Raw genomic sequence first — 113831 nt, 5'->3', positions numbered from 1 at the left:
GCGATCGGCTTGCCCCGGTGGAGCGCGGCTTCCACTGGGCCCGACAGAGCCGGCGGATCATGATCCAGAACCTGACCCTGTCGGCGTGCTACAACTTTTCAGCCCTCCCGCTGGCGGCTGTCGGCATTCTGACCCCGTGGATGGCCGCCCTCGGCATGGCCGGGAGCTCCATTCTGGTTATCCTTAACGCCAGCCGCCTGAGCCGGGGCCAGCGGAATCTCAGCAGTTGCCCCGTTCCGCTCGACCGTGGGAAGATCTCGTCTCAGCCTGTGCCTGGTGGGTCCGAAGCATGAGTGTGATCTTTTTCTCGATCCCGGTTGGGATCATCTTCATGATCATCGCCATCTGGGCCTTTTTCTGGGCCGTGGATTCCGGCCAGTACGACGACTTGGACAGTCCGGCCTATCAGCCGCTGCTCGATGAGGAGCCCCTGCCTGGTGACAAGCGTGACCAACAGCAGGCCGAGGCGGGAGACGAGCAGCCGGAGAACAAAGGCACACCCAGTGCCGATGATGGCCCGCGGAAGGTGCGCTGAGCGTGCCCCGATCCCATCGTTAAAGTGGGGCGTGCCCGCCGCAGGTGCCGGACCGGTCCACTAGGGGGAGGGTAGTGGATGCTTGACGCACGGCTGGCGAGACGCCTGGAACTCGCGCCCGGCCTGCCCAGTCTGCCGGCCGCAGCAATGCGGGTAGTGGAGTTGGGCCATCAGCCCGAGGTCAGCACCACGGAACTGGCCCAGGCCATCAGCAAAGACCCGGCGCTGAGCGTCCGCTTCCTCAAAGTCGCCAACTCCCCCTTCTATGCCCGCAGGCGCGAGATCACCAACATCCGCCAGGCCCTGGTGACCATGGGCATGAACGCAGCGGTCACCCTGGCACTGAGCTTCACCCTGATCCCCGCCCTGCACCAGAGCTCCGCTGCCGGTGGTTATGGTTACCAGCGGTTCTGGCGGCGTTCTCTGCTGGCCGCGGCCGCGGCCCGCGAGATTGGGCGTCGTCACCGTAGCTTGCTTGACGAGGACCTGATGCTGGCCGGGCTGCTTCAAGACGTCGGCATCCTGGCCCTGGACGTGGCGTTGGGCGACGAGTACCAGACGCTGGCCGGTAAGGCAGAGACCCACGACCACCTCGTTGCGGCGGAAAGGGCGTGGCTGGACGCCGACCACGCTGATGTCGGTGCCTGGTTGATGGCCCGCTGGCGTTTGCCCGAATACCTGGCACAGGCGATACGGGACAGCCATCGCGTGAAGCCTGGCGACCGTGTGGCGCCCGAGGATCCCCAGCAAAGGCTGCAGGCCGCGGTGGCGCTCTCTGGAATCATCGCGGACGTCTGGATGGACGGTGACCCCGCCCGGTCCGCGGCCTACGCTGCGGAACAGGTGGGGGCGGCGTTGGGCTGGTCGCCCGAGCAGGTACAGGAGCTGCTGGATGCGGTTGGCGAGGCCGAGCCGGAGCTGGCCGGGATGTTCGAGATCGCGTTGGACCACCCCGCAGCGACGGCCGGGGTGCTGGATCAGGCCCGGGAAGCACTCATCCTGCATAACCTGCGGATGGTCAGCGAGGTGGCGCAAGCCAACGAGCAGGTCCGCGCCTCGGAGCAGCAGGTCCGCGAGCTGGAGGAGCGCACGCGCCGCGATCCGCTGACCGGTCTGTTCAACCGCGAGCACTTCTTCAACCGACTGGAAGAGGAGTTTCGGGTCGCGGCCGCCGGGCACTGGCCGTTGACCCTCGTCCTGCTCGACCTTGATCATTTCAAGCAGGTCAACGACGACTACGGCCACTTGGCCGGCGACCGGGTCCTGCGCCAGGCCAGCGCGGTGCTGCGCGATGCATTGCGGGGTGAGGACCTGATCGCCCGTTACGGTGGAGAGGAGTTCGTGTTGCTGTTGCCCGGCGTGCATTGGCAGGATGCGCAGGGCGCGGTTCGCCGGGTCCTCGAACAGCTCCGTTGCGCGGACATGGAGGTCAAGGAGGCACCGGCGCTGCGCGTCACCGCCTCGGCCGGATTGGCGGTGCAGGAGGGCACCCAGCCCTTCCGGGACACGGAGGCGTTGGTGGCCGCCGCCGACGAGGCCCTCTATGTTGCCAAGAAACAGGGCCGTAACCGCCTGGTGGTGGATCCGATCACGCTGGAACACGCCTGAACCGCTGTGGGGCAGATACTCATGTGGGAACTGATTCTGGTGCGTCACGCCATCGCCGAGGACCCGCCCGATGACGGCAGCCTGCCTGATGCCCAGCGGGCGCTGACGGCCAAGGGTCGGGAGCGGATGCAAGCGGGCGCACAGGGGCTTCGCCAGTCTATTAACGCGTGCGATCAACTGCTCAGCAGCCCGCTGCTGCGGGCGCGGCAGACCGCGGACATCCTCGCCGAGCATGGCCCCCGGCCGGGGGCCCGGGCGGTGGACGAGGGGCTGTCGCCGGGCGCCGACCCCACCCGGTTTCTGACTGATCTGGCCTCCGGCCCCGCCAGCCGCAGTATCGCCGTCGGCCATGAGCCGGACCTCAGCGGGCTGGTGGCCCTTGCGCTCACCGGGCAACCGCGGGCCTTCATGCACTTCAAGAAGGGCGGGGCGCTGGCACTCGGCTTTGCCGGGCCACCGGCGCCCGGTGGGGCGGTGTTGCAGTGGTACCTGCCGGCCCGAGTGTTGCGCACCCTGGCGCGTTGCGAGCGCTGAGGCATGGGTAAACCGGAGATTCTGGCCGCGGTTGACCTCGGCTCCAACAGCTTTCACATGATTGTGGCCCGCCGTGAGGGCCACCACCTGCGTATCCTCGATCGCTTGCGGGAGCCGGTGCGCCTGGCCGAGGGGCTGGAAGCCAGCCGGAAGCTTTCGGACGCGGCTCGGCAACGGGCACTGGCATGCCTCGACCGGTTTGGCCAGCGGCTCCGGGCGGTGGACGCGGGTGGCGTGCGTGCGGTGGGGACCAATACCCTGCGGCGGGCGCGCCGTACCGAGGCGTTCCTGCGCCAGGCGGAGGCGGCGCTGGGACACGGCATCGAGGTCATCCCGGGGTACGAGGAGGCGCGCCTGGTCTACCTGGGGGTGGCGCGCAGTCTGGATTTCGACGACCGTCCCCGCCTTGTGGTGGATATCGGAGGGGGCAGCACGGAGCTGATCATCGGCACCGGGATGCGCCCGCGGGCCATGGACAGCCTGCACATGGGCTGTGTGAGCTTCACCGAGCGCTATTTCGCCAATGGGGCCATCACCGGAAAGAAGATGGAAAAGGCGCTGGTGGCGGCGGGTGTCGAGCTGGAGCCGGTGGCCGCGCACTACCAGACACCGGTCTGGGCCGAGGCAGTGGGCGCATCCGGCACCGTGCGTTCCATTGCCAGCGTGCTTCAGGCTCAGGGGTGGTGTGATTACGGCATCACCCGGGAAGGGCTGCAGCGGCTCGGAGATGCCCTGTTGGAGGCGGGTCGGGTGGACCGCTTGCAGCTGGCCGGGTTGAGCGAGGATCGCCGTCCCGTCCTCCCCGGTGGGTTCGTGGTGCTCAGTGCGGTATTCGAGTCGCTCGGGGTCAACCGGATGGAAGTGGCCGAGGGCGCCCTGCGTGAAGGGCTGCTGCACGACTTGCTGGGCCGTATGGGCGAGGCGGATGTCAGGAGTGCCACGGTGGACAGCCTGGCCCGTCGCTATCACGTTGATGAACTGCAGGCCGAACGGGTGGCCGCCACTGCCCATTTCTGCCTGGAGCAGGTGGCGGAGGCGTGGTCCCTGCAGTCGCCTCCCTGGGCCCGACAGCTTCGCTGGGCGGCACAGCTGCACGAGGTGGGGCTGGATATCTCCCACAGCCAGTACCACAAGCACGGTGCCTACATCACCCGCCATGCGGACATGGCCGGTTTCTCCAGCCTGGACCAGCAGTTGCTCGCCACCCTGGTCCGCGCGCACCGGCGCAAGTTTCCGATCCGGGAGTTCAACGCCTTGCCAGGTCCCCACCGGATTCCGCTCATGCGCCTGGGCGCATTGCTGCGCCTGGCAGTCCTGCTGCACCGCAGCCGCAGTGACTCGCCGCTCCCGGAGTTCCGCCTCACGGCCGAGGGGCAGCATCTCAAGTTGGCACTGCCCGGGGAGTGGCTGGAGCAGCATCCGCTGGTGCGTGCGGATCTCGAGGCGGAGCAGCACTGGCTCAAACGGGGCGGCGTGCTGCTCCACACGGGTGACTGAAAGCGCTGGCTGGCGTCCCCCGTTCAGCCGCTGTCAGACAGCAACTCCAACAGCGCCCGCTGCGCGGAATAGGGCGCTTCACCGTCACCGGGCTGTAGCCGCACGTAGCGCCCGTCGGGTTGGAGCGCCCAGGCCTGGGTGTTATCCCGCAGGTAGCAGTCAAGGTCCAGCAGCACCCGACGCCTTGCCTCCTCGTCGAGCAGCGGGAAGGCGGTTTCCACCCGGCGGAAGAAGTTGCGCTCCATCCAGTCGGCGCTGCTGGCATAGAGGTCCGACTTGCCATCATTGTGGAAGTAGAACACCCGCGTGTGCTCCAGGAACCGCCCGATGATCGAGCGCACCCGGATGTTCTCCGAGACGCCGTGCACCCCCGGGCGCAGGCAGCACATCCCGCGCACGATCAGGTCAATCTGTACGCCGGCCTGAGAGGCCTGGTAAAGGGCCTGGATCACCCCGGTCTCGGTCAGCGAGTTCACCTTGACGATGATCCGCGCCTCGCGCCCGGCGCGGGCGTGTTCCGCCTCCCGGTGGATCCGCTGGACGATGGTCTCCTGGAGGGTGAAGGGGGACTGCAGCAGCCGTTTGAGTTCCGAGAAGCGCCCGAGGCTGGTCAGCTGCAGGAACAGCCGGTGGACGTCCTCGCCGATCTGCTTGTCGCTGGTGAACAGCCCGTAGTCGCTGTAGAGACGCGCTGTCCGCGAGTGGTAGTTGCCGGTGCCCAGGTGCACGTAATGGCGCAGCTTGCGCCCCTCCCGCCGGACCACCAGCAGCATCTTGGCGTGGGTTTTGTGCCCGACCACCCCGTAGACCACGTGTACGCCGGCCTCCTGCAGCCGGTTGGCCAGTGCGATATTGGCCTCCTCGTCGAAGCGGGCCCGGAGCTCGATGACGACGGTCACCTCCTTGCCTTCGCGGGCGGCGCGGACCAGGTGATCGACAATGGCCGAATCCGGGCCGGTGCGGTACAGGGTCTGCTTGATGGCCAGCACGTCCGGGTCGGTGGAGGCCTGGTTCACCAGCTCGATGACCGGGGCGAAGGACTGGTAGGGGTGGTGGAGGAGCAGCTCACGCTTGCGCAAGTACTTGAAGATATTGCCGCTACGACTGAAATCAGCGGGCAGCCCCGGGGTGAAGGAGGGGAACTTGAGCTCTGGCCGGTCCACCATGTCGTAAACCGCCATCAACCGGTTCAGGTTCACCGGGCCATCCACCTGGTAGAGGTCGTCCGGCCCCAACTCGAACTTGCGCAGCAGGAAGTTCGCCAGCTCCTCGGAGCAGTTGGCAGCCACCTCAAGACGGATCCCCTCACCGTACCGGCGTGAAGGCAGTTCGCCCTCCAGCGCCCGCAGCAGGTCGTCCACCTCCTCCTCGTCCACGAACAGGTCGCTGTTTCGCGTGACCCGGAACTGGAAGCAGCCCTTGATCTTCATGCCTGGGAAGAGCTGGTCCACGAAGGCGTGAATGACCGAGGAGAGAAACACGAAATCCCACGGGCCGTTATCCTCGCCATCACGGGGCAGTTGGATGACCCGGGGCAGGGCGCGGGGGGCCTGGACGATGGCGAAACCGCTGTTTCGGCCGAAGGCGTCTTTGCCCTCAAGGCTGATGATAAAATTCAGGCTCTTGTTGAGCACCTTGGGGAAGGGGTGTGCCGGGTCTAGCCCCAGGGGGCTCAGCACGGGCAGCAACTCGTCTTCGAAGTACTCACGCAACCATTCGGTCTGGGCGTCGGTCCAGTGGGCACGCCGGATGAAGCGGATATCCTGCTCGGCCAGGCTCGGGATCAACTCCTCGTTGAGTACCCGGTACTGCTCGTCCACCAGCTCGTGGCTGGTGGCGCTGATGGCCTTGAGGATCTCTTGCGGACTGCGGTTGTCGGACTCCGCCTGCACGGACCCGGCCTCGGCCTTGTGCTTCACGCCCGAGACCCGCACTTCGAAAAACTCGTCCATGTTGGCCGTGCAGATGCAGAGAAACTTCAGTCGCTCCAGCAGCGGCGTATCGGGGTCCTGCGCCTGGGCCAAGACCCGGCGGTTGAACTCGAGCAGGCTGAGCAGGCGGTTGAAATAGAGGTCGGGTTGCTTGAGGTCGATTTCCTGGTCCATGCAGTTTGTGCGTTCCCCTGCGATTGTCCTTCGGGGCTGCGGCTGAGGCGCGGACTCGGATAGTGGTAGCCTTGGCGGGACAAACAGCGCGCAGCCAACGATTGTATTCTTCTCAACTTAACAGTAAGGGCAAAACCCTGCCATCCCCGGTGTGTTAAGCGGGTGTGACGCCGGGAAAGGACGGAGTGTGGATGTCGGATGAGCTAACCGTGGGGTGGTGGCGCTCGGTGGTGGAGGCCCTGGGCTACCGCGGCGTGGCACTGGTGATGGTGGTGGTCGCCCCCGAGGTGATCATGCCCTTTGCCGGGTTCCTGGCCTTCACCGAGGTCTTCACGCTGAGCGGTGTGGTGCTGGCCGGCAGTATCGGGGCCACCCTTGGGTCGACACTGATCTACCTGGTGGCCCGGCAGGTGGGGGAGGCGCAGACCCGTTGCCTGGTCAGCGGTCCGGGGCGCTACCTGTTGCTGAAGGGACGGGACCTGGACCGGGTGATGGCTGCCTTTCAGCAGTACGGTGACTGGCTGGTCTTTCTGGGGCGTCTGGTGCCGAGCGTTCGCAGCCTGGTCTCCATCCCAGCCGGTTTGCTGCCCATGGGCTTTCTGCGTTTTCTGTTGCTGACCGCGGCCGGTACGGCGCTATGGAATGCCGTGCTTGCCTTGGCGGGCTACTGGCTGGGCAACCAGTGGGCGCGTCTGGCCGAGTGGCTGGGGGTGTACTCCGCTGCCACGGTGATGGTTATAGCAGGTCTGCTACTTTATCTCGCGCAGCACCGTCTTCGTCGACTGCTCCGCGCCGGCCGGGGGCGCCGGCCCGGCTGAGCCGTCGCGCTCAGCCGAGCAACTCCCGCAACATTTGCTCGTAGATGGCGGACAGACGGTCCAGGTCCGCCGCCCGGACGTGCTCGTTGACCTTGTGAATGGTGGCGTTCACCGGCCCGAGTTCCAGCACCTGAGCGCCGGTGGGGGCGATGAACCGTCCATCCGAGGTCCCGCCGGAGGTGGAGAGCACGGGCGGCTCACCGCAAACCCGCTGCACCGCGGCCTGCGTGGCGGCCACCAGGTCGCCCTCCGCCGTCAGGAAGGGCTCACCGGAGAGTGACCAGTCGATGGCCCAGTCCAGGTTGTGGTCGTCCAGTACGGCCGCCACCCGTTGTTGCAGCTGTTCGGCGGTCACCTCGGTGGAGAAGCGGAAGTTGAACAGCACCTCCAGTTCACCGGGGATGACGTTGGTGGCACCGGTGCCGGCGTTGATGTTGGAGATCTGGAAGCTGGTGGGCGGGAAGTGGTCGTTGCCCTCGTCCCAGCGGGTGGCCTGCAGCGTATCCAGTGCCGCCAGGGCCAGGTGTACCGGGTTGCGCGCCAGGTGCGGGTAGGCCACGTGGCCCTGGTCGCCGCGCACGGTCAGCCGGCCGTTGAGCGAACCGCGCCGCCCGACCTTGACCACGTCGCCCACCCGTTCGGTGCTGGAGGGTTCGCCGACCAGACACCAGTCGATTCGTTCATCGCGCTGGCTCAGCGTCTCGATTACCCGCCGGGTCCCGTCCACGGCCGGCCCCTCCTCGTCGCTGGTAATCAGCAGGGCGATATCGCCGCGTGGCTGATGGCCGTCGGCCAGGTAGCGCTCCAGTGCGGTGACGAAGGCCGCCACGCTGCCCTTCATGTCGGCGGCCCCGCGGCCGTACAGCAGTCCGTCCTCGACTACCGGCTGGAAGGGGGGGTGGCGCCATTGCGCCTCGGGTCCGGGGGGGACCACGTCGGTATGGCCGGCGAAGCAGAAGACCGGGCCGGCGCGGCCGCGGCGAGCCCATAGGTTGCTTACGTCGCCATAGTCCAGCCGGTCACAGTCAAAGCCCAGCGGCTGCAGCCGGTCAGCCAGGAGTTGCTGGCAGCCAGCGTCCAACGGCGTGACGGAGCGGCGGGCGATGAGGGCGGAGGCGAGTTCCAGCGTTTCAGACATGAATTGGGCCGAGTCCGGTAAAGAGGGTGGTGGTGTCAGGTAGGCGGTGCCGAGGCCAGTGGCCGGGGGCGGGGCCCCCACAGGGGGACGCTGCAAGTACGTCCCTGTAAGCTCGTCGGCGGCCGTCCTTGGCCGCCGACGCCCCCTGTGGGGGCCCCGCCCCCGGCCACTGGCCGGTCCCGGCGAGCGGGCTATTACGGACGCAGCAACTCGTTGATCCCGACCTTGGAGCGGGTCTGCTCGTCCACCTGCTTGATGATCACCGCGCAGTACAGGCTGTGGCTGCCATCCTTCGCCGGCAGGCTGCCCGGCACCACCACCGCGCCCTTCGGTACCCGACCGTAGGTCACCTCGCCGGTCTCGCGGTTGTAGATCTTCGTGCTCTGGCCGATGTAGACCCCCATGGAGATCACCGCGCCTTCCTCCACGATCACCCCTTCCACGATCTCGGAACGGGCGCCGATGAAGCAGTTGTCCTCGATGATGGTGGGGGCCGCCTGCAGCGGCTCCAGAACGCCACCGATGCCGACACCGCCGGAGAGGTGCACATTCTTGCCGATCTGGGCGCAGGAGCCGACCGTGGCCCAGGTGTCCACCATGGTGCCAGCGTCCACGTAGGCGCCGATGTTCACGTAGGAGGGCATCAGCACCGCGCCCGGGCCGATGTAGGCACCGCGGCGCGCCATCGCCGGCGGCACCACGCGCACACCGCCGGCGCGCATCTGCTCGGTGTTGGTGTCGGCGTACTTCAGCGGCACCTTGTCGAAGAAGTTGGTCGCACCGCCGCGGATAATCTCGTTGTCGTTCAGGCGGAAGGAGAGCAGCACCGCCTTTTTCAGCCACTCGTTGACCACCCAGTCGCCACCCTGCTTCTCGGCGACCCGGGCCTCGCCGCTGTCCAGCATGGCCAGGGCCTGCTCCACCGCGTCACGCACCTCTGCCGGGGCGCTGTCGGGGCTGATCTCGGCGCGGTTCTCGAACGCGGTCTCTATGGTCTGCTTGAGATCCTGCATGGTGTACTGCTCCCGTTGATTCGTTGCGGAAGTGGGCGGCCGAGTCCACACGGGCTCGGCCAAGCCGCACATGATAACCAAAAACCGGTCTAGCCGAGGTACCGGAGGATGCGGTGTGCTGCCTCGATGCACGCCTCCGGCTCGGCCACCAGGGCCATGCGTACCCGTTGCGCCCCGGGGTTACCCTGGCCACCGTCGCGGGCAAGGAAGCTGCCGGGCAGCACCGCCACGTGCTCCTCGCGCCACAGCCCCAGGGTGAAGTCGGTGTCGGACCCGGGTACCTCCGGCCAGAGATAAAAGCCCGCCTGGGGTGGCGCCAGGCCCAGGGGGCCGCCCAGGATGTCCAGCACCGCATCGAACTTCTCCCGGTACAGCGCCCGGTTTTCGCGCACATGGGCCTCGTCCGACCAGGCCACGATGCTGGCAGACTGGGTGGCTGGCGGCATGGCGCAGCCGTGGTAGGTGCGGTAGAGCAGGAAACGGGCGAGCAACGCCGCATCACCAGCCACGAACCCGGAACGCAGCCCCGGCAGGTTGGAGCGCTTGGACAGGCTGTGAAAGACCACGCAGCGCTCAAAGCCGCTCCGCCCCATCTCGGCACAGGCCTGTAGCAGGCCCGGGGGCGGCTGGTCCTCGTCCGGGTAGATCTCCGAGTAACACTCGTCCGCGGCAATAATGAAGTCGTGCCGGTCCGCCAGCCGGATCAACTGCTGGAGTTGGTCAACCGACAGTACGGCCCCGGTCGGGTTGCCCGGGGTGCAGATATAGAGCAGCTGGCAATCGGCCCAGACGGCGTCGGGTACCGCGTCGAAATCGGGCTGCCCGGTGGCGGTGGCGTCCAGGTAGTGGGGCTCGGCACCGGCTAGCAGCGCTGCGCCCTCGTAGATCTGGTAAAAGGGGTTGGGCATCAGGACGCGGGCGTTGGGCCGGGTCCGGTCCACCATGGCCTGGGCGAAGGCGAACAACGCCTCCCGGGTGCCATTGACGGGCAGTGCATGGTGCTCCGCGTCCAGCCAGTCCAGCGGGACCTGGAACCGACGGCTTAGCCATTGGCAGATGGCCTGGCGTAACGCCGGCGCCCCCTTGGTAGCCGGGTAGCTGGACAGCCCGTGGGCGTGTTCGATCAGCGCCTCGGCCACGAAGGCTGGGGCCGGATGGCGCGGCTCGCCCATGGCCAGGCTGATCATCGGCCGGTCCGGCGGCGGCGTCACCGGCTCGCGCAGCGCGGCCAGGCGCTGGAAGGGGTAGGGCTGGAGGCGGTCCAGGTCGGGGTTGCTCATCGGGCCGTACTCTCGTTCTGGTCATCGACGCACTGTGCCAGCGCATCGCGCAGGCAGCGGTACTGCGCCGGATCGCTGAGCGGGGCGTCGTGCTCGTCGGTGATGAAGAAGACGTCCTCGGCCCGCTCGCCGATGGTGGCAATCTTTGCGTTTTTCAGTTTCACCCGGCACTGGCTGAACGCCTGGCCCACCTGCGCCAGCAGGCCCGGTCGGTCCCCGGTGATCAGTTCCAGGACCGTGCGCTGGTTTGGTCCGTCGTTGCTGAAGTTGATCTGTGTCGGTGTGGAAAAGTGCTTGAGCCGGCGCGGCAGCCGGTGCTCGGCCAGGTCCGGCGGCTCGTTGGCCTGGTCGAGGCTCGTTCGCAACCGGTCAACCATCTGCTGGCAGCGGGCCTCGTCGCTGACCGGTTCACCGTCATCCTCCAGCACCAGGTAACTGTCCAGGGTGTAGCCCTGGTCCGTGGTGATGATGCGGGCGTCCTGGATGTTCAGGCCCAGGCGGTCCAGCGCGGATACCGTGCGGGCGAAGACGTAGCGGTGGTCGCGGGCGTAGATGAACAGTTCGGTGCCGCCCCGCGGGCCCCGCGGTTTGACCAGCACCAGTGGAAGGTCGTCCCGGCTGGCCGCCGCGATGGCCTCGGTGTGCCAGGCGATCTCCTCGGCGGAGTGGCGCAGGAAGTAATCGTCGGCCAGCCGGCGCCATATCGCGCGCACCGTCATGTGGTGCAGGCCGCGCTGGCGCAGGCGGCGCCGGGCCTGGGCCTGGGTTTCCTTGATCAGCTCGCTCTTGTCTACCGGGTTGCCAAGCCCGCGGCGCAGGGCGCGCTTGGTCAGGATATAAAGCTCCGCCAGCAGCGCGTCGCGCCAGGAGTTCCACAGCGACGGGTTGGTGGAGCGGATGTCCGCCACCGTCAGCAGGTAGAGGTAGTCCAGGTGGATTTGGTCACCCACCTGGCGGGCGAACTCGGTGATCACGTCCGGGTCGGAGATGTCCTTGCGCTGGGCGGTCATGGACATCAGCAGGTGGGTGCGCACCAGCCAGCTCACCAGGCGGGCGTCGTAGGCGCCCAGCCCGTGCTGGATGCAGAAGTCGTAGGCGTCCCGCGCTCCCAACTCGGAGTGATCGCCGCCCCGGCCCTTGGCGATGTCGTGGAACAGGCCGGCCAGGTACAGCAGTTCCGGTTTCGGCAGCCGCGCCATGATGGTGTTGCACTGCGGAAACTCGTGGGCGTGCTTCGGGATGGCGAAGCGGCGCAGGCTGCGCACCACGAACAGGGTATGGCTGTCCACCGTGTAGACGTGGAACAGGTCGTACTGCATCCGACCGGTGATCTGGCCGAAGGCCGGGATGTACCGGCCCAGCACCCCGTATCGGTGCATGCGGCGCAGCTCGTGGGTCAGGCCCCGCGGCTGGCGCATGATCTCCATGAACAGGCTGCGGGCACGAATGTCCTTGCGGAAGCGCTGATCAATGAGGTTCCGGTACTGGCGGATCAGCCGGATGGTGGACGCCCGCACCCCCTTGAGCTCCGGGTGCTGCTGCATGATCAGAAAGACCTCGAGCAGCGCGAAGGGGTAGCGCCGGAAGACGTTGCGGTGGGTCACCTCCAGGAAGCCGCGCCGGGACTGGAACCGCTTGTTGAGCAGTACCGGGGTCTCGTGCTCCCCGGCATACAGGATGGCCTCCTGGAACAGCTGCAGCAGCATTTCGTTCAGCCGCGAGAGCTCCATCACGGTCCGGAAATAGCGCTGCATGAACTGCTCGACCGCGAGGTTGTGTTCGCGGTCGCGGTAGCCGAACTGCTCGGCCAGCTGGGTCTGGTGGTCGAACAGCAGCCGGTCCTCGCGCCGCCCGGCCAGCAGGTGCAGGGCGTAGCGAATATCCCAGAGGAAGTTCTGGCCGGCGATCAGGGCATCGAACTCCTGCTCAGTGAGGAACTCGTGGTCCACCAGCGCGCGCAGGGTGTTGGCACCGAAATGGCGCTTGGCCACCCAGCCCACCATCTGGATATCGCGCAGCCCACCGGGGCTGCTCTTGATGTTGGGCTCGAGGTTGTAGCCGGTGTCGTGGTACTTCTGGTGGCGGGCCACCTGTTCCGCCCACTTGGCCTCGAAAAAGGCGCGGGAGGGCCAGATCCGGTCCGGGGCGGTCACGTCGCGCATGGCCCGGAACAGCCCGGCCTGTCCGCAGAGCAGGCGGGCCTCCATCAGGTTGGTGGCCACCGTGATGTCCATCTCGGCCTCACGCAGGCAGTCATCCACACTGCGCACGCTGTGGCCCACCTCCAGGCCCAGGTCCCAGAGGGCGGTGATCATGCCTTCCAGCTGATCGCCCAGTTCCTCGCGGCCGTCCGGCTCCACCAGGATCATTACGTCCACATCGGACCCGGGGTGCAGCTCGCCGCGCCCGTAGCCGCCCACCGCCACCAGCGCACAGCGATCTTCGGCGTGCTGCAGGTGCTGGCGCCACAGCCGCTGGATGATGCGGTCCATCAGGTAGGCGCGGCGGGGGACCAGCTCGGCGGCGGGGGTGCCGGCGTGGAACTGGTCGGCGAGCGCCTGGTCACCCTCTTTCAGCGCCTGGCGCAGTGCGGCAATGGGGGGCTGTCCCTGCGCCAGGGCCGTATCCAGGGCGGCGGCGTCGAACAGGTCATTGCCGGCCGCCACGGCGGAGAATGTATTCATGGATCAGCCGGGGTACTGGTCGGTGACCGTCAGGATGTCGTAACCGTCCGCGGTGACCGCCAGGGTGTGCTCCCACTGGGCCGAGAGGCTGCGATCCCGGGTGACGGCGGTCCAGTTGTCACGCAGCAGCTTGGTGCCCGGCTTGCCGGCGTTGACCATCGGCTCGATGGTGAAGGTCATGCCTTCCTCCAGGCGCAGGCCTTCGCCGGGATTGCCGTAGTGCAGCACCTGCGGATCTTCGTGGAAGCTCTGGCCAATGCCGTGGCCGCAGTATTCGCGCACGATGGAAAAGTTGTGTTTCTCGGCCCACTGTTGGATCGCGTGGCCGATGTCGCCCAGCGTGGCGCCGGGGCGCACCGCCTCGATGCCTTCCCAGAGACACTCTTTGGTGATCTCCACCAGCCGCCGGGCCTTGATGCTCGGCTCTCCGACGTAAAACATCCGGCTGGTATCGCCGTGCCAGCCATCCTTGATGACGGTGATGTCGATGTTGAGTATGTCGCCCTTGCGCAGTTTTTTCGGGCCCGGGATGCCGTGGCAGACCACGTGGTTCACGGAGGTGCAGGTGGCCTTGGGGAAGCCGCGGTAATTGAGCGGGGCCGGAATGACACCCAACTCGTTCTCCATGTAATCGTGGCAGAGGGCGTCCAGGTGCTCGGTGGTGACACCGGGCTTGACGTGCTCGCCGATCATGTCCAATACGCTGGCGGCCACGCGGCCGGCCTCGCGCATGCGCTCGATCTCTTCCGGGGTTTTGATGATTACGCTCATGGCAGCGAATGGTATCACGGCGCGGCCTCGTTGGCCGGGGCCGGGCTTCAGGCAAATTGTGGCGGCGGGCCGAGTATGGTATAAAGCGCCGGCCATTCAGGCAAATACCCGCTGCCCATCAGTAAACCGGCAGCAACTACACACATGCACCGGCACTCGCGGCCGGGTGCCCCAGCGGCTCGCCGCCGGGGGTCGTCGCGGGAGGGTGCATGGAGGCGTAACCCGTAAAATCAGGAGTTTATATCATGGCAACTGTCAGCATGCGTGACATGCTGGAGGCCGGCGTTCATTTCGGCCACCAGACCCGTTACTGGGACCCGAAGATGGCCCCCTACATCTTCGGTCAACGCAACAAGATCCACATCGTCAACCTGGAAAAGACCCTGCCCCTGTACCAGGAGGCGATGAACTACATCGGCCGCCTGGCCGCCGAGGGTGGCAAGGTGATGTTCGTGGGCACCAAGCGCTCCGCCCGCAAGGCCGTGCGTGAAGAGGCCAGCCGCTGCGGCATGCCCTACGTCGACCACCGCTGGCTGGGCGGGATGCTCACCAACTTCCGCACCGTGAAGGTCTCCATCCGCCGCCTGAAGGACCTGGAGGCCCAGGCCGAGGACGGCACCTTCGACAAGCTCACCAAGCGCGAGGCCCTGTCCCTGACCCGGGAAAAGGAAAAGCTGAACCGCACCCTGTCCGGCATCAAGGACATGAACGGGCTGCCCGACGCGCTGTTCGTGATCGACGTGGGCTTCGAGCACATCGCCATCCAGGAAGCCCGCAAGCTGGGTATCCCGGTGGTGGCCGTGGTCGACACCAACAACTCCCCGCGTGAGGTGGACTACGTCATTCCCGGTAACGACGATGCCATCCGCGCCATCCAGCTCTACCTGCGCGGTGCGGCCGATGCCGTGCTGGAGGCCAAGACGGCCACCGCCCGTCCCACCGGCGATGACGACTTCGTCGAGGTGGACGAGGCCAGCGAGCAGCAGGGCTGAATCGCCGGGGCACCCGGCATTCAACTGACAGTGCGCGGCGGGGCAGCACCCGCCGCGTCCAAACCAGACATTAAGGGGTAAGGCACCATGGCGATTTCCGCATCTCTGGTTAAGCAGCTCCGCGAGCGCACCGGCTCCGGCATGATGGAGTGCAAGAAGGCGCTGGTGGAGACCGACGGTGACCTCGAGGCCGCCGTTGAGCACATGCGCAAAAAGGGCCTGGCCAAGGCCGACAAGAAGTCCGGCCGCATCGCCGCCGAGGGCATCATTGCCTCCAAGCGCAGCGATGATGGTCACAGCGGCGTGCTGGTCGAGATCAACAGCGAGACCGATTTCGTTGCCAAGGGCGATGACTTCCTGAACTTCGCCAACGGCGTGGCCGCACTGGCGCTGGACGAGAAGCCCGAGGACCTGGACGGCCTGATGGCCTGCACGCTGGACGGTCAGGACCTGGCGATGGCCACCAAGGAGCTGGTCGCCAAGATCGGCGAGAACATCCAGGTGCGCCGGTTCGTGCGGTTCGGCAGCAGTGGCAACACCGTCGCTCAGTACCTGCACGGCAGCCGCATCGGCGTGATGGTGGAGCTGGAGGGTGGCGACGAGCAGCTGGCCCGTGACGTGGCCATGCACATCGCCGCCAGCAAGCCGGCCTGCGTCTCCGAGGACGACATGCCCGCCGACGTGGTCGAGAAAGAGAAGGCCATTCTGGTGGAGCAGGCCCGTGAGTCCGGCAAGCCTGAAGAGATCATCGAAAAGATGGTCCAGGGTCGCCTGAAGAAGTTTATCAACGAGCAGACCCTGGTCGGTCAGCCCTTCGTCAAGGATCCGGACCAGAGCGTTGGCGATCTGCTGAAGGCCGCCGGTGCGAAGGTAGTCCGCTTCGTCCGCTACGAGGTGGGCGAGGGCAAGGAGAAGAAGGAAGAGAACTTCGCCGAAGAGGTGATGGCGCAGGCGCGCGGTTCCTGATTGTCCAGGCCTGAACAGGGGCGCCCCGGGAGTGGGGCGTCCTGTATACTTCAGCCGGACGACAGGGGTACCAGCATGAGCCAGCCCAAGTACAAACGCATTCTTCTCAAGCTCAGCGGCGAGGCCCTGATGGGGGACTCTGCCTACGGTATCAGCCCGGAGGTGATCCGGCGGATCGCCCACGAGGTGGGCGAGATCAGCCGCATGGGCGTGGAAGTCGCCCTGGTTATCGGGGGCGGCAACATCTTCCGCGGTGCAGGCCTGGCCGCCGCCGGGATGGATCGGGTAACCGCCGATCACATGGGCATGCTCGCCACCGTGATGAACGGGCTGGCGCTACAGGATGCCCTGGAGCATGAGGGGATCTACTGCCGGGTGATGTCCGCGGTCAAGATCAACCAGGTCTGCGAGGACTACATCCGCCGGCGCGCCGTCCGGCACCTGGAAAAGGGCCGTGTGGTGGTCTTCGCCGCCGGCACCGGCAATCCATTCTTTACCACCGACTCGGCCGCGAGCCTGCGGGCCATCGAGGTCGGCGCCGACATCATGCTCAAGGGGACCAAGGTCGACGGGGTCTACTCCGCCGATCCCACCGAGGACCCCAATGCCCGCCGTTACGAATTATTGACTTACGATCAGGTTCTGGAAGAGCGTCTGATGGTGATGGACGCCACGGCCGTGGTGCTGTGCCGGGACCAGAATATGCGCATCATGGTGTTTGATATTACCTCTCCGGGCGCCCTGGTGGATGTGGTCACCGGCCAGCGCACCGGCACCATCGTCGAGAGGGGAGACGATCAGTGATTGACGAGATTCGTAAAGACGCCGAGACGCGGATGAAAAAGAGCATCGAGTCCTTCCGGGCCGAGCTTCGCAAGATCCGCACCGGTCGCGCCAATACCAACCTGCTGGACCACGTGACCGTGTCCTACTACGGTACCGAAGTGCCGCTGAACCAGGCGGCATCGGTCAAGGTGGAGGATGCCCGGACGCTGTCGGTGATCCCCTTCGAGAAGAGCATGGTGCCCGTGGTGGAGAAGGCGATCCTCAGCTCCGATCTCGGCCTCACGCCGAATACCGCGGGTACGGTGATCCGCGTGCCCATGCCGCCGCTGACCGAGGACCGCCGCAAGGAACTGGTCAAGGTCGTGCGCAGCGAGGGGGAGCAGGCCAAGGTCGCCATCCGCAATATCCGTCGCGACGCCAACTCCGACCTCAAGGAGCTCCTGAAAGAGAAGGAGATCAGCGAGGACGAGGAGCGCGGGGGTGAGGATGCCATCCAGAAGCTCACCGACAAGTACACCGGTGAGGTGGACAGCATTCTTCAGGAGAAAGAGAAGGAATTGATGGAGATCTGAGCGCGAGTCGAGACTCGCGCATGAGCCGGGCCCGCGGCGCCCGGTCGGATCCGGGCAGGCCCCGCCGGCGTGCACGCCGCCGGGGTCTTGCTGTTTGTCCGGGGTGGTACCCCGCCCCACAATCCGGGATGGCAATGCGCAGAGATACCGCGGCAGGGGTGCAGGGCCAGGCTGCCAGGTCCTTGCCTGAACATGTGGCGATTATCATGGATGGTAACGGGCGCTGGGCCCGCGGCCGCGGGATGGCCCGGCATGCCGGGCACCGGGCGGGTGCCAAGACCGTTCGCAAGATCGTGGAGTATTGTGGCCAGCGCGGTATCCATGCGTTGACCCTGTTCGCGTTCAGCAGCGAGAACTGGCGTCGGCCCCGGACCGAGGTTCGGGTGTTGATGGAGCTGTTTCTCAGCACGCTGGACAGGGAATCCGAGCGTTTGCACCGGAATAACGTGCGGTTGCGCTTCATGGGCGCGCGCGAGGATTTCCCCCGCCGTCTGCAGCAGCGGCTCCTCGAGGCCGAACGGCTGACCCGCGACAATTCCGGTTTGCAATTGAACATCGCTGCCAGCTACGGCGGCCGGTGGGATATCTCCAGTGCGGCGCGGCGGCTCGCCGAGGCGGTTCAGGCGGGTGCACTGCGGCCGGAGGAGATCACCCCCGAGCGCCTCGGGCAGGAGGTCTGCCTGGCAGAGTTGCCGGAGCCGGATCTGTTTATCCGCACGGGCGGCGAGCGCCGGATCAGTAACTTTATGCTCTGGCAACTGGCGTATACCGAACTCTATTTTACCCCTGTGCTTTGGCCTGACTTCACCCCTGCGGACCTGGACGAGGCGTTCTCCGACTTTGCCGGTCGCGAGCGGCGGTTCGGGCAGACTTCCGAACAGGTCGAGGGGAGGGAGTCGGGCCGTGCTTAAACAGCGCCTGTTGACCGCTGCGGTGTTGATCCCGCTGGTGCTCTGGGCCGTCTGGGGCTGGCCCCTGCAGGCCGTTGCGCTGCTCTACGCGGTGGTGACGTTACTGGCAGCCTGGGAGTGGTCCGGTTTTTTCCACAACAACCGGCTGCCCGCCCGCCTGGCCTGGCTGGTCGGGCTGGCGCTGACCCTGCTGGCCGGGTGGGCCTGGTTCCGTTCCGGCGGCGCCATGCTCCCCGTGCTTGTCTTCGGGGCTCTGTGGTGGCTGGTGGCACTGGCTTGGGTGCTGCGCTACAGCAGCCGTTCCGACCCCGCGGGTGAGCTCTCCGATGCGCTGCTGGTCGGCGTGGGCTGGTGCGTGTTCTGGCCGGCCTGGATGGGCCTGCTCTGGCTTCAAGGCGGGACCGCGCACGGTGGGTTCTGGATTACATTCCTCTTCGTACTGGTCTGGGGGGCGGATACCGGTGCCTATTTCGCCGGGCGTGCCCTTGGCCGGCGGAAGCTGGCGCCCCGGGTCAGCCCGGGCAAGAGCTGGGAGGGGGTTGCGGGCGGTCTGATCGCCGCCACGGTATCGGGACTGTTGCTGCTCGCGCTGTTCCGGGTACCGGCGCCCGGGCTGCTTCCCCTGGTGGTCCTCATCCTGTTAACCGTGGCCGTGTCGGTGGTTGGAGACCTTTTCGAGAGCATGTTGAAGCGGCGGCGCGGTATCAAGGACAGCGGTAACATGCTGCCGGGGCATGGCGGCATTCTCGACCGGATTGACAGCCTGACGGCCGCGGCGCCCCTGTTGGCAATGGGACTGGCATGGTGGCACACGACGCTGTAACTGGACTGAGCATCCTTGGAGCCACCGGCTCCATTGGCACCAGCACACTGGATGTGGTGGCGCGGCACCCGGGGCGGTTCCGTGTCCGCGCCCTGGCAGCCCATCGCGATGTGAAGGGCATGGCCCGGCTCTGCCGTCAGTTCCGGCCGGAGTTGGCGGTCATGGCCGATCCGGCAGCCGCGCAGGCGCTCTACCGCGAACTCAACGCCGACTTGCCCGGCACCCGGGTGGAGGGCGGCGAGGCGGGGCTGATGCAGGCCGCGGAAGTGGAGGGCGTCGACTGTGTGGTAGCCGCCATCGTCGGGGCCGCCGGTCTTTTGCCGACCCTGGCGGCAGCGCGGCAAGGGCGCCGGATTCTGCTCGCCAACAAGGAGGTGCTGGTGATGGCCGGCGAGCTGTTCATGGCCGAAGCGCGTGCCCACGGCGCCGTGGTGCTGCCGGTGGACAGCGAGCACAACGCCATCTTCCAGTGCCTGCCCGATGCTTACCCGGCCCGCGATCTGGACAGCCTTGGGGTCCGCCGCCTGATTTTGACCGCCTCCGGCGGGCCGTTTCGTACCCGGGCGCCCGACACCCTGGTTCGGGTCACGCCGGATGAGGCCTGTGCCCACCCTAACTGGTCCATGGGGCGGAAGATTTCCGTCGACTCGGCGACGATGATGAACAAGGGTTTGGAGCTGATCGAGGCCTGTCGGCTATTCAGCGCGGAACCCCGCCGGGTCGATGTGGTCATTCATCCACAGAGCATTGTGCATTCGCTGGTGGAATACCGTGACGGCTCCATGTTGGCGCAGCTGGGGCAGCCGGACATGCGTATTCCCATCGCGCACGCCCTCGGGTGGCCGGAGCGGTTGGAATCCGGCGTGGCCCCGCTGGATCTGACGGCAATGGGACGGCTGGACTTCGAGCAGCCGGATCCGCAACGCTTCCCCTGCCTGCAGCTGGCCTACGATGCCCTCGAAGCGGGCGGCGATGCCTGTGCGGTACTGAATGCCGCCAACGAGATCGCGGTCCAGGCCTTCCTGGACGGCCGGATCGGTTACACGGCCATCACGACCGTGGTGGCTGCCGTTCTGGAGCGGATGAATGCGGGCGGGGCCTCCGCAAACAGTGTCGAGGCCATCCGGGCGGTGGACGCGGAGGCGCGAACAATGGCCGGGCAGGCCCTTCGAGAACAGGTGGTATAACGAACGATGGGCATCCTCTGGAGCATCCTGGCGTTTGTCGTGGCCATCGGCATCCTGGTCACGGTGCACGAGTTCGGGCACTACTGGGTGGCGCGGCGGGCCGGTATCAAGGTGCTGCGTTTCTCGGTGGGCTTCGGCAAGCCCTTGCTGCGCTGGACCCGGGGCGCGGATCGCACCGAGTACGTGATCGCTGCCGTGCCGCTGGGCGGCTACGTCAAGATGCTCGACGAGCGCGAAGGGGATGTCCCGGGCGAGGAGCGCCACCGGGCGTTCAATGCGCAGCCGCTCTACAAGCGGACGGCGGTGGTGCTGGCCGGGCCGCTGTTCAATTTCCTGTTCGCGGTGCTTGCCTACATGGCGATCGGAATGATTGGCACCACCGAGCTGCGTCCGGTGCTCGGGCCGGTGACCGAGAATACGCCGGCAGCGGAAGCCGGGCTTCAGGAAGGCGATGAGCTGCTGGCCATTGACGGCCGGGAGACCCCGAACTGGCAGCGGGCCGCCATGGCTTTGGTGGATGCCGGGTTCAACCGGTCCGATATCCCGGTCGAGGTGCAGGACGAGGCCGGGCAGCGCCGTAGCCTGGTGCTGGACATGACCCTGGCCGGCGAGCTCGGCCGGGCGGACAATTTACTGGCCCAGGCCGGCTTCCAGACCTGGATGCCGCCGCTAGAGCCGGTGCTCGGCCGGGTGGTGGACAGCGGGCCGGCGGCCCGTGCCGGGCTCCAACCCGGCGACCGGATCATCGAGGCCGAGGGCGAGCCGGTGGGCGAGTGGCGTGACCTGGTTCGCCACATCGAGCAAAGCCCGGGGCAGACGCTGACCCTGGTGGTGGAGCGTAACGGGGAGCGCGAGACCCTGCGCCCGGAACTCGACAGTGCCGAGGCCGGGGGGCGCACGATCGGCCAGCTCGGGGTGGCGCCGGAGGTGCCGGAAGGGGCCTATGACCGCCTGTATCGCGAGGTGCAGTACGGGCCGGTCGGTGCCCTGGGCCATGGGCTGAGCGCCACGTGGGACGCGAGCGTGCTGACCGTCAAGATCCTGGGGCGCATGGTGATTGGCCAGGCGTCGCTGCAGAACCTGAGCGGACCGCTGACAATCGGTCAGTTCGCGGGCGATACGGCGGCCTTGGGCGTGGTACCCTTCCTTGGCTTTCTCGCCATCGTCAGTATCAGCCTTGGGATTATCAACCTGTTGCCCATCCCGGTGCTGGATGGGGGACACTTGCTTTATTTCGCTGTCGAGGCCGTGCGGGGCAAGCCGCTATCAGAGCACGCCCAGGCCATTGGTCAGCAGGTGGGTCTGCTACTGATTTTCCTGCTCATGGGCCTGGCCTTCTACAACGACCTGGCGCGCCTGTTCGGCAGCTGAGACGGGTTACCGGTGCAACCGGGCCCGTTACTATCGCCACATTTTCCGCACCGGTGCGGGGCCTTGCCCCGCCGGTTCAGATTGGACGAGAGTCGATGCGACGACCACTGGTACCCGCACTGCTTCTTGCACTGGCCGTTCCGTCGGCCCAGGCCTTTGATCCCTTCGAGGTGGAAGAGATCCGCGTGGATGGCCTCCAGCGCATCGCGGAGGGCACGGTATTCAACTACCTGCCCCTCGAGGTGGGTGAGGTCATGGACCAGGAACGAGCGTCCGAGTCCATCCGCTCGCTTTACGAGACCGGCTTTTTCCGCGACATCGAGCTGCAACAGGAGAACGGCGTGCTCGTGGTCTCGGTCGCGGAGCGCCCGGCGGTGGCCCGTATCGAGATTCGCGGCAACGACGAGATCCGCAGCGATGACATCATCGATGCCCTTGCCAGCGTCGGGCTCGCGGAGGGGCAGGTGTTCGATCGGTTCCGGCTCGCCGACATCGAGCGGGAGCTGCGCGAGCTTTACTTCAGCCGGGGCAAATACGACGTCTCGGTGGAAAGCACCATCTCGCCGTTGGAGCGCAACCGCGTGGCCGTTCGTCTCGATATTGACGAGGGGCCCATTGCCGCGATCCGCGAGATCCACTTCGTCGGCAACGAGGCCTTCAGTGAGCGGCAACTGCGGCGGGAGATGGAGCTGCGGCCGCGGCGCTGGTGGCACTTCTTCTCCGATCGCCACCGCTACTCGCGGGACCGCCTGGGGAATGACCTTGAGAACCTCCGCTCCTACTACATGGACCGGGGCTACATCAATTTCACCGTAACCTCCACCCAGGTCTCGATCACCCCGGATCGTGAGGACGTGCACGTGACGGTGAACCTCTCCGAGGGGCAGCAGTACACCATCGGGCAGCAGCGGATCGCCGGCGACCTTATCGTCGACCGTGAGGAGCTGGAGGGATTGCTCGAGCTGGAGAGCGGGGATACCTACTCGCGGTCTGAGGCTCAGGCAGCCAGCCGGGCGATGCAGGACCGGTTGGGCCAGGAGGGCTACGCCTTCTCCAACGTCACCATACGGCCCGAGGTGGACGAAGATACTGGCGTGGTGGACCTCACCTACATGGTGGACCCCGGCCGGCGCGTCTACGTTCGGCGGATCAACATCTCAGGGAACGAGCGCACACAAGACGAGGTGGTTCGGCGGGAGCTGCGCCAGCTGGAGGGCTCCGCGCTGAACACGGCCGACCTGCGCGAGTCCCAGCGTCAACTCGATCGCACCGGCTTCTTCGACCGGGTCAATATCGAGACCCCGCAGGTCCCGGGCAGTGACGACGAGGTGGACGTGGATGTCACGGTGGATGAGCGCTTGTCCGGGAGCCTGACGGCCGGGATCGGCTACGGCGAGAGCCAGGGGCTGTTGCTGAACCTGGGTGTGGCGCAGGACAACGTGCTGGGCACCGGCGACCGCATGAGCCTGGAGCTGAACAACAGCCGGGTGAACACGGTGTATTCCGCCTCTTACACAGACCGCTACTACACCCTTGACGGTGTCTCCCGTCGGTTCTTCGGCAGCTACCGGGAGACCCGCGCCCGCCGGGCCGATCTCTCCGACTACGATCTGACGGCCATTCGTGGCGGGGCGGGGCTCGGGATCCCGATAACCAACAATGACCGGATCTCCCTCGACCTGGCCTACGAGAATATCGAGATCGACGAGCGGGACAACACCCCGGAGCGGATCACCAGCTTCATTGAAAACGAGGGCAACCGCTTCGACATGTTGAAGCTGGAAGCGGCCTGGACCCGTGATACCCGGGACCGGGCCATCTTCCCCCGCGAGGGGGCGCGGCAACGGCTCAGCGGTGAGGTGAGCGTTCCCGGGATGGATCTCACTTTCTTCAAGACCAGTTACAGCCATCGCCGGTTCTGGCCCCTTAGCGAGAATCTGACATTCTCCGTGGATGGCTCCATCAGCTACGGCGACAGCTACGGCGATACCAGCCGCCTGCCCTTCTTCGAGCACTACTACGCCGGGGGCGTGTCGACGGTTCGCGGGTACCGCTCCAACTTCCTGGGCCCGCGGTCTGAAGAGAACGGCAATGATCGGCCCAGGGGCGGTAACGTGCGGCTGCTCGGCAGTGCCGAAGTGCTCTTCCCGCCGCCCTTCACCGAGGCGGAGTCGGTGCGCATGTCGGTGTTCGTGGACGCCGGGCAGGTCTACCAGACCCGGGGCGATATCTATGGTGGGGAGAGCGACGTTTATCCCGACAACCTGGACAGCGTGAACCTGAATGAACTGCGGGCCGCCGCCGGTGTGGGTCTGACCTGGATGTCGCCGATCGGCGCATTGACATTCAGCATCGCGGAGCCGTTAAATGATACGAATGACGACGACACGGAAACCTTCCAGTTCTCCCTTGGCACCTCCTTCTGACCTAGTGCGGGCTTGGGTGTAATGGCGGTCAAACTCTCTGGTTTATGGCGCCAGGGTCTGCTTGGTCTGATCCTGCTTACCCTGGCCTGGCCGGCGCTGGCGGACTTGCGTATCGGGTTTGTGAACCCGGCCCGGGTCACGGCCGAGGCGCCCCAGGCGGACGCCGCCCGGGCCCTGCTCGAAGATGAGTTCTCCGGCCGGGACCAGGAACTGGCGCAGTTGCAGCAGGAAGTGTCGGAACTGGAGCAGCAGCTCACCCGTGAGACCGCCGCGATGAGCGAGACGGAGTTGCGCCGGACGGAGCGCGAACTGGCCTCGAGGCAGCGGGAGATCCGGCGCAGTCAGGAGGAGTTCAGGGAGGACTTCAACATGCGCCGCAACGAGGAGTTGAGCCGGCTGCAGCGGCACATCCTCGAGACCATCCATGAGGTCGCCCGGGACAATGATTTTGACCTGGTGCTCAGCGAAGGCGTGGTGTTTGCGAGCGACAAGGTGGATATTACCGACAAGGTCATTGAGCGGCTGGAAGAGCAGCACCGTGCCGCCCAATAAGGGCTGCCAGCCGTCAGGCCCCGCATTCTGCCTCTCCGATCGCCCCGGCACCTCGGGCGCATCAGCCGGACAGCCTGCGTAACGGACATGACGAAAGGAAGATTGAGCATTGAACGCACCGACAGAACCCCAGATCGATTTACCTGACATTAACGAGATCATGCGGAACCTCCCGCATCGCTACCCGATGTTGCTCATTGACCGGGTGGTGGAATTCAGCCCGCGGGAGAGCCTGGTCGGCATCAAGAATGTCACCATCAACGAGCCCTACTTTGCCGGGCACTTTCCGCAGAAGCCGGTGATGCCGGGGGTCCTCATCCTCGAGTCCATGGCGCAGGCCTGCGGCATGCTGGCGTTCAAGAGCGAGCAGGCCGAGTTGGGGGGTAACCACATCATCTACCTGGTGGCCATCGACAAGGCGCGCTTCAAGCGCCCGGTGGAGCCCGGCGACCAGATGCGTCTGGAGACCCGGCTCAAACGGGTGATGAGGGGGCTGTGGATGTTCGAGGCCCGGGCGCTGGTGGACGGTGCCCTGGTGGCCGAGGCCGAGATTCGCTGCACGGTGAAAGAGGCGTGACGCAGATAGACCCAAAAGCCGTAGTCGATCCTTCGGCCGACTTGGGCGAGGATGTGACCGTCGGGCCCTTTTCAGTCATTGGCCCGGACGTGCAGGTGGGCGCCGGGACGCACATCGGCGCGCATGTGGTGATTCACGGGCCGACCCGGCTGGGGCGGAACAACCGAATCCACCCCTTCGCCTCGGTCGGAGACGCCCCTCAGGACAAAAAGTACGCCGGGGAGCCCACGCTCCTGGAGGTCGGCGACGACAACGTCATCCGCGAGTACGTGACCCTGAACCGCGGAACGCCGGAGGGCGGGGGTGTCACCCGCCTTGGCGACAGGAACTGGATCATGGCCTACAGCCACGTGGCGCACGACTGTCGGTTGGGCAATGACATTACCTTTGCCAACTCCGCATCGTTGGCCGGCCACGTGGACGTGGAGGATCACGCGATCCTCGGGGGGTTTTCCCTGGTGCACCAGTTCTGCCGAATCGGCGCCTACGCTTTCTGCGGTTTCGGCAGTGTTATCAACCGTGATGTCCTGCCCTACACCACGGTTTCCGGCCACATGGCGGAACCCCACGGGGTCAACGTCGTCGGCCTGCGGCGCCACGGCCTGAGCCCGGAGAGAATCCGCGAGCTGAAGCGGGCATACAAGCTGATCTTCAAGTCCGGCAAGCGACTGGACGAGGCGTTGGTGGAGTTGCGGGAGAAGGCGCGGGAGAACCCCGACCTGGCCCGTTTGGTTGCCTTTATAGAGGCCAGCAACCGCGGCATCTTGCGTTAACCCGGGGGGAAGTGATGCGGGTGGCAATGGTTGCCGGCGAGCACTCCGGTGATCGCCTGGGCGCAGGGCTGATCCGTGCCATCAAGGCACGCCACCCCGATGCCCGTTTCGAGGGGGTGGGCGGCCCGCTGATGCAAGCGGAGGGGTTGCAGAGCCACGCCCCCATGGAGGCCCTCTCGGTGATGGGATTGGTGGAGGTGCTGCGCCACCTGCCGCGGCTGCTCGGTATCCGGCGGGACCTGGTCCGGCGGTTCCGAGATGACCCGCCCGATGTATTCGTCGGGATCGATCTGCCGGATTTCAACCTCAGCGTTGAGCGACGGCTGAAAGCGGCCGGCGTGCCCACCGTGCACTACGTCAGCCCGCAGGTCTGGGCCTGGCGGCAGGGGCGGGTGCGCACCATCGGCCGCTCCGTCGACCGCATCCTGGCACTGTACCCCTTTGAGGCCGAGTTCTACGCCCGGCACGGGGTTCCGGTGGACTTTGTCGGCCACCCGGCCGCCGACCGTTTTCCGCTGCGCCCGGACTGCGCCGCCGCCCGGGAGGCGCTGGGCATGGCGCAGGACGAGGGCGCCGTTATCGCACTGCTGCCCGGCAGCCGCATGGGCGAGGTGCAACGCCACGCCACGCTCTATGCGCAAACGGTCGCACGGTTGCGTGAACGCAGGCCGGATGCCCGGTTCATCACACCGCTGGCCTGGCCGGGGTTGCGGGCCGTTTTTCACGAAGCCCTGGTGCAACAGGGGGTCTCGGATGCGGTGCAACTGTTCGATGGCCGGGCGGACGAGGTCATGGCGGCCGCGGATGTCGTGCTCACCGCCTCCGGCACAGCGACGCTGGAGGCGATGTTGCTGAAGCGCCCCATGGTGGTGGCCTACCGCCTGGCGCCCCTGACGTTCTGGCTCATGAAGCGACTGGTGAAGGTGCCGTGGGTCTCGCAGCCCAACCTGCTGGCCGGTGAGGGGCTGGTGGAGGAATACCTGCAGTCGCAGGCCACGCCGGATAACCTGGCGCTGGCGCTGCACCGCTTGCTGGAAGACCGCCTGCGCACGGAGTATCTACAGCACCGTTTCACCGAGCTGCACCAGACGCTGCGGCGCGGCGCCGATGACCAGGCGGCGGCCTCCGTGGTGGCGGTGGTGGAGGCAGGGCGGTGAGCACCGGCGCCGGGGAATGGCCACAATTGCCACTGGACGGGGACGGGAGTCCGTTACTCGCGGGTGTCGATGAAGTAGGGCGGGGCCCGCTGGCCGGTGCCGTGGTAGCGGCGGCGGTCATACTGGACCCGGCACGCCCGATCGAAGGGCTGCGCGACTCCAAACGGCTCAGCGCCGTACGTCGTGCCGAGCTCGACGGGCTGATCCGGGCGCAGGCGTTGGCCTGGGCCCTGGGCCGCGCCGAGGTGGAGGAGATCGACCGGCTGAACATCCTCCACGCCAGTATGCTGGCCATGCAGCGTGCCGTGGCCGGGCTGGATCCGGCCCCTACCCAGGCGCTGGTGGATGGCAACCGGGCCCCGGCTCTGGCCTGTCCGGCGCAGGCGGTGATCAAGGGCGACGACCGGGTGCCTGCCATCGCCGCGGCATCCATATTGGCCAAGCAGGCCCGTGATGCCGAGATGGGTGATCTGGCAGCCCGCTACCCGGGCTACGGCTTCGAGCGCCACATGGGGTATCCCACCGCCGCGCACCTGGAAGCCCTCCGCACCCTGGGGCCCACCCCCGCGCACCGGCGCAGCTTTGCCCCGGTGCGGCGTTGCCTTGCAGACTGAGTCGCTGTCGGCGGCTTCACCCACTGGACTGGACGGATAGCGATGAGTGCCCAGAGCGGTTTCGTACACCTGAACGTTCACTCGGAGTTCTCCCTCTCCGATGGCATCCTGCGTATTCCCGAGCTGGTGAACACCGTCGGGGAGCAGGGCATGCCGGCGGTGGCCATGACCGACCAGGGCAACCTGTTTGGCATGGTCAAGTTCTACAAGCAGGCGCTGGGGGCCGGGATCAAGCCGATCATCGGGGCCGAGGTGCGCGTTCAGGACGATGGGTGTGATACCGGCCACTCGGCGCTGACCCTGCTGTGCCGCGACCTGGACGGCTACGCCGCGCTCTCCCGGCTGATCTCCCTCAGCTATCAGGAGGGGCGTACCCATGACGATACGCCGGTGGTGCATCGCGACTGGCTGGAGGCGGATCACGAGGGCCTGATCGTCCTCTCCGGGGGCAAGGACGGCGATGTGGGCAAGGCCCTGCTGGCGGGCAATGACCAACGGGCGGAAGCGCTATGCCGCTGGTACGCCGATCTCTTCCCCGATGCCTACTACCTGGAGTTGCAGCGCATCGGCCGACCGGGCGACGAAGACCACCTGCATGCCGCCGTCGCGCTGGCCGGCCGGCTCGCCGTGCCGGTGGTGGCCACCAACGCCGTGCGTTTCCTGGCCGCCGATGATTTCGACGCCCACGAGGTGCGGGTCTGCATCCACGACGGCTACGCGCTGGATGACCCCAAGCGCCCGCGCCGCTACACCGACCAGCAGTACCTGCGCAGCCCGGAGGAGATGGCAGCGCTGTTCTCCGACCTGCCCGAGGCACTGGAGAACACCGTCGAAATCGCCCGGCGCTGCAGCCTGGACCTGACCCTGGGCGAGAACGTGCTGCCCGACTTCCCGATCCCGGAGGGGCTCACCATCGAGGAGTTCCTGCGCGAGGAGTCCCTGCGCGGACTGGACTGGCGCCTGGGGCTGCGCGGGTTGGCCGAGGGGGAGACCGAGGCGTCGGTGCGCGAGACCTACCTGCAGCGGCTGGACTGGGAACTGGGCATCATCAACCAGATGGGCTTCCCCGGCTACTTCCTGATCGTGGCCGACTTCATCCGCTGGGCGAAGGAGCACGACATCCCGGTGGGGCCGGGGCGCGGTTCCGGCGCGGGCTCATTGGTGGCGTATGCACTGGCGATAACCGACCTGGATCCATTGCGTTACGACCTGTTGTTCGAGCGCTTTCTCAACCCGGAGCGGGTCTCCATGCCCGACTTCGACGTCGATTTCTGCATGGAGCAGCGGGACGACGTCATCGAATACGTGGCGGAACGCTACGGCCGGGACAAGGTTTCGCAGATCGCCACCCATGGCACCATGGCCGCCCGCGCCGTTGTCCGTGACGTGGGGCGGGTGCTGGGGCATGGCTACGGCTACGTGGACCGCATTGCCAAGCTGGTGCCCTTCGAGCCGGGCATGCAGCTCACCAAGGCCTTCGAACTGGAGCCGGAACTCAAGGAGCTCTACGAGAAGGACGACGAGGCCGGCCCGCTGTTGGCGATGGCGCTGAAGCTTGAGGGGCTGGCCCGTAACGTGGGCAAGCATGCGGGTGGGGTGGTGATCGCCCCGACGCCGCTCACTGACTTCTCGCCGCTCTACTGCGAGCCCGGGGGGGAGGGGCTCGCCACCCAGTACGACAAGGACGACGTGGAAGAGGTCGGGCTGGTCAAGTTCGACTTCCTGGGCCTGCGCACGCTCACCATCATCGACTGGACGGTGAAGGCGGTGAACGCGCTGCGGGAGCAGCGGGGCGACGACCCGCTGGATATCGCCCAGATCCCGCTGGACGATCGCGACACCTTCACCCTGCTCAAGCGCTGCCAGACCACCGCGGTGTTCCAGCTGGAATCGCGGGGCATGAAGGAGCTGATCAAGCGCCTGCAGCCGGACAGCTTTGAGGATATCGTCGCGCTGGTGGCGCTGTTCCGGCCCGGGCCGCTGCAATCGGGCATGGTGGATGATTTCATCGACCGCAAGCACGGCCGTGCGCAGGTGGCCTACCCGACACCGGAGCTCCACCACGACGATCTGGAGCCGATCCTCAAGCCCACCTACGGCGTCATCCTCTACCAGGAGCAGGTGATGCAGATTGCCCAGGCCCTCGCCGGCTACAGCCTGGGGGCCGCTGACCTGCTGCGCCGGGCGATGGGCAAGAAGAAAGCGGCCGAGATGGCCAAGCAGCGGGAGATCTTCCTCAAGGGCGCGCAGGAGCACGGTCTGACCGAGGAGCATGCCGGGGCCATCTTCGACCTGATGGAGAAGTTTGCCGGCTACGGCTTCAACAAGTCCCACTCCGCCGCCTATGCGCTGCTCTCCTACCAGACCGCCTGGCTGAAGCACCACTACCCGGCCCCCTTCATGGCCTCGGTGCTCTCCTCGGACATGGACAACACCGACAAGGTGGTGATCTTCATCGAGGAGTGCCGGGAGATGGACCTGCGGGTGGAGCCGCCGGACGTGAATCGCAGCGGCTACCGCTTCCGCGCGGCCGACGAGCACACCATCATCTACGGCCTGGGGGCGGTGAAGGGCGTGGGCCAGTCGGCGCTGGATGCCATTATCGAAGAGCGCGATGCCAACGGCCCCTTCCAGGACTTGCAGGACCTGTGCAACCGGGTGGACCTGCGCAAGGTCAACCGACGGGTGCTGGAGGCGCTCTGCCGCTCTGGCAGCCTCGACAGCCTGATTCCGAACCGCGCCACCGGGATGGCCTGGCTGCCCGAAGCCCTGGCGGCTGCGGAACAGAAGACCCGCAACGCCGCCGCCGGTCAGGACGACCTGTTCGGGCTGCCGGGCGACGCCGAGCCGGCCGCGGAGGCGGCCGTGCCCCACTTCTCCACCCCGGAACAGCCGGAATGGGACGAGCACGACCGGCTGGCGGCGGAAAAGGAGACATTGGGGCTCTTTCTCACCGGGCACCCCATCGACCCCTACGAGGCGGAATTGCCCCACCTGGCGGAACGGCGCATCGCGCAGGTGTTGGCTGCGGCCGGCGATCCGGGTGAAAAACCGGAGAACGGCCGGCGCCGGAACGGGCCCACGGTGCGGGTGGTCGGCCTGGTGGTGGCCATGCGGACGCGCAACACCGCCAATGGCGGTCGCATGGCCAGCCTGGCCCTGGATGACCGCACGGCGCGCATGGAGGCCATGCTCTTCCCCGAGGCCTATGAACGGTTACGCAGCCTGATTGCCGTGGACCGGGTGCTGGTGGTGGAGGGCAAGCTGGACTACGACGATTTCGCCGGCGGTTGGCGGATCACCGTCGAGCAGTTGCAGGATATCGCCGACGCCCGGGCCGACCGGTTGCGCCGGTTGGTGGTCGGGGTCACCGCGGGGGGGGCCGGCAACGGCTTCGCCGATGCCCTGGACGAGGCCCTGCGCCCCTATCGACAGGGCCGCTGTGAAGTGCAGCTGGACTACCACGGGGAGGAGGCCAGCGGGCGACTGCGGCTGGGCCCCGACTGGCGTGTCCACCCCAGTGACGAATTACTCCGCCGCCTGGAGCGTCTGGCCGGTCCGGAGCAGGTTCGGCTGGAATACTAGGGCGTGATGCTTGACCTGGAGCAATTTCCGGGCGGGTCAGGAAGATTTCCTGTTGAAAATAGTTCTCATCCGCAATAGTCTGAGCCCCATTCTCGGGCGAATCCGGTAGTCATCACCATGCTAGAAACCGCCAACGGAACCCTCGGTGCGCTGGCCTCCTTTATGGATGCCGGCGGGCCGGTCCTGAAGCTGATCGCCGCGCTCTCGGTCCTGACCCTGGCCATCGTGCTGCTCAAGGTCTGGCAATTCCGCAGCGTCCGCCTCACCCAGATGGGCTTTGTCGAAGAGGCGCTGCACCACTGGGGGCAGGGTCAGACGCAGCAGGCGCTGGACACGGTAGCCGGGAGCCGCAACCCGGCCGGCCGGGTGCTGGAAGTGGCCATGCGCGGCTGCCTGGATCCGCGGGTACCCGCCGACCTGGTCCGGGAGGAGGTTACCCGGGTGGCCAGCAGCACCCTGGAGCGGCTGCGCAGCATGATCCGCGGCCTGGAGGTGATCGGGGCGCTGTCCCCCATGCTCGGGTTGCTGGGGACGGTTATCGGCATGATCCAGGCCTTCCAGCAACTGGAGGGGGGCGGGAGCAATGTCGACCCGGCTCTGCTCTCCGGGGGCATCTGGGTGGCACTGCTGACCACCGCCGCCGGGCTGTCGCTGGCCATACCGGCCATCGCCCTGGCCAGCCTGCTGGAGCGCTACATCGACCAGTTCCGCCACCGGCTCGAAGACGCGGTGACCCGCGTGTTCACGGCGAGGGCCTGGGAGAGCCAGCAGAACGAGACGTCGTCCGAGGCTTCCGAGGCGGGTCGCCCGGCCCGTGCCGTCGCCCATGCAACTTGAGCAACGGCGACGGCGACCACGGCTGGTCAGCCTCACCCCGCTTATCGATGTCGTCTTTATCCTGCTGATTTTCTTTATGCTGGCCACCACCTTCGCGGAGTGGCGGGCAGTGCCGGTCAGCGCGGCGGGTGAAGGCGGCGGGGAGGCGGCCGACCTGACCGCCCTGAGGGTGAGCGTCGATGCGGACGGCGCGTACCGCATGGATGGCCAGTCGGTGGATCTCGACGGACTCATCAGGCGGGTGCGCGACGGACTGGCCGTCGACGAGGACCGCCGAATCGTGCTGGCAACCCACGACGATGCCCCGTTGCGGGCGGTGGTTGCGGCCATGGACGCCATTCGTGATGCCGACGGCCATAACCTCAGCCTGGCCCGGGAGTAGCTCTGATGAAGTTGCCGCAGAAGGAGAGCCGGCTCCCGGAAGAGAACGTGATTCCCCTGATCAACATCGTCTTTCTGTTGCTGATCTTCTTCATGCTCGCCGGCGTGTTCACCCGGCCGGAGCCCTTCGATGTGACGCCACCGATCAGCACCAGCCCGGAGGAGACCGATCCGGATGAGCTGGTGATCCTGCTTGGACCGGATGGTGAGCTTGCACTCAACAGCGATGAGTTGGAACTTGCCGGACTGCCCGCCGCGCTCAGCGCATGGGAGGGCGATCTTTCGGCGTTGACGGTGCAGATCAAGGCGGATGGCGGTGCAGGTGCCGGCGCGCTCATGACGGTGCTTGATGACCTCCGGGAGGCGGGTGCCGACCGGGTGGTGTTGCTGACCCGCAGGGAGGATACGTGAGCAGCGGTCCGGATTGGCGGCACTGGGTTGTGGCCTTGAGCGTGGCGGCTCTGCTTCACGTCGGCCTGGCCTGGATGCTGCCGCGTGAGCGGGATACCGAAGAGGTGGAATACGTCCAGGTGGCGGAGATCCGCCTGGCCGGCGATGGCGCCGAGGTGCCCGCGGTCCCGGAACCCCCGGAACCCGAACCGGAGCCCGAACCGGAGCCCGAACCGGAGCCCGAACCCGAGCCCGAACCCGAGCCGGAGCCGGAGCCCGAACCCGAGCCGGAGCCAGAGCCGGAGCCCGAGCCGGAGCCCGAGCCCGAACCCGAACCGGAACCGGAACCCGAACCGGAACCCGAACCGGAACCGGAACCCACCGAACAGGTCGAGCCGGACGAGGTCGTGGAAGACGAGGATGAGGTCACGCCGGAAGAGGCCGGCACCCCCGGTGATGACGACGAGGAGGTGGTCGAGATCGGCGAGGTGGGCGAGGTCGACGATGCCTTCGCCGCCGAGGTGCGCGCCGAGCTCCAGGCGGTGCAGCAGTACCCCCGCCAGGCCCAGCGCAGACGCCTGGAGGGGACGGTAATGCTGTACTTCCGGATGGATCGCGACGGCCAGGTGGTGGAGTGGCGCATCGTGGACTCATCCGGTCAATCGCTGCTGGACGACGAGGTGGAAGCGATGCGCGACCGGGTACGCCTGCCCGCCATTCCGGATGATGTCCCCCACCGGGAGCTGGAGTGGCGCGTGCCCGTGGAGTTTCAGCTGCGTTGAGGCGCGGCGGCTGGTGCGCCCCTTTAGCCTTGCGAGAAGTGCGTTATTGTTGCAGGGTTAGCGCTGAGGGGGGAGAACAATGAATCGGCCAGAGCAGCGCGGCCAAGAACGCCGCCAGTATTTCCGTATTGAGGACACCTTGGCGATCAGCTGGGTCACCGTGCCCGAAGGGCGCGTCCAGGCGGTCATGGAGCAACTCCGGCGGGAGGAGGATCAGGGCATTGAAGCCGACGAGGCCTTCGCCGCACTGAGCCGTCGTGCCGAGAAATTGCGGCGGGTGCAGGAGCCGGAGCTGCGGGCGTTGTTCGAACTGCTTGAGCAGCGCCTGGAGATGCTGGCCGACCGGGTGCTGCATTGGGACCGTCGCCACTCCCGGGCCGATCTGCAGCAGGTCAATCTGAGCGCCGGCGGCGTGGCCTTCCAAACGGTGCAGCCGGTCCTGGTCGGTGAAAACATCGTGGTAAAACTCGGCCTGCTGGAGATGGGGCGTACCGTGTTTGCCGGTGGCAAGGTGGTGCGTTGTCACGAGGATTCCCCGGGCCAATGGGGCGTCGCGGTGGCTTTTCACCACATCAACGAGGAAGACCAGCAGAAGCTGCTGCAGTACACGCTGCATAAGCAGTCGCAGCAGATCAAGGCAATGCACGACCAAGGGCCCCGGTAGCCGGGGAAACCGCTCGCCTGCGGCCGCTTGCGCCAGGCGTTGCCGGCGGTTACCGTTATGCCCCCACATGCCGGACTGCCTGTTTCCGATGAACCTGAACTTCCTGGACTTTGAACAACCCATCGCCGAGCTTGAGGCGAAAATCGAAGAGCTGCGCCACGTCGGCCACGACGCCGAGGTGAACATCAGCGAGGAGATCCAGCGGCTGCAGGATAAAAGCCACGTCCTCACCGAAAAGATCTTCGCCAACCTCACTGCCTGGCAGATCGCCCAACTGGCCCGCCACCCGAACCGTCCCCACGCGCTGGATTACATCCACGGGCTGTTCGAGGACTTCCAGGAGCTGCACGGCGATCGCGCCTATGCCGATGATCCGGCGATTGTCGGCGGGCCGGCCCGCTTCGAGGGCCGTCCGGTGATGGTTATCGGGCATCAGAAGGGCCGTGACACCAACGAGAAGGTCCGCCGCAACTTCGGCATGCCACGGCCGGAGGGCTACCGCAAGGCCCTGCGCCTGATGCGCATGGCGGAGCGTTTCGAACTGCCCGTGTTCACGTTTATCGACACCCCGGGCGCCTATCCCGGCGTCGGTGCGGAGGAGCGTGGCCAGAGCGAGGCCATTGCCCGTAATCTCGAGGTCATGTCCCGGCTGCGTACCCCCATCATCTGCACGGTGACCGGCGAGGGCGGCTCCGGCGGTGCGCTGGCGATCGGTGTGGGCGACCGGCTGCTGATGCTCGGCTACAGCGTCTACTCGGTGATCTCGCCCGAGGGCTGCGCCTCCATCCTCTGGAAAAGCGCCGAGCGGGCCTCCGACGCGGCCGATGCCATGGGCATTACCGCGCAACGGCTGCACGAGCTCGGCCTGAACGACAAGGTCCTGGAAGAACCCCTGGGCGGTGCGCACCGCAACCCCGACGCCATGATGGAGAGCCTGCGGGCCGAACTGCGAGCGCAGTTGCAGGCACTGGACGGCATGGACCAGGCGCACCTGCTTGAACAGCGCTACCGTCGGCTGATGGCCTTCGGCCAGTTCCGAGACTGATCCGGCGCCCGCCGGGCCACCGCCCATCATGGTCGGCACGCCCCCACTGACCCCCCGGGCCCTGCATCAGCGCCTCCAGAGCGAGGGGGCAGGGGGGCGGTTCTGTATCGCCTACTCCGGGGGGCTGGATTCCACCGTCCTGCTCCACCTGATGAGCACACTCGCCGCGGAGGGGGTGCTTCGCCTGCGTGCTGTGCACGTCCATCATGGGCTGCAGCCGGCCGCCGACGACTGGGCCAGCCACTGTGTGCGGGTGGCCGGTGAGCTGGGCGTGGCCTGCCAGGTCCTACCGGTAGCGGTTGAGCGAACCAGCGGCGAGGGCCTGGAGGCCGCGGCCCGCCGGGCCCGCTACGCAGCGCTGAGCGGTGTCCTGGAGGCCGGGGAAGTGCTGCTCACCGCCCATCACGCCGATGACCAGGCCGAGACAGTGCTGCTCCATTTGCTGCGTGGCAGCGGCCCGCGGGGGCTGGCCGCCATGCGCGGGCGCCGTGCACTGGGCGAGCACCTACTGCTGCGCCCGCTCCTGCCCTGGGGCCGGCAGTCCCTGTGCCGCTACGCCAGTGAACACCGGCTGAGCTGGGTGGACGACCCAACCAATGAACATACCGGGCACGACCGCAACTGGTTGCGGCATACCCTGTGGCCGGTGCTCACGGCCCGCTGGCCCGATGTCAGCGACCGGCTGGCCCGGGCGGCCCATGAGCAGGCGGAAGCCGACGGGTTGCTGCAGGACCTGGCGGCACTCGACCTTGCCCGGCAGCCCGCCGGTACGGGGCTGCATGTGCCTACCCTGGCCGCGTTGAGCGGAGCGCGAGCACGTAACCTGGTCCGCCACTGGCTGCTCCAATCAGGCGTCAGGCCCCCGCCGCGGGCCCGCCTGGAGCAGGGCCTGATGGACTTGCTGCAGGCCGGGCCCGACCGGCAACCGGTGCTCAGCTGGCCGGAGGGCGAACTGCGCCGCTACCGCGATCGGATTTTCCGCCTGCCGCCGGGAGGGCCCGCCCGCTGGCCGGTTCCTGAGCTGCCGTGGGATCTGCGCGAACCCCTGGTGATCCCCGGCATCGGCGAGCTGCGGCTGGTGCCGGCGGAGGCGGGTATCCCCGCCTCGCTGGTGGCAGCGGCGGGGCTGAGCGTCGGGCCACGGCGCCCGGGTGAGCGCGCCTGCCTGGACACCAGCCCGGGGCGCCGACCGCTCTCACGCTACTTCCAGGAAGCGGGCGTGCCCCCCTGGCAACGTGATCGCATCCCCGTGCTGCGGCAAGGCGGGGACATTGTCGCGGTGGCCAATATCGGGACCGAGCGGCGTTACCGCCAGGTGCCCGGCTATCGGCTGGAGTGGCGGGATACCGGCGCGGATTGATCGCGCCCGGCCCGCCGGCTAGCGGTTCACCCGCCGCGGGAGGCCCCCTGCGGCATCCGGCTCCGTTGTGAATTCTCCCCCCTTCTGCTAATGTTTGCGCCCATCCAAGGCCAGCCCCGGCCGCCCACACTCAGACCTCCGCGAAGCCTGTATGACCCGATATATTTTCATCACCGGCGGCGTTGTATCGTCCCTGGGTAAGGGTATTACCGCTGCCTCCCTGGGTACCGTCCTTCAGGCCCGTGGCCTGAGCGTCTCCATGACCAAGCTGGATCCGTATATCAATGTGGATCCGGGCACCATGAGCCCCTTCCAGCACGGCGAGGTCTACGTCACCGACGATGGTGCGGAGACAGACCTGGACCTGGGTCACTACGAGCGCTTCGTGCGCACCACAATGACCCGGAACAACAACTACACCACCGGCCGGATCTACGAGTCCGTGATCCGAAAGGAGCGCCGGGGTGAGTACCTGGGTGGCACGGTGCAGGTCATCCCGCACATCACCGACGAGATCAAGCGCAGCATCCAGCAGGGTGCGGACGAGGCGGACATCGCCCTGATCGAGATCGGTGGCACGGTGGGGGACATCGAATCGCTGCCCTTCCTGGAGGCCATCCGCCAGATGGGCGCCGAGCTCGGTCGCGGCCGTTGCCTGTTCATGCACCTCACCCTGGTGCCCTTCATCGGGACCGCCGGGGAGATGAAGACCAAGCCCACGCAGCACTCGGTCAAGGAGCTGCGCTCCATCGGCATCCAGCCCGATATCCTCGTCTGCCGGGCCAGTCAGCGCATCCCCGAAGAGGAGCGGCGCAAGATCGCGCTGTTCACCAACGTGGAGCCGCGGGCGGTGGTCTCCTGCCTGGACGTGGACAACATCTACAAGATCCCCGAGGTGCTGCACCGCCAGGGGCTGGACAACATCGTGGCGGACAAGCTGGGCCTGGAACTGCCGCCGGCGAACCTGCAGGACTGGCACCGTGTGGTCGAGGCCATGCAGAACCCGGAGGGCGAGGTCACCATTGCCATGGTCGGCAAGTACGTGGACCTCACCGATGCCTACATGTCGCTCAACGAATCGCTGCGCCACGCGGGTATCCGTACCCGGCACAAGGTCAACATCCGGTATATCGACTCCGAGGAGCTGGAGCGCGAAGGGACCCAGGCGCTCAACGGCGTGGATGCCATCCTGGTGCCCGGCGGGTTCGGCGAGCGCGGCGTGGAGGGCAAGATCCTCGCGGCGCGTTATGCCCGCGAGAACAAGGTCCCCTACCTGGGCATCTGCCTGGGGATGCAGGTGGCGGTGATCGAGTACGCCCGTAACGTGGCCGGCCTGGAAGGGGCCCACAGCACCGAGTTCACCCGCCATCCGCACCACCCGGTCATCGGCCTGATCACCGAATGGATGACCGAGGAGGGCACGGTGGAGCAGCGTGACGAGGGCTCGGACCTGGGCGGTACCATGCGCCTGGGGGCGCAGCCCTGCCGGCTGACCGAGGGCTCGCTGGCGGGCGAGGTCTACGGCAAGGACGTGGTAGAGGAGCGCCATCGTCACCGCTACGAGTTCAATAACCACTATCTTGAAGCGCTGGAAACGGCCGGTCTGCGCTTCTCGGGCTGGTCCCACGACCGGCGACTGGTCGAGGTGGTGGAACAGCCGGACCACCCCTGGTTCCTGGCCTGCCAGTTCCACCCGGAGTTCACCTCCACGCCGCGGGACGGCCACCCGCTGTTCGCGGCCTTCGTCCGCGCCGCCATCAACCACAAGGGCTGAGGTGGCGGTCGAGCGGGTCCAGTATCAACACCACGCCACGGGGGCGGATTAACATGGATCTCTGCGGTTATCGCGTCGGTCTGGACAAACCGTTATTCCTTATCGCCGGCCCCTGCGTGGTGGAGTCCGAACAGCTTGCCCTGGATACGGCCGGCCGGCTCGCGGAAATGGCCGGCGAGCTGGGCATTCCGTTTATCTACAAGTCCTCGTTCGACAAGGCCAACCGCAGTTCCCACGAGAGCTACCGCGGGCCGGGCCTGGAGGCTGGCTTGAAGGTGCTGGAGACGGTGCGCCGCCAGATCGGCGTGCCGGTGATCACCGACGTGCACGAGGACACCCCGCTGCAAGAGGTGGCGGCGGTGGTGGACGTGCTGCAGACCCCCGCCTTCCTTTGCCGGCAGACCAACTTCATCCGCAACGTGGCCAAACAGGGCCGACCGGTGAACATCAAGAAGGGGCAGTTCCTCGCGCCCTGGGACATGCGCCACGTGGTGGCGAAAGCGCGGGATACCGGGAACGAGCAGATCATGGTCTGCGAGCGCGGCGTCTCCTTCGGCTATAACAACCTGGTATCCGACATGCGCGCCCTGGCCGTGATGCGTGACACCGGCGCCCCGGTGGTCTTCGACGCCACCCACTCGGTGCAGCTCCCGGGCGGGCAGGGCAGTGCCTCGGGTGGGCAGCGGGAGTTCGTCCCGGTGCTGGCCCGCGCTGCGGTCGCCGCCGGGGTAGCCGGGCTGTTCATGGAGACCCACCCGGACCCGGACAAGGCGCTCTCCGACGGCCCCAACGCCTGGCCGCTCGATCGCATGGCCGAACTGCTGGAGACGCTCATGGAACTGGACCAGGTGGTCAAGGGGCGCGGCTTCACCGAGCAGGGCCTGTAATCCGACACCGAATATCAAACCGTTTCTGATCGTATTTGGAAGAGGAACCGATGGGGACCATCAAGCAGATCAAGGCACGTGAAATCCTGGACTCCCGTGGTAACCCGACCGTGGAGGCCGACGTCATCCTCGATTCCGGCGTGATGGGCCGCGCAGCGGTGCCGTCCGGCGCCTCCACCGGTACCCGCGAGGCCGTGGAACTGCGTGATGGTGAGGCCGGCCGCTACCTGGGCAAGGGGGTTCGCCAGGCGGTGGCAAACGTCAACACCGTCATCGCCGAGGCCCTGCAGGGGATGGACGTCTCCGGTCAGCGCGCCCTGGACGACCGCATGCGCGAGCTGGACGGCAGCGACAACAAGGGCAAGCTGGGCGCCAACGCGCTGCTCTCCGTATCGCTGGCCGCCGCCCGCGCCGCCGCTGCCGAGCGCGGCCAGTCGCTGTTCCGCTACCTCAGCCCCGAGGGGCCCTGGTCCCTGCCGGTACCGATGATGAACATCCTCAACGGCGGCGAGCACGCGGACAACAGCGTCGACATCCAGGAGTTCATGGTCATGCCCACCGGGTTTGACCGCTTCTCCGAGGCCTTGCAGTGTGGCACCGAGATCTTCCACGCCCTCAAGAAGGTGCTCAAGGCCCGCGGGCTTAACACCGCCGTGGGTGACGAGGGCGGGTTCGCCCCCGACCTGCCCTCCAACGAGGCGGCCCTGGAGGTGATTCTGGAGGCCATCGACAAGGCCGGCTACAAGGCGGGCGAGAACGTTTGGCTGGCGCTGGATGCCGCCAGCTCCGAATTCTACCAGGACGGCGTCTACCATCTGGCGTCCGAGGGCCGGGAGTTCTCCGCGGAAGCCTTCGCGGACTACCTGGCCGACCTGTGCGACCGCTATCCGATCATCTCCATCGAAGACGGGATGGACGAGTCGGACTGGGCCGGCTGGAAGGCGCTGACCGACAAGGTCGGTGACCGCGTGCAACTGGTGGGCGATGACCTCTTCGTCACCAACACCCAGATCCTCAAGCGGGGCATCGACGAGGGGGTGGGCAACTCCATCCTGATCAAGTTCAACCAGATCGGCACCCTGTCGGAGACCCTGGATGCCATCGCCATGGCCCACGAGGCAGGCTTCACCGCCGTGGTTTCCCACCGCTCCGGCGAGACCGAGGACACCACCATCTCCGACCTGGCCGTGGCCACCACTGCAACCCAGATCAAGACCGGCTCGCTCTGCCGCTCCGACCGCGTGGCCAAGTACAACCAGCTGCTGCGCATCGAGGAGGAGCTGGGCGAACAGGCCGATTACCCGGGCCTGGCCGCGTTCCCGCAGCTCAAGCAGGGCTGAGGCGCGGGGCGCGCCCCGTGATTCCCCATGCGCTGGGTGCTCGGTCTGCTGGTGGTATTGCTGGTCTATCTCCAGGGCACGCTCTGGTTTGGTGAGGGCGGTTTGACCGAGGTGCGCGGGTTGGAGCGCAGCGTAGAGACCCAGCGCGACGAGGTGGAGCAGCTGCGTCAGCGCAACCAGGCCCTGGAGGCCGAGGTCGAGGACTTGAAGACCGGGCTGGAGGCGCTGGAAGAGCGCGCCCGCAGCGAGCTGGGCATGATCCGTGAGGGCGAGACGTTCTACCAGGTCATCGAGCACGAGGACGAGCAGCGGTGAGCAGGGGGCGAATCTGGGCGGTGCTGCCCGCCGCCGGTGTCGGCCGGCGAATGGGCGGGCCGGTTCCCAAACAGTACCTGTCGCTGGCCGGTCGACCCGTCATCGCGCGCACGCTGGACCGCCTGCTGGCGGTACCCGGCGTGGCGGGCGCCGTGGTGGCCCTCTCACCGGAGGATGACCATTGGGATGCGGTGGGCTACCGGCACGACAAGCCGGTGCAGCGGGTGCCCGGCGGGGCCGAGCGCTGTGACTCGGTACTCTCTGCGCTGCGGTGGCTGTGTGAGCAGGGGGCGGGGCGGGAATACGCGCTGGTGCACGATGCTGTACGCCCCTGCGTGACGCTGGAGGAGGTCCAGCGCCTGATCGCCACCGCCGCCGATGACCAGGGCGGGTTGCTGGGTTTCCCGGTCCGGGACACCCTCAAGCGTGACGACGGCGCGGGCCACGTGGCTGGCACCACGGACCGCGATGGCCTCTGGCATGCACTGACCCCGCAGCTCTTCCCCGTGGCGGCACTGGCGCAGGCGCTGGAACGCGCAGTGGAGGCCGGACTGACGGTGACCGATGACGCCTCGGCCATGGAAGCGGCGGGTGTCCGTCCGCGCCTGGTAACTGGCGAGGCCACCAACATCAAGATCACCCGCCCAACGGACCTGGCACTCGCCGAGGCCATACTTCAGGCGCAGCAACACTGAACGCCGGGCTGCATGGGCCCGGCGCGGTTACCGATGCCATCGCTCGGGCGGTGGCAAAAGAGAGGAAAGCAGGCATGATCCGGGTAGGACAGGGCGTTGACGCCCATCGATTCGGTGAGCCCGGCACACCGTTGATCCTGGGCGGTGTGCAGGTCCCCCACGAACGCGGCCTCGCCGCGCACTCCGACGGCGATGTGCTGATGCACGCGGTGACCGACGCACTGCTGGGCGCCGCCGGTGAAGGGGACCTGGGTAAGCACTTCCCCGACTCCGACCCCGCCTACAAGGGCATCGACAGCCGCGTGTTGCTGCGTGATGCGCTGGAACGGGTGCAGGCGGGCGGCTGGCGGGTGATCAATGCCGACGCCACGCTGATCGCGCAGCGCCCGCGCATGGCGCCCTACGTGGAGGCCATGCGCGACCGCGTCGCGGCGGACCTCGGGGTGGCGCCTGCGGCGGTGAACGTGAAAGCCACCACCACGGAGAAGATGGGTTTCACCGGGCGGGGCGAGGGCATTGCGGCCACGGCCGTGGTGCTGATCGCCCGGGAAGGTTTTTTTGAGCGCTGACGCCCCCGCCGAGTTACCCCACGCCTGGGGTGGTCCGCTGGGCCAGGCCCGGCTGAAGGCCCATCCCGAGGATTTCATCGTAGAGGAGATCACCGGCCTCGCACCCTGCGGTATCGGTGAGCACCTCTGGCTTTGGGTGGAGAAACGGGGGGTGAACACCGCGCAGGTGGCCCAGGCCCTGGCTCGGGCGGCCGGCGTTCACCCCAGGGACGTTTCCTTCGCCGGCCTGAAGGACAAACACGCCGTGACGCGGCAGTGGTTCAGTCTCTACGCCCCGGGCCGCAATCTGCCTATCGGCCCGGGGCCTGGTCCCCTGGACGACTGCCGGATCCTCATCGCCCGCCGGCACGAACGCAAGTTGCGTACCGGCGCACTCAAGGGCAACCGCTTCCTGTTGACGCTGCGCGACTGCGATGCCGACCCGGAGGCGGTGGCCCGCCGCCTATACCGGATCAGCCAATGCGGCGTGCCCAATTACTTCGGCAGCCAGCGATTTGGTCGCGGCGGCGGCAACCTGGCCCAGGCCACTGTCTGGTTCGAAGGCGGGCGCCCCCCACGGGACCGTAAGCTCCGGGGCCTGCTGCTCTCCAGCGTGCGTTCGGAGTTATTCAACCGGGTGCTGGCGCAGCGGGTCAGGGGTGGCAGCTGGCACCGGATTCTGCCCGGCGAACTGGCCATGCTCGACGGGCGCGGAGCGGTGTTCGAAACGGCGGCGGACGACCCGGCGCTGGACGGCCGTTGTGCCCGCCTGGAGATCCACCCCACCGGGCCGTTGGCCGGTGAGGGCAATGTTCAGCCGACAGCGGATGTCGCGGCGCTGGAGCAGGCTGTCCTCGAGGCGGCGCCCATCTGGCAGGCCGGGCTGGCGCGGGCCCGGATGAAGGCCGCCCGGCGTGCCCTGCGGCTGCGCGTATCCGACCTGGCCTGGCACTGGCCGGTGCGCAATCAATTGCAGCTCGGGTTCTCCCTGCCAGCCGGCGCCTACGCGACTGTGCTTATCCGGGAAGTGGTCGGGTAAGTTGTAACCGACGGACTTCGCGTCTAATTCCAGCGGCTCGTGGTGATCACGCGTTTCAGAGCGTCTATATTGAGTTGTGGTATTCAATAACCACGTATAGGTGTTCCGGGGGGGGGTATTGAGTACAGATCACTCTGATCAGGGAGCCGTTTGCCTTCACGGTTTCCAGCCGGACGAGGCGGAGCGGTTGGGTAGGCAGTTACAGAACGCCGGCCTGTCATCGCGCCTGTGTGATGGCACTTGCCTGCGGGCCCGGTGCACGCTGGGCGACGGGCCCGGCTGCATAGTGACCCGGGTCGACGGGGCGTTGCCGCTGCCGGAGGCGGAGTTGGCTCCGGAGGAGCGCTCTCATCGCCGTCGCCTGCTCCCCCTGGTGGCCGTTGTGGGGCCCACCGCGCTCGAGTCGGTGATCGACGCCCTGCGTCAGGGGGCCTGGGACATTTTGCGCGCGCCGGCAGGTGAGCAGGAATTACTGGATACCATTTGCCAGGCAATACAGGTCAGCCAGGCTGCCCAGGCGGAGAGCGAGGCCCGCCAGCGCGCCCGGCACCGGTTGGCGCAACTCACGCACAGGGAGTACGAGGTGTTCTGCGCCATGGCGGAAGGTGGCTGCCACCGTGAGCTCGCCGAGGCCCTCGGGATTAGCCCCCGTACCCTGGAGGTGCATCGCGCGCGCCTGTTCCGCAAGCTCCGTATAGAGACCTACTCGGAGTTGGTCCGCATGGCCGTCGCGGTGGGCGTGTTGTCGCGTTACCCCGAACTGCCCGATGCCCCGGGCGGGGATCTGCAGTCAACGGGGCGTTCACCGTGACCGAGACCAGGCCGGCCCAGGGGGTGCCGCCCCCAGCCTTTTACCGGCGGGCCCTCGAGCAGTGTCCTGACCCGATCATGGTTACGGACACCAATCTCAACTGGCCCGGCCCGACCATCCTGTTCGTCAATGAGGCCTTCGAGCGCATGTCCGGCTATCGCCGCGGCGAGATCGTTGGCCACAGCCCACGATTGCTGCAAGGGCCGCAGACCGATCCGGAGGTGTTACGCCACCAGCGTCAACAGCTGGAAGCGGGCGAAGATTTCGTCGGCGAGACCGCCAATTACCGGCGCGATGGCGAGGAGTACCGGGTCGAATGGAAGATCACCGGTCTGCGGGATGACGCCGGTCGAATCACCCATTACCTCAGCGTGCAGCGCGATGTCACCCGGCTTTGGCAGGAGCGCCAACTGGCCCAGGGCTACCAGCGTGAGCAGAAGCGGCGGATGCGGCTATTGACGCTTTTGCACCGGGCGGCGTTGCTGGCCCACGACGCCGGCGCCTCCAGGCGAGAGGAGGTCCTTCAGCACTTTGCCGTTTTACTGCCCACCAGCTTGCGGGAACCCGCCCGGGCTGCTGCCCGGATTGCCTACAACGGTCGCCACTACACCAGCCCGGGCTTTCAACCGCTACCGCCACTGCACCGGGAGGCCCTCTACACCACCCTGTCCGGGCCAGGGGTCGTCGAGCTCACTCCGCGCCCGGGGTGGGCAGACACCGGTGGAGGGCCGGACGCGGAAGAGGTGAGCATCCTCAACGCCGTGCTCGAGGTCCTGCGTGTCTACCTGATCCGGGTGGAAACGGACCAGGCGCATCAAAAAGGCAAACGCCTGATGACCTTGTTGCACCGGCTGAGTACCGATCAGGAAATAGCCAAGGCGGATAAAGGCCGCATTTTGTTGGAAGAAGGCCTGAGGGCGTTCAACGCGGACGTGGCGCTGGTGGCACACCGGAAGGACGACGCACTGCGGGTGCTGCGTGCATTGCCGGAACCCGGGCCGCCACCCGGGGAGGTGCTGGATGTCACAGCGCTTTTGCCAGCGGACTGCGGCGCCATCGATGACTTGCGGGTCGGCATCAGTTGCACCTGGTACGAGGCGCCCCGCCATTGGCTGACTGGCACCGGGCACGTCGGGCCGCCGCTGCACGCCGGCCTGCAGGCGCCGGTGGTGGTGCAGGGCCGTTGCGCCGGGTATCTCGGGTTCTTTTGCACCAGCGAGAACTGCGCCGGCTGGACGCCGATGGACGCGGAGAGCGTGCAGCTGCTTGCCCAATGGCTGGGTGGCCAGTGGAACGAAGAGCTGCACCAGCGGCACCTGCAGCGGCAGCGTGACACCCTGAATCACATTGACCGGGTCGGCCTGCTCGGGGAGCTTGCCACAGGGCTGGCCCATGAGTTGAACCAGCCCCTGGCGGCGATCGTTAACTACGCTGACGCGGTCACCGACCGGGTGGCCGGCGAGGGCCCGGTGGAGAAAGCGGAGCTGCTCAGGTTACTGGACAAGCTCGGTGCGCAGGCCGAGCGCGCCAGCCAGGTGGTGGAGCGGGCGCGCGCTTTCGCCCGCCGGGAACCGGGGCGCATTCCTGAACGGCGGCTGCAGCCACGGCAACTGATTGACGATGTGCGCGACCTGATCGACCTGGAGTTGCGCCGGGGGCAAGCCTCCTTGAAATTCGTCATGCCTGACGCGTTGCCCGATCTCCGGGTCGATCCCCTCCAGATCCAGCAGGTGTTGTTGAACCTGGTCCGGAACGGGGTAGAGGCGATGCATGCACACCCCGACGCCGAGGACCGGCGTGTCCGGCTCACCGTGGAAGAGTCCGATGGGTACGTGCGGTTCTCGGTCTGTAACACGGGCCCCGGTATGAGCGAGCGGGTTCGGGAAGGGCTTTTCGAACCCTTTTTTACTACTAAGCCTACGGGATTGGGGTTGGGTCTGCCCATCAGTTATTCCATTATTGAGGCTCATGGCGGGCGTTTGTGGTTCGAGGAAACAGAAAATGTCACCTGTTTTTGTTTCCATTTGCCAATTCCCCGGTCAACCGGGTATACCAAGGGTGGGTCAGGAAATAAGGGCTAACCTGACGTCCCTTGCGGTCGCCCCGGATACAAGCGGTTAGAGTAGTTCCCTACTCTTGAGAGAGTGACACGCCCAATTCAGTGGGCGTGTGCAACCGAACCCGTTGTGGGTAATAGGCCCGGGCGATCTAACGCAAATGCGTGGCAACTACTTTGATTAAAGAATCCCAAAACGATGCGACCGTATTTGTCGTCGACGACGATGAAGCTGTAAGGGAATCGATAGGCGAGTTAATGCGCGTTCATGGATTGCCGGTACAGAGCTTCGCCGATGCCTGGTCATTCCTGGATGCGGTGGATGAGGAGACGACTGGCTGCGTATTACTCGATGTGCGGATGCCAGGGCTCAGTGGCCTGGGGGCGCAGAAGGCTTTGCTCGTCAGGGGGATTCACCTGCCTGTCATTATCGTGACCGGCCATGGCGATGTGGACACGGCCATCAATGCCATGAGGCAGGGCGCCACGGACTTCGTTTGCAAGCCGTTCAGGGGCAGCCAACTGGTACAGCGAGTGCGCCAGGTCCTGGCACAGGAGGCGGAGCACCGGCGGGCACGGGAGCGGCAATCGGGCATCCATGACCGCATTTCGAGGCTGAACGATGGGGAGCGGGCCGTGCTGGAGGCCGTGGTGGCGGGTAAGCCCAACAAGCTGATTGCCCGCCAGTTGCATGTCAGCCTCTCGACCGTGGAGGCGCGGCGGCGGCGAATTCGGGAGAAGCTGGGCACGGGCAATCTCTCTGTACTGGTCCGCATGGTGGATTGCGAGCGGGCTTGAGGCGTGGCCGATCGCGGGCCCAAGTCGTTGAGACCGCATGGTGCGGGAGGATGCAATGGGACTGACTTTCCAGGAACCGCTTTTGGAAGCCCTGCCGGAGGCTGTGGTCTGGGTCCGGCCGGACGGTCGGGTGGGGTACCTCAACCCGAGGGCGGCGCACCTGACCGGCTGGGCGGTGGGAGATGCCAAGGGGCATGTCCTGTCGGACGTGCTCCGCCTGGAGGGCGACGGAGGCACCGTGGTTGTCGATGAGATGTTGCAGCAATGCCTGGGCACGGAGTCGGCAGGGGAGCGGTATGCGCAGCTGCGTCGGCGCGACGGCGAACTGGTGGAGTTGGCGCTATCGGGCGCGACCATCCGCGATGGCCTGGGGGCGGTGCAGGGTTTGGTTATTTCATTCCGGGATATCGGTGATTACCTGAAGATGGCACGGCGTCTGACCTACGAAGCGAACCACGACGGGCTGACCGGGCTGGTCAACCGCAGAGAGGCCTTGCGGCGGCTGCAACGCATGGTCGCCTCCGCCAAGGAGCAGCGTACCGAGCACGCGCTGTGTTACCTGGACCTGGACAGGTTCAAGCAGATCAACGACCTGGCCGGCCACTGCACGGGAGATCGGGTGCTGTCTGATGTGGCCGAGCAGCTGCACGCCTGTGTGCGGCAGCGGGACACCGTTGCCCGGCTGGGCGGCGACGAATTCCTGATCCTGCTGGAGCATTGCCCGTTATTGCAGGCCATCCGGATCGGTCAGTCCATCCGGGATGCAGTGGCCGATTACAATTTGTGGTGGCGCGGCCAGAACCTGCGGCTGGGGGTCAGTATCGGGGTGGTGTTGGTGCATGGCGATGGCCCGCCCGCGGAGCAGTTACTGGAACTGGCCGATCAGGCCTGCTACGAGGCCAAGCGCGGTGGTGGGCTCAATATAAGGGTCCGGGCCGGCGCTATCGAGGCGGCGTCAGCGTTCCAACCGCAGCAGCACGTACGCAGCGCCGGTGCCTCCATCGCTGGGTAGGGCGGAGCAAAAAGCCAGCACCTCGTCGCGCTGGCGCAGCCAGTAATCGACTTTGCGCTTGAGCACCGGCCCGTGGTTGCTCGAGCGCTTGCCCTTGCCGTGGATGATCCGAACACAGCGGTGGCGCTCCTTGCGGCACCGTTGCAGAAACTCGGCCACGGCCCGACGGGCCTGCAGCGATGTCATGCCGTGCAGGTCCAGCCAGGCGGTGGGGGGAAACTGCCCCCGACGCAGTTGACGACGCACCCGGCGTTGTAACCCCTCCCGGAAGTACAACAGTTCCTCGCCGGTCTCGATCTCTGCCGGGTCGGGCGGGTCCATCAACTCGTCCATGACCTGGCGCTCGTCCTGCTCCCGCTGCAGGGGGCGGGGCGGCGGTGGCGGTTTGCGCGCGGCAACGCGGTTATGCTGGAGTGGCTTCACGTCGGCCATCTCCTCGTGGAACAGGCGCCAGTCCTGATTGTTATCCTTGGAACTCATGGCCGCCCTCAGCGGGTGATTGTCGCGGTATACTCTCGCCACTTCACTTGAATATCACCACCGGTACACGCGATGGCATTTCTATGATGCACATTCTGGTCAGTAATGACGATGGTTATCAGGCGCCGGGCATCCTGGCCCTTTTCGATGCGCTTTCCAAGATGGCGGATGTCACCGTGGTCGCGCCTGAACGCGACCGCAGCGGCGCGAGCAACTCGCTCACCCTCGATTATCCGCTGCGGGTACACGAGGTGGGTGAGCGGCGCTACCGTGTGGAAGGGACGCCGACCGATTGCGTCCACCTGGCCATTACCGGCCTGCTGCGCGAAGAGCCGGACATGGTGGTCTCCGGTATCAACGCCGGGGCCAACATGGGGGACGACGTACTCTACAGCGGCACCGTTGCCGCGGCCACCGAGGGCCGCTTTCTCGGATTGCCGGCCATCGCTATCTCACTGAACTCCTTCGCCCCCCGGCACCTGGCCTCGGGGGCGCGCGTGGCCCGGCAGATCGTTGAACGGCTCAGCCGCGATCCGCTGCCGTCCGACACCATCCTGAACATCAACGTGCCCGACCTGCCCTGGGAGGAGATACAGGGCTGGGAGGCCACGCGGTTGGGCCGGCGGCACCGGGCCGAGCCGGTAGTCCGTGGCGAGGACCCCCGTGGGCGGCCCATCTACTGGATCGGGCCCCCCGGCAACGAGGAGGACGCCGGCCCCGGCACGGATTTCTACGCCGTTCGCAACGGGTTTGTCTCGGTAACCCCCATCCAGGTGGACCTGACCCGCTACACCGCCCTGGACCAGGTGGCCGGCTGGGTTACCGGGTTGGGTCGTCCGGCCGAGGAGGGGGGCTGAGATGGACCCGCACCGCTTCGAGGGGATCGGCATGACCTCCCGCCGCACACGAGAGCGCCTGGTGGCCCGCCTGGCAGACGAGGGCATCCGGGATCAACGCGTGCTGCAGGCCATCCTGGATGTCCCGCGCCACCTCTTCGTGGACGAGGCGCTGGCCAGCCGGGCCTACGACAACACCCCGTTGCCGATCGGCCACGGGCAGACCATCTCCCAGCCCTGGGTGGTGGCGCGCATGACCGAACTGCTGATCGAGCGGGATATCCCCGAACGGGTGCTGGAGTTGGGCACCGGCTCCGGCTACCAGGCGGCCATCCTGGCCTACCTGGGGGTGGAGGTCTACACCGTTGAACGCATCAAGGTGCTGGCCGATCGGGCACGGCAGCGGATGCGGGAGCTCAAGCTCTACCGGGTCCATGTCCGCTATGGGGACGGTAGCGAGGGCTGGGCGCAGCATGCGCCTTACCAGGGCATTATCGTGACGGCTGCGCCCGAGGAGGTGCCGGAGGCGCTGTGGGATCAGCTGGACGAGGGGGGGCGGCTGGTGGCCCCCATTGGCGGTGCGGGGCAGCCCCAGGAGCTGGTACTGGTGGAGCGGGAGAACGGTGAGCTGAAGCGGCGCCATGTTGCGTCGGTGAGCTTTGTTCCACTGCTGGGTGGCTGTCGTTGATGCATCCATTTTCCTGGCTCTACGTTCGCATGTTGCTGTGGGCGGCGCACCCGCGTGCACCCTGGTACCTCGGCTCGCTCAGCTTCGCCGAGTCGTCTTTCTTTCCCATACCCCCGGACGTCATGCTGGCGCCCATGAGTTTGGCCCGGCCGCAACGGGCCATGTGGTATGCCACCATCACCACGTTGACCTCGGTGGCGGGCGGTGTGCTTGGGTACGTCATCGGCTATTTCGCGCTCTCCGTGGTCCTCCCCTGGGTTGAGGCGGCCGGGCAGTACGGCGCTTACCAGCAGGCGCGGGAGTGGTTCAGCGACTGGGGCTTCTGGGTGGTGCTGCTCGCCGGTTTTTCGCCCGTCCCGTACAAGGTGTTCACCATCGCCGCCGGCGCCATGGGGGTGGGCATCGTGCCCTTCATCCTGGCCTCGCTGGTGGGCCGGGGCTCGCGGTTCTACCTTGTGGCCGGACTGGTCAGCTGGGGCGGGCCGAAGGTGGAGCCCGCCTTGCGCGCCTGGATTGATCGGCTCGGATGGGCCACAGTAGCCCTGTTGATCCTGGGTTATGTGATATATCGATTGTTATGAAAGGGCTGACCCGGCTAGCGGTGGTGGCCTTGTCGGTCTTGACGCTGACCGGCTGCGCCAGCTTCTCCTGGCCGTCGTTTTCCGGCGACGGCGGTAGCCGGGTCTACCATTACGAAGTCCGGCCGGGCGATACCCTCTACGCCATCTCCTGGCGCCACGGGCTGGACTATCGCGAAGTGGCCCGCTGGAACAACCTCTCGTCCCCGGACCACATTCAGGTCGGCCAACGGCTGCGCCTCAACCCACCCTCCGGCAGCGGCGGCGGGACGCGCCCCGTGGCCAGCGGTTCCGGTCAGTCCGGTTCGGAGGGCGGCGGGGGCAGCACCAGCACGCCTCCGAGCTCGTCCAGTAGCGGCAGTAGCCCCGCTGCGGGTGGCAGCACGGGTTCCGGTTCAAGCCCAGCGCCGGCGCCTTCAGGCGGCGGAGACATCGACTGGCAATGGCCGGTGGAGGGCGAGCTGGCCAAGCGCTTCGAGAGCGGCGGCGGTGGTAAGCGCGGTATCGAGATCCGTGGCCGGGAAGGGGCTGATATCCGGGCCGCGGCGGATGGCTCGGTGGTTTACAGCGGCTCGGCGCTGCGCGGCTACGGCAATTTGGTCATCATCAAGCACGACAGCCAGTACCTTACGGCGTACGGCTATAACCGCCGGCTGCATGTGAGCGAAGGCGAGTCTGTTCGCAAAGGGCAGGTGATCGCCGAAATGGGGCGCGGCCCGGGGGCGAACAGCCCCGGCCTGCATTTCGAACTGCGGCGGGACGGCGATCCCGTGGACCCGCTAGGGCACCTGCCTTCACGGGAATAAGCTGGTCGGCAGGGATTAAGGCGAACCCTTATAGCAAAATATTATTGTAAAGCCCCGATCGAGCGGTCCTATAGTGACTCATGTCAAGTTCTTGCTTGGCACAACAAAAATAAATCAATGCATCAGACGCGCTAGGGTGCGTGTAACGCTGAAGGGTAGCCCGGGGCAGCTCAGCCGGGAGGATCAACTCGGCGGGCCTGCCAAATGAGGGTCAGGATCGGAGGATCGGCATGGCGGATCTGACAAGGCTTGATGGAGAGGGAACGACGGACGACATGGATTCAGTCGAGTTTGAAGAAGGCAACAACGAGAGCGTACCCCTGCAGTTAGGGGCGGAAAGCGTTCAGGAAGAACAAGAGGAGCCTGAGCCACTCACTCCCCCGACGGTCAAGGAGCGTGCGCCCCGGCGGCGTCGGGCCCAGACGGCATATCAGGCCTCGCTGGATGCCACGCAGATATATCTCAACGAGATCGGCTACTCCCCGCTGCTCAGCGCCGAGGAAGAGGTTTATTACTCCCGTCGAGCGCAGCGCGGTGACGCAGCCGCTCGGGCGCGGATGATCGAAAGCAACCTGCGCTTGGTGGTCAAGATTGCCCGTCGGTATATGAACCGGGGGCTGGCATTCCTGGATCTGATCGAGGAAGGCAATCTCGGCCTGATCCGGGCGGTGGAGAAGTTCGATCCGGAGCGTGGTTTCCGGTTCTCCACCTACGCCACCTGGTGGATCCGGCAGACTATCGAACGGGCCATCATGAACCAGACCCGGACCATCCGTCTGCCTATCCACGTCATCAAGGAGATCAACCAGTACCTGCGGGCAGCGCGCAAGCTAACCCAGCAGTTGGATCACGAGCCCACGGTGGAGGAGATCGCCGAGCACATGGGCCGTGACGTGGAGGACGTTCGCCGCATGCGCGGGCTGAACGAGGGCACGACATCGGTCGATGTGCCCATCGGTCGCGACGCGGACCGGGTCCTTCTGGATGCCATCCCCGACGAAAACAACGTTGACCCGGTGTCGGCGCTTCAGGACGGCGATGTGTTCGGTAACCTCGGGGCGTGGCTGGGCGAGCTGACCGACAAGCAACGGGCGGTGGTGGAACGGCGCTTCGGCCTCAACGGCCACGATCGGGCCACCCTGGAGCAGGTCGGTAACGAGATCGGGGTGACCCGGGAGCGGGTCCGACAGATCCAGATCGACGCCCTGCGGCGCTTGCGTGAGGTGATGGAGCGGGAGGGCTTCTCCCAGGACGCGGTCTTCGGCTAACCCAGGGTAGTACCTGCAGAGCAGCGACAATCACCCCGGCGGGCCTCTGGCCTGCCGGGGTGATCGCGTTTTGGGGCGCTAACGTTCCATGATCAGCGCCAGCGCCACCCTGCGGTCCTCGCTCATCAGCACGTTGTACGTCCGGCAGGCGGCGTCGTTGGCCATTACCTCGACGCCGATACCTTCGCGCAGCAGCGGGAGCATGATCTCGCGGTCGGGGAAACGCTGTGTCTCCCCGGTGCCCAGGATGATCACCTCCGGGGCGAGGCTTAGCACGGTCTCCATGTGGGCCGCGGTCAGCTCATCCAATGAGCCCGGCCCCCAATCGGTGATCAGGGCATCGAGCCCGAGCACCAGACTCGCCTGGTGGGCGTCCTGGTTGATCCGGACTTCGCCGGGTTCGTAGCCCCGTATCCGGTAGCTGGCGGTCCCCAGATCCTGTGAGATCTTCATCGGCAGGGTACTCCGAAATCTGTGGCTTGCCTGAGAGGGGCATTGTACCAAGTGTCGCGCCACGCGCCTTGGGGATGACAAGCAGGGCCCCCAGTCGGTACATTGGCACGCTTACTTGCGAGGATTAACTTGCCCGCCCTTTGCGCCGACCCGGAGTGCGCAAGGGCGGGCTTTACCGTGAGACTGGAGCGAGTCCGATGAACCTGAGCGAAGAGTTTCCCCGAATCAAGCGCCTGCCGCCGTATGTCTTCAATATTGTCAACGAGTTGAAGGCCGCCGCGCGGGCACGCGGGGAGGACATCGTAGACTTCGGGATGGGGAATCCGGACCAGCCCACGCCGCAGCATATCGTCGACAAGCTCTGCGAGGCGTCGCAGCGGGGGGACACCCACCGCTACTCCGTCTCCCGCGGCATCCCCCGGTTGCGTCGCGCCATCTGCAACTGGTATCGCGACCGGTACGACGTGGACCTCGATCGTGAGACCGAGGCCATTGTCACCATCGGCTCGAAGGAAGGCCTGGCGCACTTGGCGCTGGCCACACTGGCACCCGGTGACGCGGTGCTGGTGCCCAACCCGGCCTATCCCATTCATCCCTACGGGGTGGTGATCGCGGGCGCGGACATCCGCCACGTGCCGATGCAGCCCGAGGGCGATTTCTTCTCCGAACTGGAGAAAGGCATCCGGGACAGCTACCCGAAGCCCAAGATGCTTATCTTGAGCTTCCCGTCCAATCCCACCACCACCTGCGTGGACCTGGAGTTCTTCGAAAAGGTGGTGGCGATCGCCCGGCAGCATCAGATCTGGGTGGTACACGACCTGGCCTATGCCGATCTGGTCTATGACGGTTACGAGGCGCCGTCCATCCTGCAGGTGCCGGGTGCGAAGGAAGTGGCCGTGGAGTCCTTCTCTCTGTCCAAGAGCTACAACATGCCGGGCTGGCGGGTGGGCTTCATGTGCGGCAACCGCCACCTGATCGCTGCGCTGGCGCGGATGAAGTCCTACCTGGACTACGGCATGTTCACGCCGATCCAGGTGGCGGCCATTGCCGCCCTGGAGGGCCCGCAGGACTGCGTGAAAGAGATCCGCGAGACCTACCAGCGGCGGCGGGATGTGCTTTGCGAAGGGCTCAACGCCGCCGGCTGGGAGGTGGAGAAGCCCCGGGCCACTATGTTCGTCTGGGCGCGGATTCCCGAGCGGTACCGGGACATGGGCTCGCTGGAATTCGCCAAGAAGCTGCTGCGCGATGCGAAGGTTGCCGTCTCGCCCGGGATCGGCTTCGGTGATTACGGGGACGATTATGTCCGGTTTGGGCTGATCGAGAACGAGCACCGCACGCGCCAGGCCATACGCTGCATCAAGCAAATGTTCCGCACGGACGGTCAGCACGACCATCAACAGGAAGGGGAGGTGAGCTCTTGAAACCGGTGAAAGTCGGGCTGCTAGGCCTGGGTACCGTGGGCAGCGGTACCGTCAATATCCTTGAGCGCAACAGCGATGAGATCACCCGCCGTGCCGGTCGTGAGATCCAGGTGGTTGCCGCGGCCACCCGCCACCTGGACCGGCCGCGCAGTTGTCGTACCGAGGGTATCCGCCTGACCGCCGACCCCTTCCAGGTGGTGGACGATCCGGAAACCGAGATCATCGTCGAGCTGATCGGTGGCTACGAGCCGGCCCTGGAGCTGGTATTACGGGCCATCGACAACGGCAAGCACGTGGTCACCGCCAATAAGGCGCTCATCGCCCTGCACGGCAATGAGATCTTCGCCCGTGCGCGGGAGAAGGGGGTCACGGTGGTCTTCGAGGCGGCCGTGGCCGGCGGGATCCCCATCATCAAAGCCATGCGCGAAGGGTTGACCGGTAACCGCATCCAGTGGCTGGCCGGGATCATCAACGGCACCGCTAACTACATCTTCACCGAGATGTTCTACGCCGAGCGCGAGTTCGGCGAGGTGCTGGCCGAGGCGCAGCGGCTGGGCTACGCGGAGGCCGACCCCACCTTCGACGTGGAGGGCATCGACGCGGCGCACAAGCTCACCATCCTGGCCTCCATCGCCTTCGGCATCCCGCTGCAGTTCGACAAGGTGCACGTGGAGGGGATCGCCCACGTGACCGCCGAGGACGTGGCCTGGGCCGAGGAACTCGGTTACCGCATCAAGCATCTGGGTATCTGCGTGCACGAGGAGAACGGCTACTCCCTGCGCGTGCACCCGACGCTGCTGCCCCAGCGCCACATGCTGGCCAACGTGGACGGGGTGATGAACGCGGTGATGGTCAGCGGCGATGCGGTGGGTCCGACCCTCTACTATGGCCCGGGCGCCGGCTCTGAGCCGACCGCCTCGGCGGTGGTCGCCGACCTGGTGGACGTGGTGCGCGAGTTCAACCTCGAGCCCGAGAACCGCGTGCCCTACCTGGCCTTCCAGTCCCACTTCCTGTCCAACGACCCGGTGCTGGACATGGGCGAGGTGGAGACGGCGTACTACATTCGCCTGATGGCCCAGGACGAGCCCGGCGTGCTGGCCGATGTCACGCGCATTCTGGGTGAGCTCGGCATCAGCATCGAGGCCATCATGCAGAAGGAGCCGGCGCCGGGTGCCGAGGACGTACCGGTTATCTTCCTGACCCACCGGGTCAAGGAACACCGCATGAACGCCGCCATCGAACAGATCGAGGGCCTGCCGGCCGTCAATGGGCGCCTGACGCGCATCCGCGTCGAGCGTTTTGATTCCTGAATCATCGAGGTTCGTACACCCATGCCGTTTCGCCCGCGTTATACCGGTCTTATCGCCAAGTACCACGACCGTCTGCCGGTCAAGGATGACAGCCGCCTGATCAGCCTGGGGGAGGGCAACACGCCCCTCATCCGGCTGAACAACATCCCGGGCGAGCTGGGCAAGGACGTGGATATCTACGTCAAGTACGAGGGGCTCAACCCCACCGGGTCGTTCAAGGACCGCGGCATGACGATGGCCGTGACCAAGGCGGTGGAGGAGGGCAGCAAGGCCATCATCTGCGCCTCCACCGGCAATACCTCCGCCTCGGCGGCGGCCTACGCCGCCCGCGCCGGTATCAAGGCGTTCGTGCTCATCCCCGATGGCAAGATCGCCATGGGCAAGCTGGCCCAGGCCATCATGCACGGCGCCGAGGTGCTGCAGATCCGCGGCAACTTCGACGACGGGATGCGCCTGGTCAAGGAGGTGGCCGAACATGCGCCGGTGACCATCGTCAACTCGGTGAACCCCTACCGCCTGCAGGGGCAGAAGACCGCGGCGTTCGAGATCGTCGAGGAGCTGGAGCGGGCCCCCGACTACCACTGCCTGCCCGTGGGCAACGCCGGCAATATCACCGCCCACTGGATCGGCTACTGTGAGTACTCCGGGCGCGGCGAGGGCATCCTCACCGAAGCGTGCAGCCTGTGCCACGGCCACTGCCGGTACGCCAGCGCCATCGTCGACAAGCGCCCGGTCATGGTGGGCTACCAGGCCAGCGGCAGCGCCCCCTTCCTGCGCGGCCACATGGTGGATGACCCGGACACCGTGGCCACCGCCATCCGCATCGGCCACCCGCAGTCCTGGGACTACGCCTGGAAGGTCAAGGAGGAGTCCGGCGGCTGGTTCGACGAATGCACGGACGGGGAGATCCTTGAGGCCCAACGGCTGCTCGCCGACCGGGAAGGCGTCTTCTGCGAGCCGGCCTCGGCCACCTCGCTGGCCGGCGCCATGCGCGATATCCGCAACGGGGTCATCCCCGAGGGCAGCACCGTGGTCTGCACGCTCACCGGGCACGGCCTGAAAGACCCGGACGTTGCCATCCAGCAGTCCAGCGACGCCCTGCGCACCATCGACGCCACGCTGGACGACGTGCGTCGCGCCATCACCGACCGGCTGTAAGCGAGCAGGGATGGCCAGCTCCAGTACGCTCCACCTGATCCTGCCCGGGCTGCTTGGCCCGGTGCCCCGGGCGGCCGCCACGGCCCCCGAGGTCCAGGGCCGCTTTCCCGGCCTCAGTGCTCTGCTCAGCCGGGCCCGCAAGGAGCGGGCGCCGGGCGGTGATCTGGGCACCGTGCTCTCCGCCTGGCTCACCCACCCGGAGGGGCTCAACGCCGGGCCGCTGGGCTTGCTGGGCGACGGCGGGACACCGGGCGATGAGTACTGGTTCCGCGCCGACCCGGTCATGCTGCAGCCGGACCGGGACCGTATCGTGGTCTTTCATGGTGATGCGGCCCTGCCGGACCGCACCGAGGCCGATGAACTGGTCATGGCCTTCAACGGTTTCTTCTCCGACGACGGCCTGGTGCTCCATGCGCCCACACCGGAGCGCTGGTATCTGCAGGTGCCCGAGGAACTGGCCGCCGTCACCACCACGCCACTGCTGCAGGTCATCGGTCGGGGCATGGGGGAGCATCTGCCCGCCGGGCCGCGGGGCAGCCGTTGGGCCAGTCTGCTCAACGAGGCCCAGATGCTGTTCCACAGCCACCCGGTTAACCAGGCCCGCGAGGACCAGGGGCGGCCGATGATCAACGGCCTCTGGCCCTGGGGTGGGGGGCGGCTCCGGCCCCTGGAATGGCGCCATCGGCCCGCGGGGCTGCATAGCGACAACCCCACCGTGGCGGGCCTGGCCAAGCACACCGGGGTGTCGGTCGTACCGCTGGATTGCGATCGCCTGCCACCGGAAGACGAAGGCGACCACCTGGTGATCACCGACGGGCCCGCGGCCGCCCTGGCCGCTCAGGACCTCGGGGGCTGGCTGGACTGGCTCGAGGCCCTGGAACGGGGATGGTTTCGCGGGCTGGCCGGTAACCAGCGCCGGGTGCGGCTGGATGCCGGCACCGGTCGTGCCTGGTGCCGCGACGGCAGCGGCCGCTGGCGCTTCTGGCGGCGCGAGCACGACCTTGGTCACTGGTTGAGCCTGGAGGGCTGACCGGGGAACTTCCGTTTGCGGGTGCGCCTGGCCAGGAGGGCAGCGGCCCGCTCCGACTGGATAACCCATGCGCCGGATAGTCCGACGTCCCGCCACCGATCTACCCGCTGAATTGACCCGCAGGCTGCCCGAGGTGCTGCAGCGGGTCTATGCCCGCCGCCCGATACAGTCTGCGAATGAGCTGGAGCTGGGCCTCGACCAGTTGCTGCCGCCGGACGATCTCGCCGGTACGGCGCGGGCCGCTGAAGTGCTGGCCGGCGCCATGCGGCAACAGGCGCGCATCTGCGTGGTGGGCGATTTCGATGCCGATGGCGCCACCAGCTGTGCGCTGGCGCTTCGGGGGTTGCGGGCGATGGGTGCGAAGCGTGTGGGCTACCTGGTGCCCAACCGCTTCGAGTACGGCTACGGGCTTACCCCGGAGCTGGTGGAGTTGGCGGTAAGGGAGCAGGCCCCCGACCTGATCATTACCGTGGACAACGGTATCTCGAGCCTGGAGGGCGTCGCCGCGGCCCGGGCCCGGGGCATCCCGGTGGTGATCACTGACCACCACCTGCCGCCGGAAAAGCTGCCGGACGCCGAGGCGATCGTAAACCCCAACCTCCCGGAGCAGGCCTTCGGGAGCCGGAACCTGGCCGGGGTCGGGGTGATGTTCTATGTGCTTGCCGCGCTGCGCAGCCACCTGCGGCGGGCTGGCTGGTTCGAGGCGGAAAAGCTGTCCGTGCCCCGCCTGGACCGGCTACTGGACCTGGTGGCCCTGGGCACCGTGGCCGACGTGGTACCGCTCGACCACAACAACCGTATTCTCGTCTCCCAGGGGTTGGGCCGCATTCGCGCCGGTGTGGGTTGCGCCGGCATTCGCGCCCTGCTGGAGGTGGCCGGGCGAGAGCCGGACCTGCTGGTGGCGAGCGACCTGGGCTTCGCCGTCGGCCCCCGGCTCAATGCCGCCGGGCGACTCACCGACATGGCCCTGGGCGTGGAGTGTCTGCTCACCGACGACCCCCAGCGGGCCCGGGCGCTGGCAGCGCGTCTGGACGGGTTGAACCGCGAACGTCGGGATATCGAGGCACGGATGACCGGTGAGGCGCTGGAACTGCTCGGCGACCTGGGCGACCCGGTCTCCGGCCAGGCGCGCCCGATGGGGCTGTGCCTGTCGGACGAGGCCTGGCACCAGGGCGTGATCGGCATCCTGGCCTCGCGGCTCAAGGAGCGGTACCAGTGCCCGGTGGTGGCCTTTGCCCCCACCGGAGACGGTATGCTGAAGGGGTCCGGGCGCTCCATCCCGGGGCTCCACCTGCGCGATCTGCTGGAGGCGATCAATCGGCAGTACCCGGGGCTGATCCCCCGCTTCGGGGGGCACGCCATGGCGGCGGGCCTGAGCCTGAAGGCGTCGGACTTCCCCCTGTTCCAGCAGGCCTTCGAGGCCACCCTTGAGGAAGAACTGGAGGGTGGTCTGCCGGATGGCGAGATCGCCACGGACGGCGAGTTGGCGGGCGCGGAGCTCGGCCTGGCGGCCGCCCGTCAGCTGCGTAAGGCGGGCCCCTGGGGGCAGGGCTTCCCCGAGCCCGTCTTCGACGGCCGGTTCGAGGTCCTCGGCACCCGTATCGTCGGGGAGCGGCATGTGCGCATCAATCTGGCCCACCCCGAGGGGCGGGCACCGCTGGAGGCGATCGCTTTCAACGGTGTGGACCGGGGCTGGGACGGCCTGGACGGGGCCTGCCCGCGGTTGGCCTACCGGCTTGATGTCAACCGCTGGCGGGGCCGTGAGCGCCCGCAACTGGTGGTGGAGCACGTTGAGGACTGAGGCGTTGGCGACCGGATTCCGGGAAGCGCGATGATTGCACTGGTCATACTGGGGCTGTTGCTGTTGGCGGTGCTGTACCTGCCCAGCTGGTGGGTCAAGCGCGTCATGAGAAAGTACAGCGCGCCGGCGGATCGCTACCCCGGCACGGGCGGCGAACTCGCCCGCCACCTGCTCCAACGGGCCCAGCTTGACGAGGTGAAGGTGGAGGTGACCGAGCCGGGCGCCGACCATTACGACCCGGAGGCCCGCGCCGTCCGCCTGTCCCCCGACAACTACCGCGGCCGCTCCCTGACCGCCGTCACCGTCGCCGCCCACGAAGTGGGTCACGCGTTGCAGCACGCCAGCAACTACCCGCCCTTCAAGGCGCGGGGCCACCTGGTGCGGTTGGCCGCCGGAGGGCAGCGGCTGGGGGCGATCATGATGTTCGCCATCCCGGTCGTCACGCTCCTGGTGCGGGTGCCAGCGCCCGGCCTGCTGCTTTTTGTCGCCGGGCTGCTCTCCATGGGCCTGGCGGCGGTGGTGCATCTGGTCACGCTGCCCACGGAGTGGGATGCCAGCTTCGGTCGGGCATTGCCCATGTTGGAGCGGGGCGAGTACCTCAAGCCGGTCGACTACCCCCACGCCCGCAGGATTCTGACCGCGGCGGCACTGACCTACGTGGCGCAGTCGCTGGTCAGCCTGCTCAACGTCTGGGCCTGGCTCAAGATGCTCAAGCGCTGACGGCTCTGTAACCCCAGATGGCCGGCAGGTCCAGGTGCCAGGCCTGGTAGTTGCGCTGGTGTAGCCCCGATACGGTGAGCGTTCCGTACTCGCACTGGCGGTGCACCGGCTTCAGGTAAGGCTCGCCCCCGCGCTTGAGCACACTGGCCACCCGGGGCTGCGAGATATCCTCGCCGCGCTCCACCACCACGGCCACCTCGCCGTTGCTCAGGTCCACGTAAACCCCGGGCGGGTAGACCCCCAGTACCTTGATGAAGTACTGCGCCAGCGCGGCGTCGTACTGGCGGCCCCGTTGGGTGAAGATATCGCGTAGCGCATCCTGCGCCGGAACCGCTTCACGGTAGACCCGCGGGGTGATCATCGCCGAGTAGACATCCGCCAGGGACAGGACGCGGGCCTCGGGTGAAATGGCCTCTCCGGTCAGCCCCTGCGGGTAACCGCTGCCGTCCAGTTTTTCGTGGCTCTGTGCCACGGCAGTCAGGCAGGTGGTGTCGGTGACCCCGGCGGCCTTGAGCAACGCGACCGACCGTTCCGGGTGCCGCTCCAGTTCCCGGCGCTGAAAGGGCGTCAGGGGTTCGACCTGCGTCTCCAGGTCCTGCTGGAATGTCAGCATGCCTACGTTCGAGGTCAGGGCCGCGGCCAGCAATCCGCGTCGACGGTCGACCGGGAACCCGGCCCGGCGGCTCACCAGCTCGGAGATGATCGCTACCTGCACCGGATGGCGCAGGGCGTAGGGAAAGTCGGCGGCGAGGTGCACCGCGCCCAGCGCCGCATCGGGGTTGCTGTCCACCAGGTAGGCCAGCATGTCCAGCAGTTGCGAGAGCGACTGCTCGGTCGCGCCTCGCTCGCCGGCCTCCAGTTGCTGGAACAGGGCCTCCAGTCGCACGGTAATGTGATTGAACAGCGCGAAGGGGTTGCGGCGGGAGCGTTCCGCCTGCAGGCGTTTCAATTCCGCCTGCTCGGCGGCGACCCGCTGTTCTTCCAACTCTTCCGGCTGCAGTTCCCGCAACCCAGCGTGCACCAGAACATCCTTCTGCCGCTCCGTATGAATGGTTGCCCCCCGTTGCAGGAGCAGCCAGCCGTAGCGGTCGAACACCGGCCAAGGGGCCGGTTCGCCGATCATCAGGTCGGAGGACTTCAGGGGGGTGAGTTGGATATCGCCGCTCATTCCATTTTCCCGCAGGTATTTGCGTTCATTATTACCCAGCAATAAGGAATGAAAAAGGGCGGACTAGCGGGACGAGGCCGTTGCGGCACGTTGTCACAGGCCCTTGCACACACCGCTGCATCGCTAGATGATCTTTGAAAGACCCCAATTAAAGTGCGTATAAATTGAGTGGTTAGCTGGGTCTTTCCCGCACTGCGGGCGGTCCTCCACGGTTAGAGAGTCAAGGGATTTAGGCTTATGGAACTCTGGATAGAACTGTTAACGTCCTGGATCGGCATCCTGTCGCTGTCGGTCATTGTGTTCATTATCGGCATGGCGGCCTTCTTTATCGCCTTCTTTGTGCGCAAATCCAGAGAGCCGGGCGACGGACAGCCGGACTTGGGAAGCGAGCGGATTCCGGGCAGTCAGCGCCACCCCGGGCACTCGCAATAACCGGCGCGCCCTGCCACCCGTGCAGGGCGGTTTCCGTGGGGCCGGGCAGGGCGTGCGTCCTGTCCGGCCCTCGTGCGTCTGGCTTCCCCGTTCCGTGCCCCGACGGCCGGTAGCCCGGAACCGCGTACCCGCCCGTGCCGGCGGCGCCGCGGTTATCCGCACTGTGGCATTTCACACACCGGCTGCGTGATATACCCTGATTGGCACGAGACGCATATCAGTAAGTGACTGTTTTTTATGTCGTCATAAGTTGGCCTGCTTCCTGCTAAGGTAACGGCGTGTCCATTAATCAGATCCTCACTGTGGTTCTTATGGCCCTCATCCTCGCCCTGCTTATCGTGCTGGGCTGGAGGGGGCCTTCTCTTTTGCAACCGTCCGTGGGCGACGAGGCCGAGGTGGTGGGTGACTGCGACCTGCACAGCGGTGCCTGCGAGGCGCAGTGGGACGACGGGACACACCTGACCTTCCAGATCACCCCGCGGCCGATCCGCATGCAGACCCGCCTGCAACTCGAGGCGGAGGTGAGCGGGCCGCTGGCGCCTGATCGTGTACAGGTCGATTTTCAAGGGCTGGAAATGTACATGGGGTACAACCGCCCGGAGTTGGAAGCGCAGGGCGACCGTTGGCACAGCGAGGGCATCCTGCCCCTGTGCGTGACCGACCGCATGACCTGGGAGGCCACGGTCATGTTGCATCGCGGGGAGGATGAGGAGGCCGTTCGTACCGCACGCTTCCGGTTCGAGACCCGCCGTGACGAGGCCGGTGACCTGTCCGCCGAGGCCCTGGATTCGGAGTAGTCTGTGAAGAACGATAAACGACTCACGGCCCTGTTGGTCCTGTTGATTCTGCTCCTGATCGGCGCCCTTTACTGGGTGGTGGTCGGGCTGGGTGAGTCCCCTGAGGGTGCGGAGCAGGCCGGGCACCAGCAACTGGAGCTTGCCGCCGAGCCGGTGGGCGGCGACTTCACCCTGACCAGTAAAGCGGGCGAGGTCTCGCTGAGCGACTTCCAGGGCCAGGTAGTGCTTATCTACTTTGGCTATGTCTTCTGCCCGGACGTCTGCCCGGATTCGCTCGCCCGCATCGCCGGCGCGCTGGAGCAGCTGGACGAGGACCAGCAGGCGGAGGTTCAGCCCCTGTTCATCAGTGTCGACCCGGAGCGGGACACCCTGGAGCACCTGGACCATTACACCCGCTGGTTCCACGAGGATATCCTGGGCCTGACCGGCGATCCCGAGGTGATCAGCGATGTGGCGGACCGTTACGGGGCCGCCTACCGGCGGGTCGACGGGGACGAAGAGGCGGGCTACCTGGTGGACCATTCATCCTTCTTCTACCTGGTGGACCGCGACGGCGCGCTGCAGGAGATCCTGTCCCATGGCATGGACCCCGGTGAGCTGGCGGTGGCGCTGCAGGATGCACTCGCCTGGGATGAGCAAGCGGAACAATAACAAGCGGAGGAACACGATGAAGCTAAAGGCGTTGGTTTCGTTGGGCGCGCTGCTGGGCGGGGCGGTCATGGCATCGGCCCAGGCGCTGGAGGTGAGCGACCCCTGGGTGCGCGCGATGCCGCCCGGGCACCACTCCACCGCGGCCTACATGGAGCTGCACAACAGCTCGGACGAGGACGTGCGGGTGGTGCGCGGGCAGGCGCCTGGGACCACCGAGCGCGTGGAACTGCATACCCATATCCACGATGACGGCGTCATGCGGATGCGCGAGGTGGAGTATATCGAGGTGCCGGCGGGTGAATCGGTGGCCCTGGAGCCGGGCGGTCTGCACGTGATGCTGATGGAACTCCCGGCCATGCCGGAAACGGACAGCGAGGTGGAGGTCATCCTCGAACTGGACGACGGCAGCGAGATCAGCGTGCAGGCGCCGGTCCGCGACCACCGCGGCGGCGGTCACGGACACGGTCACTAGGGGCGCCGCGCCTTAAAAGGGGCGGACGGTGTGCCGGTGGTTCACCGGCCCGGGGCCCTGGCCGAGATCGCGGGCGGTGCGCAGGGCCTCGTGCAGGTAGGCGCGCCCGCGGACTACCGCCTCGCGCACCGGCAGGCCCTGGGCAATGCCGGCGGCAATGGCGCTGGCCAGCGTGCAGCCGGTGCCGTGGGTGTTGCGGGTGGGCAGGCGGGGGGCCTCGAAGCACTCGGTGCCCTCTGCATCCGCCAGCACGTCCAGCACGTCGCCCTCCGTGGCGTGGCCGCCCTTCAGCAGCACCGCGTCCGGCCCTAGTTCCAGCAGCTCCCGTGCACCGGCGATGCGGGCGTCCCGGTCCGCCAGGGTGCGGCCGAGCAGTTTCTCCGCCTCCGGCAGGTTCGGGGTGAGGAGGGTGGCGCGGGGCAGCAGTTGCTCGCGCAGGCACTCCACCGCGGAGTCCGCCAGCAATTCGGCGCCGCTCTGGGCCACCATGACCGGATCCACCACCACCGGGGTGCGCGGCGCCTGGGTCTGCAGCGCCATGGCCACCGTCTCGATCGCCGGAACGTCGTGGAGCATGCCGGTCTTGATGCAGTCCGCCCCGATGTCGCCGAGCACGGCGGTGATCTGCGCCTGCAGGAAATCGGGCGGAACCGGCAGGATGTCGCTCACCTCGAGGGTATTCTGCGCGGTCAGGGCGGAAATAGCGGTGGCGGCGTAGGCGTCCAGGGCGGTGATGGTCTTGATGTCCGCCTGGATGCCGGCGCCACCGCCGGAATCGGAGCCGGCAATGACCAGTACCCGGGGTTCCACGGCCTGTGCGTCAGTGGCGGTCTCAGTCATCGTCAGCTCTCCTGCAGATCCTGCATGGTCAGGCCTTCCAGCCGGCACTCGTCGGGGGTGCAGCGTAACACGCTGCCCTGATCGAACCAGTCACCCAGGACGATACGATCTGCCGGCTCGCCATCCAGTTCGAACTCGTGCACCGCCGGCCGGTGGGTGTGGCCGTGAATCATGCGCAGCACCCCGTGCTGGCGCATCACCGAGGCCACCGCGTCGCCGTTCACGTCCATGATTTCATCGGCCAGCATGCTGTTGCGCTGCTTGCTGTGGTCGCGGGCCTCACGGGCCTTGGCCAGGCGCTGCTCCAGGGGCAGGGAGAGAAACTCGGCCTGCCATTTCGGGTCCAGCACCATGCTGCGGAATGCCTGGTACTCGGCATCGTCGGTGCAGAGGCTGTCGCCGTGCAGCAGCAGCGTCGGTTCGCCGTAGAGGTCGATCACGGTCTCCTGGGGCAACAGCGTGCAGCCGGTCAGCTCGGCGAGCCCATCGCCCATCAGGAAATCCCGGTTGCCGTGCATCACGTAGAGCGGGGTGCCGCTGGCAGTGAACTCGCGCATGGCCGCCAGCACCGGGTGCTCTGGGGGTAGCGTGTCGTCACCCAGCCAGACCTCGAACAGGTCGCCGAGGATGTAGAGCGCCTCGGCCTCGTGCTGCGCCTGCTGGAGGAAGGCCAGGAACAGCTCCACGATCTCCGGGCGCTGTTCGTCCAGGTGCAGGTCGGCAATAAACAGGGTCTGGGCCCGCTGGGCTGTCATCGGCGTCCTCTTGTCGGTCATGCAATCGCAGGGGAAAGGATACTGCGCCGCCTGTCGTGGACGCAAAACGGGTGTTTGTCGGCAGCCGGTTTTGCGCGGGATGAGGCCGGCCGGCTAACATAGCGCGGTTATGACCAACAAAACCGTTAAAACCCGATTTGCACCCAGCCCCACAGGCCGCATGCACCTGGGCAACCTGCGCACGGCGTTGTTCAACGCCCTGCTGGCCCGCAGCGCCGGCGGCGCCTTCCTGCTCCGCATGGAGGACACCGACCAGGCGCGGAGCAGCGAGGCCCACGCCAGAGCCCTGATGGCCGATCTGCGCTGGATGGGTCTCGACTGGGACGAGGGCCCCGAGGCGGGCGGCGATGCCGGTCCTTATGCGCAGTCCGGGCGGGGCGAGGTCTACCAGCGCTACTACGACCAGTTGGTAGCTGCCGACCTGGCCTACCCCTGCTACTGCACCGAGCGGGAGCTGGAGCTCTCGCGCAAGGCCCAGCGCGCCTCCGGCAAGCCGCCTCGGTACGCCGGCACCTGCGCGCACCTGACCACGGAGGAGCGCGCGCGGCGCGAGGCCGAGGGGCGTAAGCCGACCCTGCGCTTCCGGGTGCCGGCGGAGCAGACCGTCACCTTCCAGGACCTGGTACGCGGTGAACAGCGCTTCCCCACGGAGGAGATCGGCGATTTCATCATCCGGCGGGCGGACGGCACATCGGCCTTCTTCTTCTGCAACGCCGTGGATGATGCGCTGATGGGGGTGACCCATGTGCTGCGCGGTGAAGACCACCTGACCAACACCCCGCGCCAGCTGATGCTGCTGGAGGCCCTGGGATTGCCGCAGCCGACCTACGGCCACATCAACCTGATCACCGGCGAGGATGGCGCGCCGCTGTCCAAGCGCAACGGCAGCCTGTCGGTGGAGGAGTTGCGCGAGGCCGGCTGGCTGCCCGGCGCGGTGCTCAACTACCTGGCGCGGCTGGGGCATCACTACACGGGTGAGGTGGAGTCGCAGCTGCTGGACCTGCAGGGGCTCGCGGACCACTTCACCACCGACGCCCTGGGCCGCGCCCCGGCGCGGTTCGACCGCCACCAGCTGACCCACTGGCAGCAGCTGGCGGTCCACAAGGCCGATGACCCGACCCTGGCGCCCTGGCTCGAGCAGCTGCCGGATAATCTCTCCGCTGATCAGCGCCGGGCGCTGCTGGCAGCGGTGCGCGACAACATTGCCTTTCCCGCCGATCTGGCGGCGTGGGGCCGGCGGGTCTTCGGTGAACTGCCGGAGCCGGAGGAGGCCACGCAGGACGTGATCCGGGAGGCCGGGCCGCAGTTTTACGCCGCGGCCCTGGACGAGCTCGACACCGCCGGGGGCGATTTCTCCGCCCTGGCCAAGGCCGTGCGCAAGGCCACCGGGGCCAAGGGCAAGGGGCTGTTCATGCCGCTGCGTGCCGCGCTCACCGGTTTGTGCCGGGGCCCGGAGCTGGGCCCGGTCTTCGCGCTGATGCCGGCGGAGGTGGCCCGCCGTCGCCTGGAGCAGGCGCGGGAACTGGCCACGGCGAATCCGTCCTGAAACACGTCCACTCATGGAAACAGACCTGACAACGGAAGCCGGAATGCTGCACATCCACAACAGCCTGACCCAGCGTAAAGAGCGCTTCGAGCCCATCGATCCCGGCCATGTGCGCATGTACGTGTGTGGCATGACGGTCTACGACTACTGCCACCTGGGCCACGCCCGGGCGCTGGTGGTATTCGACATGGTGGCCCGCTACCTGCGCCATCAGGGCTATCGGCTGACCTTCGTGCGCAACATTACCGACATCGATGACAAGATCATCCGGCGTGCCGCAGAGCTCGGTGAGCCCATGGGCGCGCTCACCGAGCGCTTCATCACCGCCATGCACGAGGACGCCGAGGCGCTGGGCGTGCTGCCGCCGGACCACGAGCCGCGGGCCACGGGCCATATTGACCCGATCGTCGCCATGATCCAACGGCTGATCGAGCGGGGCCACGCCTACGCTACCGATGAGGGCGATGTCTATTTCTCCGTGGCGAGTTACCCGGACTACGGCCGGCTGTCGGGCGAAAAGCTGGAGGACCTTCGCGCCGGGGCCCGGGTGGAGGTGGGTGAGCGCAAGCGGGACCCGGTGGACTTTGCCCTGTGGAAAGCGGCGCGGCCCGGAGAACCGGCCTGGCCCTCCCCCTGGGGTGATGGTCGACCAGGCTGGCACATCGAGTGCTCGGCCATGTCCACGGAGATTCTCGGCGAGCACTTCGATATCCACGGCGGCGGGCTGGATCTGAAGTTCCCCCACCACGAGAACGAGATTGCCCAGAGCGAGTGCGCGACCAGCCATCCTTTCGTCAACTACTGGATGCACAACGGCCATGTCCGCATCAACGACGAGAAGATGGCCAAGTCGCTGGGCAACTTCTTCACCGTGCGCGAGGTGCTGGCCGAGCACCGGGCGGAGACGGTGCGCCTGTTCCTGCTCAGCAGCCACTACCGCAGCCCGCTCAATTACTCGCGGGACGGGTTGCAGCAGGCGCAGGGGGCGCTGGAGCGCCTCTACCTGTCGCTGCGCGGCCTGCCGGAGGCGCCTGTACCGGACCCGGACCCCGAAGGGTACCGGGCGCGCTTTCAGGCCGCCATGGACGACGACTTCAACACCCCCGAAGCGCTGGCGGTGCTGTTCGACCTGGCCCGGGAGGTGAACCGGCTGCGCCAGCAGGACGACCAGGGGGCAGCCGCCATGGGCGCGCTGCTCAAGGATCTGGGTGGCGTGCTCGGGTTGCTGCAGGACGACCCGCAGGCCTTCCTCCGCGGAGGCGGGGCCGACAGTGACGACGACGCCGAGATCGACGCGCTGGTGGAACGGCGCACCGAGGCCCGCAAGAACAAGGACTTTGCCGAGGCGGATCGCATTCGCGATACGCTCGCCGAACGGGGTATCATCCTCGAAGACGGTCCACAGGGCACCACCTGGAGACGCAAATAAGCATGCCACTGCCTGACGCCCTTCCCCTCTATCTCGCCGCCGGGGCCCTGGTGCTGGTCCTGCTGGCATTGCTGGTGAGCTGGCGGGCGGTGGCAGCAGCGCGGCGGCTGGAGCAGCGGGTCGAGGGGCTGGAGCGCAGCCTGCGACGGACCAACGAGCAGTACCAGGGGCTCTCCGCCGCCGCGCTGGGGGCAGGGGACCAGATGGCCCAGACCCACCAGGAGCTGACCCGGCTCAAATCGCGCATGGAGCAGGTGGCGCAGAGCGGGCCGGCGAGCACCGGTTACGAGCAGGCCATCCGCATGGCGCGCAAGGGCATGGCGGCGGCGGAGATCATGGACACCTGCGGTGTCGGCCAGGTGGAGGCGGACCTGATCGTCCGGCTGCACGGCCCCCAGGCGGGCGCGCAGGAGTAGGGCTCAGTCCTCCCGGTCCGGCCCGTCCGGGGCCGGTCCCCCGTCATTGTGCCAGCCCTCGGGGACACGCCCCTTCACCAGGTAGGCGAAGGCGATCACCTCCGCCACCACGCGGTAGAGCGACTCCGGAATCTCCTGTTCCAGGTCAAGCTGCGAGAGCACCGCGACCAGGTCCGCGTCGGTGTCCAGCGGGACCTCGTGCGCTGCGGCCAGCTCAATGATGCGCTCGGCCAGCGGGCCGGCCCCTTTCGCGGTCACCCGCGGCGCACCCTGGCCGCCGTACTCCAGCGCAACCGCGAGCCGGCGTTTCCCCTCGTAGGTGTGTTTCTCGTCCCGATCGCTCATCCGCTCAGGCCTTCAGGTCCAGTAGAGGGCGGCGCTCGCCGCTGTAGGCGTCCGGGGCCTGGGGCGGCTGCCCCTGTTGGCAGACCACGTAGCCCAGTTCGAACCCCTGCGCCCGCAGCCGCGACTCCAGGTGGGGGAGCAACTCGTCCAGCACCGCCACCGTCGGGGGGCGCTCCGCCCACCAGGCCACGCTCACTGTCTCGCCGCGCAGCCGGATGATGGCGTCCAACGGACCGGTGGCGCGGAAGTCGAAGCCGAGACGCAGCTCCAGGGAGCGCCCCGCGTCTTCCTCGTCGCCGGACCCACCGGCCTCGTCCTCGCGCACCCGCATCCGGACCAGATCCAGGTCCTCCCCATGCTTGAGGGGCAGGTCGATGGTGAAATCCAGCCGTTGTTCCAGGGCGGCGGTCTGCACCTGCAGCAATTGCAGGCGGGCGAGCGCGCTTTCCGTCTGGCGCAGCAGCAGGGCCAGCAAACCGTCGGCGGGCATGCCCGTAGGCAGGGGCGCGGCGCGGCCGGCGGCCGACTCCTGACCCGCCCCGGTGCCCTGGGGTTGCCCGCTCTGGGCCTGGGCGCCACCAGCGGCGTGCTGGCGGATGCGGGCCGCCAGCCGCAGCAGAGCGGCCTTCAGGTCTTGATTGAGCAACTGCGCGCCGGCGCTGCCGGCCTGCTGCGGCGCTGGCCCCTGCAGCAGCGCAGCCAGCCGGGACTCCAGCAGCAGCCCGGAGCGCTGCAAGGCCTCGCGCAGGCCCTCCGGCCGACTGGCCTGCTCGGCGCTGGGGGTACTGGCGAGGACGGCGAGCACGGCCTCGCGCACCGGTGCCGGCAGGGCGGCGCGTTGACTGCTCTCCACGCCGGTACGCGCCAGGTTGCCCAACTGTTCCAGCAGTGGCGTCAGCGTGCCCTGCTGCGGGAGCAACGTGCGCAGGGCGTTGTTAATGGCGGGTTCCCGGCCGCGGTGCTCCAGCACCTTCAGATTGACTCGCGGCTGCAGTTCCGCCACCTGCAGGGTCAGGCGGTCCCCCTCGCGGAGGGGTATCTCGGAGCGTGCCCCCAGCAGGTGGTTGGCCATCTCCAGCGCCATACGGCCATCCGGGCCGGTGCGCACCGTGGCCTGCAGCACCTGGTCCAGGCGCAGGGCGAGCGCCGGCCGAGCGATGTTCGCCCCGCGAATCTCCAGTGTCGGTGTGGTGTGGGTGATTTTCATCGCGGGCTCCTGCACTGATTGTACACCCCATCCGGCGCGGCTGACGGCGCCCGGCAGGGTCGGCGGCAGTGGATTGCCGGTATAGCGTCAGCAGACCGGCAGTCCGTTGCCCGCGCGACGACGGTAACCCGTCACCAGAAAGGGGCATTGCGGAGGTGGGGAATAAAACCGTTTGAAAAACTGGTGAAAACAGTGGCCTGCAAAAGTGGCACGAATCTCGCTTAACCACAGGAAAATGCCAATCGTCCGGAGAGGACCATGAGCGAGCAAGTGGTGTCCATGGAAAGCAAGGTCAAATCCCAGGTGTCGGCGGCCCGCCCCGCCGCACCGTCGCCGGAGGCGCTGGCGCTGCAGGTGGTGATGCGCCTGCAGAGCACGTTGGACCCGGAGCAGGTGCTCCGCTACTTCCTGCAGGAGGCGGCACCGCTGGTGGGCCTGTCTTCCGTGCGGTTGCAGAGTGACGGCCTGGACACCGTGCTGCAGGCAGGCCGCTCCCGGCGGTGCCGGGTCGTGCAGCGGCTGCGGATCAACGGCGAGTTGCTCGGGGAACTCACCCTGTCACGGGCCCGGCCCTGGCGGGAGGAGGAGCGGGAGACCCTCGACCAACTGGTGGCGTTGCTGGTCCACCCGCTGCACAACGCCGTGCGGTTCCAGCAGGCGCAGGCCGCCGCCCGGCACGATAGCCTGACCGGCCTGCTCAACCGCCATGCGCTGGACCAGGCACTGGCCCGCGAGGTCAGCCTGGCGCACCGGCACCAGCACCCCCTTTCGTTGATGGTGGTCGACCTCGACCGGTTCAAGCAGATCAACGACCGGTACGGCCACCGGGCCGGCGACGCGGCGCTGCGCCGTCTGGCGGACATGCTTGAGGAGAACTGCCGTGGCGGCGACCTGGTCTTCCGCTACGCGGGCGATGAGTTCGTGGTGCTGATGGCCCACACCCGCGCCAGTGGTGCAATGCGCTCCGGCGAGCGGTTGCTGCAGGCCGTGGCCGAGGTGACGGTGGCCATGGGCGAGGAGGGGGAGTGCTTCGATCTGCGGGCCAGCGCGGGTGTGGCCGCACTGGCCGAGGGGGAGTCTGCCGAAGACCTGTTCCACCGCGCCGACCTGGCGCTGCTGCGGGCCAAGCGCTATGGTCGTAACCGGCTGATCTGTGACTGATTGCCCCGGTGTCAGGGGCGACACGCCGGTCGTGTCAGCCTGACAGTAGGCGGTGCTTGTTGTACCATTGCGCGTTTTCCGCGAGACGCAAACGCAAGGGTGCAGCGAGAATGGAACTGAACCCGGTCATCACCAAGATCGACGACCTCAAGGGCCGCGCCGAGGCCCTTAGGGGGTACCTTTGACTACGATGTCAAGCGTGAACGGCTAGAAGAAGTCACCCGCGAGCTGGAGCAGCCCGACGTCTGGAACGAGCCGGATCGTGCCCAATCCCTGGGCCGTGAACGCGCCCAGCTCGACAGCCTGGTGGAAACCTTCCAGCGCCTGGACGAGGTGCTGGACGACGCCCACGAACTGCTTGAGATGGCGGCCGAGGAGGGCGACGAGAGCACCATCGACTCGCTCCAGTCCGACCTGGCCGATTGCGAGCGGGAACTCCAGACGCTGGAGTTTCGCCGGATGTTCTCCGGGGAGATGGACGCCGCCAACGCCTTCATGGACATCCAGGCCGGGGCCGGTGGGACCGAGGCGCAGGACTGGGCCAACATCCTGTTGCGCATGTACCTGCGCTGGGGCGAGCGCCACGGCTTCAACACCGAGATCATCGAGCTGTCCGAGGGCGACGAGGCCGGCATCAAGAGCGCCACGGTCAAGTTCGAGGGCGAATACGCCTTCGGCTGGCTGCGTACCGAGATCGGGATCCACCGGCTGGTGCGAAAGTCCCCCTTCGACTCCGGTAACCGCCGTCACACCTCCTTCGCCTCGGTGTTCATCTCGCCGGAGGTGGACGACGACGTGGACATCGACGTCAACCCGGCCGACCTGCGCGTGGACGTCTACCGCGCATCGGGTGCCGGCGGCCAGCACGTCAACCGGACGGAGTCGGCGGTGCGGATTACCCACATGCCCTCGGGCATCGTGGTGCAGTGTCAGAACGACCGCTCCCAGCACAAGAACCGCGCCACGGCCATGAAGCAGCTTAAATCCAAGCTCTACGAGCTGGAGATGCAAAAGCGGCGCGAACAGGCCGACGCGGTGGAGGGCACCAAGTCAGACATCGGCTGGGGCAACCAGATCCGCTCCTACGTGCTGGACCAGAGCCGCATCAAGGACCTGCGCACCGGCGTCGAGGTGGGCAACACGCAGGCCGTGCTGGACGGGGACCTGGACCAGTTCATCGAGGCCAGCCTGAAAGCCGGGGTCTGAACCCCGGCGTCGCCGAGCAACTGAGGCGCGCCCCCGCGCCGCATCAACCCTTTTTTGAAGAGCACTTGCCATGACCGAGCAGGACGACAACAAGCTCATCGCCCAGCGGCGTGAGAAGCTCGCCGCGTTGCGCGAAGAAGGCCAGGCCTTCCCCAATGACTTCCGGCGCGACAGCCTCGCCGCGGACATCCACGCCCGCTGCGAGCCGCTGGATGACGACGCCCTGGAGGCGGAGGGCATCCGCGTCCGGGTGGCGGGGCGGATGATGGCCAAACGGGTCATGGGCAAGGCCAGCTTCACCCACCTGCAGGACCAGTCCGGCCGCATCCAGCTCTTCCTGGCCCGCGATGAGCTGCCGGAAGGGGTCTACAAGCAGTTCAAGACCTGGGACGTGGGCGATGTGATCGGCGCCGCCGGCACGATGTTTCGTACCAAGAAGGGGGAGCTGTCGGTCCGGGTGGACGAGCTGCGGCTGCTCACCAAGTCCCTGCGGCCGCTGCCGGAGAAGTACCACGGCCTCACCGACACCGAGGCGCGCTACCGCCAGCGCTACGTGGACCTGATCATGAACGAGGACTCGCGCCGGGTCTTCATGCTGCGTAGCCGCCTGGTGGCGGGCATCCGTGACTACCTGAACGGGCGCGGCTTCCTGGAGGTGGAAACCCCCATGATGCAGCCCATCCCCGGTGGCGCCACGGCGCGGCCCTTCGTCACGCACCACAACGCGTTGGGGGCGGACCTGTACCTGCGGGTGGCGCCCGAGCTCTACCTGAAGCGGCTGGTGGTCGGCGGCTTCGACCAGGTCTTCGAGATCAACCGGAACTTCCGCAACGAGGGGGTGAGTACCCGCCACAACCCCGAGTTCACCATGCTGGAGTTCTACCAGGCCTACGCCGACCACAATGACCTGATGGACCTCACCGAGGACATGCTGCGTCGGCTCGCCGAGGATTACCTGGGTACCACCGAGATCACCTACCAGGACGAGACCTTCGACTTCGGCAAGCCCTTCCGTCGCATCCGCCTGGTGGACGCGATCACCGAGTTCAACGCGGACATCGGCCCTGAGGCGCTCAAGGACCGGGATGCCGCGCTCAACCTGGCCGGGCACCTGAACATCCCGCTGATGGGGCACGAGGGCCTGGGCAAGCTGCAGATGGAGATCTTCGAGACCACCACCGAGCACAAGCTGCGCGAGCCCACCTTCGTGACCCACTACCCGAAGGAGGTCTCCCCGCTGGCGCGGCCCTGCGACGACGAGCCCTTCTTCACCGAGCGGTTCGAGCTAATCGTGGGCGGCAGGGAGATCGCCAACGGCTTCTCGGAGCTGAACGACGCCGAGGACCAGGCGGAGCGCTTCCGCGCCCAGGCCGAGGAGAAGGCCGCCGGGGACGACGAGGCCATGCACTACGACGCCGACTTCATCCGCGCCCTGGAATACGGGCTGCCGCCGACGGCGGGCGAGGGTATCGGCATCGACCGGCTGGTGATGCTGTTCGCGGACGCCCCCTCAATCCGTGACGTGCTGCTGTTCCCAGCCATGCGCCCGGAGACGGGGGAGTAGGGCACCCGGCCCACCGTCACTGCCGCGCCCCCGAAGGGGCGTGGCAGTCCAGCCCCAGCGTGCCTTCAGTGCGCTCGCTTGAGGTAGGCCCCGACCAGCTCCTTCACCTTCTGCATGTTGTAGGGTTTGGCGATGAAGCCGCCGACGCCCAGCTCCCGTGCCTCCAGGACATTGTCGCGGGTGGCATCGCCCGTCTGCATGATCACGAAGGCCTGCTCGCCGCCCTCCATCCCCCGCAGCGCCCGCAGCACCTCCAGCCCCGTCATGTCGGGCATGCTGATATCCAGAAAGACCAGCGTCTGCTTGCGGCTCTCGAAGCGCTCCAGGGCCGAACGGCCGTTGTGGGCCTGGTCGATGTACTCGAAGCCCAGTTGCCGCAGCATGGTGCTCAGCAGCGAGCGCATGGGCTGAAAGTCATCAACGACAAGGACGCGGTCGGGGCGGGCCTTCTGGGTCGTCATGCGTGCGGCTCCTGCTCTGGCGGTTGGGCATCGGTACCGGCGTCGCGGGGCAGCTGGACGGTGAAGCGCGCGCCCCCGCCCGGGGCCTCATCCACGTGGACCCGGCCGCCGTGGGCCTGAACCAGCTTCTGCACGATGGACAGACCGAGTCCGGTGCTCTGCTCATCGGCCGTGGGGGTGTTGCTGCCGCGCTGAAAGGGCTCGAACAGCCGCTCCCGCTCCTCGGGCGGAACCCCTGGCCCCTGGTCACTGACACTGATCCGCACCCAGTCCTCGTCCGCCGACCCGGACAGGGTGATTACCGTATCGCGGGGGGAGAACTTGATGGCGTTGGCGATGAGATTATCGATGACCTGACCGAGGCGCTGGCCGTCCGCTGCCACCGAGGGGAGCGGTTCGGGGAGCTCCAGGGCGATGCGGATGGCCTTGCCCTGGGCTATCAGGCCCTGGCTGTGGGCCTGATCCGCGAGGAAGCGGTTCAGGTCCAGCGGCGCCCGCTCCAGCTCCAGCCGGCCCGACTCGATGGCACTCACGTCCAGCAGGTCGTCCACCAGCCCGCTCATGCGCCCGGTGACGTCCGCCATCACCGCCATGACCTCCTGCTGCGCCTCGTTGAGCGGGCCCAGCGCCTCCTGACGGAGCAGATCCACATAGCCGCCGAGCACCCCGAGCGGGTTGCGCAGGTCGTGGGCCGCGACACCGAGAAAGCGGTTCTTCAGCTCGTTCAACTCCATCAGCCGCTGGTAGAGTCGGCTCTTCTCCAGGATCATCGCCAGCTGCCCGGCGATCTGCTGGAAGGTGGCCACGTGGGCATCGCGGTAGGTGTTCGGGGTGTTGCTGGAGAAGAAGATGAAGCCCACCGGCCGGCCGGTGGCCACCAGCGGGCAGGTCAGGCTGGAGCGCACGCCATCCTTGAGGATCTGCTGCGTAGAGCGCGACTTCGGATGGTGCAGCAGGTGCGCCTGCAGGTCATTGATGATTCGCGGCTCACCAGTGTCAAGAATGGTCTCAAGGCTGCTGCCCGCCAGCGGGGCCGCGTAGCCGGGGCCGATATGCGCCGCCTGGTTGTCGGAGCGCATCCACTGGGAGCGCACCATCTTGCGGCCGCGGTCGTCCTCCTCCAGCAGTGCCACGCCGATGCGGTCGTAGGGGATGATTGGGCGAAAGGCGTCGTAGATCTCGTCCAGCACCTCGTCCAGCAGCAGCCCGCGATTGATCCGTTCCGTGACCGTGACCAGCGCTTCCAGCTCCCGCACGCGGCGCTCCAGACGCAGGCTGACCTCCACCAGCGCCTGCTGGAGTTCCCGTGGGTCCTGCCCCGTGGGCTGACCGGCTTTATCTGGCATGATGGGTTGATCCGTCCCTTTGATCGTGGCTTTGCCCACCATGATAACGCGACTGCGGCCCCACCACAGGAAACCCCGATGCGACGACTCGCAATAGTCCTCGGCGACCAGCTCAATGCGGATGCCGCCTTTTTCGATGACCTGGACCCCGCATCGGATGCACTCTGGATGGCGGAGGTGCCGGAGGAGGCCACTCACGTCTGGTCCCACAAGGCGCGCATCGCGCTGTTCCTGGCGGCCATGCGCCACTTTCGTGATGCCCGCGAGGCGGCAGGATGGACCGTGCACTGCCGGGCGTTGGGGGCGCACGAGGCGCCCGGTCTGGCAGATGCCCTTGCCGCGGATATCGCACGATTGCGCCCGGAGGAGCTCCTGGTGGTGTTGCCCGGCGACCACCGGGTGCTGAGCGCCCTGCAGGGCGTGGCCGCCGATCGGGGCCTGCCCCTCAGGGTGCTGGGCGACCGCCACTTCATTGATTCGCCGGAGGGTTTCCGGGAATACGCGCAAGGGCGCAAGCAAATCCGGCTGGAGTACTACTACCGACTGCTGCGCCGCCGTACCGGCTACCTGATGGCGGGCAAGGACCCGGAGGGCGGCCAGTGGAACTTCGATGCCGACAACCGCAAGGCGTTCGGCCGGCAGGGCCCCGGCCTGTTACCCCCGCCGGTGGGTTTCCCGCCTGACGCCGTGACCCAGTCGGTCATCGAGGCGGTTGAGGCGCACTTCCCGGACCACCCCGGTGAGCTGGATGCCTTCGACTGGCCGGTCACCCCGGAGCAGGCGCGGGCCGCGCTCAGAGATTTCATCGACCACCGCCTGCCCCTTTACGGCCGCTACCAGGACGCCATGTGGACGGACGAGCCCTGGCTCTACCACGCCCGCATCTCCGCGGCATTGAACCTCAAGCTGCTGGACCCGCGCGACGCGCTGCAGGCGGCGGAGCAGGCCTGGCGCGAGGGCCACGCGCCGCTGGAAGCGGTGGAGGGGTTCATCCGGCAGATCCTCGGCTGGCGGGAGTACGTGCGCGGCCTCTACTGGTACGCGATGCCGGAGTACGCCGAGCGCAACGCCCTGGACGCCGAGGCGGCCTTGCCCGACTGGTACTGGACGGGCGATGTGCCCATGACCTGCCTACGCCAGGCGATCGGCCAGACGCTGCGGTACGGCTACGCCCACCACATCCAGCGGCTGATGGTCACCGGCCTGTACGCCCTGTTGCTCGGGGTGCGGCCGCAGGCCGTGCACGAGTGGTACCTGGCCGTTTACGTGGATGCGGTGGAGTGGGTGGAGTTGCCCAACACGTTGGGCATGGCCCAGTTCGGTGATGGCGGGCTGATGGCCTCGAAGCCCTACTGCGCCACGGGGCGGTACATCCAGCGCATGAGCAACTACTGCGGCGAGTGCCGCTTCGACCCGGGGCAACGGACCGGCGAGCAGGCCTGCCCCTTCACCACGCTGTACTGGGACTTCCTGCTGCGCCACCGGGAGCGGCTGGCAGGCAATCGGCGCATGGGACTACAGCTTCGGAACCTGGATCGGCTGAGCGCGGAGGAGGCGGGGGCGATCCGCGAGCGGGCGGACCGCATCAAGGCCGGGGACGGGACGCCGCCCGCCGGGGCCTGACGGGCCCAGTCCACCAGACCCTAGGCCAACCCGGGTTCAGTCCACCCGGGTTCAGTCCACCGGGCGGATCTCGATCAGCACGCCCAGCGCGGGGTGGTCCAGGTAGTGAAGCTCCTCGCTGCGCATGCGGCGGCTCTCCTGCAGCGCATGCACGGCCCCGGTGGGCAGGACCGTGTCGCGATCATCGACGCTGCGCCGGTAGCGCAGGTCCACCACCGCGTGCAGGAAACGCTCCCGGTACACACGCACCAGGCCGTAAAGCTGTGCCGGCTCCAGGGAGGCGTCCCAGTTATCCGCATCCTCCGGCGGCGTCCAGCCCGGCGGGATGCCGATGGCCACGGAGCGGTTGCGCGGCAGCCCTTCCTGGCGCCAGCCGATATGCAGGAGAGGGTCGTAGGCGTCGGACTGCTGCAGTCGCTGTCGGGCCCCATGCAGCCGGAGTTGGTCGCCGGACAACCGCCGGAAGTCGCCGCCCCCCAATTGCTGAACCCGACTGAACTGCGGCGGGGTCACGGTCAGCGGCCACGCTTCGGCGTCGTCACCCCGCGCCTCGAACTGCCGGAAGATGATCATCTCCACGTTGTAGGCCTGCTGCGCGGCCACCGCCCCGGGCAGGGCGAGGCCGGCCCCACCCAGCAGGGCCATCAGGGCGAGCAGCAGCCCGGGCAGGGCCAGGCGGCGTCGGGTGTGAGTGGTGGCGTGGTGACGGCGTTTTGGCATGCGTCGAGGGCTCGGTCCGTGAATGAATCTGGCGCGATTACTATGACACAAGCGCCTGCCCATTGCTGCCCCGGCCCTGCCGATCGCGCGCCGCAGCGGCACCGGCAGGCGGGGCGGCACGTCAGGCCTTTGCGGGCTGCCGGGAGGGGGCCAGCGCCTGCAGCAGCTCGCTCACGGCGGCAATGCGGTCGTCCGCCTCGGGCAAGTGCTTGCGGTACTGCAGCTTCTCCTGCCCCTGCAGCCGGTAGGTCTCGGGGCTGGACTGGATCAGCCCGATCAGCGCCTCCGGGTCGATCTTCGGCTTGCTGCCAAAGTGCAGGGTGATACCCGAGGCCAGCCCGTCCACCTTCTCGATGCCCAGCGCGTCCGCCCGCAGCTTCAGCGCCGTCACCCGGAACAGGTTGCGGGTGGGGTCGGGCAGCAGGCCGAAGCGGTCGATCATCTCCACCTGCAGCTCGTCCAGCTCCGCCTCATTGCGGGCATTGGCAATGCGCTTGTACATCACCAGGCGGGTGTGCACGTCGGGCAGGTAGTCTTCGGGCATGAGCGCGGGGATGCGCAGGTCCACCTCGGCGCCCCGGTGCATGGGCTCGTCCAGGGCCGGCTCCTCGCCGCTCTGCAGCGCCTTCACGGCACGGTCCAGCAGCTCGGTATAGAGGTTGAAGCCCACCTCGCTGATCTGGCCGCTCTGCTCCTCGCCCAGCAGCTCGCCCGCACCACGGATCTCCAGGTCGTGGCTGGCCAGGGCGAAGCCCACCCCCAGCTCCTCCAGGCTGGAGATGGCCTCCAGGCGCTTCTTCGCGTCCGCCGTCATCGCCTTCTCCGGGGGCGCGATCAGGTAGGCGTAGGCCCGGTGGTGGGAGCGGCCCACCCGCCCGCGCAATTGGTGCAACTGCGCCAGCCCCAGCTTGTCGGCCCGGTTGATCAGGATGGTGTTGGCAGTGGGCACGTCGATGCCCGACTCGATAATGGTGGAGCAGACCAGGATGTTGAAACGCTGGTGGTAGAAGTCGAGCATCACGCGTTCCAGGTCCCGCTCGGGCATCTGGCCGTGGGCCACGTCCACCCGGGCGTCGGGCACCATCTCCTCCAGGTCGCGGGCGATGCGGTCGATGGAGTCCAGGTCGTTGTGCAGGAAGTAGATCTGCCCGCCGCGCTTGAGCTCGCGCTGGCAGGCCTCCTGGATGATGGCCGGATCCCACTGGTTGACGAAGGTCTTCACCGCCAGCCGCCGGGCCGGGGGCGTGGCGATGATGGAGAGATCACGGATGCCCGCCAGCGACATGTTGAGCGTGCGCGGGATGGGCGTGGCGGTGAGGGTGAGGATGTCCACCTCGGCGCGCAGCTTCTTCAGCTTCTCCTTCTGGCGGACGCCGAAGCGGTGCTCCTCGTCGATGATCACCAGCCCCAGGTCCTTGTACTTGACCGAGTCCTGCAGCAGCTTGTGGGTGCCGATGACGATATCCACCTTGCCGTCGGCCAGGTCCCGCAGCACCGCGTTGGTCTCCTTGGTGCTGCGAAAGCGCGAGAGCACCTCGACCCGCACCGGCCAGTCGGAGAAGCGGTCGCGGAAGTTCTGGAAGTGCTGCTGGGCGAGCAGGGTGGTGGGCACCATCACCGCCACCTGGCGGCCGTCCTGAATGCCCATGAAGGCGGCGCGCATGGCCACCTCCGTCTTGCCGAAGCCCACGTCACCGCAGACCACCCGGTCCATGGGGCGGGACGAGCGCATGTCCGCCTCGACGGCGGCGATGGCGCTCTCCTGGTCCGGGGTCTCCTCGAAGGGGAAGCCGTCGGCGAAGGCCTGGTAGTCCTCGTCGCGCCACTCGTAGACGTGGCCCTCGCGGGCGGCGCGGCGGGCGTAGATGTCCAGCAGCTCGGCGGCGGCGTCGCGGGCGCGCTTGGCGGCGCGCTTTTTCGCCTTCTCCCACTTGTCGCTGCCGAGTTGGTGCAGCGGCACCGCGTCGCCCTCGGCGCCGGTGTAGCGGGAGATAAGGTGCAGCGAGCTGACCGGCACGTAGAGCTTGTCGCCCTTGGCGTACTCCAGCGTCAGGAACTCGGTGGTCAGGCCGCCAGCCTCCAGGGTCTGCAGCCCCATGTAGCGGCCCACGCCGTGGTCCTCGTGGACCACCGGGGCGCCGATGGCCAGATCGGTGAGGTCGCGGATGATGGTCTCGGGGTCGCGTACCGCCCCGGCGCGGCGCCGGCGGCGCTGCTGGGCCCGATCGCCGTAGATGGCGTCCTCGGTGATCAGCGCCATGGCCGGCTGGCCGACCTGCGCGCCGTGCTCCACCGGGGCCACGGCCACGCCGATGGGCATATCGCCGGTGACGAAGCCCTCCCAGTCGCAGGCCTGGGGACGGATGCGGTGCTTCTGCAGCCGTTCGAGCAGCGCCTCGCGGTGGCCGGTGGTCTCGGCAATGAAGAGCACCCGGCCGGTGTAACCCGACAGATAATTGGTGAGCCGCTCCAGCGGGTGGTCTGCCTGGGGCCGGTTACGCAGATCCGGCAGCGGCTCGGTCTGGAAGACCACATCGCGGGGGCGGGGGGCCTCCGGCGCCGGAGCGTCGGCGTGCAGCACCACCTGGGGCAGGGTATTGAAGCGCTCGCGCAGGTCGTCCGGGCTGAGGAAGAGCCGGTCGGGGGCGAGCAGCGGCCGCTCCAGGTCGTGGCGGCGCTGCTCGTAGCGGTTGCGCACCTGCGTCCAGTAGGTGTCGGCCTGGGTGTCCGACTCGCCCAGTCGGGCGATCAGCGCGCCCCGGGGCAGGTAGTCGAACAGGGTGGCCGTCTGCTCGAAGAAGAGCGGCAGGTAGTACTCGATGCCCGCCGGCAGGTGGCCGGCGCTCACCTCGCGGTAGACCAGACTGCGGGACGGGTCGCCCTCGAAGGCGGCACGCCAGGCGCCCCGGAACTGAGTGATGCCCGCCTCGTCGGTGGGGAACTCGCGAGCGGGCAGCAGCTCGATGCGGTCGATCTTCTCGGTGGTGCGCTGGGTGTCCGGGTCGAAGTGGCGCAGGGTTTCCACCTCATCATCGAACAGGTCGATGCGCACCGGCTGGGTCGCACCCATGGGGAAGAGATCGAGCAGGGCGCCGCGCACCGCGAACTCGCCATGCTCGCCCACCTCGGAGACGCAGCGATACCCGGCCTGCTCCAGACGCTCGCGCATGGCGTCCAGGTCCAGCCGGTCGCCCACCCCCAGCAGCAGCCCCTGACCTTCCAGCCAACTCACCGGCGCCAGACGCTGCATCAGCGTGTTCACCGGCACGATCAGCACCCCGGCGCCCGTGCGCGGCAGGCGGTAGAGGGCGGAGAGGCGCTCGGAGATGATGTCCTGGTGGGGCGAGAAGACATCGTAGGGCAGCGTCTCCCAGTCGGGGAAACTGAAGACCGGGGTATCGCCCCGGGCCGCATCGCCCAGGAAGAAGCGCAACTCGGTGTCCAGCCGCGCGGCCTGCTGCGGGCTGTCGGTAACGGCTACCACCAGCCCCTGGTGCTGCCGGGCCGCCTGGGCCAGCGCCAGCGCGCCGGTGGCCCCATGCAGGCCGTACCAGTGCTCGCGGTTGCCCGCCTTGGCGGGGAGGGGCGGTGTCAGCGGTGAGGCGTGTTTCTCGGGCATGCAGTCACGGCAGGTTGGGAAAGCGGGCCGCTATTTTAGCGGGGGAGGGAGCGGGGGCAAAGGTGGGGGTGCTTGGGGTTACCTTGAAACTGCAGGGCAAGAGGGGTAAGGATAGGTCTCAGGGGGCTGACTGTGATGCACCGCGCAGACCGCACCCTATCCAGTCATTGCGAGCGTAGCGAAGCAATCCAGCACGCACGCATGACGGCCGAAGCTGGTACCGGGCGGGGCGCTGAGCGCGTCTGGAAAGCGTAGGCTTAGCGGCGTGCGGCCGAACGGTTGGAATTCATCGGGCGATGCTGCAGTATCGAAGGAACGGGATCACAGACTGCGCCAGGGAGACCCATCATGTGCATCCAGGGACGACGGCCCGCTTGCCAAAAGGGCGCCGCCAGGCGCCGCCCGACCCCTGGGTCGGTGATACTTTCCCCACTATATCGTGTGAACCGCGTGGACCGTGCCTTGCGGCGCGGCGGCTCAGTCCAACAGACATTTATCCGCCATGCTGAGCACGGGCGGATAAATGCTTAGCTGTTATTCTCTGGCGGGAGTCACCATATCTTGGTGGTTTCTGAGCAGTCCGCGAGGGCATTATCCATATATCAAGACCAAAGGGAGATTTGGGCATGGATTGCTATGATAGGGAGCACATCTCTGCAGCCATAAATTATTTTTGGGGGGACGGAACAGCGTCGCCTCAGTCGGTAAATGAGAGATCTGCTGAGGTAGTTTACACGGCAATCTCTGAAGCTCAGTCTTGTTCTGCATCAATGGATCTCGTTCCAAGACCCAGTGGTGGCAAGCCGGGAATTTCATATATAGTTAAACAGGTTGCAAAAATAGGAAAGAATATAGTTTCTGGGGATGCTTCAGTTTACCATGTTTGCAAAGTGCAAATTAGCACAAGCTATAAATCTGAAATAACAATGGCGCTAAAGGGAATTTAAAATGAAAAAGTCAGTGTTATTGTTCTTTTTTTCATTTTTTTGTGTCAGCGCATTTGCAAACACAAATGTTGAGCTTGTTTATTCTGGGCTAAAATTTAAAGTTCCCGGGAACTTCTCTGTAATAGGTGACGCAGGAGGCAATCTAAACATTCTGATATTTAGATACGGGGATGAGTTGGGTAAGAGGTTTTTGGCTTTTTCAGATATGACCGAAGATAAAACCATTAACTATGGGTGTCCAGCCAGCACCTTCTTTAAAGGTGTTTTCTTCGATAACGATAATCCTGAATGCGACCAAGATAATATAAAGTTAATGCAAGAGTCTTTTGTCGAAGGTCGGGATGTTAAAAAATGGTCTTCAGGTGAATATTCTATCGTGTATTCCGGAGACAACAAAAAGTCGTATATTTTCGTAATCGGGGATAACGGAAAAATTGTGAAGTTAGACTCAGACTTTTTGGAGTTTGAGGCTATTATGAAGGTGGTTAAAGATATATAATGGAAATCAAAAGGATATGTTGACAATAGCGTAACCAAGGGTATATAGACTCCTCCCGCAAGTAGGCAGAGATGGCATTGGTGATCGAGGCGAATAGCGAGTCGGTTGCGATCGTATATTCGGCCTGTTGGTGGAGCGTGGTGCTCCTGGCCTTCATGGAATCCGCGCACCGGAAGCCAATCGCTGCCAACGGCATCGTGGTGCCGCCATTGCTACCGGCTTTCTCCGATGCGGGGCCGACCTCATTCGCCATGATCATGCACTCTCTGCGCAACCGTGGTGGGGTGTCATGCTGTGTCAACGCCACCTGAGTCTGCCCAATGGGTTGCAACCCCTGGATGGCTTGTTGCGTCGCCGGTAGGAGCGCACGTACTGCGCGGACAGCAAGCGCACGGTGAATCCGAGCCGGGAAAGCTCGCGCCCCCAGTAGTGAGCCGTGCCGCAGGCTTCCATGACCACGGTGGCAACTTCCCGGTTCTGGAAGAAGCGCTGGAATCGGGACCGGCTCAGGCGCTCGCGCTCGATGATCCTGCCGTGTCCGTCGGAGATGGCGACCTCGAAGAAGGATTTGGCCAGGTCGACGGCGATGGTCATATTGGTGGACATGGGCTCCTCCTGTTCCTCGTTGCTGAAGGCACCAGTTCCAGCATGGCACTCCGATGCCGGATAAGAGGGCGGGAGGAGTCCATCCCATTACTGCACAGTGACCGATCTTCCGCCGCTTTGCGGCGCCAAACTGGCGCGTAAGCCGGGCGTTGGCGTTAAAGCAATCGAAATGAGCTAGGAGAAACGATGAAAATTGCAGATTTTCTAAATGAAGAGAAAAAGGATTGTGTACCTTATGGCAGTGACGTGTCCGCAGGTACTTATGAGTGCGCAGATTGTGGGCGGCAGTACTCCAATCAGTCAAAAACCTCACTCCCGCCATGCCCCAATATTAAAAACAAGCCTCATCCTAAAAAATGCTGGAAGATATTGTCAGGGCAAGGTGATGCGCCGGATGATCCATATCCCAACAAATAGCTATAACAACGCCAAGCACGGCGACAGCTTTTTTGTTTCGGCTGCGCCTCCACTACAAAGCCGCGCGTGTTGGCGGCGTTAGCCAGAGAGAGAAATGACAGAAATCGAGCTTCTTCAACAAATTGCGGATAACACATCCACGAATACAAATTTGTGGGTAGCTGTTATTGCGGCAACAGCGGCAATATCTGGTGCAATAGTGACAGGGATTTTGCAGTACTTTACGGAATCGAAGAGAGCCAAGAGAGCGAATGAGATCGAAGAGAAAAAGTTACGAGCAAATATAGTGGCTACTGAGCGTCTGCGCTGGCTGCAAGATGTTCGTGAAAGGCTCTCTAAACTCTACACGCACTTGGACATGCAATACAGCTTTTTGAAACGGGCGGGTAACCCAGCTCAGCTACAGCAGACTCTGGACGAATATTCATTTGTTGTTATGCAAGAAATTCATCACATAAGCCTACTTTTGAATCCTGAAAAGCCAGATCAGAAGAAGCTCAAACGTGCCCTAGCAGTGAAGCAAAAAATTCTCCTTAAGTGTTTCAGCCGCAAGTCGCAGCAGCTATCTCAAATACATGACAAGCGCTATGCGTTGGTCAAGAACATTGCTTTTAACTCACTGACAACCGTCGGTGCGCGTACATGGCGTCAGATCAAGGATCTGGATTAATGGCTAACAAGGCCAATCACGGCGACAGCTTTTCCGTTGCGGCTTCGCCTCCACTACAAAGCTGCGCGTGTTGGCAGCGTTAGAACGAAAATGACGAGGGAAACGTGAGCCGAGAACTTAAGCGTATCCGACGAAGGAAGGCTACCCAGAAAAAATTGGATGGCATTTGGGAGCAGTCGAATTCTAGCTTGATTGTTCACTACTCCTGCGAAAGCTTCTACGACACTGAAGATGGAAGGACGCCCAGGGTCACTTCTATCGCGGTAAGGAATCTAGCATCCGGCCAGACAGAGTCATTTTCCATCCACAAGGTTGCTGAGCAGCAACGAATTCCCTTTGACGAGATACATAACAAATATGATGACCTTGAAAAGGAGATGCTTGAGGAGTTCTTCGATTTCGCGAGAACTCATCAGCACTTTAACTGGGTCCACTGGAACATGAGAGATATAAATTATGGGTTTGCTGCTTTGGAGCATCGATTCAGAGTTCTGGGTGGAGACCCGGTTGTAATTCTTGAAGATAGGAAATTTGATTTGGCAAGAGCCCTAGTGAGTATTTATGGGCTGGGCTACATTGAGCATCCGCGGTTACAGAAACTCATTGATAAAAATAGGATCACCGACAGAGGATTTCTGTCCGGGGCTGAGGAAGCAAAGGCCTTTGAAGACAAAGAATACGTGAAGCTGCATCAGTCAACCCTGAGGAAAGTTGATATTTTGGCAAATATATTCGAGCGCACTGCCGATGGTTCAATAAAAACCAATGCAAGTTGGCTTGAGAGATATGCTGCGCACCCAAAAATACTTGTTGAGGTAATACGGGAGCATTGGGTCTGGTCTCTCATTGTAATGGTAGCGATTTCAGTGGGTCTATTTAGCCGTGTCGCAGATTGGTTCTAACAAAAGCGTCAACGCGGACCGGCTTTTCCGCTGCGCTCCAAAGCCGGCCGGTTACGCTTAACGTTAAATTTCAAGAAAGAGTTGGGAGGTCAACTTGACGGACGAAACTGAAGACAAAAATGCTGACTCAGCCACCACTACCAACGGCGGTGGAAAGAAAAAGTCGAGAGGAAGTGCGCCCAGACCCATCCCAGTTAATACCTTGGAAGACGCGTTAGCGATCCCCCAAGCTTTGAAGGAATATAATGGAAGCAATCCGTGGGCACCAGCTGAACTAGCAAAGGTGCTTGGCGTTGGAGCCAAGGCCAATAAATTCTACTATTTATCTGCTAGTTCTAGAGACTATGGCCTGACCGAAGGAACCAGCAGATCTGCCGAAATTGGTTTGACGAATCTTGGAAATGAATTTCTCTTCGCTCCAAATCCTGCCGAAGAACACCTTGCTTTAGAGAAAGCGTTTTTTAAAGTAGATCTCTTCCAGAAGGTTTACTCATATTATAGCGGCGGAGATCTGCCGGAGATGAAGTACCTTGGAAATACACTTCAAGGTACATTTGGCTTAGAGCCAGAGTTTCACGAAGACTTTTATAATCTTTACCAAGCGAACCTAGAATTCATAAATAAATTCTCTAAGAGCAGTGAAAGACAAATTGAGGTAGTCGATCCAGCGAAACGTGATCACTTAGTGGTAACTGGCTCTCCTCAAAAATCAGTAGGAGAACTGACAGTCGCATTTGTTGCAATGCCATTTAGTGAGAAGACCGGAAAATACCCGGATGGATTTTATCGTGAGGTTCTTAGAAATCTTATAACTCCGGCAGGCGTAGAGGCGGGTTTTAAGGTTGAAACTGCTAGGAAAGATGGAAGCGATATAATTCACTCGACGATTGTAAATGACCTTCTAGATGCGGATCTCGTTATAGCCGATTTGTCGGATCACAACCCAAATGTTTTATTCGAATTGGGTGTGAGAATGGCTCATGACAAGCCAGTTGCTCTTATACGAGCAAAAGGTACAGGGCAAATATTCGATGTTGATAATTTACTTCGAGTATACGACTACAACCCAAATTTATGGAAGTCTACATTAGAAGACGATATTCCTAACCTTGTGAAGCACATTAAGGCGACTTGGGAAAACCGTAATTCACAAACATCATACATGAAGATCCTGCGTGGAAAAGAAATTTAACAAACGGCTGCACGGCGACCGATTTTCCGCCGCTTCGCGGCTCCACACCGGCGCGTGAGCCGGGCGTTAAATGAAGAAGTTGGCAATGAGCAGAGCACCTGGAACAGTATCGAAAATATTATGGCATTTTACTGGTGGCCCACTTTGGGATGATCAGAGGAATAAGCAAGGAAAAGAGTTAAAGCCAGAAGAAGGCGCATTTGACGCGCTCAGAAGTATTATTGCAACTAAAGAATTACGAGTTGGCGCATATCAAGAACTGTTTAAAGTTGTAATCGCAAAAAAGCGAAAATATGACCGAAAAATCAAGGAATTTATAACCGAGGTAAATGTTCCCGTGGTTGTAAAATCCAGTAACGTTTGCTGCATAGCGGACATACCAATTCAACATTTGAGTTATCATTCGACGCGATATGGACGAATAGCGATTGGGTTCCACCGAGATGCTGTAGTTAAAGCTGGATTTAACCCAGTCATGTATTCATTGGAGCACTCGCATTTATCCAATGCTATTTACGAAGGATATTCTGCTTTAGATGACATAGACCCATTTTGGGCAAAAAGTCATTTAGACGATTTGTCCGATCAAGCGGACATAGATGACGTTGCAAACCAGTTAGATGAAATTGATTGGGGGCACGACCAGGTTCGGGAAAGTTATGAGAAATTCTTGGCGTTCATAAAGACATTCGAGTCAGATGAATTTGACTCAATATATTGCGAAAGAGAGTGGCGAAGCACTTCGCCGTTCAGCTTCTCCGTAGAAGATATAGCAATGATCGTCCTTCCGAGAAATAGTAAAGGCCGAAATTTGTATGAGGAATATCTTTCCGAAACTGACCTGCCTAGTACGGTATCCATTGTTTGCTGGGAAGATCTGATTGAGCATTAATCATTTAACACGGCGCTTGAGCGGGACCGCGCTAACCGCGCGGCCGCTCAGCTGAGCGTTATGCAGTGACGAACTCCAGTGGACACGCGTCACGTGACGCGCTACACTATACTTCATGATCAAAACTTTCGCGGATAAACGAACTCAGGAGCTCTACTCCAAAGGTAAGTCAAAGAAATTTCCTGCGGATGTCACGCCGCGAGCCGCCAGAAAGCTCGAATATGTCAACCTGGCTGAACGGTTGGAGGATTTGAAGGCGCCGCCCGGTAATCGCCTTCACGCGCTATCGGGAAACAGGCAGGGACAACACGCGATTTCAATAAACGATCAGTGGCGCATTTGCTTTCGATTTGAGGATGGTGATGCGTATGAGGTCGAAGTGTGTGACTACCACTGAGTGAGGTGATAACAATGGCTATACCTAATACATCAGGCATGCAGCGCAAGCCGACTCACCCTGGCGAAATGCTGAGAGAGGATTTCCTACCGGACTATGGCCTGACCGTTGCGGGGTTGGCAGAGTCTCTGGGTGTGTCTCGCCAGTCAGTCAATGAGTTGCTGCGCGAGCGCCGTGCTGTCAGTCCTGAAATGGCGCTCCGACTTGCTCGCTTGTTTGGTAACTCTCCGGAGTTCTGGCTGAATGCACAGAGATCCGTTGATCTTTGGACGGCATCCCAGTCGGTCAAGGAGGAAGTAGATCGGATCAAGCCGCTAAATGCTGCATAACCAAGCCATGCACCGGATGCCAAACCCTCCGCTTCGCTGCGGATTTGCCACCGGTGATGGCGGCGTTATACGGCACTTCACTCATGCCCGATTTCCACGCAGAGCACAATTGCGATCGCTTGATGTGGTATGCCGGAGTCACCCCGGCGCTATTTAAGGAGATAATTCGATGCAGGTTCGACGATTGAACATAAACAATTTCCGGGGTGTCAGCAGCGGTCAGGTCGACTTTCAAGGCCACACCTTGCTCGTCGGGGGAAATAACATTGGTAAATCGACTGTCTGCGAATCCTTGGATTTAACTCTTGGCCCCGAGCGTCTTTTCCGACGCCCGGTGATCGACGAGCATGATTTTCATAGCGGACATTATTTGTCCGAAACGAATGAGCCAGTAGAAATCGTTATTCGAGTTCTTCTGACTGACCTCTCCGAGGAAGCTGAAAGGCGGTTTCATCGTCATTTGAGGCGCTGGCACGATCCGAGCGGGCAATTCGTAGACGACATGGATGAGGGGCCGGAAGCGGCAGATGCGGAAGGTACAGTCTGGGCATTGCCTATAGTCTTTGTAGGTCGATATGAACGAGATGAGGACGACTTTATAGGCAATACTTTCTTCGATCATCCTGTTGAACAAAGTGACGAGGAAGACCCATCTGAACAAAAGCTCGGTGGTGGTCGGAAAGTATTCGGTCGGGACCAGAAGCGGCTATGTGGCTTCATCTTTCTCCGTACCCTGAGGACAGGGTCGCGGGCACTTAGCCTTCAGCGTGGCTCCCTTCTAGATACAGTTCTGCGGCTTAGCGACAACGGTATGTCCGAGATGTGGGAGAAGACACTAACTGAGCTTCGAAGCCTTGATCCAGCAATCGGGGAAATCGAACAGCTCAAAGAAATACGTGAAGAGATACGCAAACGCCTGGCGCGTTTCGTTAACCTGTCAGCCGGGGACGAGGCGACAGCTTTCTTTGCTTCCGACCTGACAAGAGATCATTTGAGGGATGTTGTCAGCCTGTTTCTGGCAGCGCAGCCAGCGGCGCACCCGCTTCCCTTCCAGAAACTGGGTACTGGGTCGGTCAATATGCTTGTATTTGCACTTCTGACCTTCATTGCCGACTTAAAAGGGCAGCAATCAGTGATCTTCGCGATGGAAGAGCCTGAGATTGCGCTGCCGCCACATACCCAACGACGTGTCGGGCGGTTTGTTCTATCGGAAATGGGGCAGGCGATAGTTACATCTCATTCACCCTATATCATTGAGCAGTTCGAGCCGGATCAGATAGTCGCTCTCAATCGAGACGACGCGGGAGCACTTTCAAGCCGGAACGTCACTTTGGGCGATATAAAACTTAAAAAATTTCGCCGTGAGCGGCGCCAGATGGCCGAAGCAATTCTGAGTCGTGCCGTTATCGTCGTTGAAGGCGCCACCGAAGCCGCGCTGCTCCCGGTAACATCGGAACTGCTTGAGCGTTTCCGCGGAGAAGCGTATGAACACATCGATCTTTCGGGCGTGAGCATCTTCAACGCCGGTAGCGACAGGGAGGTGCCACCATTCGGACCTTTTTTCAAAACACTTGGAAAGCCGGCATTTGCTTTTTATGACAAGCAGGAACACGAGCCCGACGAAGTGGTAGCAGCACGGCTCGCCGATTTTAACCAAGTGTGGGAATCTCCGGAAAAGGGTATAGAGGATGTGCTGATTGGTGAGATGCCGGTGACTACATTACGCAGGTTCCTAGAGTCGGCCAAGAATCGTGATGACTATCCGGTGAATAAAGGTACGATCGAGGATGGCATGAGTGACGAGGATATCAAAAGAAATACAAGAGCTGTTCTAAAAGTGCGAAAAGGCGACAACCAGCCTTATGCTGCGCTGTTGATCGCTGAATGTTTGACCGAAGCCGAACTGCCGGAGACGATTGTTACAATTCTCGACACCGTGCATGCTTTCCTGAGTCATGCGGCCGCGACTCCACCTCAGAACGGCGACGGTGAAAGCGAAGTTCCCAAAGTCAATGCAGTTTGATCATGCCAATAGAACTGGATGAGCAGCGCGAGGCCATACTAGATGCCGAAGGCCACATTCTGGTATTAGGTGGTCCGGGTGCTGGTAAGACGACAATCGCCCTCTTAAAAGCAAAATCGTTATTTCCACACTTACAGCCGGGCCAGAAGCTTCTATTTTTAAGTTTCTCCCGTGCTGCAGTTCGTCAGGTGCTCAAAGGGTGCCAAGCGCTGCTGACAGCAGAAGAACGACGCGCGATTGAGGTTAAGACTTATCATGCATTTTGCCTAGAGCTGCTGCAGAGCCATGGCAAACTTCTAACGGGACGCCCAATTACTATATTGTTTCCAACTCAAGAGAGGCTGGAAAAAGCGCGTTTTGAAGGTGATTGGGATGAAGAGCGGCAACATCTCGCGCTAGATCAGGCGCGCTATTGCTTTGATCTTTTGGCGCGTGGAGTTGCTGACCTAATTGAGCGGTCTTCGAGACTCCGTGACCTTCTGGGGAGTTGTTATCCAACCATCATTGTCGATGAATTCCAGGATACGGATGATGAGCAATGGCGTATTGTTAAAGAGCTCGCTTCAGTGGCATGTGTTTTTTGTTTAGCTGATCGCGACCAGCGGATTTTTGATTACCGCGATGACATCGATCCCCGCCGGATTGAATCTCTTCAGGACGATGTAGCCCCCCGAACTTTCGACCTGGGGCGAGATAACCATCGGAGTCCACATGGTGGCATTCTACGCTACGCTGATGCCGTGCTACGAAATCTTTATCCTCTGCCGGACGTTGACGATGTAAAGCTTGTGCACTGCTGGCCGAATGCTTTCTCGTCCACTGTTCATGCTGCTGTATTGTGGACCTTAAGTAAGTTACGAAGGCAGGGTATAGCGAGCCCTTCTGTTGCCGTCCTTGCAAGGTCGAATCGACTTGTGGAGCAGATATCAGGAATACTTAGCGAACCCCACCAGTATAACGGAACAGATTTGCCCCCTATCGATCACAGTGTTGTCTGGGATGCAGAGTTATCGGCCGCTGCCGGGGCAGTCGTTGCGTCAATCATGGAATGGTCGGATAGTGGTGCGGAGCTTCCGGTTACTATGACTCTCGAAGCGATTGCCAACTACTATGAACTCAAAAACGCTACCTCACCGTCGCAGGCAGCTACAGCCAATGTCCGCAAGTTTAAGACTGCGGCAGAGAAAGTACGTGAAGGGAGCACGCCTCGTAACAATGCTGGAAAAGAGCTGCTCGCTGCTGCAGAGCAAGGGCTGGAGTTCAAAGGGGATCCCATTGCGGACTGGCGGGCAGCCCGCGGACTGCTCCAAAAAGTTTCCCATCTTGAGGAGTTGTACCGCCAGTCGCGTCTCGTTCGCCTTTTTCGCGCGACTGATACGATTGGCGGGGGCCTAGCTGATCTTTGGCTCACAAAAGGCAATTACGAAGGCGCCACACAGCTGGTGTCTCGGACTCTTGAGCATGAGAGGCTCATTGCTGCTGATCAAGAGCCTAGCGGTTGCATGCTGATGTCAATGCACAAGTCAAAAGGCAAGGAATTTGATGGCGTTGTGATAGTGGAGGGTGCATACGCTGGTTTGTTCTTTGATCCCGGTCGCGAACAACCCCCGTTTGAACGTAGCCGGCGTCTACTTCGTGTTGCCATCACAAGAGCGCGCACCAATGTTATTATCGTGCGCCAAACAAACGCACATCCATTGACAGACCAATGATGAGGGGAGTTTTATCAGAGGTGACACTGTTCACGTCTGGACGCCATCGGATAGCCGGATACTCGACGTGCCGTATAATAAATGGCTGTTGTCGGACGCACCTCCGCTCCCGCTCCGGTACGCCGCAAAGCCAAGACGTTATACCTCATAGGAGTAAAATTTGAACAGAGGAATGTTTTCTTCAATATCAGATAACGAAGCCTATGCTGAAGCAGATAAAAAATGGACAGTAGAGCTCCAGAGGTTTCACAAATACTGGTATGACTTGGTGGTCAACCCTAATGAGGTCGCAGAATACTTCGATACACGAAAGCTGATTGTCGATTATCTGAAAGGAGTAAAGGAAGCTGTAGAGAAAAGCTTGGAAAAGCGATTTGTGTATTTTATTTGTTCTAGAACAAAGGTTAGATTTAATACTAAAAAGAAGCCTTCTTTCAATCCCTTTACCAAAAAAGTAAAAATTCATATCTTAGTAGGCAAGAAAGAAAAGAAAAAAAGTATTTGTTGCAAGTTTTTCGACAGAGGGCTAGACAAGTTTTCTAACCCAAAGATTGATTTAACTGATAAATACATAACTATAACGGACTCAAAAGGTGACCTTACGACTGCATCTATTCATGACTTTCTTGATGGTTCGAATATAAACTTAGGAATAAGCAGTAATGTTGAATATGTTGGGTACACTGAAAACCCCCACACCCGGCCTACAAATGGTTCTCACACAGGTCTGAGTGACACCCTCTACAAAGTATCAAACGAAGATTGTGACACCCTGATTTACTTTAACGTTTTTAATGTTGTCACAGAGGCAACCAGCAAGAACTCTATGTTTAACTTTGTCATCCCTAATTCAATGACGGATGAGATTGGATCAGAACTGGAAGGTAAAATAATAGAGAAATGTTTTATTTTTTACTTTGATGCCATCAATCAGAGTAGAAATAAGAAAAAAGAGTTATCTGAGCTGAAAAACAGCCTTATAAAAATGGCCCAACAAAACAAAATAGGATCAGTTACCTTTTACTACGAGTTTGAAGATGTAAATGATTATGCAATTTTTTCGTCGTCATTAGTTAAACCTAGTTATTGCCATAGGTTTTCTGTGCGTATAGAAAACGATAATGTTGAAGTTAAAAGATACTGAGGCACGCTTTGGGAAGAGGTATAACAAGTTGCTGCACGCGGATAAATTACTCGCTGCGCTCGCAATTTACCAGTGAGCAAAGCGTTATGTTTGGGAGGTTTAATTGAAATTCAGCCAGCGAATGGGATTGGCACCGGTTAATTCGGTTATCCAAACTGAAGGGATGAGCGAGGAACTTCAGAACTCCCTATGGAACGTTCTTGATATCCATATCTGGTCATCAAGGGGCTTTCTGAACCCTGTCTCTCACATTCGAAACGCCGAAATTTACACCTTCAGTCGAAAACTGTGGTTTGGGTACTTCAAGAAGCCTCTTGACTCTATTCCAGAGTACGAATTTCAAATAATGGATGAGATCAGGGGCCATTTTTTTAGCAGGATATGGCATGAGGTTTTTGATTTTATTGAATTTGTTTTATCTATCGATGGTCGTCCCGCGCTTTCCAGAGATATAAATTCCGTTCTAGAAGCAGAGCTTTCTGGCTATAGGGTGATTGATGGGCTCGTGACCCCCATTTCGGAGGAAGTTGAACGAGAATCCTTGGAAGAAGCTCTCGGACCTGGACCTTTTGACGGCGTCGAAACCCATCTGAAGCAAGCTCTGATGCACCTATCGAACCGTGATCATCCTGATTTTCGAAACTCAATAAAAGAGTCCATTTCTGCCGTAGAAAGCTTGGCTTGTACACTGACAAGCAACAGCAAGGCTACTCTCGGGGATGCCTTAAAAGTCCTTGAGAGGGAGAACCAACTCCACGGTGCATTGAAACAAGGGTTTTCTGCGCTTTATGGGTACACCAGTGATGCTGACGGCATTCGCCACAGGATACTCGAAGGCTCTACAATAGACGCGAATGATGCAAAATATTTTCTAGTATCCTGCGCAGCCTTCATTAATTACCTTAAGGCTAAACATGCGAAAGCAACATAACAAAACGCGGCACACGAACGCCCTTGTCTCCGCTTCGCTACGTCAAGGTCGCCGCTGCGCTCTGCGTTGGGCAGGCAAGCTGACTCTATGATCGAAGAAATTTCTAAAGCATTACCGCAGATAGTGACGGGTGTGTTCGGTTTGCTTACCGCTGTTGTCGGGTATTTTGTAGGTAAGAAGTCAAAGATCGACGATGTCCGAATCAAGAAGACGCACGAACTTGCGGAAGAATTGTCCGTCCTAATGCAGGAGGACTATCGAGACAGAAAATTCGCGCGAGAACAGTATGATCGGAGTTTTGGGCACTTGGCTGGGCCTCATGAGGCTGCCCAGTATTTCGGCCAACATGAAAATCTCCATGGTTCATTAAGACAGATTATTGACAGACTGATGGAGAGAAGGCCCAAGATCGTGGAACTCAAGGATCGAAGTGCTATATACCTCCCTAAAAGAGTGACTGATCTGGTCGATGAATACATCGGACTAACGACCTTCGAATATATGACCGATGGCATAGGTTTGATTGATACCTTTGCAGAGTCGTTCTTCGAGCATTGTCTTGACGCGCAAAAGGCGTCCCGTCGAGAAGAGATCTTTGACGAGATTATGCGGCGACTGAGGAAGGTTAAGTGACGGCCAAGCCCAACAAGGCCATCCAGCCGACGCTCGTACCTCGCGCGGCTGATGGCTGGCGGTTAAAAATTTCTTGTGGTTGAGATTTTATGGATAAATCAGAGATAGCAATTTCCATTTCCCTGGGGAGCCTTTTGGTTTCTCTTGGTGGGCTTTTATTTACAATCCATAGTTCTCGAAAGGCAAGCAGAATTGAGCGTGCCAGAGTCTACGATAAGGTTTACCATGATGCATCAGACCTTCTAGTTTACAACTACAAAAAGAAGATAGAAGAGCCATACAGGTCGGAAGATAAGTTTTTAGAAAAGGCAGTCAATGAATACGAGAGCTCTCATTGGCTGGAGCAGATGTATGGATTTAATATTGACTATCCAGAGGGCGTTGAATCAGAAGAGGCGAAACGGGAATACCGAAGAAAGGTAAGTGATGAATACCACAAACACCAACGTGAAAAGCATGTAGATTCTTTCGTTGAGACCATGGAAAACAGATCTCCGGTATTCAATCTTGATAATCAAGAGTTCGCTGAACGATTTAATCGTCTTGTTGATCACGTCACACACAACCTATCTTACTTTAGCGCTCCAGTTGTGGAGTGCTGGGAGAAAATGAGGTTTCTAAGCCCTGAAAAGGTACGCAATGAGTACGTTTCGTTAAGGCGCGTAAACGAGTCCGCATGCGAGCCTATAGAAGAACCAATTGAAGACCCTTATCTTGGCATTCTTCTGATAATACGACACGAGTATCGCGAACTAAATAAGCCACTCAAGACAAAATGGGCGGAATTCTGGTTTAATCTTACAACCATCCGCTACCGTGTCAGACGAATTTTTAACAAAAAAAGGCAGTGGGACGTGTAAACACGCCCCTGCTTTTGACGTTATGTTTCTAGAGGGTAAGCAGTGTTCAAAGTTCTAGCCGCCACTCGTGAAGACATGAATGAAGGCTGGGTATGGCTCAGCCAGCATAAGTTCGCTCCACGCTCAATCGTCAAGATTCGTAATAGGGCGAATAACAAAGTGGTGTACTGCGAAGCTCTGGAAATAGACGAAAATTTCATCAAGGAGTACAACCAAACTCCGCGAGTGAGTATCTGTCAAAGCGATAGTACGATGGTAGTAAATGGTTGGTACCGGAATCGGCTTGGTGGAATTGCTACCAAGCAGGATCATGACCTTGAAGTTTCAGAAGCGAATGGATTCTGGGGGAAGTTTCGGGCAAGCACTGGACATCCTCAAGTAGTGGTCCGTCTTGCAACATGGCTGTCAGTAATAAGTGTCGGATTGGGCATCCTAGGCGTGTGTTTGGCGCTCAAATGAAACATAACCATGCCAGTCACAGCGACGGCTACTACATTGCGGCTGCGCCTCCATTTCGTAGCCGCGCGTGCTGGCGGCGTTATGCACTGTCGGGCCACAGGGTTGCCGTGATCCTACTGCGAGTATCCCAAAAGACCGTAGTGCAATTCTTGTTTGTAGTGGTTTGGATTCCGCCCCTCGGCAAGTCCAGGGCATTCGACGTAATGACAGACTGGATCATCCATGAACAAACCCAGCCTTCGCTTTTGGGATATTTTCTTCGAGGTTTATCTGGACCTGCCCCGTCAGGGCCCCGGCAACCGAACCAGCGCCGCCAGAGCGCTTGCCCTTTGCCACGACCTGCCGCAGTGCCCCAGGATCCTCGACTTGGGCTGCGGTGTCGGCGGACAGACGCTGCAGCTTGCCGAACTGACGTCGGGGTCCATTCTGGCAATCGATAGCCACGCGCCGAGCATCGAACGGCTTCAGGCGGCTATTGCGGAGCGCAGGCTTTCGCAGCGCGTCAGCGCGGTCGTCGGAGATATGGCCCGTCCAGCACAACCGCTTGGAAGTTTCGATCTCATCTGGTCGGAGGGTGCGCTTTACAGCATCGGCCTCCGGAACGCCCTCAACGTCTGCTACGGCTTACTGCGCCCGGGCGGATACCTTGCGTTTACCGACGCGGTCTGGTGCAGGGAGAACCCGCCTGCCGTGGTCAAAGCGAGTTTCGACCTGGACTATCCAACCATGGGGTGGCTGGACGACGATGTGACAGCGATAAAAGACTGTGTATTCGAACTCATCGGGCACTTCCCGTTGCCTGATGAAGCCTGGTGGGACGAGTTCTACACGCCCATGGAGGCTCGTATTTCGGAACTGCGCGACAAGTATGCCAACGATGTTGAAGCCTCGGCCATCTTGGACCAACTCGCCGAGGAGCCCGAGATGCACCGCCGCTATTCAGAGTTCTACGGCTATGAGTTCTTCGTGGCGCGCCGCCCCTTTTGAAGCCGGGTTCAAGGTGGCCGGGGCGCTCAAGCAGGGCGCGCTTACCGGGATCAAAGACGGTAACCAAAACCGGTCGCCGGGCTTCTACCTCAGCTTTGCGTTAGGCGCTATGAGTTATGGAGGATGAGATGGAAATCAAGTGTATCGCCGGTTTTGCTTCAATAACAAAAGACCCAGCAGCAAGTGCGGCCCTCTATCAGGATGCGCTGGGTCTGCCGCTGGAGACGATGGACGAGTATCGTTTCATGGATAAATTTCCTGGAGCGAACCATTTTGGTGTATGGCCCCTCTCAATGGCCGCCCAGTCCTGTTTTGGGCAGGATGAATGGCCTGAAAATGTTCCTGAGCCCACAGCCACGATTGAGTTCGAGCTGGCGGATGCCGCTGCTGTGGAGGCGGCAGTAGAAGAAATGAAAGAGAATGGGCAGGCGTTCATCCACGAAGCTCGTACTGAACCGTGGGGGCAAACAGTGGCACGGTTCATGAGTCCCGAAGGTGTATTGGTGGGACTGAGCTATGCGCCATGGCTTCATGAGTGAGCGCCTATACACATCATCTAAGCACTTATCCGCCATGCGGCGCTCGGCAGATAGGCGTCGTTCCGAGACCAGAACAGTGTGTCTCCCCTTCATATCTACGCAACGTATCGCGGCAAGGCTAGGCTTTCCGTGCGACTGAGCGAATGGCAGTCGTCTTGGCCTTGAGAGTGCCTATGCCGCACTCGATTTGGCGAAACCGCAACCGGTCGGATCACTGGCCCGGCCAGACAGGCGCCGCCTTGGCGTGACGGGCAGGTGGTCGCGATTCGGGCACCAGACCATCAGCATTGGAGACCACCATGAGTGACCCATTCCAGTACAGACGTTTAAACCGCGACGACGCCGCCCTGCTGCTCGTTGACCACCAGTCGGGGCTGATCTCGCTGGTGCAGGACTTCTCACCCGGTGAGTTCAAAAACAACGTCCTCGCCACTGCGGCCTGCGGGGACTACTTCAACCTACCGACGATCCTGACGACGAGCTTCGAAGACGGGCCCAATGGCCCGCTGGTCCCGGAACTCAAGGAGACCTTCCCAAATGCGCCGTATATCGCGCGGCCCGGCAACATCAATGCCTGGGACAACGAAGACTTCGTGAACGCTGTCAAGGCAACCGGCAAGAAGCAGCTCATCATCGCCGGTGTGGTCACGGAAGTCTGCGTTGCATTCCCGGCGCTCAGTGCCTTGGAGGAGGGTTATGATGTGTTCGTGGTCACCGATGCCTCCGGTACCTTCAATGAGGTCACGCGTGAGGCTGCATGGCATCGCATGCAGCAAGCGGGGGTGCAACTGATGAGCTGGTTCGCGATGGCGTGTGAGCTCCACCGCGATTGGCGCAACGACATTGAAGGCCTCGGTCAGCTGTTCTCCAACCACATTCCCAACTACCGGAACCTGATGACGAGCTACTTTGCCAAGGCGTCTGGTTGAACCGGTGATGCGGCCACGGGCGCGATGGCGTGCGTGGCCGCTTGTTTCTCGCTTCGAAGCCAATGGTGATAAATGGATCAACTCCCCAATCGAATTCTGGTCTTCGCCGGTAGCGCGAGATCCGGCTCCTTCAACAAGCGCCTTGCGCGGCTCGCTGCGGGGCGTGTCGAGGCGGCCGGCGGGCAGGCGACCTTTATTGACCTGCGCGACTATCCGATACCGCTCTACGACGGCGATCTGGAGCGCGAGCAGGGCATTCCGGCCCCTGCCAGACACCTCAAGGACGTGCTCGCGGAGCACTCCGGGCTGATCGTGGTCTCGCCGGAATACAACGGCTTCATCACCCCGTTGCTGAAAAACACGCTGGACTGGCTGTCGCGTCCGGACGGTGACCAGGACGGCCTGGCCCTGTTCCGGAACAGAGTAGGCTGCGTGCTCTCCGCCTCGCCTGGGGGGCTCGGTGGCATGCGTAGCCTGGCGTTGGCCCGGCAGTTGTTGACCAACCTGGGCGTAACGGTCCTGCCGGATCAGCTTGCGGTACCCGGGGCCGCAAAGGCATTCACCGATGATGGCGAACTGGCCGATTCAGGGGCCCGTGAGCGCCTGGACCAGATCTGTCATCGGTTGGTGGAGACGCTGGACCGGCTCAATCCTCCTGCAGGGCGTTGAACGCGTCGGCAAGATGATCGATCAATGCCCGGACGGCGGGCAGCAGACCCCGCCGTGACGGGAACACCACATGCACGATCTCTCGCCGCGGTGTCCACTGTGGCAACACCGGCACAAGGTGGCCTGCGTCGAGTTCCGGGCGGACCATCATACGGGGGAGCTGCACCACGCCGATGCCTGCGACCGCCGCCTTCCTGAGCGCGCTCATGTCGGTGGTAATCAGTCTTGGCACATGGGGCACGGAGGCGGGTTTGTCTTCCGGGCCGAAAAGGTGCCAGACGAACGCCTCCTGCGGGGTCCCGAGCCCGAGCGTGGGCCAGGTTGCGAGATCCCCTGGTTCTGACGGCTCGCCACCTCGTTGTTCCACCAATCCCGGACTCGCGAGAAGGCACTGATCCCGGTCCGCCAACACGCGCATCACAAGGTCGCTGTCCTCCAGCGGCGGCGGGCGCACCCGGATTGCCACGTCGATCCCTTCGCCAACCACGTCCACCCGGCGATTGGTGGCGTCCAGCATGACGTTGACCAATGGATGTTGCCCCATGAAGTCGGCCAGCATGTCACCCACGTACGACTGCAGCAGGGCCACGGGGCAACTCATCCGCACGGTCCCGCGAGGCTCAGAGCGGGTGGTTTCCACGGCCTCTTCGGCAGCCTCGGCCTCTACCAGCATGGCCTTGCAGTGCCGATAGTAGGTTTCGCCGATGGGGGTAACCGTGAACTGCCGGGTTGTCCGGTGGATCAGGCGAATGCCGAGGCGTTCTTCCAGCAGGGCAATGCGGCGGCTGAGACGCGATTTGGGGATTCCCAGGGCGCGGCCGGCAGGGGCGAAGCCGCCTCGGTCCACCACCTGGACGAAGAAGTAGAGATCATTGAGGTCGTAGTCCACGCCATCGTTCCCTTTGGTGAACGCACTGGTGCAATTCTAAGGGCTACTGGCGTGATTGTCCTGCATCTATCCTTCGGCCACGATGTTCGATCCTACACGCAGGAGGTTCTCATGCAGGCCATTCACAGTGTCCACTCCGCGCCTCACCCCCACTGGGTGGGGAATGGGTTTCCCGTGCGTTCCCTGTTCTCCTACGACAACCACGGCCGGGCGCTGGACCCCTTTTTGCTCCTGGATTATGCCGGCCCGGTGACCTTCGAGCCCTCCGAGCAGCGCCGGGGCGTGGGCGAGCACCCGCACAAGGGGTTCGAGACGGTCACCATTGTCTACCAGGGGGAGGTGGCGCATCGCGATTCCACCGGCGCGGGCGGCGTCATCGGGCCGGGCGATGTGCAGTGGATGACGGCCGGCGCCGGCATCCTTCACGAGGAGTTCCACTCCGAGGCGTTCACCCGTGCTGGCGGCCCCCTGCAGATGGTGCAGCTCTGGGTGAACCTGCCGGCCCGCGACAAGGATGCGGAGCCGGGCTACCAGGCCATCCGAGCGGCCGACATCCCCAATGTGCCGCTGGCAAACGATGCCGGCGTGGTGCGGGTGATTGCCGGGGAGCTCGATGGGCATACCGGCCCCGCCCGGACCCACACGCCCATGCAGGTATGGGACGTGCGGCTTGACCGTGACGGCCAGACGGCCTTGACCCTGCCGGAGGGCTGGCCCGCCGCCGTGGTGGTGCTGGAGGGCACGGTTCAGGTGAATGACGCCGCCATCGCCCGCGACGCTGATCTGGTGATTCTCGAACGCGACGGCGGCAGGGTAGTGCTGGCGGCGAATAACCACGCCCGGCTGCTGGTGCTAAGCGGTGAGCCGATCGAAGAGCCGGTAGCCGGCTACGGCCCGTTTGTCATGAATTACCAGCACGAGATCCAGCGTGCACTGGATGATTTTCGCCGCGGCCGGCTGATCGCCAACAAGTCGCCGTAGTGCTGTCCCGCCCTGATCCGTGACCGCATGGTTGGGGCGGGTTTCTCTGGCGTATCCCGCATGGGGTTGGCAGGGCTGTCCATCAGCCAGGGCCAGCTAGACTTAGTGCATCGGGTGATGGACGCCTCGACCTGTGCATCGGGTGACAGGCACCCCGACCGGGGAGGGCCGTTGCGCCTTCCCGTTGTCGCGAAGGTCGTTGTGCCTTCCCCGTCGTCGCGAGGGCCGGAGGCCCGTGGCGATCCACACGCCGGCATGGACTGCCACGTCGGCTGCGCCTCCTCGCAGTGACGGTGGGAGCGGGCCGCTGCGGCCGCGCCGTTCCCTGGAGGAGTCACGCCGTTCCCCGGAGGAGTCACGCTGTTCACCGGAGGAGTTACGTATGAGTTGGAATCCAGCACTGGCGCCCGGTTGCCCGGACGAGATCGGCGTGGACGCCATTGAAACCTTGATCGTCCCGCGGGCGCGGGATCTTGGCGGCTTTGAGGTGCGCCGCGCACTGCCGGCGCCGAAGCGACAGATGGTCGGCCCGTTCATCTTCTTCGATCAGATGGGCCCTGCGGAGTTTCTGACCGGCCAGGGCATCGATGTCCGGCCCCATCCCCACATCGGCCTCGGCACCGTCACCTATCTCTACAGCGGCGACCTGCACCATCGCGACAGTCTGGGAACGGACCAGGTCATCTACCCGGGGGCGCTGAACTGGATGGTCGCTGGACGCGGTGTCACCCACTCCGAACGCACCTCGTCGGCAGCGCGACAGGGCGTAAGCGACCTCTTCGGTATTCAGACCTGGGTGGCCTTGCCCGATGATCATGAGGAGACGATACCGCTGTTCGAGCACCACGACCGCACGGAGTTGCCGGTGATCGAGAGCGATGGGGTGCACGTGCAGTTGCTCCTCGGCAACGCCTACGGCGAACGTGCCCCCGCGACGCTGTATTCAGAGGCCTTCTACGGTGATGTGCAATTGCAGCCGGGGGCTCGGTTTCCACTGCCGGATGAGCATGAGGACCGGGGTATCTATGTGGTTGCAGGCTCCTTGACCATTGCCGGGCAGTGCTTTGAGGCGGGGCAGATGATGGTGTTCCGGCCCGGTGATGCGATCACCGTGGCAGCAGGGGAGGCCGGTGCCCGGCTGATGATGCTCGGCGGGGCAACGCTGGGCGGGCCCCGATACATCTGGTGGAACTTCGTCGCCTCCTCCAGAGAGCGCATTGAAGAGGCCAAGCGGCAGTGGCGCGCCGAGAACTGGGGCGCCGGCTTGTTCGATCTTCCTCCCGGAGATCGTAAGGAGCATATCCCCCTGCCTGATTGATGGAGACCACCGTGCGTGCCCATTACCTGCAACATGTTCCCTTCGAGGGCCTGGGCAGCATCGGCCCGTGGCTGCAGGCCGCGGGGTATGAAATCACCGCCACGCGTTTTTTCGAATCTGCCGTGCTTCCCGCGCCCCAGGATATCGATCTGCTGATCATTATGGGCGGACCCATGAGCGTGAACGATGAGGGTCAGCACCCCTGGCTGGTGCCGGAGAAGCGGTTCATCCGGCAGTGTATTGAGCACGGGGTGCCGGTGCTGGGGGTGTGCCTGGGTGCGCAGATGATCGCCAGCGCACTCGGGGCGCGGGTGCGCGCCATGCCGCATAAAGAGATTGGCTGGTTCCCCGTCCACTCCATTCAGTCAGTGGATGAAGGCCATTTCAGCGTTCCCGATGGGCTGGAGGTCTTTCACTGGCACGGTGAGGCCTTCGATCTGCCTGCCGGTGCGGTCCACTTGGCCCGCAGCGCGGCCTGCGAAAACCAGGCGTTCCAAGTCGGTGACCGTGTTGTCGGTTTGCAATTTCACCTGGAGAGCACGCCCGAGTCGGTTCGGGAGATCGTGGAGCACTGCCGCGCAGAACTTCTCCCGGCGCCTCATGTTCAGCCCGAGGCTCCCGTGCTTGAGGGGGCCGCCACCCGGTGCGGCCCGATCAATGCGGTTATGGCAGACGTACTCGGTACGCTAACGGGGAGAATTTGACGTGAGGCGCAGCGGGTACGCATGCCGTGCTACCCGGAACGCTGCGTTGAACCTTATCTGGTGGTCTCCAGCATGCACGCAACATCCTGAATCCCACGGCGTCGGTCTGCCATTCGGCAGGCCCAAGTGACCGAAATGGATGGCTTTTCATGAAACTTCTTACCAGGCCCAAAACGGTTGCTGCCGCAAGCATCGGTTTTTTGGCAGCGCTGGTCGCCGTGGTGGCCTACCTCAAAGCGGTCCCTATCCCCCCATACGAGTGGTCGAGCCCATTACTTTGGGTGAGCCCGTGAACAGGGAGCAAGGGTGCGGCCGCCGCACACCCGCTCAAACATCTTCCGATCAACCGGCGTTTCCTTCCGTTTGCGGTGCTCATGGCGCGGCAACGTCGCCATCGTAGAAGACCTCGCAATCCTCCGGGCTTATGGACAGGGCATCCAGACCGCGTTCCAGCAGGTCCAGCGGGGCGCCCAGCAGCACCTCCAGGAAGTGCGGCTCCTCGATCTCCGGCTCATCGAAGCTGCCATGCACTTCCTGGCGTATCAGCGCACAGCCGTCACCATCGACCACGGCCACCTCGGCCTCGCGGATCCGGCGCTCGGGCAGTTCCAGTGTGGCCTGCGCGGCCAGGCGATTGCGCGGGGTGGCCAATGCCACGTCCCGTGAGTGCGCCACGCCATTCTCGATCTCCCAGGCCGAGAGCAACTGCACGATCTCGGTCTCGCCGTTGGCACCCCCCGCCAGTCGCGCGAAGTCGGTGCCCTTGGTGGCCGCCAGCCACGCCGGACCGACCAGCACCACCGCCGCCGCATCCACCAGACTGAAGCGCTGGGTCCGTTCGTAGGCCTTCAGTTCCTCGTCCAGGTCCACCCCGCGGACAAGCAGATCGTGTCCGCTCAGTACCACCTCGCCTCGCAGATGGCTCAGCAGCGCCTGCGCCTCTTGGCTCTGGCTGGTCAAGGACGCGGTCAAATCCGCAGTGCCGGAAGCGGCCCCGGGTGGCAGCCAAGCCTCCGGGAAGGACTCCAGGTGCAGATCATCGAACGCTACATTCAGCACCCAGTGCGGCGGCGCCTCTGTGAAATCCGCCTCGGCCTCGCCGGTGCCACGGCTGTCGAACAGGGTCATCTCCCAGTCCTCGCTGCGGATGACGCCGTCGCGCGCGCGCACACCGAAAGACACGTCGTCAAATTCCAGCACGCCCATCTCTACGCGCTCCGCCGATACGCTGGCCGTCAGGCTCAGGCGCGCCAGCGGATGCGCATCATCCGCCCCCGAGTGCCACTGCGTTGAGGGTGCATCCACCTCGAGGCCACGGACCGTCACCGCCTGGTCCTGGCCCTGGTCATGCCAGTGCAATTCGCCGCCACGGATGCGCAGGTCAAGTGCCAGCCTGCGGTCGTCGGCGTCGTCGGTCTGCCGCCAATCGACGTTCAGTTCGCCGGCCGCATCCCGCTCCAGGTTCAGCATCGGGGTATCCAGCAGCAGTGTGCCCGGGTCAAGACGGCCACGTAGCAACGGCAGCCAGCGCACCGACAGGCGCGCCGCTGCCAGATGCCCCACCGGGTCCGCGTCAGGTTCCGGTCCGAGCAAGACGTCGCTCATGTGTACCGCCGGCCCCGGCCACAGCCGCAGCGTGGTATCGCCCTCGATGCTCACCGGCACCCCCAGCTGCGTCTCCATCTCGCTGGCTATCTGCTCGCCCAGTCGCTCCCCCGGCCACAGCAGGGCCAGGGCGACGCCCGCCAGTACCAGCACTGCCACCAGCAACCCGGCCAGATACAACAGGAAGCGTAACGGAGAACGCGACATAAACGGCATGTGCATGGGCCTCCCGTCCGGGCGCGGATAACCGGGAATAATGGCCTCGAGTGTAGCAGCGCAAGGCGCGCAGCCCGGGTGGTCCAGGAGGGTTGCCGCACCCCGTCCCGTCGCATGGTGTGCGGCCTGGAAAGCGGCTATACATGATGTGTGAGGTGCTGGCCATGCCGCAGTCGTCTCAGAATATGCTCGACTTCTTCGCCCGGGGACGTGAGGCGGCGTCCCTGGAGGCTTCCCGTGCCTGGGCGGATCTCCCCGTGCGCATGCTTGAGAATGCCCATCCGCCCGGCGAGCTGGCCACGCCCCCCATGCAGGAGTTGATGCTGAGCCAGGCGGTGGGGCGGCCCTTCCGGCACCGCAGCGACATCAGTGCCGGGCCGTTTTCCGGACGCGCCGAGCCAGGGGCGTTCGTGGTCATCCCGCCGGGTGTTCCGGGCCGCTGCCAGATGCAGGACGCGGCGCGCATGCGGTTTCTGGGCATCCCCGCCGATCTGGCCCGCGAATGGCTCGGACGCGACCCGGACGACCCGCTGGACTTCGGTCGGCTGCACGCCATGCTGCACCAGGACCCCTTGATTACCCAGGCCCTGAATGCTCTGTGGCAGGAGTTGGGGCGCCGCGGCGACCCGGCTGCCCGCCTGTTTGTCGAAGGCATCGCATTGGCGCTGGTCGTGCGTCTGGTCCGCCTGTCGGAACAGGTCCGCGAGGTGGATGCATGCCGCGGAGGCCTGGCCCCCTACCAATCTGCGCGGGTCATCGAATACATGCATGCGAACCTGAACCAGCGCATCACGCTCGGGGACCTGGCGGGGCTGACCGGCCTGTCGCCGTGGCACTTTGCACGGGCCTTCCGCCGCAGCCACGGGTTACCCCCTCATCGGTACCTGACGCAGTTGCGCATCCAGCGCGCGCGGGATCTGCTGGCGCGAAACCCCTTGCCGGTGACAGCGGTGGCCGGCGCCACCGGCTATTCCGTCTCGCAACTGACGCGCCACTTCCGGCAGGCGGTGGGGCAAACGCCCAGCGCGTACCGGGACCAGAAGCACCGCCGGCCCCGTCGGGTTCCCGGGCACTGACAGCCGGGCCTGATTGGCAGCGAACCGCAATATCCGCCGCTTGACCGCAAGATTCTGAAAGCCGACATCCGCCCCGCCGCCTAAACTCGAAATCAGCCATGTCAGTCCAGACCCCGGTCCCGGGATCTCCCCGTCCTGGGCGGTTCGGTGTCGGTATCACGTGGGCACCTGTCGCCATGTGGACACCAATAAGGTGTGGAGGCTTGCCATGACCAGAATCCCATTGATGCTGCTGGCCACGATGCTCGCATCAGCGGCTGCAGCCGAGCACGATCAAGCGCATACCGGTGCACCGGTCGATGATGAGCAGGGAATCGGCACGGTGGCGTTTAACGCGGATTGCGCGGAAGAAGCGCAGCAGGCGTTCGATAGAGCCCTGGGAATGATGCACCACATGATGTACGTGCAGGCCCGCGGCGAGTTCGACGCCATCACCGAGGCCCACCCCGATTGCGCAATGGCCCACTGGGGCGTAGCGACCACGCTGTTCCAGCCGCTGTGGGCCACGACGCCCAGCGATGCCGAAGTAGCCCGCGCCCGCGAGGCCATCGAGCAGGCCCGCAACGCGGTCGAGGATGAGCGGGAACAGGCGCTGATCGAGGCCACCGCTGCCTTCTTTGAGCCGGATACCGATCGGCTGTGGGATCGCCTGTCCGGCTGGACCGACGGCATGGCGACGGCTTACCAGGCCTATCCGGACGATCACGACATCGCTGCGCTCTATGCCCTGTCGCTGCTGACCGAGGCCACGCAGGCGGAGGACCGTCACGCGCTGCATGACGAGGCGGAATCGATCCTCAAGCGAGTGTGGGAGGAAGCGTCCACGCACCCCGGCGCTATCCATTACGCGATTCACGCCACGGACGCCGACGGTCGCGCGGAAAACGCGCTTGAGATGGTGGAGTCCTACGGCAAGATCGCGCCTAACGTGCCGCACGCCCTGCACATGCCGTCCCACATCTACGTGCGCCTCGGTGATTGGCCGCAGGTCATCGACTGGAACGCACGTTCGGCCGACGTCGCGCGTGAGCACGATGTGAACGGTGCGATCTCGTTCCACTACATCCACGCCGTTGATTACCTCGTCTACGGCTACCTGCAACGTGGCGAGGACGCCACCGCTGAGGAGATCCGTGAGGCTGCCTGGGACGTGAGCCGCCACCAGGGCTCGTTCCCCGGCGCATTCCACCTGGCCGCGATTCCGGCGCGGCTGGCGGTAGAGCAGCGCGACTGGGAAGCCGCAGCCGACATCCAGCCACGCGTGCCCGACTACATCGCCTGGGATAACTTCCATTGGGCCGAGGGCCTGAGCTGGTACGCGCGCGGGCTGGGCGCGGTCCATATCGGCGACCTGGAAGCGGCCCACGAGGCCGAGCAACGCCTGGCCGGTCTGGCCGAAGGGGCCGAATCGGGCCCTGACCCGCGTTTCCCGGTCTATATCGAGGTCGACCGGCGCATCCTTGAGGGTTTTATTGCACATGCCGAGGGTGACGATGAGCGTGCCGTTGAGTTGATGCGCTCGGCGGGCGAGCTGGAGTCGTCGGTGGAGAAGCACCCGGTGACGCCCGGCGCGCTTTTGCCGCCTTACGAGGCACTCGGCGAAGTGCTGCTCGCATTGGACCGGCCCGACGAGGCCCTGGCCGCCTTTGAGCGGTCGGACAGCATCTGGCCGGGCCGTTACAACACGTTACTCGGTGGCGCCCGCGCTGCCGAGGGGGCTGGTGATCCGGATGCCGCATTGAGCTGGGCAGGGCAGTTGCTGGAGGTGGCCCCGAACACCGAGCGGGACAGCATGGAGCAGGTCCGGAGGTTGGGGCGGCGCGGCTGAGCTGCGCTGCCGAGATGGCAAAACGGCTACCCACCGGCAGGGCTTCCGGATGGAGTCCTGCCGGTGGCTTCGCGGTTCACGAGGGCGTTGCTAATCTCGGGGATAATAGCCATGGCGGTGTTCGTCGAGGAACCTATGGGCCTGAGCGTTCGTAATGCCAAGGTTGAAGACGCACCGAAGCTGGCCGGGCTGATGAACATGGCAGGTGAGGGCGTGCCGGCCTATCTCTGGGGCCGCATGGCGGGGCCGGGAGAAGATGCCCTGGCTTTTGGTGCCCGAAGGGTGGCCGGAACGGAGGGCGGCTTCAGTTATACCAACGCCTATGTTGCGGAATATGACGGCGCCATCGCCGGAATGCTGCTCGGCTACCGGCTGCCTGATCCCCATGAAGCCGGCCCGTTAGACGGGATCCCCGTCGTCGTCCGGCCGCTCATTGAACTGGAAGCGCTTGTTCCCGGTTCCTGGTACATAAACGCCGTAGCCACGGACCCGGCCTATCGTGGCCAAGGGGTAGGGCGGAAGCTCATGGGCTGGGCTGAGCACCTCGCCTCGGCGTCGGGTGCCAGGGTGGTTAGCCTCATCGTGGCCGAAGAGAATGTCCGGGCGCGACGCCTTTATGAGAGGCTCCGGTACCAGGCCATCGCCCGACGTCAGATCGTACCGTTTCCCCAGTGTGCCCACACCGGGGATTGGGTCTTGATGACGAAGGAAATACCCTCCACACCCAAGCGGAGCCCTTCTGGGACGAGCAGGTGATCCTCTGCCTCAGTCAGCGCGGGTGCGCCGCATGGCGGCTGCGCAGTGGGCGCTTCTCGAACGCCATCCCTCGCGGGCTTGTAAGGGCTGGCTGTCTTCTGGAGGCAGCTACACTGGATGCATTGGGAAATGGGCTCGTTCGGGCGATGTTCGCAGTCCACGCCACTGACGGTAATGCTCTGACACCGAGCGGATCATGAGACGAATCATAGGCATCGACCTGTCTGGCCCAGCAGGTGCGCAGCGTACCTCTGTGGCGGTCTTCCGCTCGAAGGGTGAGTACCTGGAATTGGAGGCGCTGGTCGCCGGGGCAGACGACGCGGAAATTCTGAGGTGGGTGCCCGATTCGGCCGTGGTCGGGCTGGACGCGCCGCTCTCTTACTCGTCGGCGGGCGGAAGTCGCGCGTCTGATGTCAGCTTGCGCGAGGCGCTCAGGGGCGGACTGCATCCGGGGTCGGTGATGGCCCCTTCTGCACCCAGGATGGTTTACCTGACACTGCGAGGTGTCGCCGTGAGCCGACTCATCGAGACGGAGCGACCGGGCGTCGATCTGGTGGAGGTGCATCCGACGGCGGCCCTGGTACTTCGCGGTGCTCCGGTCGACTCGGTTCGTGCGATCAAGAGAGACGCGGGGGCCAGGCAAGCGGTGCTGGATTGGCTGGAGACGGTGGGGCTGCGGGGCATGGGCGAATTGCCCGATCAGAGTGACCATTCCGTCGCGGCTTGCGCGGCGGCTTTGGCGGCATGGAAATGGCACCGGGGGGAGGCGGTCTGGGTCTACAAGGCAGAGCCACCGCTGCACCCGTACGATTTCGCTTGCTGATGCGGAACGGTTTTAGCCGCACTGCCTGATATACCGGAATCTCGAAACCATAAGGACGCCTGGCCGCCGTTTCCGGGAGATAGGCTTCGAGCTGTGCGTGAGCCTGCCGCTTCGGCGCGTTCAAGGGCCCGGGCAGTGGCTTGCGCTTGAGTCCTACCTGCTCCACCCTTCCGGCCATGTAGATGTTGCTGCCGTGGTGGCGGCGGGCCGATCTGGAGGGCTGGACCGTTGAAAATGACCGCTTTCGCCGAAAAATTCTCCCAGCAGGCGGGTATCAACAGCCTGATGGATGACCTGGGAAAGGCCATGGCGGGGGACCAGCCCGTGATCATGATGGGCGGTGGTAACCCGGGCCACTTCCCGCCGGTGCAGCAACGGCTGAGCGAAGAGCTCCAGAAACTGGCACGGGACCCGGATGCGGTCGCCCGCCTTATCGGAGTCTATGACGCCCCCCAGGGCGAGGCGCGTTTCATCCGTGCGCTCAAGGACCTGCTGAACCGCACCTATGGCTGGGGCCTGACGGAGGAGAACATCGCCCTGACCAACGGGAGTCAGGCAGCATTCTTCATGCTGTTCAATCTCTTCGCCGGCGAGATGCCGGGCGGCGGCCGACACCAGATCCTGCTGCCCATGGCGCCGGAGTACCTTGGCTACGCCGACGCGGGCTTGGGTCCCGACACCTTCCGCAGCGTGCGCCCGCGCATCGACTATCTGGACGACCATACGTTCAAGTACCGGGTGGACTTCGACGAGCTGGCGCTGGATGAGCAGGTGGGCGCGCTTTGCGTATCGCGCCCGACGAACCCCACCGGGAACGTGCTGACCGATGAGGAGATCGGCCGGCTGCATGCGCTGGCCAGGGCGTGGGATATTCCGCTGATCGTCGACGGCGCGTACGGCAGCCCCTTTCCGGAACTGATTTACACCGAGGCCCAGCCCTTCTGGGACGAGCAGGTGATTCTCTGTCTCAGCCTGTCGAAGCTGGGGCTGCCAGCCGCGCGAACCGGCATCGTCATAGCCGCGCCGCAGATCATCCGCGCCCTGAGTGGCGCCAATGCCATCCTCAACCTGGCAACGGGCAGCTTCGGCCCGCAGCTTACGGAGAACCTGGTGCGGTCGGGGGAGATCCTGTCGCTGAGCCGCGACCAGGTCCGGCCCTGGTACGAGGCCAAGATGCGCAAGGCGGTGGCGGTGCTGCACGACGCCTTTGACGACGCCTGTCCCTGGTATGTGCATCAGCCGGAGGGCGCAATGTTCCTGTGGCTCTGGTTCCCGGGCTTGCCCATTTCCAGCCACGAGCTTTACGAGCGGTTGAAGGCGAGGGGGGTGCTGGTGGTTTCGGGCCATTACTTCTTCCCGGGCCTGCCGGATGCGGGGGACTGGCCGCACCGCCATGAATGCCTGCGGGTGACCTATTCTCAGGATGATGAGTCGGTGGCGGAGGGGCTGCGCGTGATCGCGGACGAGGTCAAACGATGCTTTGCGGGCGCGATGGAGGACTGATTGCGCTACCCCGACAGAGCCTCCCAGATCAGCCTCAGGGCAAGCAGGGTGAGCAGCACGTTGAAAACCCGCGTGAAGCGTCGGTCGCTGAGCCGGCTCAGCAGGTTGACGCCCACCCAAGTGCCCACGCTTGCGGCCACGATCATCAGCAGGATGACGCCCAGCCACTCCTTGAAGGCGAACCCCGCGAAGCCGTAGACCACCGCCTTGGGGGCGTGCTGCAGGGACATGGCCGCCGCGAAGGTGGCGACCGTGGCGAAGCGGTCGTGCCCCTGTTGCTGTTTGATGAATGCCGCGACCAGAGGGCCGGTCGCCCCCACAAACAGGCTGAGAAAGGTTGTGCCCGTAGCCGCGAGGAAGGTGCCAACTGGCCCCAGGGCCTGCCGGGGCACGGCCGGCCCCCAGACCAGCAGCAGGATGAACCCCGCGATGGCCAATTGCACCACGGTGACCGGTAACTGGACCAGCACGACACTGGCCAGGCTGGCACCGAGCAGGACTCCCGGCAGGAAATAGCCGATCACCCTCAGGTCGATATGGCGCCACATCAGCAGGGTGCGGCTGACGTTGGAGCCCATCTGGACCATGCCGTGGACGGGAATGATCGCCGATGCCGGCACGGTCAGTGCCAGCAGGGCCAGCAGCACCACCCCGCCCCCCACGCCCAGCGAGGCGGTCAGCATGGAGGTGAAGGCCGCGGCGATCACCAACCCTGTCGCGACCAGCGGTGACAGGTCAGGCGGTAGCAAGTTTTCGATCAAGCCTCTCCCTTTCCAATTTGCACGCTGTCAGCCTGGTGGAACCGGGCAACGCGGCGGTATGACGGAACCTGTTGCGGATCATTCTGGTGCCATTCCGGCGCCGGCTTCCACTTTATTGACGACCCGGTTGCGCAGCGCCGTCGCGGGGACAATGTTCGCTGGTGGCTCTGGCGGGCAAGCGCCTGCGCGAGTGGCTATTCTTACCCGGTAGCCGCCGTGGGAACTTCGGGCGGCCGGTGTGCCCAGAGCAGCGTTTTGCCGGGGGTGGTTTCTTCATGAGTGAAACACGTTCCGCGCGGGCCTTCTCGCCCGCGGTTGTTGGAATTGCCGTGGTGGCGGCCACGTTGGTGGTGTCGGGTTGTAGCGGCGATGACGTGCCGGAGGCAGAGGCCCTGGAGGAGGCCGTGCAGGCCAATTATGAAGCGCAGCCGAGAGGATGCTTCGACCAGGTCTATCTGCAGTGGTTTAACGAATTCCCCATAGAGCGGCCCAGCGGGCTGGGCAGCAACGAGGTGGGCCCGGTGTTAGATGCACTGGAGGGCCTGGGCGTGATCGAGGTGCGCAACAGCGGTGATCGCGATGAATACCATCTGACCGCGGACGGCGAGCCGTATTATCGGGAGGGGGTCGGCCTGTGTTTCGTGGAGTTCACGTTGACCGGCCTGCACGAGTTGTCATCGCCTTTCGAGTTGCAGGGGCGAACGGTCATGACCGCAGTGGCCGAGTCGCGGCCGAAGCTGGCGGATTTCGCCGGGCGCGATGATTTCCAGGTCCTGCTGGAGGCATCCCGCGAGAAGTGGGCGCGGTCGGTGGGTAACCCCCGCCTGGATGAGCTGGTCGATTATCATCGCGAGGGGGAGGGTTTTACCGAGGAGGTCACGTTCGTCAAGGACGAGCAGGGCTGGCGGGTATCCAAGCGCTAGTTGCGGCGGCAGACCCGCGCTTCGGCCCGGACGGGCCGAAGCGCGATACCCGTTGTCCGGTCAACGGACAACCCACTGGCGTTGCGGCGCTCAGCGCAGTGTCGCCGTGTCGATGACAAACCGGTACTTCACGTCGCCTTTCTTCATCCGCTCGTAAGCCTCGTTGACGTTGCGGATATCCAGCATCTCCACATCGCACGTGATGTTGTGCTCGGCGCAGAAGTCCAGCACCTCCTGGGTTTCCGGCATGCCGCCGATGAGGGACCCGGCCAGCACACGGCGCTTGAATACTAGGCCACCGGCGTCAAGCGGCGGTTCGATGGGCTCCAGCAACCCGACCAGGATGTGCGTGCCGTCGTACTTGAGGCAGTTCA

General features: G+C 64.3%; 113 protein-coding genes (2 of these 113 running past the window's edge). 91 read left to right on the top strand and 22 right to left on the bottom strand.

The window, feature by feature from the left end; genetic code table 11:
* The 5 genes from DFR31_RS03190 to ppx all read left to right on the top strand — a co-directional run.
* Positions 1-293, top strand: partial view of a heavy metal translocating P-type ATPase gene (locus tag DFR31_RS03190; RefSeq protein ID WP_121441201.1) — the 3' end only. It extends 2191 nt beyond the left edge of the window; the window shows 293 of its 2484 coding nt (coding positions 2192-2484); its start codon lies off the left edge, out of view; its stop codon occupies positions 291-293.
* The gene (gene ccoS, locus DFR31_RS03185; protein ID WP_121441200.1) at positions 290-535 is read left to right on the top strand and encodes a cbb3-type cytochrome oxidase assembly protein CcoS; all 246 of its coding nucleotides are present in this window, start codon (positions 290-292) and stop codon (positions 533-535) included. Before DFR31_RS03190 ends, ccoS begins: the two co-directional genes overlap by 4 nt.
* 78 nt (positions 536-613) lie before the next feature.
* On the top strand, positions 614-2143 hold the full coding sequence (locus tag DFR31_RS03180; RefSeq protein ID WP_121441199.1) for a GGDEF domain-containing protein: 1530 nt from the start codon (positions 614-616) through the stop codon (positions 2141-2143).
* Between the two features lie 21 nt (positions 2144-2164).
* Entirely contained in the window at positions 2165-2677 is a 513-nt protein-coding gene (locus tag DFR31_RS03175) for a SixA phosphatase family protein (protein WP_121441198.1), read from the top strand.
* A 3-nt stretch (positions 2678-2680) separates the two neighbouring features.
* Positions 2681-4174, top strand: coding sequence for an exopolyphosphatase (gene ppx, locus DFR31_RS03170; protein WP_121441197.1), 1494 nt, complete (start codon positions 2681-2683; stop codon positions 4172-4174).
* 23 nt (positions 4175-4197) lie between these two features.
* Here ppx and ppk1 read toward each other — a convergent pair whose 3' ends face one another.
* The gene (ppk1, locus tag DFR31_RS03165; RefSeq protein WP_121441196.1) at positions 4198-6279 is read right to left on the bottom strand and encodes a polyphosphate kinase 1; all 2082 of its coding nucleotides are present in this window, start codon (positions 6277-6279) and stop codon (positions 4198-4200) included.
* Positions 6280-6470: 191 nt separating this feature from the next.
* Between ppk1 and DFR31_RS03160 the strand changes: the two genes are divergently transcribed.
* Entirely contained in the window at positions 6471-7097 is a 627-nt protein-coding gene (locus DFR31_RS03160) for a DedA family protein (RefSeq protein ID WP_121441195.1), read from the top strand.
* 10 nt (positions 7098-7107) lie between these two features.
* Here the strand turns inward: DFR31_RS03160 and dapE are convergent, their stop codons facing one another.
* The 5 genes from dapE to map form a co-directional block, all read right to left on the bottom strand.
* On the bottom strand, positions 7108-8235 hold the full coding sequence (dapE, locus tag DFR31_RS03155) for a succinyl-diaminopimelate desuccinylase (protein WP_121441194.1): 1128 nt from the start codon (positions 8233-8235) through the stop codon (positions 7108-7110).
* 194 nt (positions 8236-8429) lie between these two features.
* Positions 8430-9248: a 2,3,4,5-tetrahydropyridine-2,6-dicarboxylate N-succinyltransferase gene (gene dapD / locus DFR31_RS03150; protein WP_121441193.1), complete on the bottom strand. Its 819-nt coding sequence runs from the start codon at positions 9246-9248 to the stop codon at positions 8430-8432.
* 89 nt (positions 9249-9337) lie between these two features.
* Positions 9338-10528, bottom strand: a complete 1191-nt coding sequence (gene dapC, locus DFR31_RS03145) for a succinyldiaminopimelate transaminase (protein WP_121441192.1) — start codon at positions 10526-10528, stop codon at positions 9338-9340.
* Entirely contained in the window at positions 10525-13212 is a 2688-nt protein-coding gene (glnD, locus tag DFR31_RS03140; RefSeq protein WP_121441191.1) for a [protein-PII] uridylyltransferase, read from the bottom strand. Before glnD ends, dapC begins: the two co-directional genes overlap by 4 nt.
* A 3-nt stretch (positions 13213-13215) precedes the next feature.
* Positions 13216-13983: a type I methionyl aminopeptidase gene (gene map, locus DFR31_RS03135; protein ID WP_121441190.1), complete on the bottom strand. Its 768-nt coding sequence runs from the start codon at positions 13981-13983 to the stop codon at positions 13216-13218.
* Between the two features lie 245 nt (positions 13984-14228).
* Here map and rpsB point away from each other — a divergent pair, with 245 nt between their 5' ends.
* From rpsB to DFR31_RS02970, 33 genes are all read left to right on the top strand, one after another.
* A complete protein-coding gene (gene rpsB, locus DFR31_RS03130) occupies positions 14229-14975 on the top strand; it encodes a 30S ribosomal protein S2 (RefSeq protein ID WP_121441189.1) in 747 nt (248 codons plus the stop codon).
* 87 nt (positions 14976-15062) lie between these two features.
* A complete protein-coding gene (gene tsf, locus DFR31_RS03125) occupies positions 15063-15941 on the top strand; it encodes a translation elongation factor Ts (RefSeq protein ID WP_121441188.1) in 879 nt (292 codons plus the stop codon).
* A gap of 75 nt (positions 15942-16016) precedes the next feature.
* The gene (gene pyrH / locus DFR31_RS03120; protein WP_121441187.1) at positions 16017-16745 is read left to right on the top strand and encodes a UMP kinase; all 729 of its coding nucleotides are present in this window, start codon (positions 16017-16019) and stop codon (positions 16743-16745) included.
* Positions 16742-17299, top strand: coding sequence for a ribosome recycling factor (gene frr / locus DFR31_RS03115; RefSeq protein WP_121441186.1), 558 nt, complete (start codon positions 16742-16744; stop codon positions 17297-17299). Before pyrH ends, frr begins: the two co-directional genes overlap by 4 nt.
* A 134-nt stretch (positions 17300-17433) precedes the next feature.
* Positions 17434-18210, top strand: coding sequence for a polyprenyl diphosphate synthase (uppS, locus tag DFR31_RS03110; protein WP_121441185.1), 777 nt, complete (start codon positions 17434-17436; stop codon positions 18208-18210).
* Positions 18203-19033: a phosphatidate cytidylyltransferase gene (locus tag DFR31_RS03105; RefSeq protein WP_121441184.1), complete on the top strand. Its 831-nt coding sequence runs from the start codon at positions 18203-18205 to the stop codon at positions 19031-19033. Before uppS ends, DFR31_RS03105 begins: the two co-directional genes overlap by 8 nt.
* Positions 19012-20220 carry a 1-deoxy-D-xylulose-5-phosphate reductoisomerase gene (gene ispC, locus DFR31_RS03100; RefSeq protein WP_121441183.1) on the top strand — a complete coding sequence of 403 codons (1209 nt, stop codon included), beginning with the start codon at positions 19012-19014 and terminating at the stop codon, positions 20218-20220. Before DFR31_RS03105 ends, ispC begins: the two co-directional genes overlap by 22 nt.
* A 6-nt stretch (positions 20221-20226) precedes the next feature.
* Positions 20227-21591 (top strand): RIP metalloprotease RseP, encoded by a 1365-nt coding sequence (gene rseP, locus DFR31_RS03095; RefSeq protein WP_121441182.1) that lies wholly within the window; start codon positions 20227-20229, stop codon positions 21589-21591.
* 95 nt (positions 21592-21686) lie between these two features.
* Positions 21687-24017, top strand: a complete 2331-nt coding sequence (gene bamA, locus DFR31_RS03090) for an outer membrane protein assembly factor BamA (protein WP_121441181.1) — start codon at positions 21687-21689, stop codon at positions 24015-24017.
* Positions 24018-24038: 21 nt separating this feature from the next.
* Positions 24039-24569: an OmpH/Skp family outer membrane protein gene (locus DFR31_RS03085; RefSeq protein WP_121441180.1), complete on the top strand. Its 531-nt coding sequence runs from the start codon at positions 24039-24041 to the stop codon at positions 24567-24569.
* Positions 24570-24678: 109 nt separating this feature from the next.
* On the top strand, positions 24679-25146 hold the full coding sequence (gene fabZ, locus DFR31_RS03080; protein WP_245971072.1) for a 3-hydroxyacyl-ACP dehydratase FabZ: 468 nt from the start codon (positions 24679-24681) through the stop codon (positions 25144-25146).
* On the top strand, positions 25143-25919 hold the full coding sequence (gene lpxA, locus DFR31_RS03075) for an acyl-ACP--UDP-N-acetylglucosamine O-acyltransferase (protein ID WP_121441179.1): 777 nt from the start codon (positions 25143-25145) through the stop codon (positions 25917-25919). The genes fabZ and lpxA overlap by 4 nt, the downstream gene beginning before the upstream one ends.
* A gap of 14 nt (positions 25920-25933) precedes the next feature.
* Positions 25934-27076, top strand: coding sequence for a lipid-A-disaccharide synthase (gene lpxB / locus DFR31_RS03070; RefSeq protein ID WP_121441178.1), 1143 nt, complete (start codon positions 25934-25936; stop codon positions 27074-27076).
* Complete coding sequence (gene rnhB, locus DFR31_RS03065; RefSeq protein WP_245971071.1) at positions 27073-27690, top strand: ribonuclease HII; 618 nt, start codon at positions 27073-27075, stop codon at positions 27688-27690. The genes lpxB and rnhB overlap by 4 nt, the downstream gene beginning before the upstream one ends.
* Positions 27691-27732: 42 nt before the next feature.
* On the top strand, positions 27733-31275 hold the full coding sequence (gene dnaE / locus DFR31_RS03060) for a DNA polymerase III subunit alpha (RefSeq protein WP_121441177.1): 3543 nt from the start codon (positions 27733-27735) through the stop codon (positions 31273-31275).
* 117 nt (positions 31276-31392) lie between these two features.
* Positions 31393-32112, top strand: coding sequence for a MotA/TolQ/ExbB proton channel family protein (locus tag DFR31_RS03055; protein ID WP_121441176.1), 720 nt, complete (start codon positions 31393-31395; stop codon positions 32110-32112).
* Entirely contained in the window at positions 32102-32494 is a 393-nt protein-coding gene (locus tag DFR31_RS03050; protein WP_121441175.1) for an ExbD/TolR family protein, read from the top strand. The genes DFR31_RS03055 and DFR31_RS03050 overlap by 11 nt, the downstream gene beginning before the upstream one ends.
* 5 nt (positions 32495-32499) lie before the next feature.
* Positions 32500-32904, top strand: a complete 405-nt coding sequence (locus DFR31_RS03045) for an ExbD/TolR family protein (protein ID WP_121441174.1) — start codon at positions 32500-32502, stop codon at positions 32902-32904.
* Positions 32901-33665, top strand: a complete 765-nt coding sequence (locus tag DFR31_RS03040; protein ID WP_245971070.1) for an energy transducer TonB — start codon at positions 32901-32903, stop codon at positions 33663-33665. The genes DFR31_RS03045 and DFR31_RS03040 overlap by 4 nt, the downstream gene beginning before the upstream one ends.
* 79 nt (positions 33666-33744) lie before the next feature.
* Positions 33745-34329, top strand: a complete 585-nt coding sequence (locus DFR31_RS03035) for a PilZ domain-containing protein (RefSeq protein WP_121441173.1) — start codon at positions 33745-33747, stop codon at positions 34327-34329.
* 88 nt (positions 34330-34417) lie between these two features.
* A complete protein-coding gene (locus DFR31_RS03030) occupies positions 34418-35374 on the top strand; it encodes an acetyl-CoA carboxylase carboxyltransferase subunit alpha (RefSeq protein ID WP_121442147.1) in 957 nt (318 codons plus the stop codon).
* Positions 35375-35402: 28 nt separating this feature from the next.
* Positions 35403-36734, top strand: a complete 1332-nt coding sequence (gene tilS, locus DFR31_RS03025; protein ID WP_121441172.1) for a tRNA lysidine(34) synthetase TilS — start codon at positions 35403-35405, stop codon at positions 36732-36734.
* Between the two features lie 151 nt (positions 36735-36885).
* The gene (locus DFR31_RS03020; RefSeq protein ID WP_121441171.1) at positions 36886-38508 is read left to right on the top strand and encodes a CTP synthase; all 1623 of its coding nucleotides are present in this window, start codon (positions 36886-36888) and stop codon (positions 38506-38508) included.
* Between the two features lie 53 nt (positions 38509-38561).
* Positions 38562-39395, top strand: a complete 834-nt coding sequence (kdsA, locus tag DFR31_RS03015) for a 3-deoxy-8-phosphooctulonate synthase (RefSeq protein WP_121441170.1) — start codon at positions 38562-38564, stop codon at positions 39393-39395.
* 50 nt (positions 39396-39445) lie between these two features.
* Positions 39446-40735 (top strand): phosphopyruvate hydratase, encoded by a 1290-nt coding sequence (eno, locus tag DFR31_RS03010; protein WP_121441169.1) that lies wholly within the window; start codon positions 39446-39448, stop codon positions 40733-40735.
* A gap of 27 nt (positions 40736-40762) precedes the next feature.
* Positions 40763-41050 (top strand): cell division protein FtsB, encoded by a 288-nt coding sequence (ftsB, locus tag DFR31_RS03005; RefSeq protein ID WP_121441168.1) that lies wholly within the window; start codon positions 40763-40765, stop codon positions 41048-41050.
* Positions 41047-41745 (top strand): 2-C-methyl-D-erythritol 4-phosphate cytidylyltransferase, encoded by a 699-nt coding sequence (ispD, locus tag DFR31_RS03000; RefSeq protein WP_121441167.1) that lies wholly within the window; start codon positions 41047-41049, stop codon positions 41743-41745. The genes ftsB and ispD overlap by 4 nt, the downstream gene beginning before the upstream one ends.
* A 74-nt stretch (positions 41746-41819) precedes the next feature.
* Positions 41820-42314: a 2-C-methyl-D-erythritol 2,4-cyclodiphosphate synthase gene (ispF, locus tag DFR31_RS02995; RefSeq protein WP_121441166.1), complete on the top strand. Its 495-nt coding sequence runs from the start codon at positions 41820-41822 to the stop codon at positions 42312-42314.
* The gene (truD, locus tag DFR31_RS02990) at positions 42304-43332 is read left to right on the top strand and encodes a tRNA pseudouridine(13) synthase TruD (protein WP_121441165.1); all 1029 of its coding nucleotides are present in this window, start codon (positions 42304-42306) and stop codon (positions 43330-43332) included. Before ispF ends, truD begins: the two co-directional genes overlap by 11 nt.
* A 286-nt stretch (positions 43333-43618) precedes the next feature.
* Entirely contained in the window at positions 43619-44143 is a 525-nt protein-coding gene (locus tag DFR31_RS02985) for a response regulator transcription factor (protein ID WP_147436932.1), read from the top strand.
* Positions 44140-46224: a PAS domain-containing sensor histidine kinase gene (locus tag DFR31_RS02980; protein ID WP_121441163.1), complete on the top strand. Its 2085-nt coding sequence runs from the start codon at positions 44140-44142 to the stop codon at positions 46222-46224. The genes DFR31_RS02985 and DFR31_RS02980 overlap by 4 nt, the downstream gene beginning before the upstream one ends.
* Before the next feature lie 140 nt (positions 46225-46364).
* The gene (locus DFR31_RS02975) at positions 46365-46997 is read left to right on the top strand and encodes a response regulator transcription factor (protein WP_281273336.1); all 633 of its coding nucleotides are present in this window, start codon (positions 46365-46367) and stop codon (positions 46995-46997) included.
* Positions 46998-47052: 55 nt separating this feature from the next.
* Positions 47053-48009, top strand: coding sequence for a diguanylate cyclase domain-containing protein (locus DFR31_RS02970; protein ID WP_170153580.1), 957 nt, complete (start codon positions 47053-47055; stop codon positions 48007-48009).
* Here DFR31_RS02970 and DFR31_RS02965 read toward each other — a convergent pair.
* On the bottom strand, positions 47953-48489 hold the full coding sequence (locus DFR31_RS02965) for a Smr/MutS family protein (RefSeq protein WP_121441160.1): 537 nt from the start codon (positions 48487-48489) through the stop codon (positions 47953-47955). The two genes, DFR31_RS02970 and DFR31_RS02965, sit on opposite strands and share 57 nt — an antisense overlap.
* An 86-nt stretch (positions 48490-48575) precedes the next feature.
* Between DFR31_RS02965 and surE the strand changes: the two genes are divergently transcribed.
* From surE to rpoS, 5 genes are all read left to right on the top strand, one after another.
* Positions 48576-49346, top strand: a complete 771-nt coding sequence (gene surE, locus DFR31_RS02960; RefSeq protein ID WP_121442146.1) for a 5'/3'-nucleotidase SurE — start codon at positions 48576-48578, stop codon at positions 49344-49346.
* A gap of 1 nt (position 49347) precedes the next feature.
* Positions 49348-50013 (top strand): protein-L-isoaspartate(D-aspartate) O-methyltransferase, encoded by a 666-nt coding sequence (locus DFR31_RS02955; RefSeq protein ID WP_121441159.1) that lies wholly within the window; start codon positions 49348-49350, stop codon positions 50011-50013.
* The gene (locus tag DFR31_RS02950) at positions 50013-50594 is read left to right on the top strand and encodes a YqaA family protein (RefSeq protein ID WP_121441158.1); all 582 of its coding nucleotides are present in this window, start codon (positions 50013-50015) and stop codon (positions 50592-50594) included. The genes DFR31_RS02955 and DFR31_RS02950 overlap by 1 nt, the downstream gene beginning before the upstream one ends.
* Complete coding sequence (locus DFR31_RS02945; protein ID WP_121441157.1) at positions 50591-51397, top strand: peptidoglycan DD-metalloendopeptidase family protein; 807 nt, start codon at positions 50591-50593, stop codon at positions 51395-51397. Before DFR31_RS02950 ends, DFR31_RS02945 begins: the two co-directional genes overlap by 4 nt.
* A 275-nt stretch (positions 51398-51672) precedes the next feature.
* Positions 51673-52665, top strand: a complete 993-nt coding sequence (gene rpoS / locus DFR31_RS02940; protein ID WP_121441156.1) for an RNA polymerase sigma factor RpoS — start codon at positions 51673-51675, stop codon at positions 52663-52665.
* A 78-nt stretch (positions 52666-52743) separates the two neighbouring features.
* Here rpoS and DFR31_RS02935 read toward each other — a convergent pair whose 3' ends face one another.
* On the bottom strand, positions 52744-53118 hold the full coding sequence (locus DFR31_RS02935) for an Mth938-like domain-containing protein (RefSeq protein WP_121441155.1): 375 nt from the start codon (positions 53116-53118) through the stop codon (positions 52744-52746).
* 203 nt (positions 53119-53321) lie between these two features.
* Between DFR31_RS02935 and alaC the strand changes: the two genes are divergently transcribed.
* The 6 genes from alaC to DFR31_RS02905 all read left to right on the top strand — a co-directional run bounded on the left by alaC (position 53322) and on the right by DFR31_RS02905 (position 60558).
* The gene (gene alaC, locus DFR31_RS02930) at positions 53322-54539 is read left to right on the top strand and encodes an alanine transaminase (protein WP_211328258.1); all 1218 of its coding nucleotides are present in this window, start codon (positions 53322-53324) and stop codon (positions 54537-54539) included.
* The gene (locus tag DFR31_RS02925) at positions 54536-55849 is read left to right on the top strand and encodes a homoserine dehydrogenase (RefSeq protein WP_121441153.1); all 1314 of its coding nucleotides are present in this window, start codon (positions 54536-54538) and stop codon (positions 55847-55849) included. The genes alaC and DFR31_RS02925 overlap by 4 nt, the downstream gene beginning before the upstream one ends.
* A 21-nt stretch (positions 55850-55870) precedes the next feature.
* Positions 55871-57007, top strand: a complete 1137-nt coding sequence (gene thrC, locus DFR31_RS02920; RefSeq protein ID WP_121441152.1) for a threonine synthase — start codon at positions 55871-55873, stop codon at positions 57005-57007.
* Between the two features lie 10 nt (positions 57008-57017).
* Complete coding sequence (locus tag DFR31_RS02915; RefSeq protein WP_121441151.1) at positions 57018-58037, top strand: phosphoglycerate mutase; 1020 nt, start codon at positions 57018-57020, stop codon at positions 58035-58037.
* A 67-nt stretch (positions 58038-58104) separates the two neighbouring features.
* The gene (gene recJ, locus DFR31_RS02910) at positions 58105-59838 is read left to right on the top strand and encodes a single-stranded-DNA-specific exonuclease RecJ (RefSeq protein WP_121441150.1); all 1734 of its coding nucleotides are present in this window, start codon (positions 58105-58107) and stop codon (positions 59836-59838) included.
* A gap of 30 nt (positions 59839-59868) precedes the next feature.
* Positions 59869-60558 carry a zinc metallopeptidase gene (locus DFR31_RS02905; protein ID WP_121441149.1) on the top strand — a complete coding sequence of 230 codons (690 nt, stop codon included), beginning with the start codon at positions 59869-59871 and terminating at the stop codon, positions 60556-60558.
* Here DFR31_RS02905 and DFR31_RS02900 read toward each other — a convergent pair.
* Complete coding sequence (locus DFR31_RS02900; protein WP_121441148.1) at positions 60548-61726, bottom strand: HD-GYP domain-containing protein; 1179 nt, start codon at positions 61724-61726, stop codon at positions 60548-60550. The two genes, DFR31_RS02905 and DFR31_RS02900, sit on opposite strands and share 11 nt — an antisense overlap.
* A 237-nt stretch (positions 61727-61963) precedes the next feature.
* Here DFR31_RS02900 and DFR31_RS02895 point away from each other — a divergent pair, with 237 nt between their 5' ends.
* The 4 genes from DFR31_RS02895 to DFR31_RS02880 all read left to right on the top strand — a co-directional run bounded on the left by DFR31_RS02895 (position 61964) and on the right by DFR31_RS02880 (position 64078).
* Positions 61964-62158 carry a DUF3149 domain-containing protein gene (locus DFR31_RS02895; RefSeq protein ID WP_121441147.1) on the top strand — a complete coding sequence of 65 codons (195 nt, stop codon included), beginning with the start codon at positions 61964-61966 and terminating at the stop codon, positions 62156-62158.
* 278 nt (positions 62159-62436) lie between these two features.
* A complete protein-coding gene (locus DFR31_RS02890) occupies positions 62437-62955 on the top strand; it encodes a hypothetical protein (RefSeq protein ID WP_147436931.1) in 519 nt (172 codons plus the stop codon).
* Positions 62956-62958: 3 nt separating this feature from the next.
* Positions 62959-63606, top strand: coding sequence for an SCO family protein (locus DFR31_RS02885; RefSeq protein ID WP_121441145.1), 648 nt, complete (start codon positions 62959-62961; stop codon positions 63604-63606).
* Between the two features lie 16 nt (positions 63607-63622).
* The gene (locus tag DFR31_RS02880) at positions 63623-64078 is read left to right on the top strand and encodes a copper chaperone PCu(A)C (RefSeq protein WP_245971069.1); all 456 of its coding nucleotides are present in this window, start codon (positions 63623-63625) and stop codon (positions 64076-64078) included.
* 12 nt (positions 64079-64090) lie between these two features.
* Here DFR31_RS02880 and thiD read toward each other — a convergent pair whose 3' ends face one another.
* Together thiD and DFR31_RS02870 are read right to left on the bottom strand one after the other, a co-directional pair.
* Entirely contained in the window at positions 64091-64918 is an 828-nt protein-coding gene (gene thiD / locus DFR31_RS02875) for a bifunctional hydroxymethylpyrimidine kinase/phosphomethylpyrimidine kinase (protein ID WP_121441143.1), read from the bottom strand.
* Between the two features lie 2 nt (positions 64919-64920).
* Positions 64921-65673, bottom strand: a complete 753-nt coding sequence (locus DFR31_RS02870) for a UDP-2,3-diacylglucosamine diphosphatase (RefSeq protein ID WP_121441142.1) — start codon at positions 65671-65673, stop codon at positions 64921-64923.
* A gap of 130 nt (positions 65674-65803) precedes the next feature.
* On the opposite strand from DFR31_RS02870, the gene gltX reads away from it, so the two are divergent.
* From gltX to DFR31_RS02855, 3 genes are read left to right on the top strand one after another with little or no spacing between them, the layout of a single operon-like run.
* The gene (gltX, locus tag DFR31_RS02865; protein ID WP_121441141.1) at positions 65804-67240 is read left to right on the top strand and encodes a glutamate--tRNA ligase; all 1437 of its coding nucleotides are present in this window, start codon (positions 65804-65806) and stop codon (positions 67238-67240) included.
* A gap of 43 nt (positions 67241-67283) precedes the next feature.
* The gene (gene cysS / locus DFR31_RS02860; protein ID WP_121441140.1) at positions 67284-68669 is read left to right on the top strand and encodes a cysteine--tRNA ligase; all 1386 of its coding nucleotides are present in this window, start codon (positions 67284-67286) and stop codon (positions 68667-68669) included.
* Positions 68670-68671: 2 nt separating this feature from the next.
* Complete coding sequence (locus DFR31_RS02855; protein ID WP_121441139.1) at positions 68672-69085, top strand: DUF2802 domain-containing protein; 414 nt, start codon at positions 68672-68674, stop codon at positions 69083-69085.
* A gap of 3 nt (positions 69086-69088) precedes the next feature.
* On the opposite strand, the gene DFR31_RS02850 is transcribed toward DFR31_RS02855, so the two are convergent.
* The gene (locus tag DFR31_RS02850; RefSeq protein ID WP_121441138.1) at positions 69089-69430 is read right to left on the bottom strand and encodes an EscU/YscU/HrcU family type III secretion system export apparatus switch protein; all 342 of its coding nucleotides are present in this window, start codon (positions 69428-69430) and stop codon (positions 69089-69091) included.
* Between the two features lie 4 nt (positions 69431-69434).
* Positions 69435-70637: a flagellar hook-length control protein FliK gene (gene fliK, locus DFR31_RS02845; protein ID WP_121441137.1), complete on the bottom strand. Its 1203-nt coding sequence runs from the start codon at positions 70635-70637 to the stop codon at positions 69435-69437.
* 258 nt (positions 70638-70895) lie between these two features.
* Between fliK and DFR31_RS02840 the strand changes: the two genes are divergently transcribed.
* From DFR31_RS02840 to lysS, 3 genes are all read left to right on the top strand, one after another.
* Positions 70896-71798 (top strand): GGDEF domain-containing protein, encoded by a 903-nt coding sequence (locus tag DFR31_RS02840; protein WP_121441136.1) that lies wholly within the window; start codon positions 70896-70898, stop codon positions 71796-71798.
* A gap of 110 nt (positions 71799-71908) precedes the next feature.
* A protein-coding gene (gene prfB / locus DFR31_RS02835; RefSeq protein WP_121441135.1) for a peptide chain release factor 2 occupies positions 71909-73004 on the top strand; the annotation gives its coding sequence in 2 pieces (ribosomal slippage) (positions 71909-71980 and positions 71982-73004; 1095 coding nt in all).
* 70 nt (positions 73005-73074) lie between these two features.
* Positions 73075-74568, top strand: a complete 1494-nt coding sequence (gene lysS, locus DFR31_RS02830; protein WP_121441134.1) for a lysine--tRNA ligase — start codon at positions 73075-73077, stop codon at positions 74566-74568.
* Between the two features lie 65 nt (positions 74569-74633).
* Here lysS and DFR31_RS02825 read toward each other — a convergent pair whose 3' ends face one another.
* Both DFR31_RS02825 and DFR31_RS02820 read right to left on the bottom strand, forming a co-directional pair.
* A complete protein-coding gene (locus DFR31_RS02825; RefSeq protein ID WP_121441133.1) occupies positions 74634-75029 on the bottom strand; it encodes a response regulator in 396 nt (131 codons plus the stop codon).
* Positions 75026-76375 carry a sensor histidine kinase gene (locus tag DFR31_RS02820; RefSeq protein WP_147436930.1) on the bottom strand — a complete coding sequence of 450 codons (1350 nt, stop codon included), beginning with the start codon at positions 76373-76375 and terminating at the stop codon, positions 75026-75028. The genes DFR31_RS02825 and DFR31_RS02820 overlap by 4 nt, the downstream gene beginning before the upstream one ends.
* Positions 76376-76453: 78 nt before the next feature.
* On the opposite strand from DFR31_RS02820, the gene DFR31_RS02815 reads away from it, so the two are divergent.
* Positions 76454-77998, top strand: a complete 1545-nt coding sequence (locus DFR31_RS02815; protein WP_121441131.1) for a cryptochrome/photolyase family protein — start codon at positions 76454-76456, stop codon at positions 77996-77998.
* A 51-nt stretch (positions 77999-78049) separates the two neighbouring features.
* Here the strand turns inward: DFR31_RS02815 and DFR31_RS02810 are convergent, their stop codons facing one another.
* Positions 78050-78718, bottom strand: coding sequence for a peptidoglycan binding protein CsiV (locus DFR31_RS02810; RefSeq protein WP_170153579.1), 669 nt, complete (start codon positions 78716-78718; stop codon positions 78050-78052).
* Positions 78719-78839: 121 nt separating this feature from the next.
* Complete coding sequence (mfd, locus tag DFR31_RS02805) at positions 78840-82337, bottom strand: transcription-repair coupling factor (RefSeq protein WP_121441129.1); 3498 nt, start codon at positions 82335-82337, stop codon at positions 78840-78842.
* Positions 82338-82963: 626 nt separating this feature from the next.
* Here mfd and DFR31_RS02800 point away from each other — a divergent pair.
* The 3 genes from DFR31_RS02800 to DFR31_RS13730 all read left to right on the top strand — a co-directional run bounded on the left by DFR31_RS02800 (position 82964) and on the right by DFR31_RS13730 (position 84094).
* On the top strand, positions 82964-83284 hold the full coding sequence (locus DFR31_RS02800) for a hypothetical protein (protein ID WP_121441128.1): 321 nt from the start codon (positions 82964-82966) through the stop codon (positions 83282-83284).
* Between the two features lies 1 nt (position 83285).
* Positions 83286-83783, top strand: coding sequence for a hypothetical protein (locus DFR31_RS13735; protein ID WP_147436929.1), 498 nt, complete (start codon positions 83286-83288; stop codon positions 83781-83783).
* Between the two features lie 71 nt (positions 83784-83854).
* Positions 83855-84094, top strand: a complete 240-nt coding sequence (locus tag DFR31_RS13730; RefSeq protein ID WP_147436928.1) for a hypothetical protein — start codon at positions 83855-83857, stop codon at positions 84092-84094.
* Here the strand turns inward: DFR31_RS13730 and DFR31_RS02790 are convergent.
* Positions 84081-84389, bottom strand: a complete 309-nt coding sequence (locus tag DFR31_RS02790) for a transposase (protein WP_211328224.1) — start codon at positions 84387-84389, stop codon at positions 84081-84083. The two genes, DFR31_RS13730 and DFR31_RS02790, sit on opposite strands and share 14 nt — an antisense overlap.
* A 186-nt stretch (positions 84390-84575) precedes the next feature.
* Here DFR31_RS02790 and DFR31_RS02785 point away from each other — a divergent pair, with 186 nt between their 5' ends.
* The 18 genes from DFR31_RS02785 to DFR31_RS02720 all read left to right on the top strand — a co-directional run bounded on the left by DFR31_RS02785 (position 84576) and on the right by DFR31_RS02720 (position 100074).
* Positions 84576-84806 carry a hypothetical protein gene (locus tag DFR31_RS02785; RefSeq protein ID WP_121441126.1) on the top strand — a complete coding sequence of 77 codons (231 nt, stop codon included), beginning with the start codon at positions 84576-84578 and terminating at the stop codon, positions 84804-84806.
* Between the two features lie 94 nt (positions 84807-84900).
* Positions 84901-85476 carry a hypothetical protein gene (locus DFR31_RS02780; protein ID WP_147436927.1) on the top strand — a complete coding sequence of 192 codons (576 nt, stop codon included), beginning with the start codon at positions 84901-84903 and terminating at the stop codon, positions 85474-85476.
* 104 nt (positions 85477-85580) lie between these two features.
* A complete protein-coding gene (locus DFR31_RS02775; protein ID WP_121441124.1) occupies positions 85581-86378 on the top strand; it encodes a hypothetical protein in 798 nt (265 codons plus the stop codon).
* A 94-nt stretch (positions 86379-86472) separates the two neighbouring features.
* Positions 86473-87570, top strand: coding sequence for a hypothetical protein (locus DFR31_RS13910; RefSeq protein WP_211328223.1), 1098 nt, complete (start codon positions 86473-86475; stop codon positions 87568-87570).
* Positions 87571-87640: 70 nt separating this feature from the next.
* A complete protein-coding gene (locus DFR31_RS02765; protein ID WP_211328222.1) occupies positions 87641-88462 on the top strand; it encodes an abortive infection system antitoxin AbiGi family protein in 822 nt (273 codons plus the stop codon).
* 115 nt (positions 88463-88577) lie between these two features.
* A complete protein-coding gene (locus DFR31_RS02760; protein ID WP_121441122.1) occupies positions 88578-88859 on the top strand; it encodes a type II toxin-antitoxin system RelE/ParE family toxin in 282 nt (93 codons plus the stop codon).
* Positions 88860-88873: 14 nt separating this feature from the next.
* On the top strand, positions 88874-89188 hold the full coding sequence (locus DFR31_RS02755; protein ID WP_121441121.1) for a HigA family addiction module antitoxin: 315 nt from the start codon (positions 88874-88876) through the stop codon (positions 89186-89188).
* Between the two features lie 169 nt (positions 89189-89357).
* On the top strand, positions 89358-91211 hold the full coding sequence (locus DFR31_RS02750) for an ATP-dependent nuclease (protein ID WP_121441120.1): 1854 nt from the start codon (positions 89358-89360) through the stop codon (positions 91209-91211).
* Between the two features lie 2 nt (positions 91212-91213).
* Positions 91214-92923, top strand: a complete 1710-nt coding sequence (locus DFR31_RS02745) for a UvrD-helicase domain-containing protein (protein ID WP_121441119.1) — start codon at positions 91214-91216, stop codon at positions 92921-92923.
* A gap of 160 nt (positions 92924-93083) precedes the next feature.
* Complete coding sequence (locus DFR31_RS13725; RefSeq protein ID WP_147436926.1) at positions 93084-94067, top strand: hypothetical protein; 984 nt, start codon at positions 93084-93086, stop codon at positions 94065-94067.
* Positions 94068-94170: 103 nt separating this feature from the next.
* A complete protein-coding gene (locus DFR31_RS13720) occupies positions 94171-94998 on the top strand; it encodes an AbiJ-NTD4 domain-containing protein (protein ID WP_147436925.1) in 828 nt (275 codons plus the stop codon).
* A gap of 87 nt (positions 94999-95085) precedes the next feature.
* The gene (locus DFR31_RS02740; protein ID WP_121441118.1) at positions 95086-95631 is read left to right on the top strand and encodes a hypothetical protein; all 546 of its coding nucleotides are present in this window, start codon (positions 95086-95088) and stop codon (positions 95629-95631) included.
* 89 nt (positions 95632-95720) lie between these two features.
* Positions 95721-96491, top strand: a complete 771-nt coding sequence (locus DFR31_RS13715) for a hypothetical protein (protein WP_147436924.1) — start codon at positions 95721-95723, stop codon at positions 96489-96491.
* A 42-nt stretch (positions 96492-96533) separates the two neighbouring features.
* Positions 96534-96950, top strand: coding sequence for a hypothetical protein (locus DFR31_RS13710; protein ID WP_147436923.1), 417 nt, complete (start codon positions 96534-96536; stop codon positions 96948-96950).
* Between the two features lie 222 nt (positions 96951-97172).
* Positions 97173-97937, top strand: coding sequence for a class I SAM-dependent methyltransferase (locus tag DFR31_RS02735; RefSeq protein WP_121441117.1), 765 nt, complete (start codon positions 97173-97175; stop codon positions 97935-97937).
* Between the two features lie 128 nt (positions 97938-98065).
* The gene (locus DFR31_RS02730; protein ID WP_121442144.1) at positions 98066-98476 is read left to right on the top strand and encodes a VOC family protein; all 411 of its coding nucleotides are present in this window, start codon (positions 98066-98068) and stop codon (positions 98474-98476) included.
* A 299-nt stretch (positions 98477-98775) separates the two neighbouring features.
* Positions 98776-99405 carry an isochorismate family cysteine hydrolase YcaC gene (gene ycaC / locus DFR31_RS02725; RefSeq protein WP_121442143.1) on the top strand — a complete coding sequence of 210 codons (630 nt, stop codon included), beginning with the start codon at positions 98776-98778 and terminating at the stop codon, positions 99403-99405.
* Between the two features lie 72 nt (positions 99406-99477).
* Positions 99478-100074: an NADPH-dependent FMN reductase gene (locus tag DFR31_RS02720; RefSeq protein WP_121441116.1), complete on the top strand. Its 597-nt coding sequence runs from the start codon at positions 99478-99480 to the stop codon at positions 100072-100074.
* Here DFR31_RS02720 and DFR31_RS02715 read toward each other — a convergent pair.
* Complete coding sequence (locus DFR31_RS02715; protein ID WP_121441115.1) at positions 100052-100963, bottom strand: LysR family transcriptional regulator; 912 nt, start codon at positions 100961-100963, stop codon at positions 100052-100054. The genes DFR31_RS02720 and DFR31_RS02715 overlap by 23 nt on opposite strands.
* A gap of 111 nt (positions 100964-101074) precedes the next feature.
* On the opposite strand from DFR31_RS02715, the gene DFR31_RS02710 reads away from it, so the two are divergent.
* The 3 genes from DFR31_RS02710 to DFR31_RS02700 all read left to right on the top strand — a co-directional run bounded on the left by DFR31_RS02710 (position 101075) and on the right by DFR31_RS02700 (position 103966).
* Entirely contained in the window at positions 101075-101944 is an 870-nt protein-coding gene (locus tag DFR31_RS02710; protein ID WP_121441114.1) for a pirin family protein, read from the top strand.
* Positions 101945-102326: 382 nt separating this feature from the next.
* A complete protein-coding gene (locus DFR31_RS02705) occupies positions 102327-103262 on the top strand; it encodes a pirin family protein (RefSeq protein ID WP_121441113.1) in 936 nt (311 codons plus the stop codon).
* 11 nt (positions 103263-103273) lie between these two features.
* Positions 103274-103966, top strand: a complete 693-nt coding sequence (locus tag DFR31_RS02700) for a type 1 glutamine amidotransferase (protein ID WP_121442142.1) — start codon at positions 103274-103276, stop codon at positions 103964-103966.
* A gap of 372 nt (positions 103967-104338) precedes the next feature.
* On the opposite strand, the gene DFR31_RS02695 is transcribed toward DFR31_RS02700, so the two are convergent.
* Positions 104339-105787 carry an AsmA family protein gene (locus tag DFR31_RS02695; protein ID WP_245971068.1) on the bottom strand — a complete coding sequence of 483 codons (1449 nt, stop codon included), beginning with the start codon at positions 105785-105787 and terminating at the stop codon, positions 104339-104341.
* A 185-nt stretch (positions 105788-105972) separates the two neighbouring features.
* On the opposite strand from DFR31_RS02695, the gene DFR31_RS02690 reads away from it, so the two are divergent.
* From DFR31_RS02690 to DFR31_RS02670, 5 genes are all read left to right on the top strand, one after another.
* Positions 105973-106863 (top strand): AraC family transcriptional regulator, encoded by an 891-nt coding sequence (locus DFR31_RS02690; RefSeq protein WP_121442140.1) that lies wholly within the window; start codon positions 105973-105975, stop codon positions 106861-106863.
* A gap of 208 nt (positions 106864-107071) precedes the next feature.
* Entirely contained in the window at positions 107072-108691 is a 1620-nt protein-coding gene (locus DFR31_RS02685; protein ID WP_245971067.1) for a tetratricopeptide repeat protein, read from the top strand.
* 111 nt (positions 108692-108802) lie between these two features.
* Complete coding sequence (locus DFR31_RS02680) at positions 108803-109447, top strand: GNAT family N-acetyltransferase (protein ID WP_245971066.1); 645 nt, start codon at positions 108803-108805, stop codon at positions 109445-109447.
* Positions 109448-109643: 196 nt separating this feature from the next.
* Positions 109644-110270 (top strand): DUF429 domain-containing protein, encoded by a 627-nt coding sequence (locus DFR31_RS02675; protein WP_211328221.1) that lies wholly within the window; start codon positions 109644-109646, stop codon positions 110268-110270.
* A gap of 234 nt (positions 110271-110504) precedes the next feature.
* Positions 110505-111773 (top strand): valine--pyruvate transaminase, encoded by a 1269-nt coding sequence (locus DFR31_RS02670; protein WP_245971065.1) that lies wholly within the window; start codon positions 110505-110507, stop codon positions 111771-111773.
* 5 nt (positions 111774-111778) lie between these two features.
* On the opposite strand, the gene DFR31_RS02665 is transcribed toward DFR31_RS02670, so the two are convergent.
* On the bottom strand, positions 111779-112534 hold the full coding sequence (locus DFR31_RS02665) for a sulfite exporter TauE/SafE family protein (protein WP_121441109.1): 756 nt from the start codon (positions 112532-112534) through the stop codon (positions 111779-111781).
* A gap of 275 nt (positions 112535-112809) precedes the next feature.
* Here DFR31_RS02665 and DFR31_RS02660 point away from each other — a divergent pair, with 275 nt between their 5' ends.
* On the top strand, positions 112810-113457 hold the full coding sequence (locus DFR31_RS02660; RefSeq protein ID WP_147436922.1) for a hypothetical protein: 648 nt from the start codon (positions 112810-112812) through the stop codon (positions 113455-113457).
* Between the two features lie 90 nt (positions 113458-113547).
* Here DFR31_RS02660 and DFR31_RS02655 read toward each other — a convergent pair whose 3' ends face one another.
* Positions 113548-113831, bottom strand: the 3' end of a protein-coding gene (locus DFR31_RS02655) for an NAD(P)-dependent alcohol dehydrogenase (RefSeq protein ID WP_121441107.1). Its footprint extends 769 nt past the window's final position; only the last 284 of its 1053 coding nucleotides appear in the window; its start codon lies beyond the right edge, outside the window; it ends in the stop codon at positions 113548-113550.

This window comes from Alkalispirillum mobile, from assembly GCF_003664325.1.
GTDB classification, from domain to species: Bacteria; Pseudomonadota; Gammaproteobacteria; order Nitrococcales; family Halorhodospiraceae; genus Alkalilimnicola; species Alkalilimnicola mobilis.
Note: the sequence above shows the minus strand (reverse complement) of the source record. Positions and strands in the feature narration are given on the sequence as shown.

Coding starts and splice junctions, on each gene's coding strand:
- ccoS (WP_121441200.1), top strand. CDS start 290: ATGAGTGTGATCTTTTTCTCGATCCCGGTTGGGATCATCTTCATGATC.
- DFR31_RS03180 (WP_121441199.1), top strand. CDS start 614: ATGCTTGACGCACGGCTGGCGAGACGCCTGGAACTCGCGCCCGGCCTG.
- DFR31_RS03175 (WP_121441198.1), top strand. CDS start 2,165: ATGTGGGAACTGATTCTGGTGCGTCACGCCATCGCCGAGGACCCGCCC.
- ppx (WP_121441197.1), top strand. CDS start 2,681: ATGGGTAAACCGGAGATTCTGGCCGCGGTTGACCTCGGCTCCAACAGC.
- ppk1 (WP_121441196.1), bottom strand. CDS start 6,279: ATGGACCAGGAAATCGACCTCAAGCAACCCGACCTCTATTTCAACCGC.
- DFR31_RS03160 (WP_121441195.1), top strand. CDS start 6,471: ATGTCGGATGAGCTAACCGTGGGGTGGTGGCGCTCGGTGGTGGAGGCC.
- dapE (WP_121441194.1), bottom strand. CDS start 8,235: ATGTCTGAAACGCTGGAACTCGCCTCCGCCCTCATCGCCCGCCGCTCC.
- dapD (WP_121441193.1), bottom strand. CDS start 9,248: ATGCAGGATCTCAAGCAGACCATAGAGACCGCGTTCGAGAACCGCGCC.
- dapC (WP_121441192.1), bottom strand. CDS start 10,528: ATGAGCAACCCCGACCTGGACCGCCTCCAGCCCTACCCCTTCCAGCGC.
- glnD (WP_121441191.1), bottom strand. CDS start 13,212: ATGAATACATTCTCCGCCGTGGCGGCCGGCAATGACCTGTTCGACGCC.
- map (WP_121441190.1), bottom strand. CDS start 13,983: ATGAGCGTAATCATCAAAACCCCGGAAGAGATCGAGCGCATGCGCGAG.
- rpsB (WP_121441189.1), top strand. CDS start 14,229: ATGGCAACTGTCAGCATGCGTGACATGCTGGAGGCCGGCGTTCATTTC.
- tsf (WP_121441188.1), top strand. CDS start 15,063: ATGGCGATTTCCGCATCTCTGGTTAAGCAGCTCCGCGAGCGCACCGGC.
- pyrH (WP_121441187.1), top strand. CDS start 16,017: ATGAGCCAGCCCAAGTACAAACGCATTCTTCTCAAGCTCAGCGGCGAG.
- uppS (WP_121441185.1), top strand. CDS start 17,434: ATGCGCAGAGATACCGCGGCAGGGGTGCAGGGCCAGGCTGCCAGGTCC.
- ispC (WP_121441183.1), top strand. CDS start 19,012: ATGGTGGCACACGACGCTGTAACTGGACTGAGCATCCTTGGAGCCACC.
- rseP (WP_121441182.1), top strand. CDS start 20,227: ATGGGCATCCTCTGGAGCATCCTGGCGTTTGTCGTGGCCATCGGCATC.
- bamA (WP_121441181.1), top strand. CDS start 21,687: ATGCGACGACCACTGGTACCCGCACTGCTTCTTGCACTGGCCGTTCCG.
- DFR31_RS03085 (WP_121441180.1), top strand. CDS start 24,039: ATGGCGGTCAAACTCTCTGGTTTATGGCGCCAGGGTCTGCTTGGTCTG.
- lpxB (WP_121441178.1), top strand. CDS start 25,934: ATGCGGGTGGCAATGGTTGCCGGCGAGCACTCCGGTGATCGCCTGGGC.
- dnaE (WP_121441177.1), top strand. CDS start 27,733: ATGAGTGCCCAGAGCGGTTTCGTACACCTGAACGTTCACTCGGAGTTC.
- DFR31_RS03055 (WP_121441176.1), top strand. CDS start 31,393: ATGCTAGAAACCGCCAACGGAACCCTCGGTGCGCTGGCCTCCTTTATG.
- DFR31_RS03050 (WP_121441175.1), top strand. CDS start 32,102: ATGCAACTTGAGCAACGGCGACGGCGACCACGGCTGGTCAGCCTCACC.
- DFR31_RS03045 (WP_121441174.1), top strand. CDS start 32,500: ATGAAGTTGCCGCAGAAGGAGAGCCGGCTCCCGGAAGAGAACGTGATT.
- DFR31_RS03035 (WP_121441173.1), top strand. CDS start 33,745: ATGAATCGGCCAGAGCAGCGCGGCCAAGAACGCCGCCAGTATTTCCGT.
- DFR31_RS03030 (WP_121442147.1), top strand. CDS start 34,418: ATGAACCTGAACTTCCTGGACTTTGAACAACCCATCGCCGAGCTTGAG.
- tilS (WP_121441172.1), top strand. CDS start 35,403: ATGGTCGGCACGCCCCCACTGACCCCCCGGGCCCTGCATCAGCGCCTC.
- DFR31_RS03020 (WP_121441171.1), top strand. CDS start 36,886: ATGACCCGATATATTTTCATCACCGGCGGCGTTGTATCGTCCCTGGGT.
- kdsA (WP_121441170.1), top strand. CDS start 38,562: ATGGATCTCTGCGGTTATCGCGTCGGTCTGGACAAACCGTTATTCCTT.
- eno (WP_121441169.1), top strand. CDS start 39,446: ATGGGGACCATCAAGCAGATCAAGGCACGTGAAATCCTGGACTCCCGT.
- ftsB (WP_121441168.1), top strand. CDS start 40,763: ATGCGCTGGGTGCTCGGTCTGCTGGTGGTATTGCTGGTCTATCTCCAG.
- ispF (WP_121441166.1), top strand. CDS start 41,820: ATGATCCGGGTAGGACAGGGCGTTGACGCCCATCGATTCGGTGAGCCC.
- DFR31_RS02970 (WP_170153580.1), top strand. CDS start 47,053: ATGGGACTGACTTTCCAGGAACCGCTTTTGGAAGCCCTGCCGGAGGCT.
- DFR31_RS02965 (WP_121441160.1), bottom strand. CDS start 48,489: ATGAGTTCCAAGGATAACAATCAGGACTGGCGCCTGTTCCACGAGGAG.
- surE (WP_121442146.1), top strand. CDS start 48,576: ATGCACATTCTGGTCAGTAATGACGATGGTTATCAGGCGCCGGGCATC.
- DFR31_RS02955 (WP_121441159.1), top strand. CDS start 49,348: ATGGACCCGCACCGCTTCGAGGGGATCGGCATGACCTCCCGCCGCACA.
- DFR31_RS02950 (WP_121441158.1), top strand. CDS start 50,013: ATGCATCCATTTTCCTGGCTCTACGTTCGCATGTTGCTGTGGGCGGCG.
- DFR31_RS02945 (WP_121441157.1), top strand. CDS start 50,591: ATGAAAGGGCTGACCCGGCTAGCGGTGGTGGCCTTGTCGGTCTTGACG.
- rpoS (WP_121441156.1), top strand. CDS start 51,673: ATGGATTCAGTCGAGTTTGAAGAAGGCAACAACGAGAGCGTACCCCTG.
- DFR31_RS02935 (WP_121441155.1), bottom strand. CDS start 53,118: ATGAAGATCTCACAGGATCTGGGGACCGCCAGCTACCGGATACGGGGC.
- thrC (WP_121441152.1), top strand. CDS start 55,871: ATGCCGTTTCGCCCGCGTTATACCGGTCTTATCGCCAAGTACCACGAC.
- DFR31_RS02915 (WP_121441151.1), top strand. CDS start 57,018: ATGGCCAGCTCCAGTACGCTCCACCTGATCCTGCCCGGGCTGCTTGGC.
- recJ (WP_121441150.1), top strand. CDS start 58,105: ATGCGCCGGATAGTCCGACGTCCCGCCACCGATCTACCCGCTGAATTG.
- DFR31_RS02905 (WP_121441149.1), top strand. CDS start 59,869: ATGATTGCACTGGTCATACTGGGGCTGTTGCTGTTGGCGGTGCTGTAC.
- DFR31_RS02900 (WP_121441148.1), bottom strand. CDS start 61,726: ATGAGCGGCGATATCCAACTCACCCCCCTGAAGTCCTCCGACCTGATG.
- DFR31_RS02895 (WP_121441147.1), top strand. CDS start 61,964: ATGGAACTCTGGATAGAACTGTTAACGTCCTGGATCGGCATCCTGTCG.
- DFR31_RS02880 (WP_245971069.1), top strand. CDS start 63,623: ATGAAGCTAAAGGCGTTGGTTTCGTTGGGCGCGCTGCTGGGCGGGGCG.
- thiD (WP_121441143.1), bottom strand. CDS start 64,918: ATGACTGAGACCGCCACTGACGCACAGGCCGTGGAACCCCGGGTACTG.
- DFR31_RS02870 (WP_121441142.1), bottom strand. CDS start 65,673: ATGACAGCCCAGCGGGCCCAGACCCTGTTTATTGCCGACCTGCACCTG.
- gltX (WP_121441141.1), top strand. CDS start 65,804: ATGACCAACAAAACCGTTAAAACCCGATTTGCACCCAGCCCCACAGGC.
- cysS (WP_121441140.1), top strand. CDS start 67,284: ATGCTGCACATCCACAACAGCCTGACCCAGCGTAAAGAGCGCTTCGAG.
- DFR31_RS02855 (WP_121441139.1), top strand. CDS start 68,672: ATGCCACTGCCTGACGCCCTTCCCCTCTATCTCGCCGCCGGGGCCCTG.
- DFR31_RS02850 (WP_121441138.1), bottom strand. CDS start 69,430: ATGAGCGATCGGGACGAGAAACACACCTACGAGGGGAAACGCCGGCTC.
- fliK (WP_121441137.1), bottom strand. CDS start 70,637: ATGAAAATCACCCACACCACACCGACACTGGAGATTCGCGGGGCGAAC.
- DFR31_RS02840 (WP_121441136.1), top strand. CDS start 70,896: ATGAGCGAGCAAGTGGTGTCCATGGAAAGCAAGGTCAAATCCCAGGTG.
- lysS (WP_121441134.1), top strand. CDS start 73,075: ATGACCGAGCAGGACGACAACAAGCTCATCGCCCAGCGGCGTGAGAAG.
- DFR31_RS02825 (WP_121441133.1), bottom strand. CDS start 75,029: ATGACGACCCAGAAGGCCCGCCCCGACCGCGTCCTTGTCGTTGATGAC.
- DFR31_RS02820 (WP_147436930.1), bottom strand. CDS start 76,375: ATGCCAGATAAAGCCGGTCAGCCCACGGGGCAGGACCCACGGGAACTC.
- DFR31_RS02815 (WP_121441131.1), top strand. CDS start 76,454: ATGCGACGACTCGCAATAGTCCTCGGCGACCAGCTCAATGCGGATGCC.
- DFR31_RS02810 (WP_170153579.1), bottom strand. CDS start 78,718: ATGCCAAAACGCCGTCACCACGCCACCACTCACACCCGACGCCGCCTG.
- mfd (WP_121441129.1), bottom strand. CDS start 82,337: ATGCCCGAGAAACACGCCTCACCGCTGACACCGCCCCTCCCCGCCAAG.
- DFR31_RS02800 (WP_121441128.1), top strand. CDS start 82,964: ATGGATTGCTATGATAGGGAGCACATCTCTGCAGCCATAAATTATTTT.
- DFR31_RS13735 (WP_147436929.1), top strand. CDS start 83,286: ATGAAAAAGTCAGTGTTATTGTTCTTTTTTTCATTTTTTTGTGTCAGC.
- DFR31_RS13730 (WP_147436928.1), top strand. CDS start 83,855: ATGGCATTGGTGATCGAGGCGAATAGCGAGTCGGTTGCGATCGTATAT.
- DFR31_RS02790 (WP_211328224.1), bottom strand. CDS start 84,389: ATGTCCACCAATATGACCATCGCCGTCGACCTGGCCAAATCCTTCTTC.
- DFR31_RS02785 (WP_121441126.1), top strand. CDS start 84,576: ATGAAAATTGCAGATTTTCTAAATGAAGAGAAAAAGGATTGTGTACCT.
- DFR31_RS02780 (WP_147436927.1), top strand. CDS start 84,901: ATGACAGAAATCGAGCTTCTTCAACAAATTGCGGATAACACATCCACG.
- DFR31_RS02765 (WP_211328222.1), top strand. CDS start 87,641: ATGAAGAAGTTGGCAATGAGCAGAGCACCTGGAACAGTATCGAAAATA.
- DFR31_RS02760 (WP_121441122.1), top strand. CDS start 88,578: ATGATCAAAACTTTCGCGGATAAACGAACTCAGGAGCTCTACTCCAAA.
- DFR31_RS02755 (WP_121441121.1), top strand. CDS start 88,874: ATGGCTATACCTAATACATCAGGCATGCAGCGCAAGCCGACTCACCCT.
- DFR31_RS02750 (WP_121441120.1), top strand. CDS start 89,358: ATGCAGGTTCGACGATTGAACATAAACAATTTCCGGGGTGTCAGCAGC.
- DFR31_RS02745 (WP_121441119.1), top strand. CDS start 91,214: ATGCCAATAGAACTGGATGAGCAGCGCGAGGCCATACTAGATGCCGAA.
- DFR31_RS02740 (WP_121441118.1), top strand. CDS start 95,086: ATGATCGAAGAAATTTCTAAAGCATTACCGCAGATAGTGACGGGTGTG.
- DFR31_RS13715 (WP_147436924.1), top strand. CDS start 95,721: ATGGATAAATCAGAGATAGCAATTTCCATTTCCCTGGGGAGCCTTTTG.
- DFR31_RS02735 (WP_121441117.1), top strand. CDS start 97,173: ATGAACAAACCCAGCCTTCGCTTTTGGGATATTTTCTTCGAGGTTTAT.
- DFR31_RS02730 (WP_121442144.1), top strand. CDS start 98,066: ATGGAAATCAAGTGTATCGCCGGTTTTGCTTCAATAACAAAAGACCCA.
- ycaC (WP_121442143.1), top strand. CDS start 98,776: ATGAGTGACCCATTCCAGTACAGACGTTTAAACCGCGACGACGCCGCC.
- DFR31_RS02720 (WP_121441116.1), top strand. CDS start 99,478: ATGGATCAACTCCCCAATCGAATTCTGGTCTTCGCCGGTAGCGCGAGA.
- DFR31_RS02710 (WP_121441114.1), top strand. CDS start 101,075: ATGCAGGCCATTCACAGTGTCCACTCCGCGCCTCACCCCCACTGGGTG.
- DFR31_RS02705 (WP_121441113.1), top strand. CDS start 102,327: ATGAGTTGGAATCCAGCACTGGCGCCCGGTTGCCCGGACGAGATCGGC.
- DFR31_RS02695 (WP_245971068.1), bottom strand. CDS start 105,787: ATGCCGTTTATGTCGCGTTCTCCGTTACGCTTCCTGTTGTATCTGGCC.
- DFR31_RS02690 (WP_121442140.1), top strand. CDS start 105,973: ATGCTCGACTTCTTCGCCCGGGGACGTGAGGCGGCGTCCCTGGAGGCT.
- DFR31_RS02685 (WP_245971067.1), top strand. CDS start 107,072: ATGACCAGAATCCCATTGATGCTGCTGGCCACGATGCTCGCATCAGCG.
- DFR31_RS02680 (WP_245971066.1), top strand. CDS start 108,803: ATGGCGGTGTTCGTCGAGGAACCTATGGGCCTGAGCGTTCGTAATGCC.
- DFR31_RS02675 (WP_211328221.1), top strand. CDS start 109,644: ATGAGACGAATCATAGGCATCGACCTGTCTGGCCCAGCAGGTGCGCAG.
- DFR31_RS02670 (WP_245971065.1), top strand. CDS start 110,505: ATGACCGCTTTCGCCGAAAAATTCTCCCAGCAGGCGGGTATCAACAGC.
- DFR31_RS02660 (WP_147436922.1), top strand. CDS start 112,810: ATGAGTGAAACACGTTCCGCGCGGGCCTTCTCGCCCGCGGTTGTTGGA.